We start from the raw sequence: 104026 nt of genomic DNA on the forward strand, positions 1-104026 counted from the left end.
CCTTCATAACTTTTAAGCCGGGTAAAAGAGAAACCAATACCAATTGCAGTGGCAATCGTGATCATCCAGAAAAAACTGGAAGAAAAGGAAGAAAGCGCACTTTTCTTATCGGTAAAAACTTCAAAATTCGCCGATAAATATGCTGAAATCTCATCGGCACCAAAGTGGGCGATACCCACAGCACCAAAAGCCAGAGCCAACATGATCATATAGTCTGGCAAGACAGGGTTTCTGGTTACGCTGGCCGCGTAGTTGGAAACTTTATTTTTAAGATCTTCTATTGCCGAGTTATCGGCTTTTAACCAGCGGTCTATTTTATCGGTTTTGCCAATTCCCATTAGTAAGCCGGCCATCAAAAGGTTAGCAACCACGATATCTACCAGCACCATCCCTCCGTAGAGGTCTGGATTATATTCGTAGATCTCCAGCATGGCAGCCTGGTTCGCTCCTCCGCCAATCCAGCTTCCTGCAATTGTGGAAAGGCCTCTCCAGATCGCGTCTGGTCCAACACCGCCCACGGTTTCAGGAGAAAATGTGGAAATAAGCAAAATAGCTAAAGGTCCACCTATTACGATTCCTATGGTTCCGGCAAAAAACATAATAAGGGCTTTTGGGCCCAGGTTGAAAATTGCCTTAAGATCGATGCTTAATGTCATAAGGACAAGTGCAGCCGGTAAAAGATAACGGCTCGCTACAAAATAAAGTTGCGAGGATTGTTCATCTATGAGCCCGAGAGAATTAAAAATAGCCGGGAGTAGATAACACATTAAAAGCGCGGGTACTACCGAATAGAATTTTTTCCAGAAACCTTCTTTTTGGGAAGAAGTGTAAAACACAAATCCAAGGGCTATCATTAAAAGTCCAAAGACTACGGCATCATTGGTAAAAAGGGCATTTTCCATAAGAATAATTGATATAGGGCCGGCAAAATACAATTTTTCTTAAACTATCCTTAAAAGCTGAACCAGCATTTTTGAAGAAATTATGGGATGCAGCTCTGGCTCTTAAAAGGTGTTTTAGAGTTTGAATAGTTTTTTAAGCGAAGTGGCAACACCATCCTCTGTTCCGGCATCGGTGACCACATTGGCAACTTCCAGAACCTCCCTTCGGGCATTGGCAACGGCAACGCCCATTCCTACACCATTTATCATCTCAACATCGTTATAATTATCGCCAAATGCGATACAGTCCTTTGGAGTTAGGTTAAAGTGGTTGTCCAGCAAATACCGGATGGCCGTAAATTTTGAGATTTCCTTATTGGCTATTTCGAGGTAAGTGGGTTTGGAACGGTATAGATGTAATTGGTCCGGATATTCTTTCTGCAAAAAATCCCTGATGGCATCAATCTCCGCCTCGGTACCCATCGCCATTATCTTATGAGCGCTTTTGTTTTCTGATTTCCATTTTACAAGGACTTCAGCATTGGGTTTTATTTCCGGAGAAACCCGGGTATTATTTTCTTCCCTGGCCGCCCAGCGGTCATGTTGTGGTACATACCATTCATCATTATGATAAAGGCTTAGGTGGCAGTTAATTTCCTTATTAAATGCTGAAAGACCTGCCAGGGTGGCAAAAGGAATCTCGGTTGAGCTCACCGGTTTTCCGTTTATTAGGATAAGTCCGCCGTTATAGCTTATTATAGGCTGATCTTCTATTTCCAAATCCTGCTGAAGATGCCGCATGGCGGCGGGCATTCTTGCAGAAATAAGCACTACCGGAAGTTTTTCCTTTACTTGTTTTAGGGTATCGATAGTTGATGGAGAAAGCACACGATCCCTGTTTAGTAAGGTGCCATCAATATCGGAAAAGATGATTTTGTATTGCATTGAAAATATACTTATGGAATCTTAGTTATTATCCTGGCGCGCAAGATATAAATCTATTTTTTGTTTTTGGGATGTCTTTTGGCCTCTTTTAACGATTTATTTAGCATCCATTCAATCTGGCCGTTGGTGCTTCTAAACTCATCAGCAGCCCATTTCTCGATGGCTTTCAACATCTCTTCATCTACCCTTAGCGCGAATGCTTTTTTATTACCCATACTTCTATTTATCAATGTTCTTTGCGAACTCCACCAGAGTCGGAATCAGATCAGGATGTAAAGGACGCTTAGGCTCGTTATATGATTTAGTGTTTACCAGAGCGTCATTGCCTTTAATTTCCCTGAAAACGTGGTTCATATTCTCGAGAAGCACCATTTTTGAATTAGGAGCGGCCTCGTGTAATATTTTGGCTTCAGAAGTTTCTACCTGAATATCAGCCGTTCCCTGAATTATAATTACCGGTATTTCAAGCTTTGTAATTTCTTCAGCAGGATCATATTTTATCCAGGAAAGCATATAGGGTTGCACGCTTGGTCGGAAAATAGATCCCAGAACAGGTTCGTAGCTGCTTGTACTTCCTTTTTCGATCAATTCATCAAAAGATTCTCTCGTATTCTCCTTTAATCCTGGCGCCTGTTTCCCAATTTGTTCTACAACGATCTCATCGATACTTCGGCCGGCTCCGGCAAGAGAAATAAAAGCATCTGTTTTTTCGTTTGCTGCGAGTATTCCTATCAAGGAGCCTTCACTATGGCCAGCGAGAATGATTTTACTGAATTCCTCTTCTTCGCTGAAATGGGTAATTATCGATTGAACATCCTCTACAAAATCCTCAAAGCGTAAATCTTCTTCTTTGATTTTTAACTTATTCATTTTAAAGATTCGCTTGTCAAACCTGAAACTGGCTATTTCTTCTTCTGCAAGTTGGTGAGCGATCTTTTTAGCAAAATCACTCTTCATCATAGATTGATTTCCATTCCGGTCGGTAGGTCCTGATCCCTGAATAAAAATCACCAGGGGTGAGTCTTCAGTCTCAGCAGGTTTGGTTAAGGTGCCATCAATATATTTGTTGATACTTATCTCTGTTTCTATAAAGGCTTTGCTTTGCGCTATTGTTAAATTAGCGGTGAATATTAGTAGTAAAAGGAAGAGTTTCTCTTTCATAAGACTATTGTCGTATTTTATTAAAATCGCATTTAATTTTAATGGTTTAAGGTTCCAGCATTTACCACAGGGGTGGCATCTTTGTCACTACAAAGTATAACCATCAAATTGCTTACCATAGCAGCTCTACGTTCAGCATCAAGATCAACCACTTCTTTTTCACTTAACTGCTGCAAAGCCATTTCAACCATACTTACCGCACCTTCCACGATCTTGTGTCTGGCTGCGACAATTGCAGTTGCCTGCTGGCGTTTAAGCATTGCGCTGGCGATCTCGTTGGCATAGGCAAGATACCCGATCCTTGCTTCCAAAACTTCTATCCCGGCGATTTCCAGGCGTTCTTCCAGTTCCCCTTCCAGGGCTTCACTTACTTCGTTCACACTGGAGCGAAGGGTGATATCTTCATCCAGACCTTCATCGGCGAAATTATCATAAGGATACAGGCTGGCGAGTTTTCTCACGGCAGCATCGGTTTGTACAACCACAAAATTCTCAAAGTTATCTACATCAAAGGAGGCTTTGAAAGTATCTCGCACTCGCCAGACCAGAATTGTACTAATCATCACCGGGTTACCCAGTTTGTCGTTTACCTTTAATCTTTCACTATCAAAATTCCTGGCACGTAGAGAAATTTTCTTTTTGGTATAAAAAGGATTCACCCAAAAAAGTCCGTTTTTTTTCACGGTACCTTTGTAATCACCAAATAAGAGGAGAACCCTGGAACCGTTTGGATTTACCAGGATGAGCCCGGGGAGTATAAAGAGGGGGATAAATATAACTGCCAGAAACCAGGCATTTTCAAGAATTACAAAGGCTGCAATACTTCCTATGAATAAAATAAAAAAAACAAACAGCATAATATAGCCGTTGGAGGGTTTAATAACTTTTTCCTGTGTCATGGTGTGGTTGAATTAATTGATATTAAATTGATATCATAAATATATAGTATTAAATTTAATGATAGATAAGAATTAACATATTAATAATACAGGCTTGTATATCTTTGCCCAAAATCAAATACTTCATGAAGAAATCAATTTTAGTTTTATGCGCGATATTTTATGCCAGCATTAGTTTTGCTGGAAATGACTGGGGCAAAACCGGGCATCGTACCACCGGAGAAATTGCAGAAAAACATTTGAGTAAAAAGGCCCAAAAGGCTATCGCAGAACTTTTAGAAGGGCAAAGCCTGGCTTTTGTGGCCAATTATGCTGACGATATAAAAAGCGATCCCGCCTACCGCAAATATAATCCCTGGCATTACGTAAATATAGACCCTAAAGACAACGAATATGTACGTGAGAAAGCAAATAAAGCTGGTGATCTCCTACAGGCTATTGAGAAGAGCATCGCAGTCTTGAAGGATAAAAATGCATCGCGTGAAGACAAACAGTTTTACCTTAAGATGCTGGTTCACTTTATGGGCGATTTGCATCAGCCCTTTCATGTAGGTCGCGGCGCCGATAAGGGCGGAAATGACATTCAGGTAAGATGGTTTAATGAAGGCTCAAACATTCACCGCATCTGGGACAGCCAGATGATTGATTCCTATCAGATGAGCTATTCCGAATTAGCCGAAAATCGTAAGGAATTAACGCGAGAAGAATTGAAGGAAATGGAAAGCGGTCAACTCCTAGACTGGGTATATGAATCCCGGGAGATGGCCAATGTTTTATACGATTCTGTAGAAATTGGGGAAAAACTCGGGTACGAATATATGTACAAATGGTTTCCAACAGTTAGAGAGCAATTGCAGAAAGGGGGAGTGCGTTTAGCAAAGGTTTTAAACGAGATCTACCGTTAAGAAATGATTAGAAATAGGAAAGGCTGCCGGTTGGCGGCCTTTTTTAGTATATTTTTCTAAAGGTAAGGTTCAGGCGGGGACCAATATTCTTTTTGGTTTTAGGCAACTGATGTTTCCAGTTGTGCTGGGTCGCTCCTTCCATTAATAGGAGGCTTCCATGAGCAAGTGAGATTTTCTCTTTGAGGTTTTTATCGATCTTATTTTTAAGGTGGAAAATCCTTTCTGCACCATAGCTAACCGAAGCAATCACAGGATTTTCGCCCAGTTCCTTTTCATTATCAGAATGCCACCCCATGCTATCCTGCCCGTCGCGGTAGAGGTTGGCAAGACAGGAATTAAATGTAAGTCGGGAGAATTTTTCCACGCTTTTTTTTATCTGAAGGATTTCTTCTGAAAAATCTTTTGGTTTTAGCTCAAGGCCCGAGTAGGCATAGTTAACATCCTGTTCAGCAAAAAACGAACTTAGGCGGGGCTGAAAATGTTCTTTTCCGAAGAGTTTGATCTTATCCTGTTTCCAGGGGATTTCTTGCTGTAATCTTTCAAAATAAAAATTTGCTTCTTCAGAATTAAAGAAATCGGGAACGTACCTCAGTTGGGCATTCTTTAAATCAAAAACTTCAATTTTCATTTTTAGAATTTAAGATAGAACCAGGCCCACCAGATTAGAAAAAACTGAAGAGGAATTCTTAACCATAAAGCCCATTTAGGAATTCCAGCGCCGGCTTTGGTTGAGCTAAGCATATAAAAATGTACGCTCAGGAATATTATCAACATTAAAATTAAACCATATACAGCGAAATCTTTTGTTGTTGGGAAAAAGAGTCCGAGGCCCAGTGCTATTTCGGCCAATCCACTTAGGTACACAAGCAATTTGGGCTTTGGGAGGTAACGGGGCATTATTCTCTGATACATTTTTGGTTTGAGAAAATGTAAAATGCCGGCAAAAATATACATTAGGGCCATTGCGTACAAATGCCAGGGATAGCTCATAGACAGATTTTGATTATTCATAAAACTAACTGGCTGGAAAGGAAATAAATAAAATTTAAGTTAGTTTTAACAACTGTATTGGAATTTTGGGTTAAAACACTTAATTTTCCGGTGCCTTAAATACTCTAAATAAACCTGCTATTTTGAAAAAAAGCTTTCTTTTGCTTGTGTTTTTCTGTGCCAGCCTGGTCTTTTCCTACGCACAGGAACAAAAAGTAGTGAGGCATGACAGCCTGGAAAAGCTTCTTAAACAAACCGCGGGTTTCTTTAACAAATATAGTTATCAGGAAGGTATTGACCAGGCTATAAAGCTTATGGAGGCCTCTAAAGATTTTGGTAGCGATTATTATCATTATCACGCACATAACTTCCTCGGCCGGGCTTATGCTGAACTTGATGATACGATTAGGGCAAAGAAAAATTATGAATACGCCCTGGAATTCGCTCAAAAAACTAAAAATGATACCCTAATTCTCTGGGCCTATAATAACCTTGGCAATATATATTCAGATAATCCCAAAACTGTAGACAGGGGGATAGAGATGTATGAAAAAGTTATTCTCCTTGCCGAGGAAGCGGCAATGCCTCAGGAAGGACTGGCACCAAAAATAAATATCGCCTGGACCTACCTTGATCTGGAGAAACCTCACGAGGCTCTTCCTTATTTAAAGGAATCGGTAGATGTTCTAAAAGATAAAGAAGATAATTATGTGCGTTCGCAGTTGTATATGTTGCTGGGGCGATATAACCGGGCCATTTCTGAACCAGACTCCGCGGAGGTCTATTTTACTGAAGCCTTCAAACTTGCAGAAGAAGATTCATTATTACTGCCAGCTTCAGAAATAGCCAGGGAATACGCCGCTATGCTTTTTGAAGAAGAACGTTACCGGGAGGCCTATTTAAACCTTTCCAGGCATGAAGAATATAATGCTACAATTTTTGAAAAGGAAAAACTGGAACAGATTGAGGCTGCAAACGCCAGATTTGATGTAAGCGAATACCAGAAAAACCTTGAACTGGCCAAAAAAGAGCAGGTTTTTCAGGAACAAATTATTAGTAAGTCCAACGAGAAGGTCATGGTAATGGTGATCTCCTCATTTGTGTTAATGTTGATTTTACTTATTCTGAATAAGATTAATCAGGATCGGAAAGACCTTATTAATGAATTGCGGACAAAAAACCGGCAGTTACAGGAGGCCAAAGAAAATGCCGAAAGACTTACCAGGCTTAAAACCCAATTTTTTTCTACCGTAAGCCACGAGTTAAGAACTCCGCTTTACGGGGTGGTGGGAATTACCTCCTTGTTACTGGAAGAAAAAGGGCTGAAAAAACATCATAATGATATTAGATCCCTGAAATTTTCAGCAGATTATCTCCTCGCCCTTATTAATGATGTGCTACAGATGAACAAAATGGAATCGAACCTGGTTTCTCTGGAACATATTAATTTTAATCTGGAGGAGCTGATGTTAAGCATCGTGAACAGTTTCGAATTTACCCGACTTCAAAATCATAATGAGATACATTTCGAGATTGATGAGGAGATCCCAACTACCTTAAAAGGTGATCCGGTTAGATTATCTCAAATCCTGATGAATCTGGTAGGAAATGCGATGAAGTTTACCGAAAGAGGCGATATTTATATTTCGGCATGGCTGGAAGAGTTGGAAGATGCTAAGGCAGAGATCTGTTTTGAGGTTAAGGACAATGGGATAGGTATTCCGCAGAGCAAGCAAAAGCTTATTTTCGAAGAATTTGCCCAATTAAAAAGCTCTAATTACAATTACCAGGGTACCGGGCTCGGCCTGCCTATAGTGAATAAACTACTTAAACTATTTAGGTCAAAAATTAATTTGGAGAGTGAAGAGGGTAAAGGTTCGGTCTTTAGTTTTATCATTGCATTTGAAGTAGGTTCTTCCACAAATTCTGAGGACAGTCAAACAAAGACAGTATCAAAGGATTTTAATGGGCATAAAAATGTACTCATAGTTGATGATAACCGAATAAACCAGGTGGTAACTCAACGTATCCTTGAAAAGAAAAATTTTACCTGTGAGGTGGCGGCCAGTGGGGAAGAAGCTATTAAAAAAGTAAGGGACCATTCTTATAATCTTGTACTTATGGATATTAACATGCCCGGAATTAGTGGATTGGAAGCTACCAGAAGGATCCGTGAATTTGATAAAGAAGTACCGGTCTTAGCCCTTACCGCAGTGGAAATTGAAGAGATAAGGAATAAAATCTTTGAAGCCGGGATGAATGATATTATTGTAAAGCCTTACGATGTACAGCAGTTCTACCAGATCGTTTACCGGAATCTTAGGGTTGAGATGGTAAAAGAATTAAACCCTTAATGGGCGCCGATATAATGTAAAAACAGGCTGTCCGAAAGACAGCCTGTTTTTACATTATAGTGATTCTGAAAATGACTATTTAACCATATCAAAACTGCGTTTGATAAAGGCGGTAAGTTCTTCTCCTTTTAAGAGGTTTTGAGATAGCCTTGCCAAATCCAGGGATTGTTTGATTAATCGTTCCTGTTTCTTGGCTGTTTTGGTGTTAAGGATATCAGAGATAAGTGGGTGATTGGTGTTAACCACCAGGTTGTACATCTCTGGCATATTACCCATTCCAAACATTCCGCCGCCACCGGTTTGCTGCATTTCTTTCATTCTTCTCATAAATTCAGGCTGAGTGATGATAAGAGGAGCCGCATCGCTGTCCATAGCTTCTAACTGAACGGTATATTTCTCTTTTGGAACAACGCTTTCGAAATCGGTTTTAAGCTTTTCTTTTTCTTCATCGGAAAGTTTTGAGATCTTTTCTTCATCTTTTTTGATGAGGTTATCTACGTTATCGGCATCAACCCGTACAAACGAGATCTTTTCTTTTTCGCTTTCCAGTTTCTGAAGCAAGTGAGGAACAATTGGTGAATCCAGTAATAATACCTCATAACCTTTTGCCTTAGCAGCTTCAATGTAGCTGTGTTGAGCATCCTGGTTGGAGGCATAAAGGATAACCATATTCCCATCTTTATCGGTTTGGTTGTCTTTTATTTTCTCCTCTAACTCTTCATAAGTAAGGTACTTATTATCCACTGTTGGATAAAGGGCAAATTTCTGCGCTTTTTCAAAGAACTTATCTTCGGAAAGCATTCCGTATTCGATCACGATCTTAATATCATTCCATTTCTTTTCAAAATCTTCACGATTGTTATTGAAAAGGGATTTCAGTTTATCGGCTACTTTTCTGGAGATATAACTGGCGATCTTTTTTACATTGCTATCTGCCTGCAAATAAGAACGGGATACGTTCAAAGGAATATCGGGCGAATCAATAACTCCGCGAAGCATCGTTAAAAATTCCGGAACGATACCTTCTACATTATCGGTTACGAAAACCTGGTTTTGATACAACTGAATTTTATCGCGTTGGATCTCCATATTCCCGGTTAATTTCGGGAAATAAAGGATTCCGGTAAGGTTAAAAGGATAATCTACATTCAGGTGAATGTGAAATAAAGGTTCTTCGAACTGCATTGGGTACAATTCGCGATAGAATTCCTTATAATCTTTATCTTCCAGCTCGTTAGGCTGCTTGGTCCAGGCCGGATTTGGGTTGTTGATAATATCATCAACGGTTTTGGTTTCCGGTTTTGCGTCTTCCGGTGCATCTTCAGGAAGGGGTAAAGTTTCTTCCCTGGTCCCAAACTTGATTGGGATAGGCATAAACTTATTATACTTGGTCAGCAACTCACGAATGCGGGCTTCTTCCAAAAACTCCTTGTCATCTTCATTGATATGAAGAATGATCTCTGTTCCATGCTCTTTTTTGTCGGCGTCTTCAAGAGTGAATTCCGTAGTACCTTCACAAACCCAATGGGCTGCAGGTTCGTCTTTATAAGATTTTGTGAGGATTTCCACCTTATTGGCCACCATAAATGCCGAGTAGAAACCAAGGCCAAAATGTCCAATAATTCCGCTGTCTTTGGCAGAATCCTTATATTTCTCAAGGAATTCCTCGGCGCCAGAAAAAGCTACTTCGTTGATGTATTTCTCAACTTCCTCTTTGGTCATGCCCACTCCCTGGTCAATAACGTGAAGGGTTTTGTTTTCCTTATCGATCTTCACTTCAATTCTGGGGTTGCCATATTCTACTCCGCCAGCTTCACCAATAGCAGTAAGATGTTTTAATTTCAGAGTTGCGTCAGTCGCGTTGGAGATGAGTTCCCGTAAAAAGATTTCGTGGTCGCTGTAAAGGAATTTCTTTATCAGCGGAAAAATATTCTCAACAGATACATTAATGTTTCCGGTTGCCATATATACTTATAATTTTAATTAATCTTGTTTGGTCTTCACTAGTCAAAAAAAATACCATTAACACTCCGCTGACAAACTGACAGCGGATTTGTAATTCAAGGATGCCTTTTCCGTCTAACAAATTGCTACTAATATTTCTCCGAAATATTTAACAAACAATTTGTTTAATTTTATGCATTTAAGATTAAACAAAATTTATCTTTGAAAAAGAAAATTTGCTATGAGTACAACAAAGAAAAATACCACCACAAAAAAGAGCTTAAGCAGTGACAAGCTTATTGCTCTTTATATGGACTATGTCCTTGAAAATGAAAAAACGCCAAAAAGTGTTTACAGGTTTTGCAAGGACAATAAGCTAAAGGAAGATGAATTCTATAATTTCTTCGGAAGTTTTGAAAGTCTTCAAAAAGGAATCTGGGAGCGGTTTTTCGAGCATACTCTAAAAGTGCTTGAAACCAGTCCCGAATATCACGAATTCACCAATCGTGAAAAGATGCTCACCTTCTATTACACCTTTTTCGAGATGCTCTCTGCTAACCGTAGTTTTGTTTTATTTAGTCTACGGCAGTATGAAAGTAAGCTGAAGAACCTGGAGCAACTAAAAGGACTGAGAAAACAGGTGAAGCATTTTGCTCAGGAATTAATCAACGAGGAGAACGAGACAAAAAACTTAAAGGTCCTTAAGCAGTCAGAAGCTATTTTTTCTGAAGCGGCCTGGATTCAATTGATGTTTTTGCTGAATTTCTGGATGGATGATAATTCGGCTAAATTCGAAAGTACCGATGTGGCCATAGAAAAATCTGTGAATACCGTTTTTGATGTTTTCGATAACATCCCTTTGGAACGGGTTATAGATTTTGGAAAATTCCTTTGGAAAGAAAAGATGGCCTAAATGAAGACAATAGATAAAATACCCACAGGCAAGCTGGGCCGAACTTCAAAAATGATGACAACCGGCGTGAAGGTTGGTGGCAACTACCTTAAATACTACGGAAAAAAAGCCTTTAATTCTGAACTTACCCGTGAGGAATTAGATCAAAGCAATGCCGACGATATATATGATGGCTTGAAAAGCCTGAAAGGTAGTGCCCTGAAAGTTGCTCAAATGCTTTCTATGGAAAAGAGTTTGTTGCCGGGTGCCTATGTCGAGAAATTCAGCCTTGCACAGTTTAGTGTGCCACCGCTTTCAGCGCCATTAGTAAGAAAAACCTTTAAAAAATACAATGGAAAATATCCTGAAGAACTCTATGATACTTTTACAAGCCAGAGCGTGAACGCTGCCAGTATTGGCCAGGTACACCGCGCCGAAAAAGATGGGAAAAAACTTGCTGTGAAAATTCAATATCCCGGCGTGGCAGAAAGTATCAGTTCCGACCTCGCGATGGTTAAACCCATCGCGACCAGGATGTTCAACCTTCAGGGTAAAGATTCAGAAAAATACTTTAAGGAAGTAGAGGGGAAGTTGCTCGAAGAAACCGACTATTTGCTGGAAGTGCAGCAAAGCAAGGAGATTTCTGAAGCCTGTATGCATATTCCTAATCTGAAATTCCCGAAATATTACGAGGAACTATCCAGCGAACGCATCATTACGATGGACTGGATGACCGGTGTTCACCTTAGTGAATGGGCGAAGACAAATGATGACCAGGAAAAGGCGAACAAAGTAGGGCAAACCCTATGGGATTTCTATATGTACCAAATGCACAGCCTGAAGGCCGTGCATGCCGATCCGCATCCCGGTAATTTTCTTATCGATGAAGATGCCAATCTTATAGCCATTGATTTTGGTTGTATCAAGCAGGTGCCTGAAGATTTTTATGTACCGTATTTTGAGCTCGCTAAAAAGGAAAATATCAATAATCCGGAATTCTTTAATGCCAAATTATTTGAACTGGAGATTCTTAAAAAAGATGATTCTCCGAGAGAGGTAGAATATTTTTCGGAATTGTTCTATCAAATGCTGAATTTATTCACCAGCCCATTTCATACCGAAACCTTTGATTTTGCCGATGAATCTTTCTGGAACTCTATCACCGAATTAAGCGAAAAATACAGCAAAGACACCGAATTAAGAAAAATGAACGGTAACCGGGGAAGCAAGCATTTCCTCTATATTAATCGTACGTTTTTTGGGTTATACAATTTGCTTCACGACCTGAAAGCAAAAGTAAAGATTAATAAGTTCCACGATTATCTGTCATAATTGTAGGTTTTATTTATTGGTTAGGTTGTAGAAAGCCTGATCGCTTCAATTGCGATCAGGCTTTCTTTTTAGTGTTATTTATAGCTCTTACTTTTCAGGAATAAAAAAGCTGCGAATTTCGCCAATTTGGAATCGGGGAATTCGCAGCCAAAAATAAGTTTCTAATATTTCGGAATTAGTCTTTTAGCATTTCCGATTTATTTTCTATAGTGTTCTTGTCTTTATTCTTTACATATTTTTCCAACCATTGGTCCTGTTCCCATAAAACGTGCAAAACAGATTCTTTGGCACTATAGCCGTGGCTTTCTTTTGGTAACATTACTAGTCTTGCAGTTGCGCCCAATCCTTTCAGTGCATTGAAATATCGTTCGCTTTGCATTGGGTAAGTACCGGAATTGTTATCGGCTTCCCCGTGAATAAGGAGTAGGGGAGTCTTCATTTTATCAGCGTGCATAAAGGGAGACATATTGTAATAAACCTCCGGGGCTTCCCAGTAGTTCCTTTCTTCACTTTGGAATCCAAATGGAGTAAGGGTCCTGTTATAAGCTCCACTGCGAGCAATTCCTGCAGCAAAAAGATTTGAGTGAGACAGTAGATTGGCGGTCATAAACGCGCCATAGCTGTGCCCGCCAACAGCAACACGCTCACGATCTATATACCCCAGCTTATCTACGGCATCTATCGCCGCTTTGCCATTTGCTACCAACTGCGCTCTGAAAGTATCGTTGGGTTCTTCTTCCTCTTCTCCAACAATAGGGAAACTGGCATCATCCAGTACCACATATCCCCGGTTTACCCAATAGATTGGGGAACCATAGTAAGGATAAGTGAAATCGTTGGCATTGGAGGTATTCTGGGAAGCAGAATTTTTATCCTTAAATTCTCTTGGGTAAGCCCAAACGATCATAGGCAGTTTCTCGGGATTTTCCTTGTCATAGTAGGCAGGAAGGTATAGAGTGCCATTAAGCTCCAGGCCGTCTTCCCGTTTATAAGTGATAACTTCTTTACTAACATCTTCCAGGCTCTTAAACGGATTTTCAAAAGATGTGATCTGGTGAAGATCTCCTGAATTCAGGTCCCTAATATAATAATTGGGATATTCTGCTGAAGATTCAATCCTAACCAGGATTTTGCCGTCTTCAATGTCCAGGGCTTCTACCAGGCTTTCTTTTTTATCGTTGTATTCAGACTGATAGAGGCGCTCGGTTTGTCCGTTTTCCAGGTTGATCTTATCGGCAAAAGGGTATTGGCCATCTTCTGTATATCCTGCGCCCAGCAAAAATGCGTGTTCATCATCCAGTTTCAGTACATCCTGACCCCAATCATTTTTAGTGGTCACAAATCTTCCCGGATCGCTGTAGCGGTCCTGATAATTTCGGTCGAAAATCACTTCTGGTTCTTCTGAAGGATCTGCAGGATTGAAAACATAAGTGCGGGTATTTCTGTTATTCCACCAATAATCATTGGCAATGGCCATTTCATCTGTTCCCCACGTGATTCCGCTGAAGCGATCTTTGGTTTTTAAAACGGATTTTCCTTCACCCTTAAATGGAGCTTCTAAGGTAAACACCTCATCACGAAAGTCTGCTTCGTTTTCAGGGTCTCCCTCATCAAGGGCTTCTACATACATTAAGGTTGAAGGTTTATCGTTGCGCCATTGTAAATTTCTTTTTCCGGTTTGAGTAGCCATAAATCCCTTTGGAAGGTCTTCGAGGAGAGGTTCGTCATTCACTTTATTTACCAGATTTCCTTCAGCGTCATAAATAGTGGTTTCCGAAGGAAATCTATAATAAGGTACCAGATAGGAAAAAGGTTTTTTGATATGAGAAACCATTACATAATCACCATTTGGAGAAAAATTAATGCTGTTATACATTCTGGCATCCATCCATTTCTGACTGCTACCATCTAAGTTTACTTTTACAAGTTCAGACCGGGCAAGTTGTTCGAAATTATATTCATCGTTTGGATTTTTTAAAAGATCCTGGTAGGTTCGGTTTTGAGCTTCTTTTCCATCGCTCACCGAAACGGTAGGTCCTGTTGGAACAGCAGTTTCAGTATCGATTAAGGGTTTACGATCCTCAGGCAGTATTTTCACCAAAATTGCTGAATTATCCCTGAACCAACTAACCACATCCCGCATATTTGCGTTAAGATTAGCCTCGGTTAGTTTTTTTGCTGAAGCTGTTTCGAGATCGGCAACCCAGAGTTCCACGCCTGTATTTGTGGTATGGGTGAAGGCGATCTTTGATTCATCGGGCGACCAGGAAACATTAGTGAGCCGTGGGGCCTCCGGTAAACCTGAAATTTGTCGGGGTTTCTCCTCATCAATAGCTTTTACTTCCAGGTTATTGTAATAGGTAGCACGGCTATTAATGTTAGTTACAGGATTGATCCTTAATCCGCCAAGACGTAATTCCTCTTCGCTGAGTTCAGCAATAGATTTGTATTGGTCGCGGTATAAAAAGACCATCATTTCTCCCTTGCTATCTATAATAGTGTTTGGTGCGAGAGGGACATCTACCAATTCCAGGATTTCCTGTGGAGGTTTTTGGTAGGTAAGGTTTTCCTGTGCCTGGAGACTTCCCAGAACAAGGAAAAAACTAAAAATACTCAAAATAATTTTTTTCATTATTTATGTCTTTTTTGATGAATAAATAATTAAGCTGCCATGGATTAAGGATTATTAATCTTTGCTATCTTGCTGGTTCATATTTTATGAAATGCTTAATTTTTAATAATGATAGATTCTAAATATACTAAAGTTTAAATTATGTTTCAATCTAAAATAGCCGGTTTGGGAAGTTACGTGCCAGAAAATGTAGTCACCAATGATGATCTCGCAAAACTTATGGATACCAGCGATGAGTGGATTCAGGAGAGAACAGGTATTAAAGAACGCCATCACATTAAAAAAGGTGATGGCAATACTACCGCCATTATGGGGGTGAAAGCGGCAAAGATCGCCCTGGAAAGAGCAGAAATCTCCAAAGACGATATAGACCTTATCGTTTTTGCTACTCTTAGTCCGGATTATTATTTCCCTGGCTGTGGGGTACAAGTGCAGGAAATGCTGGATATAAACACCTGTCCTGCCTTAGATGTTAGGAATCAGTGTAGTGGATTTGTGTATGCACTATCGGTTGCAGACCAGTTTATCAAAACCGGAATGTATAAGAATGTACTTGTTATTGGAAGTGAAAATCATAGTGGTGGTTTAGACTTCACTAACCGTGGACGTTCGGTTTCAGTGATTTTTGGAGATGGAGCGGGAGCTGCCGTGCTTACCCGAAGTGATCACAACGGGGAAGGAATCCTGTCTACCCATTTACATTCTGAAGGGAAACACGCAAAGGAACTTTCGCTTGAGGGGCCAAGTACAATGCACTGGGTGCCTGAGATTATTGCTGAAAATCCGCAGGGAGACGATATTCCATATTATCCATATATGAACGGACAATTTGTTTTCAAACATGCAGTACAGCGTTTTTCTGAAGTTATTATGGAAGGACTTAACGCGAATGGCTTGGACGTTAAGGATATTGATATGCTTATTCCTCATCAGGCGAATTTACGTATCTCTCAATTTATTCAGCATAAATTCAAGCTCAGTGATGAGCAGGTTTATAACAACATCCAGAAATATGGAAATACCACCGCAGCCTCTATTCCAATTGCTTTAACTGAAGCCTGGGAAAAAGGCAAGATCAAAGATGAAGATGTGGTGGTGCTCGCTGCTTTTGGGAGCGGTTTCACCTGGGCCAGTGCTGTTATTAGCTGGTAAAATCACACCCTATGATATAATAAAGGAAGCCGGTGATTCCGGCTTTCTTTATTATAGGAAGGTAAAATATCCCGGGGCTTGCCTCGGTAGTAAATGTTGTAAAGTTTGAAAACATGTTCAATTGTAATGCTCCGTGGGCTTGCGCCGGAGAACTTTACTTTACTGCAAAATATTTATACAAGTCGTAAATCCCCAAGCCCACAAATGCTATGGCCAGGACTAGACCAAAGGTGTCTGTTTCTACGCTGTTCATGTGATAATATAATCTATAGGAACCATAACCGGTAAAAGCGATTCCCAGAATCAGGTTCCATATATTTCGTTTGGTAGTTGGTTGCTCATTATTCGTCATCGGTATAATCTTTCGGAAAGGTTGTTTTTGCGATTTTCAAGGCTTCGTCATAATGGCTTTTGATTACAAAAAGCTGTACCTGGCCGGGGAGCCCGCCCCCGAAGCCCGCTCTAAGGCCCGAATCAAAATCGTTCCTAACCCGTGAAGAAATACCGGATTTGTCAAAGATTTCCTGCAGATATTGGACATTGGGTTCAGATCCTGTATAGACCCGTTCATAGCTTTCTTCATTACTCATGGTTGATTGGTTTTTGTTACTAACCAAAATACGAATTCTACTGCTTACGCCATAGGTTTTATACAGAGTTTAACGTTCTAAGCGTTGTAATACCGGCTTTGCCAGATAGCCGAATTGAAATTTTTACCGAATTTCACTCCATAGAAAATACACAGGCCGGCAATCCATTTAAAAATAAAAAAGAAAATTATAAAAAACTGGGTGGTTGTTTGTTTTGGGGAGAATAATCCATCTGGAACCATTAGAGCAAGAAGAAAGCTGCAGATCAAAAGGACCAAAACAAAATTTTCCATATACTTAAATGGCCACATGAGTAGTTTGCGCAGTGGATGAAGATCATTTCCCCATTTATGGACCAGGTAGAAATAATCATTTCCCATAGGTGCGAAAAGCAGAGGATCATCGGCATTGTCAAGCTTCAATAATTTAGAAGGAGCAATGATCCTAAATCCCTTCAGGCTGGTATGATGTTGTTTTTCAAGTTTCTTTATTTCTGAAATCGCTTCAATGGGAATTTCAGCTTTAAAAAAGCTGGAGTCTAAAAACCTGAGACGATAATCTATGCAGATCTTTTCAATATCAGAGAGATGAAATATTCTCCCGCTTTCCAGAAGTTCAAAATTAAAAGTGTTTATTTGATCACCGCTTCCCTGGCTAAGCGTCTTCTGGATTTGTTGGTCTTTCCGAACTTCCTGTTCGAAAATATCCTTAACCTGGGCCACGATATTACTCTCGGCAGTTCTTCGGTCTCTTACTTTTTGAAGCTGAATTTCAATATCTGTACGCGGTATTTTCAACATCTTCTCTTTCTCTTTAGAATAAATCTAAAAATAAATAATTTGTAGAAAACAATAGATAATTAAAAGTTAAAGCAGAAATTGCTCTGTTAAATAATATTAAAAGAGCTGGAAATCCTTTTGGAGTTAAGGCTTTCAGACTATATTGAATTTATTCAAAAAAGAAAAATCTATGAAAAAATTACAGATCACCGTTCTGGGGATAATCTCCGTTCTATTGCTAGTAGCTTGTGGCTCGGGGAGTAGACTAACAGATGAAGCAAAAACTTTAAGAAATTATAACTCCTACGCATTTTTGCCTAACAATGACACCATTATGAGTCGGGCTTATGATAATGAAAGGATAAATGACGTCATTGTTTCTACCATTAATGCAAATATGAAGGACGAAGGCTATATTCTCGATAAGCGTCAACCCGATGTACTAATTTATGTGCATACTATGTTTGACGAAAAGGCCGATGTAAATGCGAATCCCGTGTATACCAATTATAGCTATTATCGCCCGGGACTTTATATCGGGCCTTATGTTGAAGATTACGTATATGAAGATTATTATACCATTCAGCGTTTAACCGGGAACAGTGTAAAGCAGCTGCCGTATCGGGAGCGAAGTATTGTGATAGATTTTATTAATCGAAGAAATAAGGAAATTATCTGGCGGGCCACTTCCGAAGAGGAAATCGGGACACGCCGTATGGATAGGGATATAAGAAATTATGTAGATGATATTTTCAAGAAATTCCCTTAATTCTTAAGCTTTTAAAAACAAAAAATCCGTGGTCTTTATTAAAACCACGGATTTTTTATTAGGATAAGTTTTTGTTATCTCAATTCAGCTTTTAGATCGCTTTCAAATCTTTGCTGAAGTTTGCTCATCATCTTATCTACCTGTTTATCGGTTAAGGTTTTGTTCTCGTCCTGGAACAGAAAACTCACCGCATAACTCTTTTTACCTTCCGGTAGGTTACTGCCCTGGTATACATCAAAGAGATTTACTTCTTTAAGTATTTTTTTACCGGTTTGCAGAGCGATATTCTCAATCTCCTCGTAAGAAACCGATTCGTCCAGCAGAAGCGCGAAATCACGTCTTACAGCAGGATATTTAGGAATAGGATTAAATTTCTTTCTTTGTGCAGTGGCCTCCTCAATTAAAGCTTTCCAGTTAAAATCGGCAAAAAGCACCTCCTGTTGAATATCAAAATGTTTCAGAACAGATCTTTTTACTACACCAAATTCCACAAGCTTCGCTTTTTTAGAGCTCATCGCGAGACCTTCAGAAAACAAATCGTTTTTTGTTGCTGAGGATTTACTGTTGCTTACGCCAAGCCGGTCCAGGACGGCCATAATGATCCCTTTCAGATAGAAAAAATTGCCTTTTCCGGGAGTAATATTCCAGTTCTCTGCTTGCCTGTTTCCGGTTACGGTAAGCGCGAGGTGTTTTGTCTCGGTTCTACCGCTTACGAAGCTGTGATAAGTTTTTCCGAATTCGAATAATTTCAGACTGTTACGCTTTCGATTAATATTATAGCTGGCGGCTTCAAGTGCCGAAAACAGCATAGACTGTCGCATAACCGATAGGTCATGGCTAAGCGGATTCAGCATTTCTACATTATTTTCTTCCTTGATTTGTTCACTAAGTTTGGTATATGCAGGAGTGGTTAGCGAATTGGCCATACTCTCGTAAAAACCCTGTCCCACCAATTGATTCGAGATGAGGTTTTGTAGCTTATAGTCTTCAAATTTAGAAGAAATAGCTACAGATGCATTTAGCTTATCGCTGAATTTAATGTTGTTATAACCATAAACCCGCAGAATCTCCTCGATCACATCGGCTTCACGCATTACATCTACGCGATAGGAGGGAATAGTTAGGCCCATTCCGGTCTCGGTAACATTATTCACACGAATTTCAAGACTTGCCAGGATAGATTTTATAGTTTCTTCTTCCAGGTTTTCGCCAATGAGCTTATTTACCTTTTCAAAGGTCAGGAAGACCTGGAAGTCTTCAATTTTCTTGAAATAGAGGTCGTCTATGTCACTGGTAACTTCCCCACCTGCGATCTCTGTTATTAGAAGCACGGCTCTTTTAAGCGCATATTCTACGGAATTGATATCAATACCACGTTCAAATCTAAAAGAAGCATCGGTATTTAAGCCGTGTCTTTTGGCTGTTTTTCTGATGCTAACCGGATTGAAGTAAGCGCTTTCCAGAAATATCGTGGTAGTGCTTTCTGTAACTCCGCTGGTGATTCCGCCAAAAACTCCTGCAATACAGAGTGGTTTTTCGGCATCGCAGATCATTAGGTCTTCTTCGTGCAGTTCACGCTCAACTTCGTCTAAAGTGATGAATTTGGTGCCTGTTTTTAAGGTTTTTACGTTGATCTGGTTTCCGGCTATCTTTCCTGCATCAAATGCGTGTAATGGCTGGCCCAGTTCGTGCATTACGTAATTGGTGGCATCTACCACATTATTTTTTGGGGTGATCCCAATTGCCTTAAGCCTGTTCTGAAGCCATTTGGGAGAGCTTTCAACTTTAATATCTGAAATAGTCACTCCGCAATATCTTGGCGCCAGGTTAGAATCTTCCACACTAATCGGAATTTTCAGGCTGCGGCTGTCTACGTGAAAACTGCTCACCGATGGGGTGATAAGTTCTAAAGATTTACCCTGTTGTTGATAACCGGCTTTCAGGTCCCGGGCTACGCCCCAGTGGCTCATCGCATCGGCGCGGTTAGGGGTTAAACCTATTTCAAAAACCTGGTCATTTTCAACTTCAAAAATTTCAGCTACGGGTTTTCCAGGTTCAAGATCATCTTTCATAACCATGATCCCCTGGTGATCTTCACTTAATCCAAGTTCTTTTTCAGAACATATCATTCCAAAGCTGGCTTCACCACGTATTTTTCCCTTCTTTATTGGCCAGGCTGCACCTTTTTCATCGTAGAGGGTTGTGCCGATAGTCGCAACCGGGACTTTCTGCCCTGTAGCGATATTTGGGGCGCCACATACGATCTGTACCTGTTCCCCACTACCAAGAGAAACATTGGTAAGCTTTAATTTATCTGCGTTGGGGTGGTCTTCGCAACTAAGTACGTGTCCTACCACAATGCCCTGCAATCCCCCTTTTATACTTTGAAATTCCTGAATGCCTTCCACCTCCAGGCCAAGGTCGGTAAGTAATTCTCCTGTCTCCTCTGGCTTTTCAGGGAGTTTGATAAATTGCTTTAACCAGTTGTATGAAATCTTCATCGAATTGTTTTTTCAGGCAGCAAAGATAGTATTACGAACGGTTTTGGCATAATTTGAAATTTTAATTTTGACCTAATTACAAATTAAAAAGAGAAGCGGAAAGCTTCTCTTTTCGGAAATGGGCTAATATTTCGGGGTTAGGCTTTTCTTTTAAACCTCATTTGGTTCACTTTCTCCCATTCTTTACTATCCTCTTTTTGAAGATACACATCCCATTCAATATTGTCATTTCCATTACGGGTTATCTCGTGACGAGCCATTCTTTTTTCATTGTTCTGGATGTATTCCTCCATCATCTCCACCTTGTTTTCTCCAATGTTTTTAATATCTAATTTTGAAATTTCGATGCCGATGGGAGTTGTAGCATTTACATAGGCCATTTCAAACTGGTCGTCCATCGCATCATAGGCAATAATGCGTTCGCAGCAGGGATTGTTCTGTGCATTTGTATGTTTGATGCGTAAAACAGCATCGCCTGGCAGATAGGTTATACTTTGAGTACTGCTGGGAACATCTATAGCATTCCCATCCCGGTAATTGGTTTGTTCCATAACCCATTCTCCGGTTAAGAATTCGAGTTGGCGGTGTTTGTTCTCCAGTTTCGAGAGTTTAGCCTTCGAACCGGCAAGAATCCGGGTTTTTTCGTCTTCGCTGGAACTTTTTTGAGCTATCTCAATAGATTTTTTTAAATACTTTTTTGCCTCTTCAGTTTCCCCTTTTTCAATGAGGTAATCGGCATAGGAATCGTTAGGATTGGCTGCTTCAGGATATTCTTTCATATTATATTTAAAAATTTTTTCTGCGGCGGGCATGTCTTTTTCTTCGAGCATAAGCTTGTAGCCAATGTTGTTTAATTCCCATTCATCCCAGTTGTAGTTTTCTTTTTCCTCCTTTTTTAATTTCTCATAATGGGTAAGGGCTGCATCGATGCCATTTTTCTGGTATTCTTCAAAGACGGCCTCTCCAATAGAGTTTTTCTCCTTCTCATCCTGTGCAATTGCGCTCGTAACCAGACTCATAAAAAAGATTCCGGTTAACATCAATAATCTTGTCTTCATAACTCCTAGATTTAATAATTAACCTAATAAATTTACGAATTATCTCAGCTATTTAGGATCGCTACTAACAGGTGTAAATGCGACACAAATCTATTTTTAATGTTGTCGCGAATGGTAAGAAGCCTTTGTAATAGGGGCTTCTGGATACTTCAGCATTCAACCGAATAAACCAAAAGCCTGTCATTTAGGAGGGGAAAAATAAGGGAAACCCCGCAGCTGGTTTTAGGTTATAACTATAGAAGAAATGGCTCGCTTTAAGATTAACCTATGGAAAGTTAGAAGGTTACATTAGATTCCTTATTATTTTTTCGATGATATAGATGAAATTTGCGATGAGCTACGTTAACTAATGTAATTCCAGATCGTTTTCTTTCTGGAAATCTGGGCGAAAGTGTGGTGGAGCACCTTGTTTTTTTCTAGCTGAAGATTAGGGTCTTCTTTTAAAACCTTGATGGCGAGATGCCTTGCAGTTTTAAGAATGTCGTTGTCTTTAACGATATCGGCAATTTGAAGATTTAGTACCCCGCTTTGTTGGGTACCCATAAGGTCCCCGGGGCCACGGAGTTTTAGATCTACTTCAGCGATCTCGAACCCATCGTTGGTGGTGGTCATGGTTTGTAATCGGGTTTTACTGTCTTCCGATAGTTTGTGGCCGGTCATCAGGATGCAAAAACTCTGTTCGGCGCCACGACCCACCCTGCCGCGAAGTTGGTGCAGCTGTGATAGACCAAAGCGTTCGGCGCTTTCAATAATCATTACACTGGCATTGGGAACGTTCACGCCAACCTCTATTACGGTGGTGGCCACCATAATTTGTGTTTCTCCGCTCACAAAACGGTCCATCTCATAATCTTTGGCTTCCGCTTTCATTTGTCCGTGAACTATGGAAATCTGGAATTCGGGAAACTCCCGGGCAATACTTTCGTAGCCATCCATCAGGTCTTTATAATCCATAGTCTCCGATTCCTGAATCAATGGATAAACGATATATACCTGTCTGCCTTTTTTGATTTCCTCTCTTATAAAAGCAAATACTTTTAAGCGGTTGGCATCATACCGATGTACAGTTTTAATTGGTTTCCTTCCGGGCGGAAGTTCATCGATCACCGAGATATCCAGGTCACCATAAAGACTCATCGCAAGGGTTCTTGGAATAGGGGTGGCGGTCATCACCAGAATGTGAGGTGGGAGGTCGTTCTTCTTCCATAATCTCGCCCTCTGGGCAACTCCAAAGCGATGCTGTTCATCAATTACCGCCAGGCCTAAATTCTTAAATTGAACCTTGTCTTCCAGTAAGGCATGAGTCCCGATTAAGATGTCTATTTCCCCATTTTCCAGTTTCTCGTGAATCTCCCTTCTTTTTGAAGTTTTAGTTGAACCGGTGAGTATTTCTATACTGGTGTTTAATTCTTTACATAAATCAATTAATCCATTATAGTGCTGTACTGACAAAATTTCAGTAGGGGCCATTAAACAGGCCTGAAAGTCGTTGTCAAGTGCTATAAACATTGACATTAGCGCTACTATCGTCTTCCCGGAGCCTACATCGCCTTGCAAAAGCCGATTCATCTGTGCGCCGCTGCCTAAATCATTCCTTATTTCTTTGATCACTCGCTTTTGTGCTCCGGTTAAATCGAAGGGTAAATGCTCGTTATAAAAGTTGGTGAAATTCTCTCCCACTTTTTCAAAGACATATCCCTTGATCTTCTTTTTGTGAAGCAAATTTTTTCGGATGAGTTGCAGCTGTATGTAAAAAAGTTCTTCAAATTTTAAACGGAATTGTGCCTTTGCAAGAAGCTCCTGACTTTTGGGAAAATGGATATTAAAAAGCGCTTCAGATTTAGAAATGAGTTTAAATTCCTGTAAAATTTCTTCTGATAGGCTTTCAAAGAATCTGCCCTTGGCTTCCAGAAAAAGTTGCTGCGTGATCTTATTGATTACCCGGTTCGAAATTCCTGCTTTGGCAAGTTTTTCGGTTGAAGGATAAACAGGCTGCATCGCGGTGCGCAGTTGTTTTTTGTAATCTTCAACCAGTTCCATTTCGGGGTGTGGCATACTAAAAACCCCGTTGAACCAATTGGTTTTTCCAAAAATCACATATGGAGTGTTGATTTTAAGATTTTCTCTTATCCACTTTTGACCCCGAAACCAAACCAGTTCCATCTTTCCGGTACTGTCCACAAAATCGGCTACAAGGCGTTTCCCTCGTTTTTGTTCCACACTTTTAATATGCGTGATCTTACCAACAATCTGAACGTCTGCAGAATTACGCTGCAACTCATTGATCTTATAAAAACGGGTTTTATCTAAATACCGGTTCGGAAAGAAGTTGAGCAGGTCGCCATAGGTTTGAATGCCTAATTCCGTTTTCAGGACCTTCGCCCGGCTAGGGCCAACACCTTTTAGGTAGTCTATGGGAGTTTGGAGCAAATTGGCATTCATGGAAACGAAGATATTAAAATCAGTTTTTTAAGCTTTGATTTTCTTAAAAAATTATACCGTTGCGCACGGGGCAGGTTTTTCGTAATTTGGAGGTCATATAACTTCTGTATGAAATATCTTTTTTTAAGCATTTTAATGCTGAATTTCAGCGGGGTCTTTTCCCAGGATTCTATTTCTTCCCAACTCAGGAACCTCGATTTCGAAAATATTAATGCCAGCATTGTTATTGTTCCCGAATCCGGAAAGGTTCAGGGAGAGGTGGTTTACCAATTCGAGGTTTTAAACCAGGTGGATTCCGTCTACCTGGATGCTCAAAAAATGGAATTTTCTGAAGTGAAAGTTAATGGAAAAAGCATTCCGACCAATAATACCGGGAATGTTCTGTGGTTAAAAACAAAACTTAAGCCTTCTGAAGCAAATGAGATCAGGTTAAGTTATTCAGCCAAACCGCAACAAGCGATGTATTTCATAAACTGGGATGTTCCGGAGAAAATTCCGGCTTCAAGACAGGTATGGACGCAGGGGCAGGGGAAGAATTCTTCAAACTGGATTCCGGTAATTGATAACCTGAATGAAAAAGCGGTTTATGATCTCAGCATTGATTTTAAGAAAGACTATGAGGTGATTTCCAACGGAGAATTGGCTTCGGTCGAAACCTTAAATGATTCGGTTTCCCGCTGGAATTTTCAAATGCAGAAACCTATGAGCAGCTATTTGCTGGCCGTTGCGGCAGGGAAATTTCAGAAAGAAGAATTGAAATCGGCTTCTGGGGTGCCAATGGAATTATACCTTGAAGAAGATGAGGATTCCCTCAGGGAGCCGAGTTACAGGTATAGTAAGGAAATATTTGATTTTCTGGAAGATGAAATCGGGGTGCCCTATCCCTGGCAGAATTACAAACAGGTACCGGTACAGGATTTTCTTTATGCAGGAATGGAAAATACCGGAGCTACCATTTTTTCAAGGGCTTTGCTTACCGATGAGGTAGGCTTTAAGGACCGGAATTATGTAAATGTGAATGCCCATGAACTTGCTCACCAATGGTTCGGGAACCTTGTTACCCAGGAAGCCGAAGAACATCATTGGCTACATGAGGGTTTTGCCACTTATTATGCCCTGCTTGCCGAAAAAGAGATTTTTGGTGATAATTATTATTACTGGAAGTTATATGAATCGGCAGAGCGGTTAAAGGAATTAAGCGACACGGGGAAAGGGGAAGTTTTGATGAGAAAGGGTGGCAGTTCACTCACCTATTACCAGAAGGGAGCCTGGGCTTTGCATATCCTAAGGGAAAAAGTTGGGGACGAAGCTTTTAAGACAGCGGTTAGAAACTACCTGGAACTCTATGCCTATCAAAATGTGAATACCGATAATTTTATTGCTGAAGTTGAAAGAGCCTCCGGGCAGGACCTTTCTGGGTTTATAGCCGATTGGCTTAAGCAAACCGCCTTCCAGGGAACAGATGCCTTGAACTCCCTGAAGCAATCTGAATTTATTCGAAATTATCTCGACATAGCCGCTTTGAGGGAGAGTCTGTTGGAGCAGAAGTCAGATCTCCTGAGAAATGCGCTTCAGAAGCCTGTAAATGATTATATAGGCCAGGAAGTGGTCTTTCAGCTGGCCGGAGAAACTTCAACGGAAGCCTTCCAGCTTTATAAATTAGCTTTTCAAAGTGAAAATATTTTTGTCCGCCAGGCAATTGCCCTGAGTATGGATGAGATTCCGCAGCAATTGAAACCTGATTATGAGTCTCTGTTACATGATGAATCCTGGCTGACCATAGAGGCTGCGCTTACTAATCTTTGGATGCAGTTTCCGCAGGAAAATACAAGATATCTGCATGAAACACGTGGACTTATAGGCTTCACCGATAGAAACCTGAGGATTCTCTGGTTAACCCTTAACCTGGCAACCCCAGCCTTTGAGCCGGAAAAGCAGCAGGAGAACTACATGGAGCTTTCTGGCTACACCGCTCCTCATTTCCCTTTTGAAGTGAGGAAAAATGCTTTTGGTTATCTTTTTCAGATAAACGCTTTCAGCGATGAAAATCTCAGAAACCTGATGGAAGCAACGCAGCACCATAACAATCAATTCAGGAGTTTTAGCCGGGAATTGCTTTCAGAATTACTAAAAAATCCTGATTATCGCCGCCAGTTGGAAATGCTAAATGCGAATTTGCCTGAGCAGGAAAGGCTTTATTTGTTAGAAAAATTAGAGAGTTAAAGGCTGAACTTTTATCTTCGTTTTAAATCATTTGCTTATTTTGGCGGGGTATGATTGATGTCAGAATATAAAAAGAAAAACAGGGAATGCGAGCATTGGTAATATCTGGAGGCGGAAGTAAAGGTGCTTTTGCCGGTGGGGTAGCCCAGTATTTAATTCAGGAAGAAGGGAAAAAGTACGATATGTTTCTGGGAACTTCTACCGGAAGCCTACTCATCCCTCATATCGCCGCGGGAAACATCGATAAAGTATATGAAATATACACCAATGTAAATCAGCGAAAAATCTTTAGTGTTAATCCATTTGTGGTTAAGAAAAAAGAAGGACGTGAATATGTGACTATTAATTACCTTAATACTTTTTGGCAATTTATTCGCAAAAAAAGAACTTTTGGGGAAAGCCATAATTTAAGAAAGCATATAAAACGTAATTTTTCACCTGAAGAATTTGAACTGCTGCAAACCTCGGTAAAGGATGTAGTGGTTACGGTGTCCAACCTTTCCAAAAACCGGGTGGAATATAAGTCTATACATGATTTTTCTTATGAAGATTTTTGTGACTGGATCTGGATAAGCTGCAATTATATTCCTTTTATGAGTCTTGCTAAAAAAGATGGTTATGAGTATGCCGATGGGGGCTTAGGTTGTGTGGTTCCAATTAGAGAAGCCATAAAACGCGGTGCAAAAGAAGTTGATGCAATCATCCTGGAGGCCGAGAATATGGAATACAATAAAGTGCTGGGAAAAAATCCATTCTCGTTAATGATCAATCTGTTCGGGTTTTTGCAAGACCAGGTGGAATATCATGACATCGTGGAAGGTAAACTCGCTGCCCTGAATAAAAAGGTGAAGCTGAATACCTACTACACTCCTACAAAACTTACCGAGAATTCTTTAGTTTTCAATAAAAAATTAATGTCTGAATGGTGGCAACAAGGTTTTGATCACGCCCGGGAAAGGCATATGCAATACCTGGAACAACGTAAGAAAAATTTCTTCGGATTCTTTTAAATAAAAGATTTTACTTCTTTTTTAATAAAAGCGAGTGCCGCATCTGTAGGCGCTGGTTTTTCCATCAGGTTCTTCAAAATGGCTTCCCGCAAAGCATCGGCAGTAGTTACTTCGTCTAAACCATTTGCTTTTCTAATAAGTCCGATGGTGGCATTTTTCGCTGTTTTAATGTAATCCCAGCAATCCCCGCTAAGGTAAATTTGTTGTGCAAGGTTATGTTCAAATTCCTGTTCTATGGTTCTTATAAGCAATTGTTCATATTGGGAGGGATCATCTGAATTTGGTTTTACACGGAATAATATTTTTCCCGGCGAGATTCTTTCCAGGAAAAGAGTCATTCTTTCGTAGGCCTGAAGGCGCATAGGCAAGGCTGTTTTCTGGTTATCTTTTACCAGGAGAAACCTGCGACGGCCTTCTTCACTTTTTATAAAGGATTTAAAAAAATAATAGGCCAGAGCGCCAACAATAAGTGCCGGTAAAAGTGCTAAAAGTAGTTGTGAAAGTTCTATCTGATTCATTCTTTTTTATCGTAAACCGAGGTTTCCTCAGTTTCTACTTCTTTGGTTTTAACTTCTTTTTTTGTATTTCCCACCTAGATGCGGGCATTCCAGGTGTTCTTTTATACTGCCGAAAGGTACTTTTTCTTTGTGATACGTAAAAGTTGAAGCCAGATTTTTCCCATATTCTGTAATTATTGATTTAAATAATCTATGGCTATTTGTGACATTGTTTTTACTCCCAATAGCATTCCGCTTTCATCGATGAAGAAGTCGGGTGTGTGATGTGGTGCGGGCTCGGTAGCGTCCAGGGGTTTTCCTCCAAGGAAAAAATAGAATCCCGGCACTTCTTCCTGGAAGTAGGAAAAATCTTCACCTCCCGTGGTGGCTTTCACCAATTCTACGTGATCTTTTCCGGCTACTTTTTGAAGAGTAGGCAGCATTTGGCTGGTTAGCTCCGGATCGTTATAAGTGATCGCGGTATTATTCTGAATTTCAATAGTGGCTTCGCCACCGTATGCCTTAGCGATGGCCGGAACCATTTCACGCATTCTTTTAAGGATAATTTCCTTCATATCAGGGTCAAGGGTGCGTACGGTTCCTATCATTTCAGCAGATTCAGGAATAATATTAAATCTCACTCCGCTGGTGATCTTTCCAACGGTGATAACCGCCGCGCCATCCACCAGTTTCGCATCGCGACTGATAATGGTTTGTAATCCATCGATGATCTTTGCTGAAATGAGAATTGGGTCGGTACCGCTCCAGGGAGCCGATCCGTGAGTTTGCTTTCCTTTTACGTTTATTACAAAACGTTCTACGGCTGCCATAGTACCTTCGGGTTTGTAGCGAATGGTTCCTACAGGAGTTGCAGAATTGATGTGTAAACCAAAAATGGCATCTACATCCGGGTCTTTTAAAACTCCTTCCTTGATCATAAGTCCGGCGCCACCTTCTTCGCCCGGAGGCGGACCTTCCTCTGCCGGTTGAAAGATGAATTTCACCGTGCCGTTGATCTTGTTTTTATTTTGAGATAGGACTTCGGCAACACCCATTAAAATTGACACGTGGGTATCGTGACCGCAGGCGTGCATAACTCCGGTTTGGGAGCCTAAAAATTCCGTGGTGACTTCAGATTTGAAAGGAAGGTCATTGCGTTCGGTCACAGGAAGTGCGTCCATGTCGGCACGCAGAGCAACGGTTTTCCCGGTATTATCACCTTTTAAGATTCCCACCACCCCGGTTTTGGCTATTCCGGTTTGAGTTTCTATTCCCAGTTTCTCAAGATGGGCCGCGATCTTTTCGGCGGTTTTAAATTCCCGGTTAGATAATTCTGGGTTTTGGTGAAAATCCCTTCGCCAGGAGATCACCTGTTCTTCAAGGTTTTCAGAAGCAATTTTGATTTCAGGATCGATTTCCTGGGCTGTAATGCCTATGCCGAAAAGGGCAAAGAATGCAAGGCTAAGTTTTTTCATAATAGTTTAATGTGAATGGGGTTAAATATATTTAAATTATAGGTTTTTGCCATTACATCATAAGTATTTGTTTTAAAAAGAATAGTCTTGTGGGTTTAATTTTCAGGGCATTTTGGTTAAATTCACCCCTTTAAAAAACTAAAGGAAATTTGGAAAATTATTTAGCCGAATTAAATGAGGCTCAGCGCGCTCCGGTACTGCAGAAGGATGGGGCCATGATTGTAATTGCCGGAGCAGGATCGGGAAAAACCCGGGTGCTTACTTACAGGATCGCCTACCTGATGAGCCAAGGTGTGGACCCTTTTAATATTTTGTCGCTTACTTTTACGAACAAAGCGGCCCGGGAAATGAAAAACCGAATCGCTAAGATCGTTGGAAATTCTGAGGCTAAAAATCTGTGGATGGGAACTTTTCACTCGATCTTTGCCAAGATCCTGCGTTTTGAAGCCGATAAACTTGGATATCCCTCGAATTTCACGATTTATGATACCCAGGATTCCCAAAGTGTGATAAGGGCGATTATAAAAGATATGCGCCTGGATAAAGATGTTTATAAGTACAAACAGGTTTATAACCGGATCTCATCTTACAAAAACAGCCTGATTACGGTGAAAGCCTATTTTCAGAATCCAGAACTCAAGGAGGCTGATGCGATGTCAAAAAAACCTCGTTTAGGTGATATTTATAAAGAATATGTAGAGCGCTGTTTCAAAGCCGGTGCGATGGATTTTGACGATTTGCTGCTGAAGACCAACGAACTCTTAAACCGGTTTCCGGAGGTGCTTCATAAATATCAGAACCGCTTCAGGTATATCCTGGTAGATGAGTACCAGGATACTAACCATTCCCAGTATTTAATTGTTAAAGCGCTTTCAGATAAATTTCAAAATATATGTGTGGTAGGAGATGACGCCCAGAGTATCTATGCTTTTCGGGGAGCGAATATCAACAACATCTTAAATTTTCAAAAGGATTATCCAGATGTTCAGATGTATAGACTGGAGCAGAATTACCGCTCTACTAAAAATATTGTAAATGCGGCAAATTCGATAATCGAAAAAAATAAGACCAAACTTGAAAAAGTGGTTTGGACCGAAAATGAAGACGGGCCAAAAATCGTGGTGAACCGTTTATTGACCGATGGGGAGGAAGGGCGTTTTGTGGCAAGCTCAATCTTTGAAAACAGAATGCAGAATCAGCTTAAAAACAGCGATTTTGCGATTTTATACCGAACCAATGCCCAGAGTAGGGCTATGGAAGATGCCTTGAGGAAAAAGGAGATCCCGTACAGGATTTACGGCGGACTTTCATTTTACCAGCGCAAGGAGATCAAAGATGTACTTTCTTATTTACGACTACTTATCAACCCGAAAGATGAGGAAGCTTTAAAACGGGTGATCAATTATCCTGCGCGCGGCATTGGCCAGACCACGATGGATAAATTGACTATTGCTGCCAATCAATACGGGCGCTCGATCTTTGAAGTTATCGAAAATATTGATCAGCTTAACTTAGGTATCAATAGTGGCACCCGCACCAAGCTGAAGAACTTCGTGAATATGATCAAGAGTTTCACGATACTTGCTGAAAATGCCGATGCTTTTACCGTTGCCGATACAGTAACCAAGAAATCCGGATTGGTTCAGGAATTTAAAAAAGACGGAACACCGGAAGGGGTTGCCCGAATAGAAAATATTGAGGAATTGCTTAACGGAATCAAGGATTTTGTTGAAGAACAAAGAGAGCTTGCCGATGCCAATGGTTCTTTAGCTGAGTTTTTGGAAGATGTTGCTCTTGCCACCGATATGGATAAGGACACCAGCGATGATGACAGGGTTGCGCTGATGACTATTCACCTGGCGAAAGGGCTGGAGTTTCCTTATGTATATATCGTAGGCCTGGAAGAAGATCTGTTTCCTTCAGCTATGAGTATGAATACCAGAAGTGAACTTGAAGAAGAACGCCGACTTTTTTACGTAGCCTTGACAAGGGCTGAAAAACAAGCATATTTAACTTACACTCAATCGCGATACCGATGGGGTAAACTAGTGGATGCTGAGCCAAGTAGATTTATCGAGGAGATAGATGAGAAGTTTATGGATTATATGATTCCGCAGGATGATTATAAATATAAGCCACTTATTGACACCGATATTTTTGGAGACGTAGATAAATCCAAGCTTAGGCAAACAAAGCCGCAAAATGGCACTCCACCACCGGCACATAAACCAACGGAGTCCCAACTAAGGAAACTTCGTAAACTCAAACCCCCTGCCACGGAGCCTCAAAAGGCAACAAATTCCATAAAACTGGAAGCCGGCAATGAGGTGGAACATTTGCGTTTTGGAAAAGGAAAAGTATTAAGTATAGATGGAGTGGGGCAGGATAAAAAAGCTGAGATCGATTTTGAAAATGGGGGAATTAAGAAACTTCTCTTGCGATTCGCTAAACTGAAACTGCTAAGTTAGGCCGTTAAACTTCTGTTATTTAAAGCCGCCAAAAGCGGCTTTCTTTTTATCTTCAGGGTAAACTATGCTTGTATGCTATTTCCTGAATTTAAAAATATAACTATCTACAGGAAGAAAAATTCAAAAGGAATTAAGTTTAAATAATAATCTGAAAACACCCGGAATTTTGTAATTTTTAGGGTGTTTTAAATATGTAATTATGGCTGAACTAATTAGAATTTACGAAGAGAATCCCAGTCCCAAACTTATTAATAAAGTGGTTGAGAGCCTGAAAAAAGGTGGTCTTGTAATCTATCCAACCGATACCGTTTATGGTATGGGGTGTGATATCACCAATACTTCTGCTCTGGAAAAAATCGCGCAGATCAAAGGTGTTAAGCTGGAAAAAGCAAACTTCTCTTTTATTTGTGAAGATTTAAGTAATCTCTCAGACTATGTGAAACAAATAGATACGGCAACCTTTAAGATTCTTAAAAGAACGCTTCCGGGGCCATATACCTATATTCTTCCGGGGAATAACAACCTGCCGAATGTCTTCAAAAAGAAGGAGACGGTAGGGATTAGAGTTCCAGACAACAATATTTGCAGGGCACTGGTTTCAGCTTTGGGAAATCCCATAGTTTCAACTTCCATAAGAGATGATGATGAAGTGCTGGAATACACTACCGATCCCGAGCTAATCAAGGAGAAATGGGATAACCTGGTAGATATTGTAATTGATGGCGGTTATGGAGATAATATTCCTTCGACCGTTATAGATCTTACAACGCCAGAACCTGAAGTTATAAGGGAAGGAAAAGGTAGCATCGAAATTATGTAACCTCTTAGGATTGCTATAAAAAGAGAGACCCCGCTTTAAACGGGGTCTCTCTTTTTATGAAAAATTTATATTGCTATAATTATTCGGCTGCTTTCATTCCTTCTTCGATCATTCCGTAGAATTGGTCAAGTTTTGGAAGTACTACGATACGGGTTCTGCGGTTTTTTGAACGTCCTTCAGCAGTTTCGTTAGATGCTACAGGAATGTAGTAACTTCTCCCTGCGGCAGTCATTCTTGCTGGCTCTACACCAAATTCATCCTGAAGAATACGCACTACAGAAGTTGCACGTTTTACAGAAAGATCCCAGTTATCCTCGAACATAGAAGTTTTAATTGGCTTGTCATCGGTATGACCTTCAACCATAAATTCTATTTCCGGACGGTTCTTTACAACAGTAGCAACTTTTCCAAGTACTTCTTTAGCACGTGAAGTTACATTGTAACGTCCGCTATCGAATAACAATTTATCTGAAATAGATACATAAACCACACCTTTTTCAACATTGATCTCGATGTCTTCGTCGCTCATATTTCCAAGGGCTCCTTTTAAGCTTGTAACAAGAGCAAGAGTAACAGAATCTTTTTTGTTGATGGCGTCACGCATTCTGGTTATTGCCAGATCCTTTTCTTTTATGCTCTCTAAAGAACGCTCAAGGTTTTCAGCTTCTTTTTTAGAAAGGGTTGCCAGATCCCCAACATTGTTTAGTAGGGCGGCATTGGTATTGTTTAGGGTAGTGATTCGACTGTTAAGACTTTCTTTCTCGTCTAAACAAGAATTTAATTTAATTGTGGCCGTGTTTAACTGGTCCTGGGTTTCTTTTTGCTTGGCTTCCAATTCTGAATATTTCTTCTGTGAAACGCAGGAAGAAAGTAAAACAGCAACAGTAGCCGATAAAAGCATGATTCGTTTCATAACTTGTGAATTATTATTAATGTTAGATGTCCCAAAAGTATCAAAAAAATACAAAGGGGAAAAGAAGCTTTAACATTAGTTTTTAAATGTTTTGCTATAAATCAGAGAATTTTCGCTTACCGCCTATAAAATATGAGATGACAATAGATTTTTGACTGTAATAATCTTTCTTTTTTGGTAGATTTTTACGTTTTTCCAAAAGTATAGTGATGTGCCTGTAAAAGCTGAGATGCGCCTGTAAAATAGCGTAGAAATGAGCAAATTTACCAGCTGCAATAAATTTTATTCCTGCAAGGGCATCAAGAATCATCCTGAAGAAGATAAGAAAGAAGGCTGCGGCTCCTGGCGCATTTTTCAACAGGGAAAATAAACTATTTCTGAAATTAAAAAAGGTCTTCCGTGGATTCATAGTGTTAAGGGTGGCTCCTCCCAGGTGATAAACCCTGGACCCACCTGTATATTTAATTTTGTATCCCAGGTTCTGCAGACGCCAGCAAAGGTCGATTTCTTCCTGGTGTGCAAAATAACTTTCATCAAGTCCGCCGGCCTCATAAAAAGCCGAATTTCTAATGGCAAGACAGGCCCCGCTTGCCCAAGAAATATAAGTATCGTCATTATATTGGCCGTGATCTTCTTCTAAACTGTCAAAAATTCGGCCCCGACAATAAGGATAGCCCAGCATATCTATAAAACCTCCTGCTGCTCCCGCGTATTCAAAATAATTTTTGTTTCTGTAATCCAGTAATTTGGGTTGTATCGCAGCAGTAACTGCTTCTTTGTGAAATATATCGAGGATTGGTTCTAACCAGTTTTCAGTAACTTCAACATCAGAGTTCAGTAGGATAAAAATATCTTCTGATAGATGCTTCAGTGCATCGTTGTATCCTTTGGCGTAACCACCATTCTCTTTATTCTGAATTATCTTTACTGATGGGAACTCTTTATTTACAATAGAAACCGAATCATCGGTAGAAGCATTGTCTGCCACATATATATTGGCGCTTTGAGAATGTTGGAGGACCGAGGGTAAAAAATCCAGGAGAAGGTCTCTGCCATTCCAGTTCAAGATAACTACGGCTATGCTTAGAGGTACCTCTTTATTTTTTTTGGTTTTCATTTCTTGTTCCATTCTGGAAGTTCCTTTAAAAAATTGTAGGTTTCCTGCTTATAATCCATCTGGCAGTAATAATGATCGAGCCCATTGCTAAGCATTAAATATTCAGCGTTAAGGCTTAAGTTATACCTGGCAATCTGGTCGAAGGTTTCCTGGGATATTTTCACTCCTGGGGCTTTGCATTCTACAATAAGAAAGATACTGCCATCAGAATTATAAACTATCAGGTCATATCTTTTTACGAGTTTCCCCAGTTTTAACTGTTTTTCCGCATTTATAAGACTTTTTGGATATTTTTTGTCTTCGATTAAAAACCGAACACAATGCTGTCTTACCCATTCTTCGGGAGTTAAAACCACGAATTTTTTCCGCAGTTCATCAAAAACGGCTATTTTATTTTCGTTATTTTTGAACCGAAACCGATACCGGGGAAAATTGAGGTCAAGCATAAGCCCAAAAATAGCAAAGTCGGAAGATTAATTTGTACCAGGCTAACAATTATATTCCAAAACTACCAGCGGAACTAAATCTTTACATGGAAGAAGCAAAACAAATCGTCAACAGCATCAGGCAGGGAAACATCAGTCCTATTTATTTTCTGATGGGAGAGGAACCATATTATATAGATAGGATCTCTGATTTTATCGCTGAAAATATTCTCGCAGAGGAAGAAAGAGGCTTTAACCAGATCGTGATGTACGGCCGGGATACTACAATAGATGAAATTACCAGCAATGCCCGCCGCTACCCAATGATGGCAGAACGCCAGGTGATTATTGTAAAAGAAGCCCAGGACCTTTCCAGAAGCATTGAAAGTTTAAGCGCTTACTCCGATAATCCGCAGCCTACCACGGTGTTGGTGATGTGCTATAAATACAAGAAGATAGATAAAAGGAAGAAATTATATAAATCGATTAAGCAATCAGGAGTAATCTTTGAAAGCAAGCGCCTGTATGATAACCAGGTTGGCCCCTGGATTCAGAAAACCTTAAAATCGAGGGGTTATAGTATTTCTCCAAAAGCGGCCCAGATGCTGGTAGAATTTCTGGGAACCGATCTTGGTAAGATCGATAACGAACTGGAGAAGCTTCAACTTATCACCCCTAAGGACACCCAGATAACTCCAGAGCTTATTGAGGAAAATATAGGTATTAGCAAGGATTTTAATAACTTCGAGCTGCGCAAAGCTATTGGAGAGCGGGATGTGCTAAAAGTACATCGCATTATCAATTATTTCACGCAAAATCCAAAAGACAACCCTTTGGTGATGACTATCTCCTTGTTGTTTGCCTATTTTTCGCAGGTGTTACAATATCACGGGTTGGCAGATAAATCCAAGAGCAATGTGGCAAAACAACTAAAGGTTAACCCATATTTTGTAAGTGATTATGTTGTGGCGGCAAGAAATTATCCAATGAAAAAAGTTAGCCGGGCGATTGACCTCTTATATCAAACCGATGCAAAGAGCAAGGGAATTGGGGCAGCCAATGTTTCCCAGGGAGACCTTTTAAAAGAATTATTGGTAAAAATAATGAATTAATGAAGAAATTAAACTCCTGGATAAGTGCTGCCCGCTTAAGAACCCTCCCGCTTTCGGTTTCCGGAATTATTGTGGGTACCACCATCGCCGTGCAACACGGGTATTTTAATATAGCTATTTTCAGTCTGGCCCTGGGAACTACTTTAGGCCTTCAGGTGCTTTCCAATTTTGCTAATGATTATGGGGATGGGGTAAAAGGAACCGATAACGAAGACCGTGTGGGGCCACAACGCGCCCTACAAAGTGGGTTGATTACCAGAGCAGAAATGAAACAGGGAATCATCATAACTGCGATAGGTACTTTGTTGCTGGCTATTTTACTTATCTACGCTGCCTTTGGGAAAGAAAATCTTCTTTTCGCACTCATGTTTTTTCTTCTGGGAATCGCCGCAATCGCTGCAGCTATAAAATATACTGTTGGAGAATCGGCTTATGGGTATCGCGGTTTGGGAGATGTGTTTGTATTTCTATTCTTTGGATTAGTGGCGGTTTATGGCTCATATTTTCTATATGCACACGAGTTTAAATGGGAAGTTTTACTTCCTGCCTGTACAATAGGCCTGTTAAGCATGGGCGTGCTGAATCTCAATAATATGCGTGACCGTAATTCTGATGAGAAAGCAGGCAAAAATACCCTGGCCGTGATCCTTGGTGAAAAAAAAGCTAAGAATTATCACTATGTCCTGATTCTGGCTGCAATTTTTTGTCTGGTTGTTTATACGGTCCTTAGTTTAGACGGTGCAAGTGACTTTCTTTATTTACCCGCGCTGGTACCTCTGGTGCTTCATTTAAAAAGGGTCGTGGAAAATGAAAACCCCATGTTGCTGGATCCCGAATTAAAGATCCTGGCACTTTCAACATTTGCTATAGCAATCCTCTTTGGGATTGGGCAGATTATCTGAGTTTTTAACAAAATTATATAAAGCGAGGACCATAAAGAAAATGCCTAATCCTTAAATTTACAGGTGAGGCTATTCAGCTGTTTTTAGTGTTATTATTATTCAACCAAAAATTTATTAAGATGAAAATCAGTTTTTACGGACAAAGTTGCCTGAGATTGAAGATAGGAGAGACCCACGTTTTGATAGATCCATTTATAACAGGAAATCAACTTGCAAAAGACAAGATCGATATCGAAGAGCTTAAGGCAGATTATATATTGCTCACTCACGCGCACCAGGATCATACGTTGGATGCCGAGGCTATTGCCAAAAGAACAGGGGCTGTAATTGTAAGCAATTTTGAAATTGCCAATCATTACGAAGCAAAAGGCATTGAAGTGCACCCTATGAACCACGGAGGAAGCTGGGATTTTGATTTTGGAACGGTAAAGTATGTGAACGCCATTCATAGCAGCTCATTTCCTGACGGCTCCTACGGTGGACAACCTGGAGGTTTTGTAATAGAAGGAGAGCATAAAAATATTTATATTGCCGGTGATACGGCCTTAACGATGGATATGAAGCTCATCCCGATGCAAACCAAGTTGGATCTGGCTATATTGCCCATCGGTGATAATTTTACGATGGGAATTGATGATGCCATTATTGCCAGTGATTTTGTGAAATGCGATAAAATACTAGGTTGTCATTACGATACCTTTGGTTACATTGAAATTGATCACGAAGAAGCTAAACGTAAATTTTATGAAAAAGGGAAAGACCTGATGCTTCTTGAAATTGGAGAAAACATAGAATTATAAATAAAAACACACCTGTAGATGCAGGCAAATTACAAGAAGTATATTTTAAAGTTTAAACGCCCCAGCGGAACTTCCCGGGGCGTTCTTACTACCAAAGAAACCTGGTTTCTACAAATCACCGACGGGAAGAGAACGGGAATTGGAGAATGTGGTATCCTTAGGAGTCTGAGCATAGACGATCGCCCGGATTATGAGGATAAACTAAAATGGGTATGTGCCAATATTCACACCGGCCCTGAATTTTTGTGGGAGGAATTAAAGGAATTCCCAAGCATTCAGTTTGGGGTAGAAATGGCTTTTAGATCGTTAAATTCTGAAAATAAATTTGAACTTTTTCCTTCGGAATTCACCCGGGGTGAGGCTGCCATTCCTATCAATGGCTTGATCTGGATGGGAGAAAGAGATTATATGAAGCAGCAGATCTCTGAAAAAATAGAAGCCGGCTTTGATTGTATTAAGATGAAGATAGGTGCTATCGATTTTGAAACAGAACTCGAGCTTTTGAAATACATCCGAAAAGAGTTTTCTCCCGAAGAAATTGAATTACGTGTTGATGCCAACGGGGCTTTTTCTGCTGAAGGCGCTTTGGAAAAACTACAGCGGCTTAGTGATTTTCAATTACACAGTATTGAGCAACCTGTAAGGCAGGGGCAATGGGAGGAAATGGCAGAATTATGTGCCAAAACTCCCCTTCCAATAGCTTTGGATGAAGAACTTATTGGGATTTTCGATAGCGAGGAAAAAGAAAAGATGTTGAATAAAATACAACCTCAGTACCTTATATTTAAACCCAGTTTAATTGGTGGTTTTAAAGGCACTCAGGATTGGATCGATCTCGCTGAAAAACAGAAAACCGGTTGGTGGATAACCAGCGCCCTGGAAAGTAATATAGGCCTGAATGCCATTGCACAGTGGACCTATACAAAAAATACAAAAATACCACAGGGACTTGGAACGGGAAGCCTTTACACCAATAATTTTGAGAGTCCACTGGAAGTAAAACACGGTCAAATTCAATATAATCCCGCGAAGAAATGGGATTTTAATCTTTAACAAATGTATATAGCTGAAGCTTTTAAATATCGTCATGAATTTTGGCGATATATTTTGGGAACACTTTTAGTGATCGCGGGGGTAATCATTGGGCAAATCCCTCTTGCTGTGGTGATTTTTCTTTCCGGAGGGATGGAAGTAATGGGAATGGAAGAGTCCCAGATAATGCAGGTACTCGAACCAAACCTCAATCTATTTCTAATGCTGCTAACTTTTGCTGTTGGGCTGGTAGCAGTTATTCTGGCTGCAAAATATCTTCACGGGCAAAGCTTAAGGTCTCTTACTACAAGTAGAAAAAAAATAGACTGGGGCAGAGTTTTCTTCGCTTTTGGACTTGTGGCTGTTCTTACCGTATTATTAAGTCTGGTAGACTATTATGCTAATCCGGAAGATTACGTGGTGAACTTTAAACCGGTTCCTTTCCTAATTCTCACCCTGATAGCGATAGTGATGATTCCGTTACAAACCAGTTTTGAGGAATATTTTTTCCGGGGCTACTTAATGCAGGGAATAGGTGTTTTTTCCGGTAATAGATGGCTTCCGCTCATAATTACCTCGGTTGTTTTTGGTGGACTTCATTTTTTTAATCCGGAGGTAACCCAGATGGGGAATATCATTATGACCTATTATATTGGTACCGGCTTTATGTTGGGGATTATGACTTTAATGGATGACGGTCTGGAATTAGCCCTTGGTTTTCACGCAGCCAATAACCTGGTGGCGGTACTACTGGTCACTGCTGAATGGACAGCTTTCCAGAGCCATTCAATTTTAAAGGATATTTCTGAACCTACAGCAGGATGGGACGTACTTGTGCCAATATTCATAATATATCCTGCACTTTTATATATTATGGCCAGAAAATATGGCTGGAAAGACTGGAAACATAAACTTTTTGGAAAAGTGGAAAAGCCGGAAACCTTAAAACTTTCAGAAGAGGCTTAAAATTTTCATAACTATTCGGTAACTTTAGGTAATTAGTAAATTTCCAATTTTGGTTCAACAAATGGCAGATAAATATAAAGTCCCGGAAACGCATCCGGATTTCAGGCTTAACAAGCGGTGTTTTTCTAATGCTGAACTTTATCAGGTTGCCTATAGTTTTATAAAAGAAGGGGAGCCTTTTGAAGAAAGAATTGGTAATTTTATTCTGGACTGGATCAAACCTGGACATACGATTGAAGTCCAAACCTCCGGCTCTACCGGGAAGCCTAAAAAGCTTAGGATCAAAAAGGAGCATATGATTAATTCGGCTCTTGCTACTTCTAAATTTTTTGATCTCCCGGAAAAAACCACGGCCCTGATGTGCCTCCCTGCCGATTTTATTGCCGGAAAGATGATGCTGGTGCGGGCTATGGTTTTGGGTTGGCATCTTGATCTTGTACCGCCATCTTCCAATCCATTGGATCAGGTTTATAAACGTTACGATTTTTGCGCGATGACTCCTTTTCAACTGGATAATTCCATAGGTCGCCTGCATCTTATTCAGAAACTCATTGTTGGGGGAGGAGCCGTTTCTCCAAAGCTTCAGAAGATGGTTAAGGACGTAGAGACGAAAGTTTATGAAACCTATGGGATGACCGAAACCGTTACCCATATAGCAGCGAAAAGATTAAATCCGAAGAATAAGAAAAAACAGGCTAAACCATTTAAGGTCTTACCTAATATTCATATTTCTCAGGATGAAAGAGGTTGCCTGGTTATAAAAGCCCCAAAACTGGCAGATGAACCTATTGTTACCAATGATGTGGTTGAAATTCTAACTTATAAAAGATTTATTTGGAAAGGGCGTATTGATAATATGATCAATTCCGGAGGAATAAAACTATTCCCTGAAGAGATTGAGCGAAAGCTGAGAAAGATTATCGATCAGAGACTGTTTGTAACCTCCATGCCCGATGAGGCTTTAGGGCAAAAACTGATACTGTTTGTAGAAAGCGATTTTTCTGAAGAGCTTTTGAGCGAGCTAAGGGAAAAAATAAAAAACTTAAAAAGCCTTGGAAAATACGAGGTTCCGAAAAAGATTTATCTCATTGAAAAGTTCGAAGAAACACCAAACGGTAAGATCCACCGGGAGAATACCGTAAAAAGCAAGGTGAATTAATTCCAAATATTTACAAACTATTTTTATTAATCGGGCTGCTGAGTGTTTAAACACCTTAGTTCACATTCTTCCTAAGCGGGAAGAGCAAGGCTTGTAAATGAGATCCTGAAAGATAAATTTGAAAATCTGCTACCTGGTTTGATGTACAGAGCAAGGGTGGATATATGGGTGGTGATTTCACGGTAATATAAATAAGACCCTGTATTGCGCAGCATACTTGTCTTTCACAAACAAGGAAACCGATAAGTATGAAAGACTCGCTGGTGCCCGCTATGAAGTAGGAGAAAGCATTGAATCTACCTGGAACCCTGAAGAACAATCTGAGCAGTAAGTTTTAGACGTTTATATGCATTTATAGATTTCCCGAAGAATGCTAAACAGGGTTGCCGCATTTGCTTTTATTTCTATAGAACACATAAATTTAAAGCTGAACAAATTCAAAAAGCACAAACTTTTTCACCTAAAAATCCTATCTTTAAGTAAGGATTTCCGTTTTTAAAATCAATTTTTCTATGAACGCCCCATATAATAGAAGAAGTTGAGGGATTAAAAGAGCAATCCGAAATCCTGAAAAATTAATTAAGCATTTTTTGGATTAAAAAATCTTACTTCAGATTAAAAAGATGGGGGCAAATTCAACTCATAAAAACAACTCCTTAAATTACGGAAAAGTTATTTCGGTAAGGGGAAGCGTTGTGGATGTATGGTTTGAAAATAAGTTGCCTTCTATTTTTACCTTGCTCCACACCGGAGAAGAAAAGGAAATTGCAATTGAAGTATTGGCGCAAATTGACTCAAACCGCATTCGGGGAATTGCATTAACTGCCACCCAGGGATTAGCGCGTGGAATGCGGGTTGAAACCGATGGAGAACAGCTTAAAGTTCCGGTTGGAAAAAAAATCCTGGGCAGAATGTTCGATGTTTTTGGAAACACGATAGATCACGAGGAAAAAATATCGGAAGTGGTGTGGCGTAATATACATCAGGAACAACCCCCATTAACGAAACGATCCACAAAATCTGAAATTTTCCTGACCGGAATTAAGGCTATCGATATCCTCATTCCATTGGAACGAGGTGGAAAGGCCGGTTTGTTTGGAGGAGCCGGGGTGGGAAAAACCGTTTTGCTCACAGAGATGATCCATAATATGGTTGGCCATGGCAAGGGAGTGAGCATATTTTGCGGAATAGGGGAACGTTGCCGGGAAGGACATGAGCTTTATCATGAAATGAAAGAAGCCGGTGTGCTGGATGATATGGTGATGATGTTTGGACAAATGAATGAACCGCCGGGAGCTCGCTTTCGAGTTGGCCATGCGGCTTTGACAATGGCCGAATATTTTAGGGATGATGAGTTCCGTGATGTTTTGTTGCTCATTGACAATATTTTCAGGTTTATTCAGGCAGGGATGGAAGTTTCAGGCCTGATGGGCCAAATGCCATCCCGGTTGGGATATCAACCCACCATGGGAACAGAACTCTCCAAACTGGAAGAGCGTATCGCCAATACCGATGAGGGAGCAATCACCTCTATCCAGGCCGTGTACGTCCCAGCTGATGATCTAACCGATCCGGCGGCTGTACATACATTTTCACATCTTTCAGCATCCATTGTTCTTTCCAGGAAAAAAGCCAGTGAAGGACTTTACCCAGCTATAGACCTGTTGCAATCCAATTCGAAAATGGCCACTCCCGGAATTATTGGTCAAAGGCATTATAATCTTGCACAGGAAATTAAGCAAACCCTAGCACAGTATGAAGATCTCAAGGACATTATTGCAATGCTGGGTCTGGAACAATTATCTACCAACGATAGAAACCTGGTAAATAGGGCAAGACGTTTAGAACGATTTTTTACTCAACCATTTTTTACTACCGAACAATTTAGCGGGATTAGCGGAAAATACGTCAGTCTAGAAGATGCTCTTAAAGGTTGTGAGCGCATTCTTTCAGATGAGTTTAAAGATCTGCCGGAAAGTGCGTTTTACATGATCGGGACCATCGAGGATGCTCAGGAAAAAGAAAAGAAAAATAGGAAAAAGGAAAAGGAGAAAAGTTCTAATTCCGAAAAAGAGGAAAGTTCTGATTCTGGAAAGGAGAATAGTTCTAATTCCGAAAAGGAGGAAAGTTCAGTGAATTCAAAATAAAAAATGATTGAAATGGAAAATGAATTAATGACCATTAAAATCCTTCTTCCATTCAAGATTTTCGATAAAGTAAGAAATGTGAAACGGGTTGTTGCCGAAACAGGCGAAGGATTTTTTGGTCTTTTACCACAAAGACTGGACTGTGTTGCCGCATTGATACCGGGAATTTTTATTTATGAAACAGAAGCAGAAGGAGTTCGATATTTAGCTATTGATGAAGGGATCCTGGTAAAAGCAGGACCGGAAGTACTGGTTTCTGTTCGCAATGCCATTGGGGGCGCCGATCTTGGAAAGCTTCGGGAATCGGTAGAAAAAGATTTTATGGATCTCGATGAAAATGAAAGAAAAGCCCGCTCTGTAATGGCCAAATTGGAAAGCGGATTTATTTACAGCCTGGAAAAATTAAGTAAAGAATAAAATAATGGCACCTGCAAATAAGAAAAATAAAGGGAATGCATTTAGCCAACAGGTGGGCAAAAAAGAAAGGCGCAAACTTAAAGCCTTGCGCGATAAAAAAAAGAGCATTTGGTCTGGGCTGGGAATGTTCGGAATGGTGGGCTGGTCTGTGGCCGTACCTACGCTGTTGGGAACGATCTTAGGAATTTGGTTAGATAAAAATTATCCTCAATCTTTTTCCTGGACATTGACCTTTTTGGTCATAGGCTTATTAATAGGCTGTCTGATAGCGTGGTTTTGGGTGGCTAATGAAGATAGAGAGATGAATCCAACCGATAAAGATGAAGAGTTGAATCTTACAAAAGAGGAAAAAGATGAATGAAATTATATACATGGTGTTTGTGCTCACAGCCGGGTTAGTTTTAGGAATATTATTTTTTGGAGGGCTTTGGTTCACTGTAAAAAAGGCGGTTACCTCAAAAAGGCCTGCATTATGGCTTATTGGTAGTTTTTTTATTCGGGTGAGTATTACTTTAGTTGGGTTTTATTACCTGTCCCAGGGAAGTTGGAAAAACCTTCTTATTTCTGTCTTAGGGTTTATTATTGCCCGAACTATCATTATTTACCTGACTAAATCTATTGAAGAAAAATCAATACAATTAAAAAAACAGACAAGTCATGAAGCTAAGTCCTGATGAAACTATATTTTGGGAATATGGTTTTATTAATATTAATCTAACCATTGTTACTACATGGGCATTAATGCTGATTCTGGTGATTTCATCAAGATTAATCACCAGGAATCTCAAAGTAGAAATTCATATTTCCCGCTGGCAAGTGATTTTAGAGATAATCGTAATAATGATAAACAATCAAATAAAAGAAATAGGCCTTGAAAAACCAGAAAAATATATCGGGTTTATCGGAACTTTATTCCTGTTTATTGGCTTAGCCAATTTATTCGTCATTTTTCCATGGTATCAACCACCAACAAGTTCCCTTTCTGCTACCGCGGCTTTGGCTATTAGCGTCTTTCTGTCTGTGCCTTATTTTGGTATTGGGAAGAAAGGCCTTGGAGGTTATCTAAAAAGTTATCTCAAACCAACGTTTATGATGTTGCCATTTAACCTGATAAGTGAGGTTTCACGAACCCTGGCTCTTGCTATAAGGTTGTTTGGGAATATCATGAGTGGAGGAATGATTGTGGCCATACTTTTAAGCATAGCGCCATTTATTTTTCCGGTCATCATGAATGTTCTTGGCCTGCTTACAGGAATGATACAGGCTTATATTTTTAGTATTCTGGCAACAGTTTATATAGCTGGGGCGGTAAAAATAAAAGCAATATAACTATTAACTAAAAAGAGGATAAAAATGGATGATTTAACACTAATTGCAGTAGTCTCAATAATTACTGCCGGATTTACAACAGCAGTAGGAACTATGTTCCCTGCAATAGGCGAAGGGAGAGCCTTATCAAAAGCACTGAGTTCTATAGCCCAGCAACCTGATTCTTCTTCCACTATTACAAGGACGTTATTTGTGGGATTGGCGATGATCGAATCTACAGCCATTTATTGTTTTGTGCTTTCAATGATCCTCATTTTCGCTAACCCGTTCTGGAATCATTTTATTCAATAATATATTCATTATGCAAATTGATTGGTTTACCGTAATTGCCCAGATAATTAACTTCCTCATTTTAGTGGGGTTGCTCAAACGATTTCTATATAAACCAATTCTTAATGCCATTGAAGAACGCGAAAACAAAATTTCCTCTCAACTTGAGGAGGCCGAATCAAAAAAAGAAGAAGCTCAAAAGGAAAAAGAGGAATTCAAACAAAAAAATGAAGATTTTGAAGATAAAAAAAAGAAATTAATGAAAAAGGCCGTTGAGGAATCTGAAGAAAAACGTGAGGAACTTCTTGAAAAAGCTAGAAAAGAAGCCGGCAAATTTCGATCCCGACTTAAAAAATCTTCGGAAGAAGTCCAACAGAATCTCAGCCAGGAGATCGAGGAAAAGGTACAGAAGGAAGTTTTTGCAATTACCAGAAAAGCTCTTTCAGACCTTGCTTCCCTCGATATGGAGGAACAAACCCTAAAGGTCTTCATCAGCCGTCTAAATGAATTGAAAGAAGATGAAAAGAAAGAATTTCTGGAAGCTTTTAAATCTAAGTCGGATCCAATTATGGTTCGAAGCGCATTTGATCTTCCCTCAAAACAGAAAACTGAAATTCAAAAGACAGTTGCGGGTATTTTAGGGACCGAAACCAAATTTCAATATAAAACCGTACCGGAATTAGTGAGTGGTATCGAACTTACTGCTAACGGATTTAAAATTTCCTGGAGTATTTCAGAGTATCTGAATTCTCTGGAGAAAAATATTTCAGAAACAATAGAAGAAGAATCCAAAAAAGGATCAGAAAAACAATAAGATGCCGTCAGGGGAATTAAATAAAACTTTAAAGAGGACCTTCGATAAATTAACCCGGAGCAGGGAAAATTACGTTCCATCGCTTACTCCCCGCGAAGTTGGTTACGTGATGAGCGTATCATCTGGCGTGGTCAGGGTTTCCGGACTTCAAGGTGCAGGTTTTGAAGAACTGCTGAAGTTTCCCAATGATTTATTTGGAATTGCTTACAACCTTGATGAAAGTGAAATAGGTGTAATTCTTTTGGGAGAAGATACAGATTTGAGCGTGGGCGATGAGGTGGAACTGACAGGACGGGTATTGGATGTTCCTGTAGGAGAAGGCTTGATTGGGAGGGTGATCAATCCGTTGGGAAAACCTATGGATGACAAAGGAAATATCACCTTTAATAAACGTTTGCCAATTCAACGCCCTGCTCCTGCTATTATGGATAGAGCGGAGGTTAGGGTTCCATTGCAAACGGGATTAAAAGTGGTGGATGCTTTGATTCCCATTGGCCGGGGGCAACGTGAATTAATCCTGGGTGACCGGCAAACAGGAAAGACTGCCATTGCAATTGACACCATACTTAATCAAAACGATAAAAATGTAATTTGTGTTTATTGTGCTATTTCACAGCGCTCATCCTCGGTTGCAAAAGTAATCGCAAATCTGAAAGATAAAGGAGCAATGGAATACACCATTGTGGTAGTTGCTGAAGGGAATAACTCCCCCGGATTAAAATATATAGCCCCATATGCGGCTACCAGTATTGCAGAATACTTTATGGAACAAGGCAAAGATGTGCTTATTGTTTATGACGATCTTACTCATCACGCCCGTGCCTATCGAGAACTTTCCCTTTTGCTGAGAAGGCCACCGGGACGTGAGGCATTTCCGGGGGATATCTTTTATATACATTCAAAATTACTGGAAAGAGCGACTCATTTAAACGAAGATCTTGGAGGAGGATCACTCACTGCCTTGCCAATTATAGAAACCGAAGCTCAAAATATTTCAGCCTATATTCCTACAAATCTTATTTCCATAAATGATGGTCAACTTTATCTTTCCCCTAAATTATTTGAACAAGGTGTTTTGCCAGCGGTGGATATTGGCAAATCTGTTTCCCGTGTTGGGGGAAAAGCACAATTGCCGGCCTTTCAATCTATAACCGGTAACTTAAAACTCGCGTATTCCCAGTTTGAAGAACTGGAGAGTTTTGCCCGTTTTGGAACCCGCCTGGATGATGACACAAAAGAGAAGATCAACCATGGAAAACGAATTCGTGAAGGTCTGAAACAACCAGAACTTCAGCCAATGGCAGTTCCCGAACAAATTATGGTTCTTCTCGCATTAACAAACGGTCTTTTTGATACGATTCCACTTGACAAAATGCGGGAGGCTGAAGTTTCTTTATTGGAGAAAGCCAATGAAATTCCTGAGGAAATTATTGACCGGATATTTTCAGATAAAAAGTTGAGCGATGAGGACCGACAGTCAATCCTGGAAATTGCCGATGAGAAACTTTCTTCTTTTCAGGAGAAACCGGAACCAAAAAAGAACTGAACATAATGGACACCTTAGAGAGCTTACGCAGAAAACTAGGAGGAGCAGGAGATCTCAAATCGGTCGTCCGGACCATGAAAACCATGGCAGCTTCAAATATTGGACAATATGAGTCTGCCGTAAATTCCCTGGGAGATTATTACCGTACCGTAACCTTGGGGATTCTCGCCTTTTTTAGTGAACAGGACATCAATCTAAAGGAAGAAGATTTAACCTCAAAAAAAAACGATTCAAAATCAATTTGCGCCATTGTTTTTGGGTCCGATCAGGGCCTTGTTGGGCCTTTTAATGATTCCCTTTCCGATTTTGTTTCGAACTCCCTTCAGGAATTTCCAGGCGAAAAAGAAATCTGGGTGGTAGGTGAGCGTATTCAATTCCGATTGATGGATCTCGGACTTAATGTAACAAAACTTTTTTCCGTTCCAAATTCGGTTAACGCAATTACCGTTCTGGTTAGAGAAATATTGATTAAAAGTCTCGAAAATTTTGAAACAGAAGAAATGAAGGAATATTACCTGTTTCATAACCAACCAAAACCCCCAACAGGTTACAAGTCTGTAATGCAAAAATTGTTACCGTTGGAAAAAAAATGGTTGCATGTATTAGATGTTCAAAAATGGCCTACAAAAAATTTACCGCAGGTTGCCGGAGGAAAAGAATCAACCCTGAAGGCACTTATCCGGGAATTTCTTTTTGTTTCGTTGTTTAAGGCAAGTGCAGAGTCTTCGGTCAGTGAAAACTCAAGTCGTTTAGCCGCTATGCAACGGGCTGAAAAAAATATAGATGAGATGTTGGATGATCTTGGCGGTAAATTCCATCACAGGCGTCAAAGCGCCATTGATGAAGAATTATTTGATTTGATTTCCGGATTTGAAGCTTTGAAAGAGGATCCCAAAACGTAAAAACCTTTTCGGCAAATCACTTATAAGTCCCTTGAAATTCATTTCAATTGAGGTTGCATAAAAAGTTTTCGTTAGGGCAAAACCTACCATTATCAGGGGGGGCGAATAGAACCTTTACCTTGGATGCTAAATAACAGGATACGAAAAAATAAAATTCACATTATGTATAGACAAGTAGAAGTGTCACAAACTTTACTGATCAATACCCAATCAAAAAACTTAGCAGTCCAAAATAAAAAAGTGATCGCATTTGGATTTGGACAATCCCCTTTTATGCCTCCCAAATCTGTTTTGGAAGCCTTAAAAAATTCAGCACATCACAAGGAATATTCATCAGTTCAGGGTGATTTGGAACTCAGGGAATATATGGCACAGTTCCACAAAGCACACAACGGATTGCAAGTTGACCCCGAAAATATATTAATTGCCCCGGGGTCAAAAATATTGATCTTCAATATTCTGCTGGCATTCGAAAAAGCCGATGTTTTTATTCCCGCTCCATCGTGGGTCTCCTATTCCCCACAGGCAAAACTTGCGGGACACAATGTCATAAAAGTAAATACTTCCTTTGAAGAGCGATGGAGAATAAGTTCCAAATCAATAAATGAAGCAGCTAAAAACAAGCAGCACGAGGCTTCTGTCATGATATTGAACTATCCCGGAAATCCAGATGGATTATCCTATACCGAAGATGAACTTAAGGATATTGCCCAAGCCTCAAAAGCATTGAACATATTGGTAATTTCGGACGAAATTTACGGTTTACTTGACCATAACCATTCCCATCTTTCTTTTTCCAATTATTATCCGGAGAGAACCATAACAACCACAGGCCTGTCCAAATGGTGTGGGGTTGGGGGCTGGCGTTTTGGTGCGGCTTTACTTTATAACAATATCGAACCCGAATTCAAACAAGCTTTGATTGGGATTGGCTCTGAAACATATTCTTGTGCTCCAACTCCTGTTCAATTAGCGGCAAAAGTGGCATATAAGAATTATGATGAAATAGTACCCTATCTGAAGAAGCAAACACATATTCTAAATCAAATAGGGAACTTTTGTGCAGAGCAGTTAAATTCATCTGGAATACGGGTACATCTGCCACAAGGAGGATTCTACCTTTTTCCCGATTTTTCCTTGCATAAAGAAAAGCTCAATAATTACGGCGTTAAAACCTCAAATGATTTGTGTCAACAATTATTAAAAGATACCGGGGTTGCTCTTTTGCCTGCATCGGCATTCGGATTTGACCAGGACTATTTGGCTGCGAGATTAGCTTATGTAGATTTCCCGGATCCGGCAGAAAAAGTTGAATTTGATTTAAATACCGATTGTCCTAATGTGATTGAAGGAATATATCTAATATGTGCCTGGATCTCAAATATTTAAAAATTTTTGTGAGCGAAAATTGGAGAACAGGGTCAAAATCACTTAAGCCTCATTTCCAATCCGATTTTAAAAGCGACAAACCCGAGAACCATATGGGTGATGAATTCCATATCAACCAAGGCTTGCTTATTTAAAAATTCAAACCAGAAAGCCTCAAAAGAATTCCTGCAACCAGATATGCAATAATGTCTGGAAGTCCCAGTCGTTTGGTTAGTTGCGACAATGGCAGAGGAATCAAAAAACATGATGACTATTGTAAAAAGTATTGAAAAAGAACTATCTTCAAACATTATATTTGTGTTTTTCAACTAGTAATTCTATTGCTTGAAAATCAGCAATTATTAAAAATATTCATAAATTATTGTATATCTGTTTAGCGTCTACTCGCTGTAATGCTCGCTATTACTAACCTTTCAAAAATTTTATCTCAAAATAACTCCTATTTAGCTCGTATATAAATTCGTTGAGGTATAGTTGCAGGTATTTTTTCTTGATTTTGTGGTAGGTGCCAACGAATTTTCTTTTGGCATTATTGATTGCAATGTGTCATTTCAGCATTACAATCATTAATTACTTAGCTATATGGGCTTCCACGTAATTTTTTTTAGGTAATTCAAATTTGCCATTGTTTGCTTTTTTCAGATAAGGCTTTTCATATGGTGAGATATTATAAGCTGTAATTTTCATTTTAAAAAAGGCTTTTTTTAAATTTTAAATATTTATACAGTTCGCCTCCAAAGAGAACCAGAGAAGAAAGGGCGAAAATCACCAGGAAGTGCAGGATAGGCAACTCTTCGAAGCCAAACAGGTCGCGGAGGAATGGTATTTTTATAACCGCTATCTGCCCGCCTAAGGAAGCAACAAAGGCAATATTGATCCATTTGTTTGAAAATATGCCTATTTCAAAAATTGACTGTCGGAGGGAACGCATATTGAATACGTTATAAAGCTGCGTCATGGCAACCATTAAAAAGGTGCCTGTCCTGGCCATAGCTGTTCCCTGAGGCATGTAATAATCTAGAACAAACAAAGATAGGGTAACCATTATGGCGGCCATCAAGAGCAGGTAGGGAGCTATATCCCAGTTCAGAATACTGGCACTTTTCTTTACTGGTGGCTGATGCATGATTTCTCCATGGCCTGGCTCGGTAGCCAGCGCAATGTCCATTACCCCATCTGTTATTAGGTTTACATATAAAATCATAGCTGCGGTTAACGGAATTGGGAAACCCAACGACAGACCTACAATGAGCACGGAAGTAGAAGCAAAATTAGTGGTAAGCAGGAAATAACTGGTTTTTTTTACATTCTCAAATACAATTCTTCCTTCCCGTATGGCATTAACAATACTGCTGAAATTATCGTCCTGCAACACGATTTGGGAGGCATCTTTGGCTACATCAGTACCTCGCTGGCCCATAGCAATACCTACATCGGCACGCTTTAGAGCCGGTGCATCGTTTACTCCATCACCAGTCATGGCCACCATGGTATCTTTCGCCTGAAGCCTTTCGGCAATGCGAAGTTTGGTTTGTGGACCTACCCGAGCATATACATTCACATGTTCTAAAAAATCATCAAATTTTTCATCTTTCACATCCAGTTCTTTGGAGGTGAGTGATACCGGGTACTTGTCTCCTTCTTCTTGCTCTTTACTCTCTACAATGCCTACTTGCACAGCGATAGCCGCCGCTGTTTTTTTATGATCTCCGGTAACCATCATCACTCGCACACCGGCGGTTTTGCACTCCTGGATAGACTCTTTAACTCCTTTTCTTGGAGGATCTATGATGCCGGTGATACCTACCCAAACGAGATCCTTTACATCATCTGCCTTTAAACTATTCTTGCCATTTGCATTTTTGTACCCCTGGGAGAGTACGCGCATGGCCTCTCCAGTCCATTGATCTATTTTATCACCTATCTCTTCTCTTTTTTCATCTGTCATCTCTTGTGGACTATCAGGGCTTAGCCAATGACTGCTGAGCTCCAGTATCCTTTCCGGCGCTCCTATGGCAAAAATTTCCGGGCCTTCTTCGGTTTCTATTAGGCTTGCACGGAATTTTTGTTCTGAATTAAAAGGTAGGTCATCCAGGAGCTTATAGTTCTTATAAGGTTCTTTCTGTTTAATTTTTGCCTTTCGGCTCATCACAAGCATGGCCGCTTCTGTAGGGTCGCCCGTTACCTTTGGTCCCTCATCCTGATCTTTATCCTCGTCTTCCTTTCTATTTTCCTCCTTTTTCTCTTTCTCCTCTTTGCTCTTTATGGAGGCATTGTTACAGAAAGCGGCAATGGCCATAAGTTTACTTTCAACAGGATTTTTATCCAGGTTAATGTTTTCATCTTCTTTTTTAAAATCTCCTTCCAGCTGATAACCACTTCCGGAAACAGATAGCTCCTGTCCGCTGCCGGTAAATATTTTTTTAACTGTTAATATACTTTGGGTAATGGTACCTGTTTTATCAGATAAGATAGTGGAAACAGAGCCCATCATTTCGGTGGCCGTAAACTCCCTGATAATGGCTTTTTTCTTGGCCATGCGGTTGGCACCAATTGCCAGTACAATAGAAATCACAACGGGTAAACCTTCCGGAATAGATGATACCAGCGTGGCTATAGTCACCAGCAGGATATCCTGAAAGATTAAGTGGCGATACCAGTAGCCAATGGCAAAGACGATCAATGCCGTGGTTATGGCAATAATAGCCATCTGCTTACCCAACTTACTTGTTTTCTTTTTGAAATTGGAGTCCTGTATTTTCATTTCACCCATGGAACGGGCGATTTCACCAATTTCGGTTTGTTTGCCAATAGCGGTTACGACTGCCTTGCCTTCTCCCCGGGCAATATTAGTGCCTTTCCAGACCATATTGGCGCGATCTCCTATTGCAGCATTCTTATCTACAGGTTCTGTTTTCTTTTCAACGGGCATGGACTCCCCGGTGAGGGAAGCTTCGGTTGCACGTAAATCTTTTCTTTCCAGCAAACGACCGTCTGCGGGAACCGTGGAGCCTTCTTTCAGTATTATGACATCACCAGGTACTACCTCTTCCGCAGGCATTTCTTCTTCCTTCCCATTACGCAGTACATAAGCTTTTTTCTTCACCAGGCTTTTAATAGACTCAATGGCCTTTTCGGCTTTATATTCCTGGGTGAAACCCATTATAGCATTGAACAAAATAACTGCTAAAATGATATACACATCGGCCATTTGGTCAGCCCACCAGGCTACACCGGCAGCAATGAACAGGATTAGTATTAAAAAGTCTTTGAACTGTTTCAGGAATAGTAAAAATGGATTCATTCCTCCTTTCTCGGGGAGTTTGTTTTTTCCAAACTTCTCCTGTCTTTTCTGTGCTTCTTCAGATGAAAGACCTTCTTTTTTACCTGAAACTTTCTCTAAGGTTTCTTCAATGCTTATACTATGATAGGGGTGTTTTTGATCAATTTCCATAGGAATTGTCTTTTGTGTCCGGTCATTTTTTTATCCTTGATAAATTGTCTTTTACACTTTTCATCTTCGTCCTCTTTTTTCAGCTTCTAAAATATTCTTGATTCCCTTGGCTACAGCATCCGGATTAAAGGAAATACTGTTTATTCCCTGCTCTACCAGGAATTGGGTGAATTCAGGAATGTCACTTGGTGCTTGTCCGCATAAGCCTATTTTTTTGCCTTTCTTTTTGGCCTTCTCAATCGCCATACTTATCATTTGTTTGGAAGATGGATTGGTTTCATCAAATAAATCACTCACCAATGCCGAATCCCGGTCCAGACCTAAAGTGAGCTGGGTTAGATCATTGGAGCCTATGGAGAAACCATCAAAGATCTCAGCGAATTCTTCAGCCTGAAGTACATTTGAAGGAATTTCGCTCATGACATAGATCTCCAAATCATTCCAGCCTTGTTTCAATCCGAAATCACCCATGAGATTAAGTACTTTTTTTCCTTCTTCTACAGTTCGGCAAAAGGGGATCATCAGCTTTACATTGGTAAACCCCATTTCGTCCCTTACGATTTTCATGGCCTCACATTCCATTTCAAAACCATCTTTATACTTTTCACTGTAGTATCTGGAAGCACCCCTGAAACCTAACATGGGGTTTTCCTCATCAGGTTCAAATTCCTTTCCGCCTATTAAATTCGCATACTCATTCGATTTAAAATCGCTCATTCTTACAATGACCTCGCGGGGATAAAATGCAGCAGCAATAGTTGCAACACCTTCCGCTAATTTTTCAACGAAAAAAAGATGTTTCTCCTCGTAGGAAGCAGTTAATTCTGAAATTCTCTTTTTTGCTTCCTTGTCTTTTAGTTTATCGAAATACCGAAGCGCAAGGGGATGGATTTGGATGACGTTGTTTATAACGAACTCCAACCGCATTAATCCCACACCTTTTACAGGGTAATTGCTGTAAGTATATGCCAGGTCAGGATCGGCGAGTATTAACATCACCTCGGTTTCAGGTTCTTCCTGTTTGGCGAAATCTATTTCTTTCTCCTCCCATTCCAATAAACCTTCGAATATTTTTCCAATATTTCCCCCGGCACAGGAAACGGTAATTTCCTGTCCGTCTTTAATCACTTCGGTTGCGTTTTCGGTGCCAACTACCGCCACAGCACCAAGTTCTCGGGCTACAATGGCTGCATGGCTGGTTCGGCCTCCACTGTTTGTGACAATAGCAGATGCTTTTTTCATCACATTATCCCAATCGGGATTTGTAATTTCAGTTACCAAAACATCTCCCTTTTGCAGTTTGTCAGATTCATCGGGAGAACTCAGAATGCGGCTTTTTCCTTTGGTGATCCTTTCTCCAATCCCGGTACCCATGGTAATGACTTTTCCTTCTTCTTTTAAATGGTATTCTTTGATTTTTGATTTATCCTTTCCTGAATGTACTGTTTCCGGCCTAGCCTGGACAATATATAGCTCGTGGCTTTCCCCATCTTTGGCCCATTCGATATCCATTGCCCTTTTATAATGATCTTCGATTTCCAAAGACCAAACTGCCAATTGTATAACTTCATCATCGGTAAGAACATATTGCTTTTGCTTTTTTGCTGGGGTTTTTTTGTTCGTAGTTGTGGTATCATTTTTTCCGCTACCAGAGGCATAAACCATTGTTTTTTCTTTGGTGCCCAATTTTTTGGAAATGATTGAGCGCATTCCTTTTTTTAAAGCTGGTTTAAAAACATAAAATTCATCGGCATTTACCACCCCTTGTACTACATTATCTCCTAGCCCCCAGGAACCGGTGAGAAAAAGTACTTTTTCGTATCCGCTATCTGGCAAAATGGTAAACCCAACACCTGCTGAGGCTTTATCTGAACGCACCATTTTTTGCACCCCGGCAGAGAGAGCTACTTTCATATGTTCAAATCCATTGTGCTCCCTGTACCTTATTGCCCTGTCGGTAAAAAGAGAGGCAAAACATTTTTTACAGGCTTTTAGTGTGTTTTCGGGTCCCTGGATATTCAGGAAAGAATCATGCTGGCCTGCAAAAGAGGCTTCAGGAAGATCTTCAGCAGTTGCGCTGCTTCGTACTGCCACACTGGATAATACTTCTTCTTTTTCTTCAAGTTGCGCGTAGGCTTCCTTTATTTCTTCCGCAAGGTCATCAGGGAATTTCCCTTTTAAAATAAATTCACGGGCATTTTTCCCTGTTTCTCTAAGGTTTTTGAACTCTTTGGTATCTAGTTTTTGAAGCAGGTTGGTAAGTTTTTCTCTAAGCCCATTGTGTTCCAGGTAATCCCAATATGCCTGGGCGGTAGTAGCATATCCTGCAGGAATTCGAATTCCTTTTGGTCCCAGCTGACTTATCATTTCACCAAGAGAAGCATTTTTTCCACCCACTTCGGTGGTATCCTCGTTACTTAAATCGCTAAAAAATCGTATATATTTACTCATGTCTTAAAATATTTGAATGTTTAAATTTTGGCTTGTAATAAGTATTTATTGCCTTGTAAAGACCAACTATAATTTAAAGCTATTTTGATAAAAGGAATATTCATAATATGTTAAATTTGAATTGTTTATATTATTAATAGTGAAGTAATCATTAGATTTTTTTAAAAAAAGTAAAAACTGAATTCAAACATCCCCAGTTACATCCCTGAGTGAAATTTATGATCACCATCATTGATAATGGGTTTGAATAAGGCTATTTTTAAATGATTGAGTTTTAGAAGGGGGTGGAGATAAATTATTTGAATAGAATGCTATGGCTTATTTAAAATTACTGACCAGATACATAAAAGATGCGGTCTACGGGGCAAATGATGGGGTCATAACAACTTTTGCCATTGTTGCCAGTGTAGAAGGTGCAAATTTGGGTAATACGGCCATTTTGGTTGTGGGGTTTGCATCCTTATTTGCAGATGGCTTTTCCATGGCTTCTTCAGACTTCCTGGCAAACAAAGCTGAATTGGCCAGAAAAAAAAGCAATAACCTGGAGGAACAGGAAAAACATAATCCCAAAATTGCAGCCTTATTTACTTTTTTGGCTTTTGTAATTGTTGGGATAATACCACTTGCACCATATTTTTTTATAGCTCTTACCTCAAACTCTTTTGTCTTTTCAGGCATAGCTACCGGTTTGGCTTTATTTGGGGTTGGAGCATTGAGAACAAAACTTACTGGAGGCAATCCTTATCTGGCGGGAGGGGAGATGTTACTAATTGGAGGGGCTGCGGCTGCTGTTGCTTTTTTTATTGGAGGCTTGATCGATCAATGGCAGTAATTTCAAGAATTCACGGTTAAATCCCTCATTGAGGGTTTAATTCTCCGAGGCTTGCCGCAAATTTTTAAAAGTATTTTCCTCTCGAATTATCGGGACATACCTTGTGGGCTTACACCGATGATTTTGATTTTTTTCGTATTAAAACATCTCCGCTCATTTCTTCAGGAGCATCAATGCCCATCAATGAAAGAATGGTAGGTGCAATGTCACTTAATTTTCCTTCAGATAATTCCAGATCTTTGTTAGCGCCTAATAAAATACAGGGAACAGGATTTATAGTATGAGTTGTGAAGGGGGTGCCGTCATCATTTTCCATTTTATCGGCGTTGCCGTGATCTGCAATGATAACTACCGTATAATCATTTTCCAGGGCTGTTTTAGCCACTGCCTCTGTACAGGAATCTACAGTTTCACAAGCTTTTTTTGTAGCTCCCATATCCCCTGAATGGCCTACCATATCAGGATTGGCAAAATTAAGGCAGATAAAATCGGCGGTTCTTTTTTTTAATTTGGGAATAATCGCATCGCGTATTCCTTCTGCACTCATTTCCGGTTTTTGATCGAACGTGGAAACATCAGGAGAATCGATCATAATCCTGGTTTCCCCTTCAAATTCCTTTTCTCTTCCACCACTAAAAAAATAAGTTACGTGCGGGTATTTTATAGTCTCAGCGATTCTGATTTGTTTTTTACCATTTCTCGATAATACTTCCCCTAAAGTATTGTTGAGATCTTCTTCTTCAAATAACACCGGTATATTTTTAAATGTTTTATCATAGCGGGTCATGGTAATATATCGCAAATCGAGTTTTTTCATGTGGTACTCCGGAAAATCCTTTTGAGTGAGGGCCTGCGTTAACTGTCGGGAACGATCGGTACGATAGTTAAAACAAATTACCACATCCCCATCCTGGATAGTTGCTACAGGTTCACCGTCTTGAGTTGAAACTATTGGTTTTAAGAATTCGTCGGTTTCATCTTCTTCATATTTTTTCTTTACTGTTTCCTTCCATTTCTCAGCTATTACTTTTGTCTCAGATTCTCCATTTACCAGTGCCCGGTATGCTGTTGCGGTCCTATCCCAGTTTTTACCACGGTCCATAGCGTAATAACGGCCCATTATACTGGCTAATTTTCCGGTTGTTTTTTGAAAATGTTCCTGCAGAGACTCTATGAAACCAATGCCACTTTTTGGATCGGCATCCCGGCCATCGGTAAATGCATGAATATAAACTTCGTGGACGTCCTGTTCAGCTGCAATGCTGCAAAGTGCTTTAAGATGATCTATGTGAGAATGAACACCTCCATTAGATATCAGGCCCATTAAATGCACCTTTTTTCTTTCTTTTTTAGCATAATCAAATGCATCTTTCAAAACAATATTCTTATTAAGGCTTGTGTCTTTAATCGCCAGATCTATTTTAACCAGGTTCTGATATACCACTCTGCCAGCACCAATATTAATATGGCCTACTTCAGAATTTCCCATCTGGCCTTCCGGCAAGCCAACAGCAATTCCGTGAGTTTGCAACTGGGTATGGGGCTGTTCCTGCCAGATCTTGTCCATAAAAGGTGTATTTGCCTGTACAATGGCAGATGCGTCTTTTTCCTCTTCCGGAGCAATTCCCCAGCCATCCAGAATCATTAAGATTACTTTCTTTTTCATTTTTTACAACTGTTTCAAAATTCAGTTTCTAATTTTTTGTTTTCTGAGTATTGATTTTAAAAAGGTTCTGTTTTTTTGATCTTTTAATAGGTGTCTACTTTATTTCTTTTTCACTAAGCCATTCGAATATCTTTTCCACGTCTTTTTTACGGCACAACTCTGTTCCGGGGGTTATTGTGGCAGCAGTACCTGCGGCTACTCCCCATTCTACTGCATCCAGTAATGAATCTCCGCGGGAAAGAGATAAAACCAACCCTCCAACCATAGAATCTCCGGCACCAACTGTGCTATCCTGTTTGACGGTAGGAGGCACCACATATTCAATAGTGTCTCTAGTTACTACCATTGCTCCCCTAGCACCCAGGGAAACTATTAGGATGTCTGCTTTGCCTTCGTTTATTATTTTTTTTGCGATCTCTTCCTGTTCCAATCCTGAGATTTCCTCTTTCTCTGCCAGCGTACTTAACTCTCCTAAATTGGGCTTCAAGATATAAACTCCCATTTCTGAAGCTTTCACTAAAGCTTTCCCTGAAGTGTCTATTATGCATTTAATATTTTTGCTTTTGGCAATTTCCGCTATTGTCCCATAGAAATCATCCGGAGCATCCGGAGGTAAACTGCCACTGGCAACCAGGTATTTCACATCATCGGGAAGATTCTTTATTGCATCCTGACATTTCTGAAGGCCTTCCTGTCCTGCATTTGCTCCCGGCATCCCGAATCTATATTGATTTCCTGTTAAACTTTCAACAACCATCAAATTTTCCCGTGTATTTTCTTTTATGTTGATGCGCTGTTGATTTACTTCTTCCTTTTTAAGCAGTTCTTCAATTTTATCGCCAACAGGTCCACCTCCTGCATAAATTGCCAGCGAATCGCCCCCAAGGATCTTTATGGCCCTTGAAACGTTAATTCCACCGCCGCCGGGATGATAAACAGGTTCTTCACATCGTAATTTCTTCTGCGCCTGCAACCTATCTATAGATGTGCTTTTATCCAGCGCCGGATTCAGGGTTAAGGTTACAATTTTCATAGGTGTTTATTTCTTGGTTATTAGAACATCTTATTTATTTAATTTATTGGATCGCACTTTTTGTTAGTCATTTTATTCTTAAAAGTCTTTTCTGATTAATTTAATTAATTGAATAATGATTAAAGGCAGTATACTGGTAATTAATATTAATCCCCAGATGTGCATTTCAAGTTCATGGAAGGATAGAACTTCAGAAATAGTCGGGATATGGTAAGCTGCCACTAATACCGCAGCACAGAAAGCGAGGGCATACCAGATGAATTTGTTACGGGTAACCTGGTTGTTGAATATATTTTCTGTGGCTTCCCGCATATTGAAAACGTGAAGCAGTTGGGCAATAGCAAGGCTGAAAAAAGCTACATTATTGGTGATTTCTTCCGATTCTCCCCATACAAAATGCGCGTATAAATAGGCGCCGGTTATGCAGATTGTAAGGATCACTCCATATAGCGCCACCTGGATCCAGTTCTTTTTGGTTATTAGCGGTTCTTCCGGGTCTTTGGGTGGTTCTTTCATGATACCAGGGTTTCCTTCTCCCACCCCCAGTGCGAGTGCCGGGAACACATCTGAAAGCAGGTTAAGAAAAAGCAATTGCAATGGGAGCAGGGGTAAGGCTAGTAATCCGAAACTGATAGATGCAATAATAAGAATTTCGCTTAAGTGATAGGATAACTGATAAATTATGAATTTCCTGATATTTCCAAAGATTATACGGCCTTGTTTAATGGCTTTTACAATAGATTCAAAGGTGTCGTCTTTAAGGACCATGTCTGAAACTTCCTGGGCAACCTGGGTGCCCCGTTTTCCCATGGCAATACCTATATTGGCCCTCTTTAAGGCAGGGGCGTCATTTATACCATCGCCGGTCATTCCAACTATTTCTCCCCGCTTCTGGAAATGCTTTATCAAGCTTAACTTCTGAGAAGGATCTACGCGCGAAAAGATTGAAGTTTCGGTAATACCGGAATCTTTTTCATTTTCCAGCTTTTCCTTCAGTTCTTTTCCATTAATGATTCTGGATTTTTTGTCGCCTTCATTTTTATAAAGTTTCACCTGTTTTCCAACATTTCGAGCGGTTCCGGGGTGGTCACCAGTTACCATAATTACTTTGATCCCGGCTTCCCTGCAGGTGTTAATAGCCTCGGCCACCTCTTTTCTTGGCGGGTCCAGAAAACCGATGAAGCCGGCAAAGGTTAAATCTTGCAGAAATTCTTCCTCTTCAGGTAGGGAATTGGTTTTTCTGTAAGCAAAACCTAAAACCCGCAAACCTTCATCAGAAAGTTCATCATTTTTGTTGTTCCAGAACTCTTTATCTTTTTCTGAAAGTTCCTTTTCCTCCCCATTTTCCAGAACCTTAGATGAGCGTTCCAAAATAGCATGGGCGGCTCCCTTTCCGGCAACATAGAAACCTTCTCCGTCTTCATCTTCATTAACCGATCCCATTACCATAGATTCAGAATCAAATGGGTCATGAAGTTCCCTTTTTAGGTTACGGAATTTTTTATAACGGCTTTTACTGAATTTACGGGTGTAATTAAGCAGCGCTATTTCCAGGGGATCTCCTTCTCCTTTACCGCTTTCATTTTCCCCAATGTCATCTCCGTTTTCACTTTCCTCTTCCTGTAATTCTTCTTCTTCCTCTTCTTCTTCAATTATTTCTTCGTCATCCCAATCGTTGCTATCTTTCTTGTTGGGTTTCCTATTATTTTCTTCTTTGGAAACATCTGGTTTTTCCTTTTCTTCTTTTGGTATTGTGTTTTTGCGAATGTGGATATTTATACCTTCATCACTTGTCGAAATATCAATATCCATATCGCTTTTCTCCCCGTCTTCTTCGTTTTTTGTTTTAGCATCTACGCTTACCCCATCTTTTTGGACATCAACATTTATGTCTATGTCTTTTTTCTCATGATCAGTTTCGCTGCTTTCTTTTTCCTGATCTTCTCCCGAAGTTACTTTGGGTTTTTTCCCTATATTTGATTTTTCTTCTGATGTATTTTTGTCTTCTGATTCAGCAGTAACGGCTGACTTTTCTATCTTAGCATCTTTTGAAGTTTTCCCCTGCTCTTCATTACTATTTTCTTCAATAGATTCCTGATTTTCTTCTTCTCCATCCAGCATTGCATCATTGGCAAGCACCGAAATTTTAAAGATTTGCTTAAAATTGGGGTTTTCTTCGGGAGCTTCTTTTTCTTTCATACCCGGCTGCTTTCCGGAATGCCAGTCTACGCTCATCCTAACATTACCCGGAAAATAAAAAGTGTCTACGGTGAGCTGATTTTTGGTAAGCGTTCCGGTTTTATCGGTAAAAATCACAGTGGTTTCCCCAAGCGTCTCTACTGCTTCAAGTTTTTTAACGACAACGTTCTTTTCTGCCAGCCTAAGCATCCCGCGGGCCAAAGCAATACTGGCTACGATAGGAAGTCCTTCAGGAATTGCGGCAATCGTCCAGGCAATTGAAGTTTGAATTAATATGTAAAGTTCTTTTCCAGATAGGTAGCCAAAAATAAGGAAAGCTACAGCCAGGCCTATTGTTACGAAAATGAGGTGCCTGGTAAGTTTGTTTAGTTTTTGGTTTAACGGGATTTCGTCCTTTTTTTCTTCGCCAACCATGGCCGAAATACTTCCGAGCTCCGTACTCATCCCTGTACTATATACCACAGCCTTAGCCGTTCCTCCTGTGACGGCGGTCCCTTTGTAGAGAATATTTGTTCTGTCGGCAACCTGTGTTTTTTCTTCAATAGGTTCAGTAGATTTATTGACAGGAACAGACTCTCCGGTTAGCGGAGATTCATCAATAGCTAATTCGGTTGCTTCTAAAATTCGGGCATCGGCTGATAATAAATCACCGGCTTCTACCAGTAAAATATCGCCGGGAACAATTTCTTCAGCATTAATTTTTTTTACCTGCCCATCTCGTAACAGCCTTGCCTCGATTTTATCCATATTTTTCAAGGCTTCCATAGACTTTTGGGCTTTAAACTCCATCCAAAAGCCTATTACCGTGTTAATGATGAGAACGATAATTATAGCTGTGCCTTCGGCATAATCACCAAACAGGAATGCCAGTAATGCTGCTGCAGTTAATAAATAAATGATAGGGTTGTTTAATTGAGCAAGAATTATCTGCCAGATGCTGCGTTCTTTTTGTTCTTCCAGAACGTTTGCTCCATATTTTTTTTTCCTCTTTTTAGCTTCCTTATCCGAAAGACCATTGTCAGGATCTGCAGAAAGTTCTTTTATGACTTCCTCTCCGGTTTTGCCATAAGCGTTTTCAACAATTTTAGATTTTTCCTCTTTTGCCATTTAAAAGATCTTAAACATATTTACTGCACATTGGTATCTGTTAAAAGTGAAAATTCCCTTACTTCTCCAATTTTGAATTTATATAGTTCATCAAGAACCCCAATATTTACCTCATTGCTCCAGCCTTCTTCAAAAGAGATCTTTATTTTTTCATGATTCACAGCGACGAAGATCCAGTGTTTTTTGTAATTGATGCGCATAGAAATTTTTTTGATACTGTCAGGCACTCTGGGATTTATCCATAAAGCATCATCACATACAGCAAGTCCTGCAAAATTGCGTTGAATAAGGTCTAATGATCCTGCCATCGCCCCCAAATGAATTCCCTCTGGTGTAGTCCCGCCCTGAATGTCTTCAAAATCACTAATAATAAGTGTTTCAAAATTCTTCCAGGATTTTGCTTTGTCATATTTTGACTGGATCCATGAAAAAACCAGTCGGCTAAGGGTGGATCCATGAGAAGTGCGTTCACTGTAATACTCAATGTTTTTATTGATCATCCCTTCCTGAAATTCATATCCCAGATTTTCAAGAATATTTTTTAATTCATCCTGAGTAAACAGGTAAAAAAGCATGAGGACATCTGCCTGTTTACTAGCCTTATAATTATTTGGGCTGTCTCCTTCTTTTTCAAGAATCCTGTCCAGGCGTTGTATATCTTCATATTTATCCTGGTAATCTTTCCACGGAAACTCCTGAAGATTTTCATAACCCTCAAATTGATTGATAATTCCATCTTTAATAAAGGGAACGTACATTTTTTTACTGATATTCTGCCACAAAGAAAATTCTGCATCATCGATGGCTAGAACCCGGAGCAATTCACGTTTTCGGCTTTTTTCAATAAGTTCTAGAATCTCTAAAGCTTTTTGTAGCACCCAGGCTGCCATTATATTGGTATAAGCATTATTTTTTAGGCCTTGTTCATTAGAATCGGGATAGGAGGTATGATATTCGTCGGGCCCAACAACGTCGTGTATTTCATAACGATCCCGCTCCTTATTATATTTGGCTTTACTTGCCCAAAATAAAGCGATGCTCAGGAACATTTCTGCTCCAAAATAGGAAAGAAAGAGTTTGTCATCTGAGGCTACATAATAGTTCCAGATATTAAATGCAATAGCCGAATTCACATGTCGTTGTAAATGAGTATTATCCGGAATCCAATTTCCCGATTTGGGATTTAAATGTAATATCTGGCTTTCTTCCCTTCCGTTGCTGCCACTTTGCCATGGAAACATTGCTCCTTTGTAGCCTTCCTGTGTGGCGGCATAGCGGGCTTCATCCAGTCTGTTATAACGATACATCAATAAACTCCTGGTGATTTCAGGAAACCTCAGGTTGAGAAATGGATAAATATAAAGTTCATCCCAAAAAATGTGTCCTCTGTAAGCTTCCCCGTGCAAGCCTCTGGACGGTACCCCAACGTCAAGATTCATCGTGTTTGGAGAGATGGTTTGCAGGCTATGAAAAATATGCAGACGTGCTAATTTTTGAATTTTTTCACTTCCAATGATGCCTATATCAGACCGATGCCACAAAAACCTATAAGCTTCTTTTTGGCTAAAAAGCAATTCTTTGAACCTTCCCACTCGCTTAATATCTTTACAGGCTTCAAGGGATGCTTCTGTGATAGCTTTGTCGCGGCTTGTATAGATAGCCACGATCTTTTCGACCACGTATTTTTTTCCTTCTTTAGCTGAAAAATGAAAAACCTGTTCGATATATCCATCTTTTTTATGGGAGCTGATATCGCTTTTTATAATTTTTTGCCTGGAATAAATTTGGGTCCTAGCAGCCTGAGCCATTATAATTTTCGATTGTTTTGTCTGTACCTGTAATAATATGCTATTCTCATTAATCACTTCGGTGTCCAGAGGATCTAAATGATGCCCTTCCAGTTCCCCGTACCGGGCAACATTATCATTTATAACAGTACCGTCCAGAGCTGTGCGTATTTCTAAATTTCCGCTCCAGTTTTGAGGGGTGAAATGCCATTGGATAGCAGCCAGGTGAAGATCTTTCATACTTACAAAGCGGCGGCTGTGAATGGAAGTTATTCGGCCATCAGGATCTTTTATTTTGAAAATTCGTTCCAGCGTGCCTGTTTTCATATCCAGGACCTGCTGGTAATCAATAATTTCTACTTTTTCAAGGTTTAACCATTCTCCTCCCTCAGGTCTGAAACTAAGGCAGAGCCAGTTGGGAAAATTCACAAGGTCCTCATTTTCAATATTCCTGCCTGCAATTTTTGTTTTTGCCCGATTGTAACCTCCTGCCAGATAAGTTCCGGGATAGTTGAAGTTGTTATTGGAATTTTCTTCAGCCGCACCCCGGGTACCAATATAGCCGTTACCTAAAGTACAAAGAGCCTCCCGGAGTTTCTGTTCTTCTGGTTTCCAATCATTATAGATAATACGAAAAGGTGCCATAATTCATTTTTTTTTCCGCCTATTTTATCCGATCTTTTAAATGTTGAAGAAACCTGGTCACTTCTTTAGTATTGCGAAGCGCTAAAGATGCAGAAGTTTCTTCACCGTGTGTGCCTACCAGGATCCCGACCTCATCTTTCCTAAGTGCCTCAAAGCCATCTTCATCGGTAATATCATCACCTAAATATATCCGAAGATATTTTTCCTTGTCCCAGCCCAGTTTTTCAGTAAGCCAATCCAGTGCATATCCTTTGTTCCAGTCTATATTCGGCTTGAGTTCCAGGACTTTCTTACCGCTTCCGGTTTTTAATATATCCTGACGATCTGCTTCTTTCTGAACTGCATCTTTTACTTTCTGAACATCCTTTTTTTCCACATTTCTGTAATGAACAGCAATGGCGAATTTTTTTCTTTCGATATTTACACCCCGGATATCTTTTAACTGCTCCTTTAGACGTTTTTCAGCTTCATCGAGGGCAGGAGTAACTTCTTTTTCCGATTCGTGCACCATCTCCAGACCATCAGGCCCTGTAATATCAAATCCATGACTTCCGGCATAAATAACAGTATCTATTTCAATTTTTGATTTAAGATCCTTGAGATCACGACCGCTGATGATCGCTACAGGAGTAATATTAGAAAGCTCGGCAATTATTTTCCTGTTATCATCCGGTAATTCTGCGGCGTCAGGATCTGAAATAATAGGAGTCAATGTTCCGTCATAGTCAAGAAAGATAGTGATCTTCCTATTCCCTTTTATTTCAAATAGTTCCTCAATTTCTTCGAGGGCATTGGGAAGTGTCTCTGGTGTTTTTTTATCCAGGTATAAAAGTTCTGTGAGTTTTTTCACTACTATATCTGCACCAGCCTCCTTTAAAGACTTTTCTTTACCATTTCTTGCCACACCAACCACACAGGCAAACCTTCCTTTTTTTCCTGCTTGTACTCCCTGGATGGCATCTTCTATTATGATAGTATCTTCAAGCTTTACATTTAGATATTCAGCTGCTTTTACAAACATATCCGGTTCCGGTTTCCCTCTTAAGTTTTCCTCTTTTAATGTATTTCCATCTACTCTTACCTCAAACTTATCTTCAAGGCCTGTTTTTTCCATGATGTATTTACAGTTTCGGCTGGAAGAGATTATGGCAAGTTTTATATTCTCTTTTTCCCACTTTTTAATCATTTCCACGGCATCTTCATAAACTCGCACCCCGTCTTTTTCTATAACATCTCTAAAGATCTTGTTCTTTCTTTTTCCCAATCCGTGAACCGTATTTTTCTCAGGTTCATCATCGGGGTTTCCTTCCGGGATGTCGATATTCCGGGACTTTAAGAAACCACGGATTCCATCCAGTCGTGGAATGCCATCTATATATTGGTTGTAGTCAATTTTGATGTCCAAAGGCTGGAAATTTTCTCCTTCTCTTTTCTCCAAAAATTCATCAAACATTTTTTTCCAAGCCTTGGCATGAACTCTTGCAGTTTTAGTAATCACTCCATCCATGTCTAAAATTACGGCTCCAAAATTCAGATTTTTAATTTTTGACATCTTACATTGATTTTTATTAATAAATACGTTATCAATTTTTATGACTACCGATGATTACTTTAAATTAAGTTACTAATAATTTCCAGAACAATAGGGGAATCTTAAAGGATTAGAATAAATTTAACGAGCCAGGAGTAGTGATATACAGTAGTACAACAGGAGAGTATTATTCTGAAAATAAAACAAAAAAAACCTGCAGAATTTTTAATTCTGCAGGTTTTTTTTAGGTGTTGATTTTTTTACTTATTCCATAAGAGAGGAATCTATATAAAACTCAAGATCGTTCACTCTTATATCATCCGGATCTTCTACTTCTGAATCAAAAAACTGCCAGCTTTTAGTCGGGAAGATTCTCTGTTCGGTTTCATCTATAAAAATATCAACCGGCATTGCAAACTGTTCAACGTCGGCTTGCCAGCGATAACCAATTTTTCCATTTTCTTCTTTAAACTGAAGTTGAGGTAATTGAGAATGTCTTAGATATTGATCAAAAACAGGCTGAAGATCTACCTCCACAGCTTCGTTAAAAAATGCTTCGGTTTGCTCGGTATCTATAGTTTGGTGTTTATAGGTTTCGGTGTAATCTTTAAGGGTTTTCCACCATAGTTCATCATCGTCATAAATACTTCTGATCGTATTTAATAAATTAGCTCCCTTAGGGTACATATCGCCAGAACCTTCACTATTCACACCATAATTCCCGATTATAGGTTTGGAATTACCAATCCCACGTCTTGTTCCTTTAAGATATTCCAGCGCTTCCTCTTTTCCCCAGCGACATTCTATATAAACGGCTTCAGAATAAGAGGTAAAACCTTCGTGGATCCACATATCAGCAATATCGTTGGCGGTGATGCTGTTTCCATACCATTCGTGCCCCGATTCGTGGATGATAATGAAATCCCATTTCAAACCTATTCCGGTCCCTGAAAGATCGTTGCCCAGATAGCCCATTTTATATTCGTTTCCGTAGGCCACGGCACTTTGGTGTTCCATTCCTAAATATGGAGTTTCCACCAACTTAAATCCATCTTCCACAAAAGGATATTCCCCGAATTTTTCATAAAAACAATCCATCATTGGTTTTACTTCTTCAAACTGCTTTTTTGCTTTTTCCAGGTTGTAGGGCAAAACGTAGTAATCGAGTTGCAGACCTTTATAGGAATCTGAAAAATGCTCATAATTCGCGATGTTTATCATCACGTTGTAATTGTTGATGGGATTAACGGTTTTCCAGCTCCACTGTGTAAAACCGTCGCCAAGATCTTTTTCTCCCAGAAACTGCCCATTGGATACATTCATAAGACCGTTGGGAACTGCTATATCCAGCTGAACTTCTTCCGGTTCATCGCTTTGGTGATCTTTGTTGGGATACCAAAGGCTGGCCCCGGTGCCTTGAACGGCAACGCCAATCCAATAATCACCATTTTCATCTTTATCCCAAACAAATCCACCATCCCAGGGGGCATTTTTTGCAACAATAGGATGCCCGGAGTAATAGAACTGAATTTCTCCTTTTTCATCAGCCTTCACCGATTTGTCTAATTCAATAAAAACTGCATTGTGTTTGCGTTCATAAGCTAAAACTTCACCATTCTGAAGAATAGAATCTACTTTCATATTTTCAAAAAGATCTATTTGAATAACAGAAAGGTCTTCTTCAGCAATAAAACTAATGGTATTAGAACCGGAAATAAATTGTTTTACAGGTTCAACCTTGAGTTTAAGATGATATTTCTGAACATCATAGGCTCTTTCGGGGCGAAGGGAGCCTCTAAGACTATCGGCTTCGGTATAATTTCCTTCTTTGTTGCTCAGGACCTGTGCCGACAGAGAAGAAGTGATTAATGCCAAAGCAAGTATGAATATATTTTTCATAAGAATTTTAAAAGGTTTATTAAGTCTGAATTACTCCCATATTAAAGTCTTTTTTAATAGGAGCGTGGTTCGCAGCTTCAATCCCCATGGAAATCCATTTGCGGGTATCCAACGGATCGATGATGGCATCTGTCCATAGGCGGGCCGCTGCATAATAGGGCGAAGTTTGCTCATCGTATCTCGATTTTATTTTATTAAAAACCTCTTTTTCCTTTTCTTCATCAACTTTCTCGCCTTTTTTCTCCAGAGCAGCGGTTTCAATCTGAGCTAAAACCTTCGCAGCCTGGGTTCCACCCATAACGGCGAGTTCAGCACTTGGCCAGGCTACGATCAACCTGGGGTCATAAGCTTTCCCACACATGGCATAATTTCCGGCACCATAGGAATTTCCCATAATTACAGTGAATTTCGGTACAACAGAGTTGCTCACCGCATTTACCATTTTCGCTCCGTCTTTTATAATTCCACCGTGTTCGCTTTTACTACCTACCATAAATCCGGTTACATCCTGAAGGAAAACCAAGGGAATTTTTTTCTGATTGCAATTGGCAATAAATCGGGTTGCTTTATCGGCCGAGTCTGAATAGATCACGCCACCAAATTGCATTTCACCTTTTTTGGTCTTTACAATCTTACGTTGATTGGCGACAATTCCTACGGCCCAGCCATCAATTCGGGCATAACCGGTAATTAAGGTTTGTCCGTAACCGGCTTTATATTCTTCAAATTCCGAGCCATCCACCAGACGCTTAATGATTTCCATAGCATCATATTGGTCGCTGCGTTTCTTGGGAAGAATTCCGTAGATGTCTTCAGGTTTTTCCTTAGGTTTTACAGCTTTTTTATGGCTGAATCCGGCTTTGTCAAAGTCCCCCATCTTATCCATAATATTTTTAATACGGGTAAGGGCATCTTTATCGTCTTTCGCCTTATAATCGGTCACTCCACTAATTTCAGAATGTGTTGTAGCTCCACCGAGGGTTTCGTTATCTACGCTTTCCCCTATAGCAGCTTTTACCAGGTAACTACCAGCAAGAAAGATACTTCCGGTTTTCTCCACGATAATTGCTTCGTCGCTCATAATAGGTAAGTACGCTCCACCAGCAACGCAACTGCCCATTACTGCCGCGATCTGGGTAATTCCCATAGAGCTCATGACAGCATTATTTCTAAAAATTCTTCCGAAGTGTTCTTTATCGGGGAAGATCTCATCCTGCATAGGCAGGTAAACTCCGGCACTGTCTACAAGATAAATTATGGGAAGACGATTTTCTATGGCGATTTCCTGAGCGCGAAGGTTCTTTTTTCCTGTAATAGGAAACCAGGCTCCTGCTTTTACAGTGGCATCATTGGCAACAATTATACATTGCTTTTCAGAAACATAACCTATTTTCACAACCACTCCTCCTGAAGGGCAGCCACCATGCTCCTCATACATTCCATCTCCTGCAAACGCGGCTATTTCAATAGATTTTTTAGGGTCATCCAGCAGAAAATCTATGCGTTCTCTGGCGGTCATCTTTCCTTTCGCGTGATGCTTTTCTATGCGTTTTTCTCCGCCTCCAAGATGAGTTCGTTTAAGTTTATGGTTTAAAGAAGATACCAGGAGTTTATTATGGTCTTCATTCTTATTAAAGGTCATATTCATATTATCTTTTTTCTGAAGTAAATGGATTATTCCTTATTGAAAATTCAGATTTTAATTTAAATGTGCTCTCAATTTTGGCTAAAATACAAAATAGGTGGTATTTTTAAACTCTAAATTATACTCAAAAAAATCCGATATTTACAGTAAAGAATAGATTATGGGAATGAACAAAAATACCATCTTTGGATGGGCCTCCTTTATTATGTTTATCATAGGGGCGGCCCTGGTACTGCTAGGTGTGCTTAAATATATAGATTACGCCATAGGTTTTTCGGTGGCAGGCATTGGGTTTTTTGCAATTTCCTGGGCTTTTAACGCACTAAAAGGAAGGGTTTAGAGTGAATTCTACTGAATACCGAAAACAATTGGTCAAACATCTTCGGGGAGGGGAAGCCTTTTTGCCGATTGATGATTTTATTGATAAGGTCCCTTTTGAAATGTTAGGCGATCGGCCTTCACAATTACCTTATTCTTTTTATGAGGTTTTCTATCATATAAAATATGCCCAAAAGGATATTTTGGATTTCTGTATTTCCGGAGATTATAAATCCCCGAACTGGCCTGACGATTACTGGCCCGATTCCCCAGCTCCTGAAAGTGAAGCTGTCTGGAATAAATTGAAATCCGATTATTTTAAGGAACGGGAACACTTTGTCTCTTTTATTTTAGATGAAAGTAATGACCTGCTATCGCCGGTAGAAAATGCGACAAATCAAATATTGTTGCGAGAGGCATTGCTGGTGATAGAACACACCGCCTATCATACAGGACAGCTTCTCATTATTTCCAGGCTGCTGGGAGTTTATTCAGCATAAAAACGGTTAATTTTCTAAAGTAAATTTATGATATTTGCATTCCTTCAGAAATTAAACTTCTGAAGTTCAAATATTTAAAAACAATATATTATGTCAGACGATAAAAAAGTGATTTTTTCGATGTCTGGAGTGACTAAAACGTATAAAAATGCGAACACTCCGGTTTTGAAAAATATATATTTAAGTTTCTTTTATGGTGCCAAAATCGGGATTTTGGGTCTTAACGGCTCGGGGAAATCTACTTTGCTGCGCATAATTGCCGGAGAAGACAAAAATTACCAGGGAGATGTGGTATTCTCACCGGGATATTCTGTAGGATTCCTGGAACAGGAACCTAAACTCGATGAAGATAAAACAGTCCTAGAGATAGTGAAGGAAGGCGTTGCTGAGACAGTGGAGATCCTCGACGAGTACAACAAGATCAACGATATGTTTGGTTTGCCTGAGGTTTATGAGGATGCTGATAAGATGCAGAAGCTTATGGATAAGCAGGCCGTACTTCAGGACAGGATTGATGCCAGCAACGCGTGGGAACTCGATACTAAACTGGAAATCGCTATGGATGCATTACGTACTCCGGAGCCTGATAAGCCTATAAGTGTGCTTTCGGGAGGAGAGAGAAGGAGGGTAGCTTTATGCCGACTTTTACTCCAGGAACCCGATATTCTACTGCTGGATGAGCCTACCAACCACCTGGATGCCGAATCGGTACACTGGCTGGAACATCACCTGGCACAGTACAAAGGCACCGTGATCGCAGTTACTCACGATAGATATTTTCTGGATAATGTTGCAGGTTGGATTCTTGAACTGGACAGGGGAGAAGGCATCCCATGGAAAGGAAATTATTCTTCCTGGTTAGACCAGAAATCAAAACGAATGGCGCAGGAGCAGAAGCAGGCGAGCAAGCGTCAGAAAACACTTGAACGGGAATTGGAATGGGCAAAGATGAATCCTAAAGGAAGACAGGCTAAGCAAAAAGCGCGACTTAATAACTACGACAAACTTCTTAGCCAGGATCAAAAGCAGGTAGACGAGAAACTGGAGATATACATCCCTAACGGACCACGTCTTGGCACGAATGTTATTGAGGCGAAAGGCGTTAGCAAGGCTTTTGGCGATAAATTGCTCTATGAAGATCTGAATTTCAATTTACCCCAGGCGGGGATTGTTGGTATAATTGGTCCTAACGGGGCAGGAAAAACCACGATCTTCAAAATGATTATGGGAGAGGAAAAACCAGACAAAGGAACTTTTGAGGTTGGAGAAACTGCAAAGATCGCTTATGTAGATCAGGCACACTCGAATATTGATCCTGAAAAAACCATCTGGCAAAACTTTAGCGATGAGCAGGAACTTATTATGATGGGCGGCCGTCAGGTGAATTCCAGAGCTTATCTAAGCCGATTTAACTTTAGCGGAAGCGAACAAAACAAGAAAGTGAATATGCTTTCTGGTGGAGAAAGAAACCGACTTCATTTAGCGATGACCCTTAAAGAAGAAGGCAACGTGCTCTTGCTCGATGAACCTACCAACGACTTGGATGTGAATACTCTGAGGGCCTTGGAGGAAGGATTGGAGAATTTTGCAGGTTGTGCAGTGGTGATCTCTCACGACAGGTGGTTCCTCGATAGGGTATGTACGCATATTCTGTCTTTTGAAGGGGATTCTCAGGTATATTTCTTTGAAGGAAGTTTCTCTGAATACGAAGAAAATAAGAAGAAACGTTTGGGTGGAGATCTTATGCCTAAACGGATTAAGTATAAAAAACTGGTGCGATAAAGCATCAGCAATTTTACTAAAAAACCTCTTTCAGCGATGAAGGAGGTTTTGTTTTTTTATTCTGGAAGGGTAAATACCCCGAGGTTAACCTCGTTAGTAAATGTTGTAAAGTTTGAAAACGTGTTCAATTATAATGCTCAGTGGGCTTGCCCCGGAGAACTTTACTCCTGTTTCTTTTTAGGTTTCTTTTCAGACATTGGTCCCCGAAGGTGAATTATGAGTCCGTTGAGGAAATTCCGCAGAAACTGGTCTCCGCACTCCATATATTTAGGATGATCTTCACTTCGGAAAATTGCTCCTATTTCACTTTTTGTTACCTTAAAATCTACAAGGGCACAAATCTTTACGATATCATCATCGCGTAATTTATGAGCCACTCTTAGTTTCTTGAAAATATCGTTATTTGTTAATGCCATACCGCAAAAATAAACTTTTCTTATTTCAGGGGTCAATTTTCAAATGTAATTTTTCAGAAATTCCTTTCAGAATCTTTTGATCTATAGGATTGGTGATTTCCTTATATGCATCCAGCAATAAGGTTTGCGCCTCTTTGTCTATCACTTTATAAAAGTCGGGATCTATACTTTCCTGGGTTTGTAAATAATAAAACATTAGACCAAGTTTCTGTACAATAGTAATATCCTGTTTGCAATAAGTCCGAAGAGAAGCCATTACATTGTACATTAATTCTTCAAAACTTATAACATCTATTTTAATTTTATTATTCTCGTTAGTTATATGCACACTGAAATCATTTTTTTGCATCCTCATTGCCCAAAGTTCTGTTAGATAATCTATTCCGTTCATTGCTGTACCGGGATCATTGATTCCCGGAGACATTGCTTTCACGATAATCTCGGTAATCTGTTTAAATGCAAGTGCATAATTTCGGGAAACCAATTCTCCTCTGGAGAATACAATGGAATCCCGTATCTCCTGGAATGCTTCCTCATCTATCTTCTTAGAAGTTTTCAGTAACGGGATACCTTTTAAAACAAAAACTCCTTTGACCGGGAGAATGTGGAGGTTAATCTTTTTCTTGTCACAAATAGCTTTTAGGTTTTCAAGATTGAGATGTTGAAAATATCCGCTTTTTTCAGCATAAAATTCCGGCCAGTCTTTGCTATCCGGGAAACTGCCTGTCGTATCTGCAGGATCTTCGATCAAATAATTAAGGCGTTTTTTTGCAGTTTGGTAGATACCGTCCAGGATATTATTAATCTGTATACTTTGCGAGATGGTATGGATAAAATAAATAAAAGCCCCCATACAGATCACTGTGAAAATTATTCCCATTAAAACTGAAAAACCTGGAACCTGGTAATCCTCACCATCCGGCTGAATTGAAATGGCAATAAAAATACAATAGAGAATTGTTGCCAGGTATACTCCCAGAATTACCTGGTGTTTTTTATTGGAGATCAAACCCGGTAATAGCCTGGGAGAAAAATTGGTTGAGGCCTGGTTTAGCAAAACCATCACCATAGAAAAACTGAAAACCATCATTGAGATCAGCCCTGTAATACACGCACTCAGAATTGTTAAAGCAGTATCTCCATTATTTACGACCAGGGTTGGTGTATTCTCCATAAGATATGCGGAAACTCCCCGATTTTCAGCGTAGATCATTACAAAAGCGAGTAAAAATCCAAAAACAGCAAAGAGGGAAGGATAGAAGGCAATCTTGCTTTGAATGGAAAAGAAAACGGTTCTAAACTTTGCCCATAGTTCTTTCATAGAATGAATTGTTTGGTCTAAGTTAGTTATTTCCTAAAAGAATAGATCAGCTAATTTATTGGTTTATGTCAAAAAGACAGTTTAAATCCCTTCAATTCAGACAAATAGGCATTAATTTTTTAATTGGAATTTAATTTGCTAATTACTTATTAGAAAGAAATGTTCAATTAAAAAATATAAAAGCTATGAGTTTAATTAAAAGAGATGAAACCAATTGGTTGCCATCGGTTTTTGACGATATGTTTAAAACCGATTGGTTAGGAGGTACTACTAATGTAAATAGTATTGGCACCAGTATTCCTGCGGTAAATATCCAGGAAGATGAGAATGCATTTACCGTTGAGGTGGCTGCACCCGGAAAGACCAAAGCCGATTTTAATATCGAGCTTGATAATGATGTATTGACTATTTCTTCTGAAGAAAAGAAAGAAAAGGAAACTTCAGAAAAAAATGGAAGATACACCAGAAGAGAGTTCAGCTACAACAATTTTAAACGTGCTTTTAGTTTACCTGAATCTGTTGATACTGAGAAAATCTCTGCCTCCTATAAAGATGGCGTTTTGTTCATCGGACTTCCTAAACGTGAAGAAGCTAAGTTACAGGCTAAAAGGATGATTGAGATTAAGTAATCAACAGCTTACTGATTGTACGAACCCCATAGGAAACCTGTGGGGTTTGTTGTTTTAAGGAAGCAAGTGATTTTAATTTAGTTAAATATTATCCGGCATCCTGATTATTTTAATTAAATCGAAAATAGTCTGTAATATCCTCAGAGTATGACCTCCGTCATAGCTAATTGTTCACGATACTTTTAAATTAGTTTTTACAACAGAGATTATTTTATGAAATGCCTATTCAGAATTTTAAAAATCTACAGATTATCAGGGCATTCCATCCGTCCATAAAAACAATTACACATGAAAAGTTTACTATTAGGTAATGAAGCACTTGCTCAAGGTAGTATTGACGCGGGATTGTCAGGTGTTTATGCTTATCCAGGCACTCCTTCAACTGAAATAACAGAATATATTCAAAAATCGAAACTTGCTAAGGAATTAAAGATACATACAACCTGGTCTGTTAATGAAAAAACCGCCATGGAAGCTGCTTTAGGAATGTCCTATGTTGGCAAGAGATCTATGGTAGTAATGAAGCATGTTGGATTAAATGTAGCTTCAGATGTTTTCATGAATATGGCTGTTTCCGGAATAAATGGCGGACTGGTGGTTGTAGTAGCCGATGATCCTTCTATGCACTCATCACAGAATGAGCAGGATTCACGTTTTTATGGAAAATTTGCGATGATTCCAACATTGGAACCATCAAATCAGCAAGAAGCCTATGACCTTATGTTGTATGCTTTTGACCTGTCTGAAGAATTAAAATTACCTGTGTTATTAAGAATGGTTACCCGTTTATCGCATTCCCGCGCAGGAATTAATGTTAAGGAAAGACATCATCAAAACGAGATCAATTTACCATTAGATACTTCACGTTTTGCTTTGCTTCCTATGAATGCTAGAAGACAGTTTGATTTATTGGTTAATAAGCAAGGTACTTTAATAGAACTATCTGAAAAATCAGAATTTAATAAGCTGAAATTAGGAGATCAAAATGGGATTGGGATCATCGCATGTGGAATAGCATATAACTATGTGATGGAAAATATTGGAGAAGATGAATCTTCATATTCTATATTAAAGGTGTCCCAATATCCATTACCCAGAGAAAAAGTAATGGCTTTATACCAACATTGTGATAAAATCCTGGTTATAGAAGAAGGTTACCCTGTTGTTGAAGAGTTATTGCACAATTACTTTGATGAAAACGATAAGATTAAAGGAAAATTATCCGGTGATCTTCCCCGAACAGGAGAACTCAATCCTACCATTGTTGGTAAAATATTAGGCTTAAAGGAAGAAAGTGTTAAACCTATTCCTTCTGTAGTTACTCCAAGGCCACCTCAGCTTTGTGAAGGTTGTGGGCATACAGATCTATTTAATACTATTAATGAAGTTGTCGCAGATCTGGAAAACAAAAGTGTTTTTGGTGATATTGGTTGTTACGCACTTGGTGCTTTGCCGCCTTTAAATACCATTAATGCCTTGATCGATATGGGAGCTTCCATAACAATGGCGAAAGGTGCTGCAGATGCAGGCCTGGAGAATGCTATTGCGGTTATTGGCGATTCAACTTTTACCCATTCAGGAATGACCGGGCTTTTGGATGCCGTATATGAAAACTCACCCATAACTGTTATTATTTCAGATAACTCGGCAATTGCTATGACAGGAGCCCAGGAATCTACGGCTGTTGGGAGATTACATAAGATTTGTCTGGGAATTGGAGTCCAACCGGAGCACTTGAAAACTATGGTGCCTCTAAAAAAGAATCATGGACAAAATGTAGAAGTATTGCAAAACGAATTAAAATATAAAGGTGTTTCGGTCATTATTTCTGAAAGACCTTGTGTACGATTGTCCAGAGAGCAAAAAAAGGAAATAAAAGCCAAAATTGAATCACTAAATTAGAGAAAACGGAGCAATGTAAACCCATTAATGGTGGGCATTCTCTCTTAACTAGTTAAAAACAATTAAGTTTAAACAGATGAAAACAAATATTATATTATCAGGGGTTGGTGGTCAAGGTATTCTAACAATTGCTGCGGTTTTAGATACAGCTGCTTTAAGCGAAAATTTGTTCATTAAACAATCAGAAGTTCATGGGATGAGCCAACGTGGCGGCGCTGTTCAATCCCATGTAAGAATATCTGATAAAGAAATATTTTCTGACCTAATCCCTGAGGGAAAAGCTGATTTAATCCTATCAGTAGAGCCAATGGAATTATTAAGGTATTTACCCTTTTTAAAGGAAGATGGCTGGTTGGTAACCGATTCAGAACCATTTGTTAATACGAATAACTACCCTGATAAAAATGATTTGTTTGATCAGATAAAAAAACACCCGAATAATATCATTATAAATGCTACTGAAATTGCTAAATCCATAGGTAATTCCAAGGCTGCTAATATGGTGTTATTGGGAGCGGCCTCTGCTACTTTGCCATTATCGGAAGAAAGTTTATTGGCAGCTATCACCGAGTTATTTCAACATAAAAGTGAAAGGATTACCAATTTAAACCGGGAAGCTTTTTTTGAAGGTAAAAAAGTTGCTGAAGATTTCACAAATTTGGCAACTAAGAAATAAACGGTTAAAAAAAATAACCCTCCGTATCCAAGTCAATATGGTTTTTCTAGTCCACTTAATACAATGGCTTGACTGATTAAAATTCACTCAGGTTTTTAATTAGTTATTTGAGGGTGACCTCAGAGTTCTCGAGGACTTTTTTTATGGCTGTAGATAGAATAATCACCCCTTTTTCGATACTATCTTTCGGCATATTTGAATAAGAAAGACGCAATCTGTCATCTTTCTTACTGGCGGGATCAAAGGTTCTTCCGGTTACAAATACTACCCCTTCCTTAACGGTTTCTTTAAACACATCTGTTGATTTAATATGGGCCGGTAATTTAAGCCAGATATAGAAACCTCCTTTTGGTTCATTCCAGGTAATTTCTTTCGGCATATAGGCTTCCAGATGTCTTTGAAGTAAATTTTTACGTTCTAGATATTCACTTCTTAAAAATTCTAAATACGGTTCCAGTTTATGTTGAGCTAAAAACTCATTTGCTAAAATTTGCATAAAATTAGAAGTACAGGCATCCAATGCTTGTTTCACTGATTCTGCTTTTTCGAAAATTTCTTCAGAAGATAGCATATAGCCTAATCTAAAGCCCGGTCCAAGTATTTTTGAAAATGAACCTGTATAAATTATTTCCACATTCTTCACCCCAAATGATTTCATGGATCGGGTTAGCTGCTTTTCCTCTACCTCAAAATATAAATCACTATACGCATCATCCTCCAGCAGGATTATTCCTGTACCAGCCAAGACTTCCAACAACTCTTTTTTTCTTTTAGGGGTGTAAATGATACCGGCCGGATTATGATAATTCGGTGTAACATATAAAAACTTTGGCGTTCTATTTAAAGAATTAATTTTATCTTTTAATGCTTGTATATCTATACCATCTTTGTCAATAGGGATACTATGTATCTCGGCTCCAAAAGTTTCAAAAACCGATAAGGCTCCAACAAAACTGGGGTTTTCTGTCAATATAATATCTCCTTCGTTTACAAATTCCTGAGTAATAATAGAAATGGCCTGAAGTGATCCGGTAGTGATTAAAATTTTATTATTACGTACTGCTAATCCCTTATTTTCCAAATAGTTTTCGAGGGACTTGACCAAAGGAGGATATCCGGAGGTTGGACCATATTGAAAACATAATTTTTTAATGTCTTCAGGAAGGGAATTGTAAATAGCATCAATCTGTTTTAACGGGAACAAATCATTATTAGGCATCCCACCGGCAAATGAAATCATACTTTTTCCAGATGCCTGTTTCATTAATTGCTTAATGTCCTCTGAATGCATGGAATTAACCGCATTTGAAAATGCATACATATCCTTATGGTTTAACTATCTTATCAAAGCAACAAAAATTTAATTAAACAAAATGTGATGGCGATCAGCTAAAAAGCCTTTTTTAATATTTTACTTTACAAGTATAAAATCCTCATCTTGTATGCTTCACTCAAAATTAATTCATCCTAAAAGTATCGTGATTGTTGGAGGGTCTGATAATATACATAGTCCCGGTGGCAGGGTCCTCAAAAATCTAATCGATCATAAATTTAAAGGACAATTATTTGTAGTAAACCCAAAAAAGGAGGTTGTTCAGGGGGTGACCTCTTATAATGATATCAGTGATGTTCCCCAAGTAGATTTAGCCATAATCGCGATCTCAGTAAAATATGTCTATGAAGCCGTTAAAGTTCTTACGCAACACAAAAACACTAGAGGCTTTATTATTTTTTCAGCAGGTTTTAGTGAAAAGGACCAAAATGGGGAACAATTAGAAAAAAACATTGTTAGATTAATCAATGATGCAGGTGGAAGCTTATTAGGTCCTAATAATATTGGATTGATTAATAAACATTATACCGGAGTTTTTACTACACCCATCCCTAAACTTGATGAAAAAGGAGTTGATTTTGTTTCCGGTTCCGGTGCAACCGCAGTTTTCACTATTGAAGCTGCAAAAAATATGGGGCTCACCTTTTCCAGTATTTATACCGTAGGGAATAGTGCTCAAATAGGGGTGGAGGAGATTTTGGAATATTTGGACGAATCTTTTGAAAAGGAATCAAGTTCAAAAGTAAAGCTATTGTATATTGAAAGCATTAAGAGCCCACTCAAGTTTTTAAAACATACCACTTCCTTAATACGCAAAGGTTGCAAAATAGCGGCTATAAAAGCCGGTAGTTCTGAAGCAGGAAACAGGGCGGCTTCCTCACATACCGGTGCAATAGCCAATTCTGATCTTTTTATAGATACACTGTTTAGAAAAGCCGGAATAATACGTTGCTATGGCAGAAATGAACTTATTACTGTTGCAGGAATACTCCTGCAGAAAGAAATTAAAGGAAAGAATATAGCAATCATTACCCATGCCGGAGGACCTGCCGTAATGCTTACAGATGTATTGTCTAAGAATGGAATAAATATACCTCCATTAGAAGGAAAGGACGTCGAAATTTTGTTAAGCCAATTATTTGACGGGTCCTCCGTTTCTAATCCAATTGATTTTTTAGCAACGGGCAATGCTCAGCAATTAGATGCCATTATTGAGTACTGTGAAAATTCTTCTGAAATTGATGCCATGGCAGTTATTTTTGGGAGTCCGGGCTTAATAGCTGTAGATGATGTATATGAAATACTAAATGAGAAAATCAAGACGTCTAAAAAACCGGTCTATGCCATCTTACCATCGGTGGTGAATGTAAAAAACGAAATTAAACAGTTTTTAAAGAAAGGGAATATTGCATTTTCTGATGAGGTTTTATTTGGAAATGCCTTAGCAAAGGTGATTAATCGCCCAATGGCTAGTGATAATAATAAAGATACCGACTTTAAATTTTTCCAAAGAACAAGAAAATTAATAGAGGGGCTACCCAATGGATACATGCCGACAGAATCTGCCATTAAATTATTGGATTATGCAGGCGTAAATTTTGCCACTCCGTTTCATGTTAAGAATAAAACGGAACTACACACGGTTTCAAAATCAATTACCTATCCTGTAGTTCTCAAAGTTGAGGGGCCCTTGCACAAATCTGATGTGGGGGGTGTTATTTTAAATATTTCCAATGAAACCGAATTATATGACGGCTTCCACAAATTGATGCAAATTGAAGGGGCTACTTCTGTTATAATCCAGCCAATGTTAACAGGGATGGAACTTTTCATTGGTGCAAAAAAGGAAACCAATTATCCTCACGTTATTTTATGTGGGTTGGGAGGTATTTTTGTGGAAGTTTTAAAAGATGTAAGTGCCGTAATGACCCCTGTTTCAAATGAGGATGCCATTAAAATGATATCTGATCTGAAAGCTTATCCAATATTAGAAGGTGTAAGAGGGCAAAACGGTATTAATATCCAATTGTTTGCTGAAATTATTGTGAAAATTTCGAAGCTGTTGGACGTGGTGCCGGAAATCGCAGAATTAGACCTCAATCCTCTAATTGCTACCCAAAAAGACTTAACCGCTGTGGATGTAAGAATTCGTTTAGAAAAATAGATTTCCTCTTATCTATATAAAAGTAACCATCGATTACCCGCACTTTGAATAGTAAACACCTCATTAGAATTAATTTGGTTTATCTGGATGTCCGTTTGGATATCCCAGAGCTGAAAACTCTCTTGAAAATTCAAAGTTTTGGTAGAAATACCCGGCAATCCAATTAATATTATGATCCGTCCCTTATTGGCAGAAGCCGAAGGCATATTAATTCCCGATACGTTATTATTAATTCTTAAGGTATAAGTCTCATTTGGAATATCATAATTGCCCGTGGCACTTGTTGTCGAGGTGTAAACCTTATGTCCACTATTTTTCCATTTAACTTCTCCGTTCTTTTCAGCCATTAATACCTGCCCTTCCGTACCCCGAACATCAGGTAAAACGTAATCACTAACCGGATTACTCCCAATCCCGACCCGACCTGCAAAATAGCCGGCATATACATCTGAACTGCTATTCCCTTCCGCTTTTGCGTAAATTCCATAGATAATGCCCCTGCCGGTTGGTTCTCCTATTTCAGTATAAATTCCGTAATTATGACTGGTAGCTCCTTCTGTTCTCCCTACCGAATTATAAATTCCATAAATATCCGATCCGCTGGCACCCTGGGAGGTTGTATTATAAATACCATATCGTTCTCAACCACCATCACCGGTTACATGATTTTTAATTCCGTATTTTATCGCATTGGTTTTACTGCTGTTCTTGACTTCTATTCCATAAGTGTTTCGGGTAACTTCCGAATTACTGTTGACCACTTCAATTCCTTTTTTAATATCCAAATCTTTTCCGGGATTTATCGCTATTTGAAGTTTACTGACAATTTGTTCGGTTCCTATTCCAATATTTCCTTTTCTGAAGATAGGTTCATCTATGTTTCCCGGACTCTCCAGGGTATTTTCTTTGTAGAAATTAGCAGACTTTGCATCTGAAACAATAGATTTCCATTCTGCATCCGGATTATACCAGTAATAAAAGCCAGCCGGAAAATTCGGGAGATCATTACTTAGGTAGATTAACATCCCGTGCTGGACTGGACCCGGGTTGACAGTGGGAAAACTGTTTACCCGTGGAATTAAAAGCCCATCGATATTTTCCGGATTAGAGGGATTGGAAGCCACAATATCAAGTTGTGCTCCGGGAGAAGTGGTGCCTACGCCTACCTGCGATAATACGAGGAAAGGCGAGAAAAATACAATGAAGAGAACTGTCCATTTCATCTCTGAATGAATTTGGTGAAAGTTCGCTAAAGTGTAATGGAGAATTTAAAAATAGACCAATTTAACAGAAAGCTTATCTCCTTACAAAATTTACGGGGAAACCCTGATATCAGGCCTTTTCCTTTGCTTTTTTCTGTAGGGCCTTTATTTCATCCCGTAATCTGGCTGCTCCCATAAAATCAAGGTCTTTTGCTGCGGCCTCCATAGCCTTGCGCTTTTCCCTTATTTTTTTGTCAAGTTCAGGTTTGGTGAGATAGGCCATTTCAGCTTCCGCGGCTTTGGTTGTGATAGGTTTTTCATAATCGTATACATCCAGCTTCTGCTTTACCAGCGCACTATTGATCTTTTTGACCAGCGGAGTAGGGGTGATATTATGTTCTTTATTGTACGCAATTTGCTTTTCCCGGCGATAAGCGGTTTGGTCTATGGTCTTTTGCATACTGGCAGTTATTTTATCAGCATAAAGAATAGCCCTTCCGTCTACGTGACGGGCCGCACGCCCAACGGTTTGGGTCAGGGAACGGTTACTTCGAAGAAAACCTTCTTTATCAGCATCAATAATGGCTACCAGGGACACTTCAGGTAGATCCAGACCTTCCCGGAGAAGGTTAACTCCAATGAGAACATCAAAGATGCCTTTTCGCAGGTCCTGCATAATTTCCACCCGCTCTAAAGTATCCACGTCAGAATGTATGTAACGACAGCGGATATCAATTCGGGTTAAATATTTTGTGAGTTCCTCTGCCATTCGTTTGGTTAGCGTGGTCACAAGAATGCGTTCATCTTTTTCTACGCGAACATGAATTTCCTCAACCAAATCATCGATCTGGTTTAAACTTGGTCTGACTTCAATTACCGGATCCAGCAAACCGGTTGGACGTATAACCTGCTCCACATAAACTCCTTCCGATTTCTGAAGTTCGTAATCGGCAGGCGTGGCGCTAACATAAATTACCTGATTTTGTATAGCTTCAAATTCTTCAAATTTCAAAGGTCTGTTGTCCATGGCTGCAGGCAGTCTGAACCCATAATCTACCAGGGTTTCCTTTCTGGAGCGGTCACCGCCATACATGGCGTGTACCTGGGGGATGGTCACGTGACTCTCGTCTACTACCATTAAATAATCATCGGGAAAATAATCCAAAAGACAGAAAGGACGCGTACCGGGTTTTCTGCCGTCCAGGTATCTTGAATAATTTTCAATTCCGGAACAATAACCCAGTTCCCGTATCATCTCAAGGTCAAAATTGGTTCTTTCGTCAAGTCGTTTCGCTTCTAAATGTTTCCCAATATCCCTAAAGTAATCTACTTGTTTAACCAGGTCATCCTGGATCTGGTGAATTGCACCCTGGAGTACATCAGGGGAAGTCACAAACATATTTGCGGGATATATATTCAACCGTTCATATTTTTCGATCAGATCATTGGTGCCGGGATCGAAAGCTTCAATTTCTTCAATTTCATCTCCAAAAAAATGTATTCGGAAAGCGTTATCAGCATAACTTGGGTAAACATCTACGGTATCTCCTTTTATCCTGAAATTTCCATGAGAGAATTCAGCTTCTGTGCGGGAGTACAGACTCTGTACCAGCCTATGAAGTAATTTTGTACGGGAAATTTTCATATCCCTTTCAATCGAAACAACATTTTTACGGAATTCTACCGGGTTTCCGATACCATACAAACAGGAAACCGAAGCCACTACCAGCACATCCCTTCTTCCGCTTAATAAGGAAGAAGTTGTACTAAGCCTCATTTTTTCGATCTCTTCGTTAATCGAAAGATCTTTTTCTATATAGGTGCCCGAAGAAGGAATAAAAGCTTCAGGCTGATAATAATCATAATAACTCACAAAATACTCCACCGCGTTATCGGGAAAAAATTCCTTGAATTCTGAATAAAGCTGGGCGGCCAGGGTCTTGTTGTGTGCGAGTACCAGGGTAGGTTTTTGTACTTCCTGAATTACATTGGCTACAGAAAAGGTTTTCCCAGATCCCGTTACTCCAAGCAGGGTTTGATACTGGTCATTATTATTAATCCCACTTACCAGTTTTTCAATCGCTTTAGGCTGGTCACCGGTAGGTTTGTAATCTGATTGTATATTAAATTTCATAAATTTCTTTTGCTATAGCCCTTCCACATAAGCAATTATCATACCTTTTAAAATCAAGAAATGCTATCTTTGTTCCCGCTTCAGGCTAAAGTGATCCTTGAATTCCCGGCCGTTTTCAAGGGTGATCTTAAACCAATAATCATCAGAAGGCATATCGCTTCCATTATAGGTCCCGTTCCAACCAACTCCATCCGGGTCAAGTTCCTTTATCAGTTTTCCGTAGCGGTCAAAAATATGTATGCTTTTTATTCGATATTCTGGATCCTGAATTTGATATGGTTTCCAGCTATCGTTGTATCCATCATAGTTTGGAGTGAAAAATGACGGAAATCCAAAAACCAGGATCTCTTTTTCCACGATTTCACAATTATCGGTATTTCTCGCATAGATCACGTGGGGACCACCGGGCACATTCCGGAATACCGGACTGTCCTGAAAAGGGCCGTTCATATCATCCAAAGAAAAGGAGGTCGGAGTATCTGATGTGTAAATTACCCTAAGCGTACTTCTGTCTCCCTGGCTTTCAATTTCTATTTCCTGGATCGAAGGGTTGGAGAGTTCAGCAACTTCAAAAGAGACAGTCCTTACGCAGCCAATATTGTTATCAATGATCTCTACGGAATAGGTGCCCGGCCCGGTTATAGACAAATTTCTACCGATATTTCCATCCTCCCAGTAAAAGCTGAAATCGGCGTTACTGGCAAGCGTTATGTCAGGCGAAATTTCTAAAGGAAACGCTGAAGGGCAAACATTTAGTTGGGTTACCTGTTCCACCTCGGGAAATGGATTGACTTCCATCTCCATACTGCCAAATCCATAACAAATGTTTTGATGATCGGCACGCAGGTAGAGCGTCCCCGCTTCAGAAATATACAGATCGGGTAGAGGGTTCTGTCCAATTGCCGCCATGTCCTCGTCTTCGTGAAAACTTATTTCAATCCCTGCAGGAAGATTAAGATCAGCGATTATATTTTGGCGTATTCTTTCCAGGTTGAATTCAGCTGTTCCGTCTCCCAGGTCACAACCCTGGGCGGGAACGGGGGAAAGATCTATAGTAGGCTTTGTTTTTAAAGTGACTTCAGCAATATCAAAGCATTCCGAGTTAAACTGATTGATCTTTGCGTAAACCACTTGTCCCGGGCTTTGGTTTGTGTAAAAATCATCAATGGCTTGTTGGTTCAAGGTGTCGTTCACCGCGGTTTGATAATCTTCATAAAAAAATGCCTGGGTGTTGGGGTTATCGTAAGTCAAAGGATCTTTAGCCTGTTGAAGATTAAAGATCGCAATCCCATCGTTGGTATCTTCTCCCGTATCACATTGTACCAACTCATATTTATCCTTTATGGCGGGAACTTCAGCGATGAAAATTTCTTTTCGGATGGGGTCCAGGGCTTCTCCATCTATGTATTTCGTTAAGCTTACCACATAACTTCCTGGGGAAGCATAAGTATGTCTAGGTGCCTCGGCGGTTGAAGAATTTCCGTCTCCAAAATCCCATCCAACTGAATCGAAAGGTTCATCACTGGTTATGAAAAACTCAGTTTCATCACCAAGGCATAGATTTTTAAAGTCAAAATTTGTTAGAAATAAGGACTGTATAAAGGGTGGAAGCCCGAGTTTCACCACTCCTGGTCTTATACCTATACTGTTATGAGCGTAATTAACTGAATTGATTGCAGCTTCCGGATTCTTAATAACAGACATAAACCGATGCCTTTGTTCAAATACCGGATAACCTGCCCGGTAAATTCGTCCATCTATTGCCAATTGCAGAGCTCCGGCAACATTGTTAGTACTGGCTACGGTCTTACGGGAATTAGCAATATTACTACTCTCCAGATCGTATTGGTAAAGATCGCTGTTTAATAAAACATCTTCCTGATTATAGATATTTGCGGTAACGTATAGCTTGGTTGACTTTGGTGAAAACTCTACGCCATAGGGATAGGAGTCTACCAGTAAAATCTGTTCATCGCTCACTTTTCCGGTTAAATTATCAAAGTTGTACAAGAATACTTTTCCCGATTTTTTAGTTCCGGTTCGGGGACTGCCCAGGGCAGTGGAGCTATTTACGGAAGCCATCATCTTTGCATCAGGGGAAATCTTCAAGTAACCAATGGCGGTAACGTTTATGTTATATTCATCCAGCCTGGGAGGAACCGAATTTGGTGTGGTGGAAACCACCGGGGTGGTATTCACCCCCTGGGCACTCACTTTGAAGGCAAGAAAACGATCTACGAACTGGGTCACAACCCAAAATGAGCTTCCATCGGCGTGATTAACTGCGGAAATTTTTTCCGAATTCTTAAATTCATTTTCGGTAGCATCATTAGGATCATAAGTGATAAGATGAATGTTTTTTCTATTCGGCACTACATCTCCAAATCCGTTGTTTAGGGACATATCAATTTCGGTGTAGTTAACACCTTCTATGGGATCGTCTTCAATTTGATAATAATCGGGTTTATCTACCGTGAATATGTAATATTTGCCCGGGTTAGCCGGTTTGGGAATAATAATCGCCGATTGTGTGCTGGATACATTTCCTTTCAGGCCATAGCCATTAGGCATTCTATTGTGCTGCCGGTCGTATACCTGGATTCCATCGGTGTAAAAGAGCAAATTTCCTAATCGGTCTGAAATTGTGGCGCATCCTTCTACGGTTTGAAGATTACCGGTTTGAGGAACAGGCACGCCGGTGTTGAAATCAAGCCCTGCCCTGTCACCAAAATACCAGTTGGCCGCTTCCCTTTGTGCCATTAAGGGCTGGGAAAGGGCAAGCGTAAGAATACAGAGCAAAAATAAGGAGAGCTTCATTTTAATATTGTGTTCCCCAATGTATTATAAATCCCGCTTCTTTAATAATTTATACGACAGAAAGACAAAAATAACCGTCCAACCCATTACGATAAGAAGGTCGGTGAAATGGACAGAATAATCTTTTTCAATATCAGAACCCATTTGAGAGGCAGCAGATTGCACGGCACCAAGTCGGCTTATGGGTTCTATTAGCAGGTTTCCCATAGCTTCTAAAGGGAAAAAACCGGCAATTTTATCGGCGATTTCTGAATCACGAAACAGACGCCATTTCATGATTCCGTAAGCGATATTTTCCAAAACCCACCAGATAAAGATAAACCCGAGGGCAAAAGCAGATCGTTTAATAAGCATTCCAGCGAACATACAGAAAGCAAAAAACCCTATGAGATTTATTAAATAGGCAAGAAGGTATTCCATATCTGAAAAGATGATGGAAACTTCGGTATAATCTGAAAAAGAAAGCCCCAGGATAAGGGATAGAATAAACAGAAAAAGAGTGGAGGCTAAAGAAAGAACCAGCACGGTAAGAAATTTCGAACTTATAAATTCTTTTTTACTAAGACCATCTATCAAATTCTGTTTTAACGTACGGTTACTGTATTCATTGGAGATCATCGAGACGATAACTATCGCCAGGAATAACTTCAGAAAGGAAGCGACATAGGCGTTGAAATGCCATATAAACGGGAAATTAAAAATTCCCTGATCTGCAACCCTAAATTCCAGGCTTCCGAGGTTGAATTCTATTGACGCAATTAAAGCGATAAAACTTAGGAGAATAAAATAAGAAAATACGAGAATTTTGGCTGACCGGCTATATCTTAATTTATGAAATTCTATTTCTAATAATCGTAACATAATCAAGCAGAATGAGTTTGTTTAGTTAATTCCAGAAACTGTTCTTCCAGGCTCTCGCGGCGTTTTATGAGATAGGAGAGAGAAAGACCTTTTTCAAAAATATATTCGTTGATGGTTTCCGGCTCCATAGGTTCAGCAAGAATTGCGGTAACCAGGCCATCTTTTTCAGAAACCTTAGCGATATGGGGATGTCCTTCCAGGATTTGGATTAGAAGATCATTGTTTTTGGATTTGAGCTCAAAGAAACCGTGGCTGGCATTAATACCATCCACGGGACCGCTGTATAATTTCTTTCCTTTTCTGATGATCACCACATGAGTGCAAACTTTTTCAACTTCGTCCAGTAGGTGAGAGGCCAGTAAAATAGTAGTCCCGCCGGCAGCGATCTTTCGAATGATCTCCCTGATTTGATGAATTCCCTCGGGGTCAAGGCCGTTGGTAGGTTCATCCAGGATGAGAATTTCAGGATCATTCAGCAGAGCCGAGGCGATTGCCAGGCGTTGTTTCATTCCCAGGGAAAATGTTCTGAATTTGCTGTCTTTTCTATCCAGCAGGCCAACCAGTTTTAACTTCTCTTCGATCTTTCCTTTGTTTACCCCTTTTATCTTGCAAACCAGTTCCAGGTTTTGCACTGCGGTCATATAAGGATAAAAGTTAGGATGCTCAATAATGGCTCCTACTTTTTTAAGGGCCTCGTGTGTAGATTCGAAACCTTCAAACCAGGAGAAACTTCCGCTGGTTTTATTCACCACATTAAGAATCATTCCCAGAGTAGTGGATTTTCCACTCCCGTTGGGGCCTAAAATCCCGTATACATTTCCTCTTTGAATACTAAAGGAGAGTTGGTCAACCGCGGTAAGGGAACCAAATTTCTTGGTGAGTTGGCTTATTTTTAGAATTGTTTCCAAAATTGAAGAAATATTTTGTAATATGACTACTAAGGTAAGCTTTTGTTACAGAGTTCAGGGCAGATAGCTTATTTTTGAAAAAAGCGAATGCAGCATGGAAGAAAAATTGATGTCCAGGAAAAAACCTTCTTTTCCTGTTAATGAAAGATTTAATAGATATTTAGCCAAACATAATCGTAACACTAAGATTCCTGTTTTTTATGATGATCTTTTAAGATTTGCAGGTTCTATTGTGGTTTACGATCAACATGAACAGGATACTTTCTGGGTGCGTTGTTATTATGAAGACCATGAGCGCCTGGAAATCGACGAAAGCCTCAAACAGGTGTATACCATCCTGCATTCTGATGGGAGTGACGATTCGCTGGAATTCCTTAATATTGATGCTATAGATTACTGCACCTTCGGAAATTCTAAACCTTTCAGGGTGCGGGTGCGTAATATTCTGAATGATAGTTTCACCTATTTCTATGTAAAAAAAGCTGATGCCTCCAGGATCTACGGACTTGAATTTGAACACTTGCTTTCGCCACACCGTATTAATTTTCTGGTTTATAAAGACACTTTGATTGAAGAACATATAGCGGGGATTCCCGGAGATGTTTTTATCGAAGAGCATTTACCGGCCTGCGATAACAGGGCACAAACTCAAATCGCGAAACAGTTTGTGAAGTTCAACGAGCGTTGTACGGTACGGCTGCTCGGAGATATGAGGTCTTATAATTATGTGGTGATACCAACCCACGATTTTGACCACGTGGAATACCAAATTAGAGCGATAGATTTCGACCAACAGTGTTTTGAAGGAAATTTAAAAGTTTACCGGCCTCAATTTTTCAAAGAAAATTATACCATGGTGAAACTTGTCCAGGAAAAATTACAGGAATCCTCCATCGAACAGTACCGCAAAGAAGAACGTTCTCTTCTGGCAAAAAGAATGATCAATACACGACAGCGCTACAAGGAATTAATTAGGTGTATGATAAATGACCATGTTTCCACTCACCAAAATGTGAAACAACTTCGTAAAGATCTTTACCGGTACACCAACGATATGAAGTTTAAACGAGCCAATACTATGGGACAAATTCTTCGCACGGCGCTGGATTTCGTTATGCGGAATTATGAAGATGTCAATATGAAACGTCTGCTACAGGATTAAATAAAAAAGGGACTGCAAGGTCCCTTTTCTAATTTTAACTCTTCTCTTCTTTATTGAAATAAACAAGATAATAGTACATCTGTTTTTCTTCGTCCCAGCCTTTTTCCACAAATTTATCTGCAGATTCGGCATTAACAAAGTCCATTTTTATTTGAATGTTGGTGTCCAGGTTTATAATATTTTTGATCTTTTTCCGGGCATCGGTAACAGCCTTATTAGCAATAGGGAATTCGGTGAGATCTTCTATCTTGTATTTCGGACCTTTCTCCGTTTTGTAGTGCTGAAACTCAGGTAAAAGCTCCGGATTGTCGACTACAGAATTTAAAAAATTACTTTCCTCAAAGGCGTCATTTTTAGCGAAATAGTCCATACTTCGGTTCATAAACATGACCTCTTCCTTCTTGTCTTCCGCAGGTAAAACAACGTCTTTGGCAAAATTCTTACAAAAATTAAGGTAAGACTTGGTGTTGTAATTTTCATCTCGCATCACATCTACTCCAAGGAAATTTTCCAGCCAGTATTTGGTGTCATATTTATTGGAATCTACCGAAAGGATCTTGTAACCTTCAGCCCGATTTTTATTGAAAATAAGGGCGCCTTTATCAAGTTTGTTGAGGTTGATTCCCTGTTGGACGATCATATCCAAAATGCTGCCTTTTTCTTCAAACTGAAGGAAATCATGTTTAAGTTCCGATTTAAAAATGCCGATGGCTGAAACCTTTTCATTATCCAGCTGCATGTTTTCAAAATAAACCACATATACCTCTCCGCTTTTTATGTGGGGATGCGAGGATTGTTCAAAAAGCAAGGTGGTGATTTTCTTGGAAACCTCGTGAATAACCGTGGGATCGTCAAAGATGGCATTGGCCATATTATATAACTCATTGAACTCTATATCTGCCTCGTGCGAAAAATTGAAGTAATTCTCTTCTTTTTCCCTAAAAGGCTTAAGAAAATATTCCTTGATAAGTGGCATGATCTCATCATTCAACTGATATGGCGTTGCCGATAAAAATAGGTTTTCGTTTCTGCTTTTATTCCCTACCCTGTGAATAGAAAGCGATTCGATTTGAGCATTAAAAAGGTTGATCATTCAGTATACTGTTTTTAGTCATTTCCGCGAAGGCGGAAATCTTATTTAGTCATTGCAAAATTCTGGTCCGTGGGATTTCAGAAAAAAAGAAATACCCGAGGAAGAGTTTTTTAAATTCAGGTGTAATAGTAGTGAATTTTTCCTTCTGAAATTGGCGACTTTAAAACTTTAAAGCGAAATTACAGGACCGAGACAAGTTCTGGATGATATACCTTCGGAATCAATTCCAGTTTTCGTCGAAAGAAAGATTATCGTAATCGTCAATATCCAGATCATCATCAACTACTGTATCATCGTCTTCAGCAATAAATTCTTTGTCGGGAGCTGAATCCGGTAACTGCCCGTGCACGAACATTAGATTAGGGTAGTCACGGCCTTCTTCAATTTCAGCGATTTCGCCAAGTTCAATGAGGAAAGTCCACATATTTAAAAAATCGTATACGTAGATGATTTTTCTATTTTTCTCATCCAAAATACTTTCCAGGCTGGTTTCATTCATAAGACGAACCTCACCACCCATATCGAATTGTGAAATTTCTTCGCCCTGGTTCCATTCTTCGTCACTCAGGTAAAATGAAGCCATTTCGGTACCGTCAAATCCAAAGGACTGAACTATGGAATTATGGAGGTCTTCCAAAGTACTTTCCTGAAGTATTTCTATATCCCTGAACACATCTTCTTCTGCATCGAGAATTACTCTAAATCTGTAAACCATAATAATAAATTTAAGGCTTCAAAGTTACGTTTTTTAGATGAGAATGAAAGCTATTTGGTAAATCTGTGCAAGGTATAGGTCATTGCCGCCAGAAGGAAAAATGCGCCTACCTGGTGTGCTACTCCCAGCCAAACCGGCACATAGAGAATTAAGGTGAACACTCCAAGTAGGAATTGAACCCCAAGCAGGATTAACAGCGCATTTATGGCTGTTGTGTGCCGGTGCTCAGGGGCTAATTTTCTGGATCTGTACCAGATGTAAAGGATAACCCCCACCACGATATACGCAAGGTACCTGTGCACAAACTGAACCCCACTTTTACCTTCAACAAAATTCATTAAAAGCGGTTCCTGCTCGATCCACACGGTTTCATGAATCAGTTTTCCTTCAGCCATCAACGGCCAGGAATTATGTATGAACCCAGCATCGAGCCCGGCCACAAAAGCCCCCCAAATGATTTGGATAATCAGGATGATCATCCCAAATCTTAGCAGGTTTCTAAAACCTTTGTCAATACTACTACGATTCGGATAGATAAGGTCAAGTGCCACCCAAAAGGTATATGCGAAAGTTAAAAATGCAGTTGTAAGGTGGGCCGCCAACCTATAATGGCTAACATCAGGCATATCTACCAGGCCGCTTTTTACCATGTACCAGCCCAGAAATCCCTGAAATCCTCCAAGAAGCAGTAGAATGAGAGATTTCCTGATGGTAGGTTTGGTGAGTTGTTTAGTAATGAGGAAATATAAAAAAGGAACGACGAAGACTATCCCAATTAGCCTACCGAGAACGCGGTGAAGCCACTCCCAGAAATAAATATTTTTAAATTCCTCAAGAGTAAAATGATAGTTTTTCTTTTGGTATTCAGGAAACTGCTTGTAATATTCAAAAGCCTCTGTCCACTCTTGCTCATTCATTGGTGGAATAGTACCGGTAACAAGTTTATAATCTGAAATCGATAAGCCGGAATGTGTAAGTCGCGTTATGCCCCCCACAATAACCATTATAAATATTAGAATGCAACCCGTAAACAGCCAGTAAACTACTTTTTTATTGTCTTTCATCTGTTTAATATAATAGGCTCATAAAATAATTTCAAAAGAACCTTAGTTAGCCCTTAAACCAAGCTCCTTTCCTTTTTTTAGCATTAACTCTCTGGCAGCTTTGTGTTCATTAGGGATTTCACCTTCCAGGATGGCCTCCTTAATAGTTTCTTTGATGATCCCAATCTCTCTTGAGGGATTAATATTGAAGGTTTCCATGATTTCCTCGCCACTCACCGGAGGTTGGAAATTGCGAACGTGATCACGCTCTTCCACTTCTTTCATCTTCGAACGTACCAGCTTAAAGTTGTTATGATACTTCTTAAAGCGTTTAGGATTTTTCGTGGTGATATCGGCTTCGCAAAGTGTCATTAGGTCCTCTATATCCTCACCTGCATCAAAAATGAGTCGGCGCACTGCAGAATCGGTTACATCGTTATCAACTATAGCGATGGGGCGGGAGCTCATCAATACCAGTTTCTGAACATATTTCATCTTCTCATTAAGCGGAAGGCGAAGACGTTTGAATAATTTATAAACCATCTTTGCTCCTACAAATTCGTGGCCGTGAAAGGTCCAACCAATTTTTTTATGGAATTTTTTCGTGGGTGCTTTTCCTATATCGTGTAAAAGTGCTGCCCAGCGCAACCAAAGATCATTTGTGTTCTTTGAAATATTATCAACCACCTCAAGGGTATGCCAAAAGTTATCTTTATGGCGTTGACCTTCAATCTCATCTATGCCTTCGAGAGCGGTGAGTTCAGGCATAATAATTTGAAGCAAACCTGTTTTATGCAAAAGGGAGAATCCTTTTGAGGGCTTATCGGCGAGCATTATTTTATGAAGCTCATCGGTAATCCTTTCTTTAGAAATAATTTTGATCCTGTTTTTATTTCTTGAAATTGCTTCCAGGGAATCCTTTTCAATTTTAAAGTTTAACTGAGTGGCAAACCTGATTGCGCGCAACATACGTAGGGGATCATCAGAATAAGTGATATCGGGATCCAGGGGAGTTCTAATTATTTTTGCATTCAGGTCTTTCAGACCATTAAAAGGATCCAGGAGATCTCCATAGTTTTTATCATTTAATCCCAGGGCCAGTGCGTTAATGGTGAAATCCCTGCGATTTTGGTCGTCTGCAAGTGTTCCGTCTTCTACGAGCGGCTTGCGGCTATCTTTTTGGTAGCTTTCTCTGCGTGCCCCAACAAACTCGATTTCCATGTCGAAAGCTCGAAGCATTGCAGTACCATAAGTTTTAAAAATCTGAACCTTTGGTTTATGCGGAAGTTTTCCTGCTACTTTTTTTGCCAGTTCAATTCCGCTTCCTACCGCAACAATGTCTATATCCTTGGGTTCGCCGCGATTAAGGATATAATCGCGAACAAAGCCACCAATTACGTAGCTTTCCAGTTGAAGCTCTTCAGAAGCTTCAGAAATTACCTTGAAAATATTATGAGTAAGGGCGTTTTTGTAATTCTCCACCTTTTGGGTTTTTGGGGTATCCTGGCACTTCCGGGTAATCTTATTTCTGCTCCTTATCATTATAAAACCTAATCAGATTCAGAATGCAATAAATACCTTTAAAATTTTTAACCTATTTCCTAATCACAGTCACCTTACCATCGTTTGTTAACTTAATGATAGCCGAAGGTTTGCCAGACTGTTTTGAGCGCTGTAAATTTACTACATAGTCCACACCTTTTAAAATCTCCGGGCTGATTTGAGCAAAGGATTGAGGAGTTTTTTCACCACTTATGTTGGCTGATGTGGAAACGATTGGTTTTCTGAATCTTTTAACCAATTCATTGCTGAATTTATCCTTAGAAACCCTAATCGCCAGTGAATTGTCATCGGCAATAAGGTTCTCGGCAACCCTGATGGGATCATCGTAAATTATTGTTGTGGGTTTGTTGGCATATTTCAGGATATCGTAAGCCACTTCAGGCACGTCTTCTACAAACTGGTTCAGCATTTTATAATCTGAAACAAGACAAATTAGCGCCTGACTTTCTTTGCGTTTTTTTAAAGCATAAACTTTATCTACCGCATCTGCATTAGTAGCGTCGCAGCCAATTCCCCAAACTGTATCGGTGGGGTAAAGGATGAGTCCACCGCGCTTGAGGGTTTCCATGCAATTTTGCATTTCGGTTTTATAATCGCTCATTGAGTATTTTTTTATATTCTTCAAAAGTATTTTTAGCCATTATTACAGAAGTGAAATTCTCTAATAACTTCTGATAGGAAATTTCTGCAAATTTCGGGATCAATTCTTCATTATTAGCTAAAAACAGAATGTTTTCGCATAATTTTTTATAATCGTGGGCCTCTGCCAGTAAACCGTTGGATTTATGGGTTATAATTTCCGGGATTCCGCCCACCGACGTGCTTATTACCGGAACTTTATGAAAAAAGGATTCATAGATAAATTGAGGTAGGCCTTCGCTTTGAGAAGTCATTATGGAGATATCGAATTGAGGAATAAGTGCTGAAGCATTTTCACGGAAGCCCAGGAAGCTAAAATTTTCCTCCAAACCATATTGTTTTACCGCCACTTTAAGCAAACTCGTACGTTCCTTGGCAAAGTTCCCAATTTGAACAAAATGAAAGTCGCTTCTGTTTTCAAGATTTATAAGTTGGTTTGCAGTCTTTATTAGCGTATGAAGGTCTTTTGCTCTTATATGGTTGGCAATATTACCTATAATTTTTTTTTCTGAAGGAATTTTAAGGATTTCCCTAATATTGAGACTGGCCTTTGAAGATCCCTGCAAATCCTTGTCAATCCCGTGGTAAAGAGTTAAGACTTTTTCCGGGGATTTAATGCTTTTAATACAAACCATACGGGTTGCTTCTGAAACACAAAAGATTTTTCTGATTTTGGGATAATTGTACTTATAAAGACTTTGCTTTCTCTGTTTTATTGGAAAACTCGTTTTTTTGCTCAAAACAAAGGGGGGGAGATCTTTAAAATGATCAGCCATTACTGCCAGACTAAGGGCAGTAGGATCGTGTAAATGGATTAGGTCTATTTTTTCCCGGTTACAAACAGTAATTAATTTCAAAATAAACCTGGGATCAATTTTAAGGGCCAGGGGAGCGGCAAGAAATTTTAAATCTGTTTTTTCTAAACGCCTGTATAACCATCCTTTTTGATTACAAAGGATTAGGTTTTGAATTTCTGGATGATGATTTTTGAATTCCCGGCAAAGCACCTGTATCTGGTTTTCACCACCACCCCAGTTTTTTACTCCGGAAACATGAAGAATTTTCAAAACAGTTTGATTAAATTTAGAGAAGCATTTATTTCCGAATTTTGGAAATCGCTACAGGTTTAAAACCGGCAGCTAAATTACAGATTTAATTTCAGGGAATCGCAATGAGTCAGAATACCATACTTGCTGGCAAGACCGACCTTCGGCTAATTGCATTAAGCTATATTTATTAAAAACTTTACCTTTGCACGGCCATCAGGCCTTATTAAAAGCAATGATTTGGAAATGAAATCTGCCTTACTTATCTCTACTTATAACTGGCCTGAGGCCTTAAAGGTAGTTTTGAAGAGTATTCGTAACCAGTCGGTGTATCCAGATGAGGTTATTATTGCTGATGATGGCTCAGGAAAGGAAACCAGGGATATTATAGAGGATTTTAAGAGAGAGATTAATTTGAAAGTCACTCATATCTGGCAGGAGGACAAGGGGTTCCGTAAGTCCGCAATTCTTAATAAAGCTTTGGCTAAATGTACTTCAGATTATATTATTCAAATAGATGGCGATTGCATCATGCATAAGGATTTTATTGAAGATCATCTTGCACGGGCAGAATCAGGAGTATTTTTGTTTGGGTCCAGGGTTAATATTAAACCTGAGGCAGTAAAAAAAGTTTTGGACTTAGACAAAGCAGAATTCTCTCTTTTCTCTTCCAACATCAAAAATAAAACCCGAAATATCAGAATTCCGGTTTTTCAGGAGTTTTACAAGCCTAAATCTGATTTTTCAGAAAAGACACGTGGATGTAATCTTTCTTACTGGAGAAAAGATTTTTTAGCCGTAAATGGATACGATGAAGCTATGGAAGGTTGGGGGCGGGAAGACTCTGAGTTTGTGATTAGACTGCTCAATAAAAATATAAAAGGGAAACGCTTGAGATATGGCGGAATTGTTTACCACATTTATCATCCCGAAAAATCTAAAGAATTTGTAGCGGTAAATTCTAAGATTCAGCAAAACACCATTAAAGAAAACAAGCAATGGTGCCGGAATGGGGTAGATAAATACTTAGCTCAAAACTCAATGTATAAACCGATAGAATGAAAATAATTGTTTCTCCTCAATACCGGGACCGGAAAGATCAGATTTCCCATTTCATTGAAAACTTCAGCAATGAAGGAGATATCTTGGGAAAAGGGGATAGGAATACCATAAAGCTTTTTAATTTGGATGGGGAGAGAATAAATATTAAATCCTTTAAAGTTCCAAATTCAGTTAATAAAATAGTTTATCGTTTTTTTAGAAAATCCAAGGCTGAAAGATCCTTTTATTATGCCCAAATTTTAAGTAAGAAAGGTATTGGCACTCCAACCCCAATTGCCTACGCCGAGGAAACTACTGCTATTCAATTTTTAAGGAGTTACTATGTAAGCCAACAGCTAAAGCCAGATCTTACCTTTAGGGAAATAAACCTTGAACAGGAAGGACATGAGGCTATCCTAAGAGCTTTTACGAGGTTTACTTTCTACCTTCACGAGCAGGAAGTGGAATTTCTGGATCATTCGCCGGGTAACACCTTAATTAAACTACATGGGGATGATTATGAATTCTTTCTGGTAGATCTAAATCGAATGAATTTCGGCAAACTGAATTTCACCCAACGCATGATAAATTTCTCGCGCCTTACTCCAAATAGAGAGATGATAAGGATCATGGCAAATGAATATGCCTCGTTGATCGATAAATCTGAAAACGAGGTTTTTGAAAAAATGTGGTTTTTCACAAACCAGTTTCAGGAAAAATTCAGAAGAAAAAAGAAACTAAAAAAGAAATTGAAATTCTGGAAAAAATAAGTTGCCAAAAAAATAATTTCTAAACCTTCTTCTTTTTTTGTTTGAACATCTTGTTTATTTTTCTCCTTCTTAGGAGCGGAAGTTTCCTTCTTTTGGGAACTCCATTTTCCTCGATGTATTGTTCCACCGCTTCCACCATTCTCCTGGCAGACTGCCCGTCGTTGTATGGGTGGTATTCCGCGATCACAATTTTCCTCTTCTGCCTGAATTCATCTTTTTCTAAGTTTGCAACCACTCTTTCGGTAAGATCTGAATACTCTTTCTGATCGTCCCACAGAATTTCCTGGGAATTATTTCTATACGTGATAACTGGTTTGTCGAGTAAGAGAAATTCATAGACTACAGACGAAGTATCACTGATCATGATATCTGCCATCAGTAGGAATTTAACGATGTTGGGCTCTTCTTCAAAAACAATATTTTCTTTTTTGGCAGCAAGCGCTTTATATTGAGCGATAATTTCAGGAGCCATTAGGTCATGAAACTTGATCACCACCAAGTACTCTTTATTTTCTGCAAGTTTCTCTATTTCTTTCAGCAGAAAAGGGGCAGAGGTAAGAGAAGGAGAAAAAGTAGGGGCGTACAGTACCATTTTTGAAGCCGCGTGTTCTTCTAAGAGTTGCTTTTTTTCTGCTTCATATTTATTGGCATCCTTTCCGTAGATGTCGAGTTTGGGCCATCCGGTTTCGATGACCTCAAAATTCCGGTGTTTTAGTTTTAACTGGTTAAACCTTCGGGTAAAATATGGCCCCTGGGTGAGATAAAGGTCAAAATAATGACGTATTTTGAAATGTCCTTTTTTCTCCCCTGCCAGTCCGTGGAAAATTTGCACTTTTACTCCGCGTAAATAGTGAGGCACCTCATTTCCCGGACACAGAATCGCATCGCTTTCAAAGGAGGTTAACTCTTCCACATCAAACGTGTGGGGTTCGTTCTCAAAAGGAAATTTATCCGAAAGATTGGGAGTTAGAAACCACAAATATTCATCTCCTCTTTCTTTCAGGTCCTGCATGATGGGCTTTAAAATTCCGAAGGCGTAAGGATTCTGGCAAAAGAGTGTAAATTTCATATTAGAACAAATTGTTTGCAGCTTCAAGATCTTCCTTAAAATCTACTTCCATGCACCTGAAATCTGAAATATCTACAGCCTTTATTTTTAGGCCGTCCTGTTCGATGGCCATTTCTATACCTTTTTCAAAGTAATCGTTGTCATCACAATTTTCAAGCTGCTTCAGGAATACCGGCATATCTGTTCTGGAGATAAAATTTATTCCTACAGCTTCCCCCAAGCCGTCTTTCACTTGTTTAGAAAGCTCGTCTATAAACCCGTTTTTTAAAGTGTATTTAACTTCTTCTTCAGCTACTCTAGAGGTATTGACGGAAACAAAGGAATTCTTTTTTTCGATCTCCTGGTTTAAAACCGAAAAGAGTTCAACATCAAAAATTACATCGCCGTTAATCCACAGTACATCTTCATTGCGGTATTTCTTCAGGGCCTTCAACAAACTTTTGGAGGTGTTGGTGGCATCAAAAAATTGATTGTAAATATAGGTGAGGTCGGGGAAACGTTCCATAATAAGGTCCTTCTTGAAACCTACGACCACAGAAATATCATGCTCATTAAAATTTTGCGACAAATTCTCCATCTGTCTTTCCATAATGCTTTTTCCTCCTTTTAAAGGGGTCAAAGGTTTTGGAAAAGGATTGCCCAGACGGGAACCAATACCTGCGGCTAAAATAATAATCTTCATAATGTTATTTTGTCCCCACTTTTTTCGTGGAGGTTATCTTTAAAAATTTATCAAGGGAGGCGAAAATAAGATTTGGTTCCAGTAGTTCATAATAACGTCCATTATTTTTTGTGATCTCTTTTTGGGAAAGACCATGTAAAGCTGTACTGAAATCATTTAAATGTACCGAGACATTCCTTATGCCATCTTCGTAGATGCTCCAATTCTCTTTCTTGATTTGTGGCGAAAAGATTGAAAAACTAGGGATGTCCATGGCTTTTGCCATATTAATAGCACCTCCTTCGTTACCTATTAAGGCATTGCAGTGGGCGGTGAGGGCGAGGAATTCTCTGAGGCTTTTTCCAAAAACATCCAGATGAATTCGTTTTTTGGTGTTGGGTGCACATAAATTATAGATTTCTTCCACTTCCTCTTTTTGCTTCGGAATATAATTAAATAGAAAATCTGCCTGTGTGATTTTTGCGATTTCATCCAGTAGAATAGCCATAAATTCCGGGGGATAGGTCTTGTCTTTTGAACTTCCCAAAACTCCTATCATAAATAAAGAGTTTTCAGGATCAATTCCCGCGTTTGTAAGTTGTTTTTCAGCATCTGTCTTTTCCTCTTCGGTGAGATAGATCTTAGGCTTTAATTCTGCCGGGAAATCTTTCCCTAATGCTTTTAACAATAACATCCTGTTCTCGACGGCCAACCCGGCATCTGTTTGGGGTTTATGGAGCTGTTTTTCAGTTTTAGTATAAAAATGAGCAGTGTACCATTTGTGATACGAGATACGAACAGGAGCTCTTGATGCTTTACTTATAATTCCCGTAGCAATCTTGGAATATACATCAATCACTACCTCATAATTTTCCTTTCTGATAAGTTTCAGGAAATTTAAAAAGTTTTGAGGTTTCCCATCTTCCTCGGGATTATAGGTGATTATCCGGTCTATAAAAGGATTGTTTTCCACCACCGGTTTTGTGTGCGGATAAATTAAATAATGCAGCTCGGCTTCTGGATACTTCTTCCGAAGTGCTTCAAATAAGATTGAGGAAGTAAGTACATCCCCAATCATCTTTTGCTGTATTATGAGTATTTTCATAGGCCCCTTCCAGCCTCCCCGAAAGGGAGGAGTTAATATGTATTTAATTTATTTAAGATTTCCAGACCATCTTTCATAAAATGAAGAATTAAAATTCCCCCTTCGGGGGTTAGGGGGGCTATACCGCTACATCATATTCTCTCAGGGCATCGTTTAGAGAGGTTTTCTTATTTGTAGATTCTTTTCTTTTTCCAATAATAAGTGCACAGGGAACATTGTATTCTCCCGCAGGGAATTTTTTGGTATAACTTCCTGGTATAACCACAGATCGTGCAGGAACTATTCCTTTCATTTCCTTTGGTTCGTCCCCAGTTACGTCTATGATCTTAGTGGAAGCGGTAAGCACTACATTGGCACCAAGCACTGCTTCTTTTTCAACTTTTATGCCTTCAACAACTATGCTCCTGGATCCCAGGAAGGCATTGTCTTCAATAATCACAGGAGAAGCCTGGAGCGGTTCCAGAACGCCGCCAATTCCAACTCCTCCACTGAGGTGTACGTTCTTGCCAATTTGGGCACAACTTCCAACGGTGGCCCAGGTATCTACCATAGTGCCTTCATCAACATAAGCGCCAATATTCACATAGCTTGGCATCAATATCACTCCGCTGGAGATATAGGCTCCGTGCCTTGCAACGGCATTGGGTACCACACGAATTCCTTTTTCTTTATATCCCTTTTTTAGTGGAATCTTATCGTGGTATTCAAAAATACCGGCTTCTAAAGTTTCCATCTTCTGAATAGGAAAATAAAGCACTACGCCCTTTTTCACCCATTCGTTAACCTGCCAGCCGTTTTTGGTAGGCTCGGCGGTTCTTAATTCTCCGGCGTCTAATAACGAGACAACTTCACGAATGGCTTTTATGGTTTCTGTATCTTTGAGTAAGTCCCGGTTTTTCCAGGCTGCGTTTATTTTCGCTTCTAATTGTTCCATATTCTGAAATTTTAAGCAAATATAAGGGCTTCGGGCTAAATTTTGGCAGTAATGGATTATAAACATTACCTTTGCGCAAAATTGTGGAATGGCACGTATTTTGGCTATAGACTATGGAACTAAACGCACCGGGATAGCGGTAACCGATGAGCTTCAGATAATTGCATCAGGGCTCACTACCGTTAATACAAGGGAGCTTTTGCCTTTTCTTGAAAAATATTTCAGGGAAGAAAGCGTAGAGTTGGTTCTTGTGGGAGAGCCAAAACAGAAGGACGGTTCAGCATCTCAGAGCGAAGTTCATATTCAGGAGTTTTTAAAAGGTTTTTTTGAAAAGTTCCCCTCAATGCCTGTAAAAAGGGTGGATGAGGCCTTTACCTCAAAAATGGCCTTTCAAACAATGATAGACAGCGGATTGAAAAAAAAGAAGCGCAGAGACAAGGCATTAATCGACGAGATAAGTGCAACCATTATCCTGCAATCGTATTTATACAAATAAATTTTAAAAATGAATAGTGAATAATCATTATTGAGTAATCGATATTCTGCAGAAGTCTATCAGAATTTAAAAAATTAAAATATTCAATTAAATAGAATGATTTTACCAATAGTAGCCTACGGAGATCCGGTTTTAAGGAAGAAATGCAGAGAAATACCTGAAGATTATCCCAAGTTGAAGGAATTGATAGATAATATGTGGGAAACCATGTATAATGCTTATGGAGTTGGTCTTGCAGCTCCACAGGTAGGTGTTCCTATACGACTATTTATGATAGATCCGAGTCCGTTTGCTGAAGATGAAGAGTTGGAGGCTCAGGAGCGGGAACAGCTCAATAACCTCAAAAAAGTTTTTATCAATCCGAGAATTCTTGATGAAGAAGGGGATGAATGGGCTTTCAACGAAGGTTGCCTTAGTATTCCCGAGATTAGGGAGGACGTATTCAGAAAACCGGTGATCACTATAGAATATCAGGATGAAGATTTTAAGAGTCACCGTGATACCTATTCTGGACTTGCTGCCAGAGTTATCCAACATGAATACGATCATATTGAAGGCATTCTCTTTACCGATAAGCTTTCCAGCCTTAAAAAGAGGCTTTTAAAAGGCAAACTCGCCAATATTTCTAAAGGAAAAATCAAGATCGATTATAAGATGCGTTTTCCTGATATGAAAAAAGGGAGGTAAAGACTTTGATAATTTGTTCAGGCAGGTGATATTTGCCAGCCAAAATTGAAAACATACTATGGGATTAGAGAAAATATTAGCAATATCAGGAAAACCAGGATTATATGAACTTACTGCCCAAAGTCGGGGTGGTTTTATAGTAAAATCTATTCCTGAAGGAAAAAAAATGGCGGTAAATATCCGTCATAATGTTAGTTTGTTAAGCGAAATTGCGATCTATACTTATACCGAAGAGGTGCCACTGGCAGATATTTTCGAAAAGATCAAAGAAAAAGAGGATGGGGGAGAAGCGATAAGTCCTAAATCCTCTAAGGCTGAGCTGGAAAAGTATTTCGCCGAAATCCTTCCCGATTATGATGTAGATCGTGTTTATACAAGTGATATAAAAAAGATTTTTCAGTGGTATAACCTGCTTATCAAAAACGGATTTACAGATTTCACCGATTCCGAAGAAGCAAAAGATAAAAAAAGCGAAGAAGAATAAAAATTTCAATTCATAAAGGAAAAAAGAGGCCGTCTAAAAAGTAATTTTTGGGCGGTTTTTTTCTTTTGTGTTATTTGATCTGTAGGCTCTGGTCAGTTTTTCCTGTTTTTTTAAGAATGAAAAATAGAAGTAGTATCTTTTCTCTTAGGCTATACTAAACTTCTTTAGGTTATGGGCCATTGCTATAAGCCCCATTTCGGTAGTTATTTTATCCATTCCCCGAAGCATAAACCTTTTGAAGCCCATATTTTGCTTAATATTCCCAAAAACGGCCTCTACATCCCAGCACCTTCGCTTACGATGGGCAATTCCTTCTTCACTGAGTAGCAGGCGCTTTGCTTTTTTCT

At 39.6% G+C, this 104026-nt stretch carries 90 protein-coding genes and 1 pseudogene (1 of these 91 only partly in view); 40 read left to right on the forward strand and 51 right to left on the reverse strand.

All coding sequences use genetic code 11. From position 1 onward, the window contains the following. The 5 genes from BM266_RS03030 to BM266_RS03050 form a co-directional block, all read right to left on the reverse strand. Positions 1-902: the 5' portion of a DUF819 family protein gene (locus BM266_RS03030; protein ID WP_093405686.1), read on the reverse strand. Its footprint begins 361 nt before the window's first position; the window shows 902 of its 1263 coding nt (coding positions 1-902); it begins with the start codon at positions 900-902; its stop codon lies beyond the left edge, outside the window. 114 nt (positions 903-1016) lie between these two features. Then, positions 1017-1826 carry an HAD family hydrolase gene (locus tag BM266_RS03035; RefSeq protein WP_093405688.1) on the reverse strand — a complete coding sequence of 270 codons (810 nt, stop codon included), beginning with the start codon at positions 1824-1826 and terminating at the stop codon, positions 1017-1019. A 53-nt stretch (positions 1827-1879) separates the two neighbouring features. Further along, a complete protein-coding gene (locus BM266_RS03040; protein WP_093405921.1) occupies positions 1880-2041 on the reverse strand; it encodes a type II toxin-antitoxin system antitoxin in 162 nt (53 codons plus the stop codon). 4 nt (positions 2042-2045) lie between these two features. Beyond that, positions 2046-2987, reverse strand: a complete 942-nt coding sequence (locus BM266_RS03045) for an alpha/beta hydrolase family protein (RefSeq protein WP_093405691.1) — start codon at positions 2985-2987, stop codon at positions 2046-2048. 38 nt (positions 2988-3025) lie between these two features. Continuing rightward, on the reverse strand, positions 3026-3886 hold the full coding sequence (locus tag BM266_RS03050; RefSeq protein ID WP_093405693.1) for an SPFH domain-containing protein: 861 nt from the start codon (positions 3884-3886) through the stop codon (positions 3026-3028). Positions 3887-4011: 125 nt separating this feature from the next. Here BM266_RS03050 and BM266_RS03055 point away from each other — a divergent pair, with 125 nt between their 5' ends. Then, positions 4012-4791, forward strand: coding sequence for a S1/P1 nuclease (locus tag BM266_RS03055; protein ID WP_093405696.1), 780 nt, complete (start codon positions 4012-4014; stop codon positions 4789-4791). A 43-nt stretch (positions 4792-4834) separates the two neighbouring features. Here BM266_RS03055 and BM266_RS03060 read toward each other — a convergent pair whose 3' ends face one another. Continuing rightward, the gene (locus BM266_RS03060) at positions 4835-5419 is read right to left on the reverse strand and encodes an alpha-ketoglutarate-dependent dioxygenase AlkB family protein (RefSeq protein WP_093405698.1); all 585 of its coding nucleotides are present in this window, start codon (positions 5417-5419) and stop codon (positions 4835-4837) included. 2 nt (positions 5420-5421) lie between these two features. Then, the gene (locus tag BM266_RS03065) at positions 5422-5781 is read right to left on the reverse strand and encodes a DoxX family protein (RefSeq protein WP_093405924.1); all 360 of its coding nucleotides are present in this window, start codon (positions 5779-5781) and stop codon (positions 5422-5424) included. 143 nt (positions 5782-5924) lie between these two features. Here BM266_RS03065 and BM266_RS03070 point away from each other — a divergent pair, with 143 nt between their 5' ends. Next, positions 5925-8135, forward strand: coding sequence for a tetratricopeptide repeat-containing hybrid sensor histidine kinase/response regulator (locus BM266_RS03070; protein WP_245760374.1), 2211 nt, complete (start codon positions 5925-5927; stop codon positions 8133-8135). Between the two features lie 75 nt (positions 8136-8210). On the opposite strand, the gene htpG is transcribed toward BM266_RS03070, so the two are convergent. Beyond that, on the reverse strand, positions 8211-10100 hold the full coding sequence (gene htpG, locus BM266_RS03075; RefSeq protein WP_093405701.1) for a molecular chaperone HtpG: 1890 nt from the start codon (positions 10098-10100) through the stop codon (positions 8211-8213). A gap of 220 nt (positions 10101-10320) precedes the next feature. On the opposite strand from htpG, the gene BM266_RS03080 reads away from it, so the two are divergent. After that, complete coding sequence (locus tag BM266_RS03080) at positions 10321-10992, forward strand: TetR family transcriptional regulator C-terminal domain-containing protein (protein ID WP_093405703.1); 672 nt, start codon at positions 10321-10323, stop codon at positions 10990-10992. Continuing rightward, complete coding sequence (locus BM266_RS03085) at positions 10993-12303, forward strand: ABC1 kinase family protein (RefSeq protein ID WP_093405706.1); 1311 nt, start codon at positions 10993-10995, stop codon at positions 12301-12303. 175 nt (positions 12304-12478) lie between these two features. On the opposite strand, the gene BM266_RS03090 is transcribed toward BM266_RS03085, so the two are convergent. Next, complete coding sequence (locus tag BM266_RS03090) at positions 12479-14935, reverse strand: S9 family peptidase (RefSeq protein WP_093405708.1); 2457 nt, start codon at positions 14933-14935, stop codon at positions 12479-12481. Positions 14936-15076: 141 nt separating this feature from the next. Here BM266_RS03090 and BM266_RS03095 point away from each other — a divergent pair, with 141 nt between their 5' ends. Continuing rightward, positions 15077-16087, forward strand: coding sequence for a 3-oxoacyl-ACP synthase III family protein (locus tag BM266_RS03095; RefSeq protein WP_093405711.1), 1011 nt, complete (start codon positions 15077-15079; stop codon positions 16085-16087). 154 nt (positions 16088-16241) lie between these two features. Here BM266_RS03095 and BM266_RS03100 read toward each other — a convergent pair whose 3' ends face one another. From BM266_RS03100 to BM266_RS03110, 3 genes are all read right to left on the reverse strand, one after another. Continuing rightward, positions 16242-16439 carry a hypothetical protein gene (locus BM266_RS03100; protein WP_093405713.1) on the reverse strand — a complete coding sequence of 66 codons (198 nt, stop codon included), beginning with the start codon at positions 16437-16439 and terminating at the stop codon, positions 16242-16244. After that, positions 16429-16677, reverse strand: coding sequence for a putative signal transducing protein (locus BM266_RS03105; protein ID WP_093405716.1), 249 nt, complete (start codon positions 16675-16677; stop codon positions 16429-16431). The genes BM266_RS03100 and BM266_RS03105 overlap by 11 nt, the downstream gene beginning before the upstream one ends. A 77-nt stretch (positions 16678-16754) precedes the next feature. Next, the gene (locus BM266_RS03110; protein ID WP_093405718.1) at positions 16755-17477 is read right to left on the reverse strand and encodes a hypothetical protein; all 723 of its coding nucleotides are present in this window, start codon (positions 17475-17477) and stop codon (positions 16755-16757) included. 169 nt (positions 17478-17646) lie between these two features. Between BM266_RS03110 and BM266_RS03115 the strand changes: the two genes are divergently transcribed. Then, positions 17647-18225 (forward strand): DUF4136 domain-containing protein, encoded by a 579-nt coding sequence (locus BM266_RS03115; RefSeq protein WP_093405929.1) that lies wholly within the window; start codon positions 17647-17649, stop codon positions 18223-18225. 74 nt (positions 18226-18299) lie between these two features. Here the strand turns inward: BM266_RS03115 and pheT are convergent, their stop codons facing one another. The 3 genes from pheT to recG all read right to left on the reverse strand — a co-directional run bounded on the left by pheT (position 18300) and on the right by recG (position 24226). Next, positions 18300-20726, reverse strand: coding sequence for a phenylalanine--tRNA ligase subunit beta (pheT, locus tag BM266_RS03120; RefSeq protein WP_093405721.1), 2427 nt, complete (start codon positions 20724-20726; stop codon positions 18300-18302). A 137-nt stretch (positions 20727-20863) separates the two neighbouring features. Continuing rightward, on the reverse strand, positions 20864-21784 hold the full coding sequence (locus BM266_RS03125) for a hypothetical protein (protein WP_139220584.1): 921 nt from the start codon (positions 21782-21784) through the stop codon (positions 20864-20866). 342 nt (positions 21785-22126) lie between these two features. Continuing rightward, on the reverse strand, positions 22127-24226 hold the full coding sequence (recG, locus tag BM266_RS03130; RefSeq protein ID WP_093405726.1) for an ATP-dependent DNA helicase RecG: 2100 nt from the start codon (positions 24224-24226) through the stop codon (positions 22127-22129). Positions 24227-24334: 108 nt separating this feature from the next. On the opposite strand from recG, the gene BM266_RS03135 reads away from it, so the two are divergent. Together BM266_RS03135 and BM266_RS03140 are read left to right on the forward strand one after the other, a co-directional pair. Next, positions 24335-26449 carry a M1 family metallopeptidase gene (locus tag BM266_RS03135; RefSeq protein ID WP_245760375.1) on the forward strand — a complete coding sequence of 705 codons (2115 nt, stop codon included), beginning with the start codon at positions 24335-24337 and terminating at the stop codon, positions 26447-26449. 86 nt (positions 26450-26535) lie between these two features. After that, positions 26536-27459 carry a patatin-like phospholipase family protein gene (locus BM266_RS03140; RefSeq protein ID WP_093405728.1) on the forward strand — a complete coding sequence of 308 codons (924 nt, stop codon included), beginning with the start codon at positions 26536-26538 and terminating at the stop codon, positions 27457-27459. On the opposite strand, the gene BM266_RS03145 is transcribed toward BM266_RS03140, so the two are convergent. Then, positions 27456-27977, reverse strand: a complete 522-nt coding sequence (locus BM266_RS03145) for a DUF7935 family protein (protein ID WP_093405731.1) — start codon at positions 27975-27977, stop codon at positions 27456-27458. The two genes, BM266_RS03140 and BM266_RS03145, sit on opposite strands and share 4 nt — an antisense overlap. 173 nt (positions 27978-28150) lie before the next feature. Beyond that, a complete protein-coding gene (locus BM266_RS03150; RefSeq protein WP_093405733.1) occupies positions 28151-29431 on the reverse strand; it encodes an amidohydrolase in 1281 nt (426 codons plus the stop codon). Between the two features lie 149 nt (positions 29432-29580). Here BM266_RS03150 and BM266_RS03155 point away from each other — a divergent pair, with 149 nt between their 5' ends. Further along, the gene (locus BM266_RS03155) at positions 29581-31899 is read left to right on the forward strand and encodes an ATP-dependent helicase (protein WP_093405736.1); all 2319 of its coding nucleotides are present in this window, start codon (positions 29581-29583) and stop codon (positions 31897-31899) included. Positions 31900-32098: 199 nt separating this feature from the next. Beyond that, positions 32099-32719 carry an L-threonylcarbamoyladenylate synthase gene (locus BM266_RS03160; protein WP_093405738.1) on the forward strand — a complete coding sequence of 207 codons (621 nt, stop codon included), beginning with the start codon at positions 32099-32101 and terminating at the stop codon, positions 32717-32719. A 79-nt stretch (positions 32720-32798) separates the two neighbouring features. On the opposite strand, the gene BM266_RS03165 is transcribed toward BM266_RS03160, so the two are convergent. The 3 genes from BM266_RS03165 to BM266_RS03175 form a co-directional block, all read right to left on the reverse strand. After that, positions 32799-33632, reverse strand: coding sequence for an OmpA/MotB family protein (locus BM266_RS03165; RefSeq protein ID WP_093405741.1), 834 nt, complete (start codon positions 33630-33632; stop codon positions 32799-32801). A 94-nt stretch (positions 33633-33726) separates the two neighbouring features. Continuing rightward, entirely contained in the window at positions 33727-34749 is a 1023-nt protein-coding gene (locus BM266_RS03170; RefSeq protein WP_245760376.1) for a glycosyltransferase family 2 protein, read from the reverse strand. Then, positions 34746-35195, reverse strand: coding sequence for a type I restriction enzyme HsdR N-terminal domain-containing protein (locus tag BM266_RS03175; protein WP_093405746.1), 450 nt, complete (start codon positions 35193-35195; stop codon positions 34746-34748). The genes BM266_RS03170 and BM266_RS03175 overlap by 4 nt, the downstream gene beginning before the upstream one ends. An 86-nt stretch (positions 35196-35281) precedes the next feature. Here BM266_RS03175 and holA point away from each other — a divergent pair, with 86 nt between their 5' ends. The 16 genes from holA to BM266_RS03255 all read left to right on the forward strand — a co-directional run bounded on the left by holA (position 35282) and on the right by BM266_RS03255 (position 49959). Further along, the gene (holA, locus tag BM266_RS03180; protein WP_093405748.1) at positions 35282-36286 is read left to right on the forward strand and encodes a DNA polymerase III subunit delta; all 1005 of its coding nucleotides are present in this window, start codon (positions 35282-35284) and stop codon (positions 36284-36286) included. Continuing rightward, a complete protein-coding gene (locus tag BM266_RS03185) occupies positions 36286-37188 on the forward strand; it encodes a 1,4-dihydroxy-2-naphthoate polyprenyltransferase (protein WP_093405751.1) in 903 nt (300 codons plus the stop codon). The genes holA and BM266_RS03185 overlap by 1 nt, the downstream gene beginning before the upstream one ends. 119 nt (positions 37189-37307) lie before the next feature. Further along, positions 37308-37988 (forward strand): metal-dependent hydrolase, encoded by a 681-nt coding sequence (locus tag BM266_RS03190; protein WP_093405753.1) that lies wholly within the window; start codon positions 37308-37310, stop codon positions 37986-37988. Positions 37989-38006: 18 nt separating this feature from the next. Further along, a complete protein-coding gene (locus tag BM266_RS03195) occupies positions 38007-39041 on the forward strand; it encodes an o-succinylbenzoate synthase (protein ID WP_093405756.1) in 1035 nt (344 codons plus the stop codon). A 3-nt stretch (positions 39042-39044) separates the two neighbouring features. Next, entirely contained in the window at positions 39045-39986 is a 942-nt protein-coding gene (locus BM266_RS03200; protein WP_093405758.1) for a CPBP family intramembrane glutamic endopeptidase, read from the forward strand. Between the two features lie 61 nt (positions 39987-40047). Next, positions 40048-41145 carry an AMP-binding protein gene (locus BM266_RS03205; protein ID WP_093405761.1) on the forward strand — a complete coding sequence of 366 codons (1098 nt, stop codon included), beginning with the start codon at positions 40048-40050 and terminating at the stop codon, positions 41143-41145. 623 nt (positions 41146-41768) lie between these two features. Next, positions 41769-43292, forward strand: a complete 1524-nt coding sequence (gene atpD, locus BM266_RS03210) for a F0F1 ATP synthase subunit beta (RefSeq protein ID WP_093405762.1) — start codon at positions 41769-41771, stop codon at positions 43290-43292. Between the two features lie 12 nt (positions 43293-43304). Further along, positions 43305-43709, forward strand: coding sequence for a F0F1 ATP synthase subunit epsilon (locus BM266_RS03215; RefSeq protein ID WP_093405934.1), 405 nt, complete (start codon positions 43305-43307; stop codon positions 43707-43709). A 4-nt stretch (positions 43710-43713) separates the two neighbouring features. Next, positions 43714-44070: an AtpZ/AtpI family protein gene (locus BM266_RS03220; RefSeq protein ID WP_093405765.1), complete on the forward strand. Its 357-nt coding sequence runs from the start codon at positions 43714-43716 to the stop codon at positions 44068-44070. After that, on the forward strand, positions 44063-44383 hold the full coding sequence (locus BM266_RS03225; RefSeq protein WP_093405767.1) for an ATP synthase subunit I: 321 nt from the start codon (positions 44063-44065) through the stop codon (positions 44381-44383). Before BM266_RS03220 ends, BM266_RS03225 begins: the two co-directional genes overlap by 8 nt. Then, positions 44367-45038 (forward strand): F0F1 ATP synthase subunit A, encoded by a 672-nt coding sequence (locus BM266_RS03230; RefSeq protein ID WP_093405770.1) that lies wholly within the window; start codon positions 44367-44369, stop codon positions 45036-45038. The genes BM266_RS03225 and BM266_RS03230 overlap by 17 nt, the downstream gene beginning before the upstream one ends. A gap of 24 nt (positions 45039-45062) precedes the next feature. Continuing rightward, complete coding sequence (locus BM266_RS03235; protein ID WP_093405772.1) at positions 45063-45329, forward strand: F0F1 ATP synthase subunit C; 267 nt, start codon at positions 45063-45065, stop codon at positions 45327-45329. Between the two features lie 10 nt (positions 45330-45339). Then, a complete protein-coding gene (locus BM266_RS03240) occupies positions 45340-46122 on the forward strand; it encodes a F0F1 ATP synthase subunit B family protein (protein WP_093405775.1) in 783 nt (260 codons plus the stop codon). Between the two features lies 1 nt (position 46123). Further along, a complete protein-coding gene (locus tag BM266_RS03245) occupies positions 46124-47668 on the forward strand; it encodes an alternate F1F0 ATPase, F1 subunit alpha (protein WP_093405777.1) in 1545 nt (514 codons plus the stop codon). A gap of 5 nt (positions 47669-47673) precedes the next feature. Further along, the gene (locus BM266_RS03250) at positions 47674-48570 is read left to right on the forward strand and encodes a F0F1 ATP synthase subunit gamma (RefSeq protein ID WP_175494745.1); all 897 of its coding nucleotides are present in this window, start codon (positions 47674-47676) and stop codon (positions 48568-48570) included. A 162-nt stretch (positions 48571-48732) separates the two neighbouring features. Beyond that, the gene (locus tag BM266_RS03255) at positions 48733-49959 is read left to right on the forward strand and encodes a pyridoxal phosphate-dependent aminotransferase (RefSeq protein WP_175494746.1); all 1227 of its coding nucleotides are present in this window, start codon (positions 48733-48735) and stop codon (positions 49957-49959) included. Between the two features lie 38 nt (positions 49960-49997). Here BM266_RS03255 and BM266_RS03260 read toward each other — a convergent pair whose 3' ends face one another. The 4 genes and pseudogenes from BM266_RS03260 to ppsA form a co-directional block, all read right to left on the reverse strand. Beyond that, positions 49998-50249, reverse strand: a complete 252-nt coding sequence (locus BM266_RS03260; RefSeq protein WP_139220585.1) for a hypothetical protein — start codon at positions 50247-50249, stop codon at positions 49998-50000. A gap of 83 nt (positions 50250-50332) precedes the next feature. Continuing rightward, positions 50333-50505, reverse strand: a pseudogene (locus tag BM266_RS03265) (transposase); the annotation flags it as partial. A 142-nt stretch (positions 50506-50647) separates the two neighbouring features. Beyond that, positions 50648-53413, reverse strand: a complete 2766-nt coding sequence (locus BM266_RS03270) for a cation-translocating P-type ATPase (RefSeq protein WP_093405788.1) — start codon at positions 53411-53413, stop codon at positions 50648-50650. Between the two features lie 60 nt (positions 53414-53473). Next, positions 53474-55864 (reverse strand): phosphoenolpyruvate synthase, encoded by a 2391-nt coding sequence (ppsA, locus tag BM266_RS03275; protein ID WP_093405790.1) that lies wholly within the window; start codon positions 55862-55864, stop codon positions 53474-53476. 313 nt (positions 55865-56177) lie between these two features. On the opposite strand from ppsA, the gene BM266_RS03280 reads away from it, so the two are divergent. Then, positions 56178-56696 (forward strand): VIT1/CCC1 transporter family protein, encoded by a 519-nt coding sequence (locus BM266_RS03280; RefSeq protein ID WP_093405793.1) that lies wholly within the window; start codon positions 56178-56180, stop codon positions 56694-56696. A 109-nt stretch (positions 56697-56805) separates the two neighbouring features. Here BM266_RS03280 and gpmI read toward each other — a convergent pair whose 3' ends face one another. The 7 genes from gpmI to BM266_RS03315 all read right to left on the reverse strand — a co-directional run bounded on the left by gpmI (position 56806) and on the right by BM266_RS03315 (position 70211). Next, entirely contained in the window at positions 56806-58362 is a 1557-nt protein-coding gene (gene gpmI, locus BM266_RS03285; protein WP_093405795.1) for a 2,3-bisphosphoglycerate-independent phosphoglycerate mutase, read from the reverse strand. Positions 58363-58456: 94 nt separating this feature from the next. Then, positions 58457-59395, reverse strand: coding sequence for a 1-phosphofructokinase family hexose kinase (locus BM266_RS03290; protein WP_093405798.1), 939 nt, complete (start codon positions 59393-59395; stop codon positions 58457-58459). Between the two features lie 78 nt (positions 59396-59473). Then, a complete protein-coding gene (locus BM266_RS03295) occupies positions 59474-62701 on the reverse strand; it encodes a cation-translocating P-type ATPase (protein WP_093405800.1) in 3228 nt (1075 codons plus the stop codon). A gap of 20 nt (positions 62702-62721) precedes the next feature. Then, positions 62722-65133, reverse strand: coding sequence for a glycoside hydrolase family 65 protein (locus BM266_RS03300; RefSeq protein WP_093405803.1), 2412 nt, complete (start codon positions 65131-65133; stop codon positions 62722-62724). 19 nt (positions 65134-65152) lie between these two features. Then, positions 65153-66685: a trehalose-phosphatase gene (otsB, locus tag BM266_RS03305; protein WP_093405805.1), complete on the reverse strand. Its 1533-nt coding sequence runs from the start codon at positions 66683-66685 to the stop codon at positions 65153-65155. Positions 66686-66928: 243 nt separating this feature from the next. After that, positions 66929-68563 carry a M1 family metallopeptidase gene (locus tag BM266_RS03310; protein ID WP_093405807.1) on the reverse strand — a complete coding sequence of 545 codons (1635 nt, stop codon included), beginning with the start codon at positions 68561-68563 and terminating at the stop codon, positions 66929-66931. A gap of 19 nt (positions 68564-68582) precedes the next feature. Continuing rightward, positions 68583-70211 (reverse strand): acyl-CoA carboxylase subunit beta, encoded by a 1629-nt coding sequence (locus tag BM266_RS03315; RefSeq protein WP_093405810.1) that lies wholly within the window; start codon positions 70209-70211, stop codon positions 68583-68585. A 157-nt stretch (positions 70212-70368) separates the two neighbouring features. On the opposite strand from BM266_RS03315, the gene BM266_RS03320 reads away from it, so the two are divergent. The 3 genes from BM266_RS03320 to ettA all read left to right on the forward strand — a co-directional run bounded on the left by BM266_RS03320 (position 70369) and on the right by ettA (position 72808). After that, positions 70369-70548, forward strand: coding sequence for a CAL67264 family membrane protein (locus BM266_RS03320; protein WP_093405812.1), 180 nt, complete (start codon positions 70369-70371; stop codon positions 70546-70548). A 1-nt stretch (position 70549) separates the two neighbouring features. Continuing rightward, entirely contained in the window at positions 70550-71026 is a 477-nt protein-coding gene (locus tag BM266_RS03325) for a hypothetical protein (protein ID WP_093405815.1), read from the forward strand. A gap of 90 nt (positions 71027-71116) precedes the next feature. Further along, a complete protein-coding gene (gene ettA / locus BM266_RS03330) occupies positions 71117-72808 on the forward strand; it encodes an energy-dependent translational throttle protein EttA (protein WP_093405818.1) in 1692 nt (563 codons plus the stop codon). 161 nt (positions 72809-72969) lie between these two features. Here ettA and BM266_RS03335 read toward each other — a convergent pair whose 3' ends face one another. Next, positions 72970-73224, reverse strand: a complete 255-nt coding sequence (locus tag BM266_RS03335; RefSeq protein WP_093405820.1) for a DUF1456 family protein — start codon at positions 73222-73224, stop codon at positions 72970-72972. Positions 73225-73249: 25 nt separating this feature from the next. Beyond that, on the reverse strand, positions 73250-74545 hold the full coding sequence (locus BM266_RS03340) for a DUF2254 domain-containing protein (protein WP_093405823.1): 1296 nt from the start codon (positions 74543-74545) through the stop codon (positions 73250-73252). Between the two features lie 185 nt (positions 74546-74730). On the opposite strand from BM266_RS03340, the gene BM266_RS03345 reads away from it, so the two are divergent. The 3 genes from BM266_RS03345 (at position 74731) to BM266_RS03355 (ending at position 77752) form a co-directional block, all read left to right on the forward strand. Further along, positions 74731-75174 (forward strand): Hsp20/alpha crystallin family protein, encoded by a 444-nt coding sequence (locus BM266_RS03345; protein WP_093405825.1) that lies wholly within the window; start codon positions 74731-74733, stop codon positions 75172-75174. 288 nt (positions 75175-75462) lie between these two features. Continuing rightward, the gene (locus BM266_RS03350; protein WP_093405828.1) at positions 75463-77076 is read left to right on the forward strand and encodes a thiamine pyrophosphate-dependent enzyme; all 1614 of its coding nucleotides are present in this window, start codon (positions 75463-75465) and stop codon (positions 77074-77076) included. Positions 77077-77152: 76 nt separating this feature from the next. Continuing rightward, positions 77153-77752, forward strand: coding sequence for an indolepyruvate oxidoreductase subunit beta (locus BM266_RS03355; RefSeq protein ID WP_093405830.1), 600 nt, complete (start codon positions 77153-77155; stop codon positions 77750-77752). A 103-nt stretch (positions 77753-77855) separates the two neighbouring features. Here BM266_RS03355 and BM266_RS03360 read toward each other — a convergent pair whose 3' ends face one another. Further along, positions 77856-79073 (reverse strand): aminotransferase-like domain-containing protein, encoded by a 1218-nt coding sequence (locus tag BM266_RS03360; RefSeq protein ID WP_093405833.1) that lies wholly within the window; start codon positions 79071-79073, stop codon positions 77856-77858. Positions 79074-79194: 121 nt separating this feature from the next. On the opposite strand from BM266_RS03360, the gene BM266_RS03365 reads away from it, so the two are divergent. Further along, positions 79195-81249 (forward strand): acetate--CoA ligase family protein, encoded by a 2055-nt coding sequence (locus tag BM266_RS03365; RefSeq protein ID WP_093405836.1) that lies wholly within the window; start codon positions 79195-79197, stop codon positions 81247-81249. A gap of 8 nt (positions 81250-81257) precedes the next feature. On the opposite strand, the gene BM266_RS03370 is transcribed toward BM266_RS03365, so the two are convergent. The 6 genes from BM266_RS03370 to BM266_RS03395 form a co-directional block, all read right to left on the reverse strand. Then, entirely contained in the window at positions 81258-81596 is a 339-nt protein-coding gene (locus tag BM266_RS03370; RefSeq protein WP_093405838.1) for a hypothetical protein, read from the reverse strand. A 294-nt stretch (positions 81597-81890) separates the two neighbouring features. Further along, positions 81891-82472 (reverse strand): hypothetical protein, encoded by a 582-nt coding sequence (locus BM266_RS03375; protein WP_093405841.1) that lies wholly within the window; start codon positions 82470-82472, stop codon positions 81891-81893. A 109-nt stretch (positions 82473-82581) separates the two neighbouring features. Beyond that, entirely contained in the window at positions 82582-84585 is a 2004-nt protein-coding gene (uvrB, locus tag BM266_RS03380) for an excinuclease ABC subunit UvrB (RefSeq protein WP_093405843.1), read from the reverse strand. A gap of 63 nt (positions 84586-84648) precedes the next feature. Continuing rightward, the gene (locus tag BM266_RS03385) at positions 84649-87402 is read right to left on the reverse strand and encodes a T9SS type B sorting domain-containing protein (RefSeq protein ID WP_093405846.1); all 2754 of its coding nucleotides are present in this window, start codon (positions 87400-87402) and stop codon (positions 84649-84651) included. 24 nt (positions 87403-87426) lie between these two features. Next, positions 87427-88263, reverse strand: a complete 837-nt coding sequence (locus BM266_RS03390) for an ABC transporter permease (RefSeq protein WP_093405848.1) — start codon at positions 88261-88263, stop codon at positions 87427-87429. Between the two features lie 2 nt (positions 88264-88265). Beyond that, entirely contained in the window at positions 88266-89171 is a 906-nt protein-coding gene (locus BM266_RS03395) for an ABC transporter ATP-binding protein (RefSeq protein WP_093405851.1), read from the reverse strand. Positions 89172-89265: 94 nt separating this feature from the next. On the opposite strand from BM266_RS03395, the gene BM266_RS03400 reads away from it, so the two are divergent. Further along, on the forward strand, positions 89266-90333 hold the full coding sequence (locus BM266_RS03400) for a hypothetical protein (protein WP_093405854.1): 1068 nt from the start codon (positions 89266-89268) through the stop codon (positions 90331-90333). A 34-nt stretch (positions 90334-90367) separates the two neighbouring features. Here the strand turns inward: BM266_RS03400 and BM266_RS03405 are convergent, their stop codons facing one another. The 6 genes from BM266_RS03405 to BM266_RS03430 form a co-directional block, all read right to left on the reverse strand. Continuing rightward, complete coding sequence (locus tag BM266_RS03405; protein WP_093405857.1) at positions 90368-91426, reverse strand: nucleoid-associated protein; 1059 nt, start codon at positions 91424-91426, stop codon at positions 90368-90370. Positions 91427-91646: 220 nt separating this feature from the next. After that, on the reverse strand, positions 91647-92141 hold the full coding sequence (locus BM266_RS03410; protein ID WP_093405859.1) for an IS1096 element passenger TnpR family protein: 495 nt from the start codon (positions 92139-92141) through the stop codon (positions 91647-91649). A 50-nt stretch (positions 92142-92191) separates the two neighbouring features. Beyond that, a complete protein-coding gene (locus BM266_RS03415; RefSeq protein ID WP_093405861.1) occupies positions 92192-93205 on the reverse strand; it encodes a COX15/CtaA family protein in 1014 nt (337 codons plus the stop codon). A gap of 42 nt (positions 93206-93247) precedes the next feature. Then, complete coding sequence (locus BM266_RS03420) at positions 93248-94726, reverse strand: CCA tRNA nucleotidyltransferase (protein ID WP_093405863.1); 1479 nt, start codon at positions 94724-94726, stop codon at positions 93248-93250. Positions 94727-94778: 52 nt separating this feature from the next. Next, positions 94779-95348, reverse strand: coding sequence for an L-threonylcarbamoyladenylate synthase (locus BM266_RS03425; RefSeq protein WP_093405865.1), 570 nt, complete (start codon positions 95346-95348; stop codon positions 94779-94781). Next, on the reverse strand, positions 95335-96453 hold the full coding sequence (locus BM266_RS03430; protein ID WP_093405867.1) for a glycosyltransferase family 4 protein: 1119 nt from the start codon (positions 96451-96453) through the stop codon (positions 95335-95337). The genes BM266_RS03425 and BM266_RS03430 overlap by 14 nt, the downstream gene beginning before the upstream one ends. Before the next feature lie 225 nt (positions 96454-96678). On the opposite strand from BM266_RS03430, the gene BM266_RS03435 reads away from it, so the two are divergent. Both BM266_RS03435 and BM266_RS03440 read left to right on the forward strand, forming a co-directional pair. Further along, entirely contained in the window at positions 96679-97494 is an 816-nt protein-coding gene (locus BM266_RS03435; RefSeq protein ID WP_093405869.1) for a glycosyltransferase family 2 protein, read from the forward strand. Beyond that, complete coding sequence (locus BM266_RS03440) at positions 97491-98243, forward strand: protein kinase family protein (RefSeq protein WP_093405871.1); 753 nt, start codon at positions 97491-97493, stop codon at positions 98241-98243. Before BM266_RS03435 ends, BM266_RS03440 begins: the two co-directional genes overlap by 4 nt. 19 nt (positions 98244-98262) lie before the next feature. Here BM266_RS03440 and BM266_RS03445 read toward each other — a convergent pair whose 3' ends face one another. The 4 genes from BM266_RS03445 to BM266_RS03460 form a co-directional block, all read right to left on the reverse strand. Next, the gene (locus BM266_RS03445; RefSeq protein ID WP_093405873.1) at positions 98263-99312 is read right to left on the reverse strand and encodes a CDP-glycerol glycerophosphotransferase family protein; all 1050 of its coding nucleotides are present in this window, start codon (positions 99310-99312) and stop codon (positions 98263-98265) included. 1 nt (position 99313) lies between these two features. Next, entirely contained in the window at positions 99314-99994 is a 681-nt protein-coding gene (locus tag BM266_RS03450; protein ID WP_093405875.1) for a phosphocholine cytidylyltransferase family protein, read from the reverse strand. Positions 99995-99998: 4 nt separating this feature from the next. After that, complete coding sequence (locus BM266_RS03455) at positions 99999-101078, reverse strand: glycosyltransferase family 9 protein (RefSeq protein ID WP_093405877.1); 1080 nt, start codon at positions 101076-101078, stop codon at positions 99999-100001. Positions 101079-101196: 118 nt separating this feature from the next. After that, on the reverse strand, positions 101197-102012 hold the full coding sequence (locus BM266_RS03460; RefSeq protein ID WP_093405937.1) for a 2,3,4,5-tetrahydropyridine-2,6-dicarboxylate N-succinyltransferase: 816 nt from the start codon (positions 102010-102012) through the stop codon (positions 101197-101199). 88 nt (positions 102013-102100) lie between these two features. On the opposite strand from BM266_RS03460, the gene ruvX reads away from it, so the two are divergent. From ruvX to BM266_RS03475, 3 genes are all read left to right on the forward strand, one after another. Continuing rightward, positions 102101-102508 carry a Holliday junction resolvase RuvX gene (ruvX, locus tag BM266_RS03465; protein WP_093405880.1) on the forward strand — a complete coding sequence of 136 codons (408 nt, stop codon included), beginning with the start codon at positions 102101-102103 and terminating at the stop codon, positions 102506-102508. Between the two features lie 96 nt (positions 102509-102604). Then, the gene (gene def / locus BM266_RS03470) at positions 102605-103195 is read left to right on the forward strand and encodes a peptide deformylase (protein ID WP_093405883.1); all 591 of its coding nucleotides are present in this window, start codon (positions 102605-102607) and stop codon (positions 103193-103195) included. Between the two features lie 58 nt (positions 103196-103253). After that, positions 103254-103679, forward strand: coding sequence for a DUF5606 family protein (locus BM266_RS03475; protein WP_093405886.1), 426 nt, complete (start codon positions 103254-103256; stop codon positions 103677-103679). 144 nt (positions 103680-103823) lie between these two features. Here the strand turns inward: BM266_RS03475 and BM266_RS03480 are convergent. Continuing rightward, positions 103824-104026 (reverse strand): transposase (locus BM266_RS03480; protein WP_139220586.1); only part of this gene is annotated, 203 nt, incomplete at its 5' end.

The organism is Salegentibacter flavus (assembly GCF_900115145.1).
Classification (GTDB): Bacteria; Bacteroidota; Bacteroidia; order Flavobacteriales; family Flavobacteriaceae; genus Salegentibacter; species Salegentibacter flavus.

Coding starts and splice junctions, on each gene's coding strand:
- BM266_RS03165 (WP_093405741.1), bottom strand. CDS start 33,632: ATGAAACGAATCATGCTTTTATCGGCTACTGTTGCTGTTTTACTTTCT.
- BM266_RS03400 (WP_093405854.1), top strand. CDS start 89,266: ATGGAAGAAAAATTGATGTCCAGGAAAAAACCTTCTTTTCCTGTTAAT.
- BM266_RS03115 (WP_093405929.1), top strand. CDS start 17,647: ATGAAAAAATTACAGATCACCGTTCTGGGGATAATCTCCGTTCTATTG.
- BM266_RS03245 (WP_093405777.1), top strand. CDS start 46,124: ATGCCGTCAGGGGAATTAAATAAAACTTTAAAGAGGACCTTCGATAAA.
- ettA (WP_093405818.1), top strand. CDS start 71,117: ATGTCAGACGATAAAAAAGTGATTTTTTCGATGTCTGGAGTGACTAAA.
- BM266_RS03385 (WP_093405846.1), bottom strand. CDS start 87,402: ATGAAGCTCTCCTTATTTTTGCTCTGTATTCTTACGCTTGCCCTTTCC.
- BM266_RS03450 (WP_093405875.1), bottom strand. CDS start 99,994: ATGAAGATTATTATTTTAGCCGCAGGTATTGGTTCCCGTCTGGGCAAT.
- BM266_RS03125 (WP_139220584.1), bottom strand. CDS start 21,784: ATGAAGACAAGATTATTGATGTTAACCGGAATCTTTTTTATGAGTCTG.
- BM266_RS03055 (WP_093405696.1), top strand. CDS start 4,012: ATGAAGAAATCAATTTTAGTTTTATGCGCGATATTTTATGCCAGCATT.
- htpG (WP_093405701.1), bottom strand. CDS start 10,100: ATGGCAACCGGAAACATTAATGTATCTGTTGAGAATATTTTTCCGCTG.
- BM266_RS03440 (WP_093405871.1), top strand. CDS start 97,491: ATGAAAATAATTGTTTCTCCTCAATACCGGGACCGGAAAGATCAGATT.
- BM266_RS03405 (WP_093405857.1), bottom strand. CDS start 91,426: ATGATCAACCTTTTTAATGCTCAAATCGAATCGCTTTCTATTCACAGG.
- BM266_RS03205 (WP_093405761.1), top strand. CDS start 40,048: ATGGCAGATAAATATAAAGTCCCGGAAACGCATCCGGATTTCAGGCTT.
- BM266_RS03310 (WP_093405807.1), bottom strand. CDS start 68,563: ATGAAAAATATATTCATACTTGCTTTGGCATTAATCACTTCTTCTCTG.
- BM266_RS03235 (WP_093405772.1), top strand. CDS start 45,063: ATGGATGATTTAACACTAATTGCAGTAGTCTCAATAATTACTGCCGGA.
- BM266_RS03090 (WP_093405708.1), bottom strand. CDS start 14,935: ATGAAAAAAATTATTTTGAGTATTTTTAGTTTTTTCCTTGTTCTGGGA.
- BM266_RS03100 (WP_093405713.1), bottom strand. CDS start 16,439: ATGACGAATAATGAGCAACCAACTACCAAACGAAATATATGGAACCTG.
- BM266_RS03365 (WP_093405836.1), top strand. CDS start 79,195: ATGCTTCACTCAAAATTAATTCATCCTAAAAGTATCGTGATTGTTGGA.
- BM266_RS03080 (WP_093405703.1), top strand. CDS start 10,321: ATGAGTACAACAAAGAAAAATACCACCACAAAAAAGAGCTTAAGCAGT.
- BM266_RS03220 (WP_093405765.1), top strand. CDS start 43,714: ATGGCACCTGCAAATAAGAAAAATAAAGGGAATGCATTTAGCCAACAG.
- BM266_RS03260 (WP_139220585.1), bottom strand. CDS start 50,249: ATGTTTGAAGATAGTTCTTTTTCAATACTTTTTACAATAGTCATCATG.
- otsB (WP_093405805.1), bottom strand. CDS start 66,685: ATGTCAAAAATTAAAAATCTGAATTTTGGAGCCGTAATTTTAGACATG.
- pheT (WP_093405721.1), bottom strand. CDS start 20,726: ATGAAGATTTCATACAACTGGTTAAAGCAATTTATCAAACTCCCTGAA.
- BM266_RS03050 (WP_093405693.1), bottom strand. CDS start 3,886: ATGACACAGGAAAAAGTTATTAAACCCTCCAACGGCTATATTATGCTG.
- BM266_RS03065 (WP_093405924.1), bottom strand. CDS start 5,781: ATGAGCTATCCCTGGCATTTGTACGCAATGGCCCTAATGTATATTTTT.
- BM266_RS03420 (WP_093405863.1), bottom strand. CDS start 94,726: ATGATAAGGAGCAGAAATAAGATTACCCGGAAGTGCCAGGATACCCCA.
- holA (WP_093405748.1), top strand. CDS start 35,282: ATGGAAGAAGCAAAACAAATCGTCAACAGCATCAGGCAGGGAAACATC.
- BM266_RS03035 (WP_093405688.1), bottom strand. CDS start 1,826: ATGCAATACAAAATCATCTTTTCCGATATTGATGGCACCTTACTAAAC.
- uvrB (WP_093405843.1), bottom strand. CDS start 84,585: ATGAAATTTAATATACAATCAGATTACAAACCTACCGGTGACCAGCCT.
- def (WP_093405883.1), top strand. CDS start 102,605: ATGATTTTACCAATAGTAGCCTACGGAGATCCGGTTTTAAGGAAGAAA.
- BM266_RS03390 (WP_093405848.1), bottom strand. CDS start 88,263: ATGTTACGATTATTAGAAATAGAATTTCATAAATTAAGATATAGCCGG.
- BM266_RS03175 (WP_093405746.1), bottom strand. CDS start 35,195: ATGCTTGACCTCAATTTTCCCCGGTATCGGTTTCGGTTCAAAAATAAC.
- BM266_RS03455 (WP_093405877.1), bottom strand. CDS start 101,078: ATGAAAATACTCATAATACAGCAAAAGATGATTGGGGATGTACTTACT.
- BM266_RS03340 (WP_093405823.1), bottom strand. CDS start 74,545: ATGAAAGAACTATGGGCAAAGTTTAGAACCGTTTTCTTTTCCATTCAA.
- BM266_RS03435 (WP_093405869.1), top strand. CDS start 96,679: ATGAAATCTGCCTTACTTATCTCTACTTATAACTGGCCTGAGGCCTTA.
- BM266_RS03200 (WP_093405758.1), top strand. CDS start 39,045: ATGTATATAGCTGAAGCTTTTAAATATCGTCATGAATTTTGGCGATAT.
- BM266_RS03140 (WP_093405728.1), top strand. CDS start 26,536: ATGCGAGCATTGGTAATATCTGGAGGCGGAAGTAAAGGTGCTTTTGCC.
- ruvX (WP_093405880.1), top strand. CDS start 102,101: ATGGCACGTATTTTGGCTATAGACTATGGAACTAAACGCACCGGGATA.
- BM266_RS03060 (WP_093405698.1), bottom strand. CDS start 5,419: ATGAAAATTGAAGTTTTTGATTTAAAGAATGCCCAACTGAGGTACGTT.
- BM266_RS03320 (WP_093405812.1), top strand. CDS start 70,369: ATGGGAATGAACAAAAATACCATCTTTGGATGGGCCTCCTTTATTATG.
- BM266_RS03230 (WP_093405770.1), top strand. CDS start 44,367: ATGAAGCTAAGTCCTGATGAAACTATATTTTGGGAATATGGTTTTATT.
- BM266_RS03300 (WP_093405803.1), bottom strand. CDS start 65,133: ATGGCACCTTTTCGTATTATCTATAATGATTGGAAACCAGAAGAACAG.
- BM266_RS03345 (WP_093405825.1), top strand. CDS start 74,731: ATGAGTTTAATTAAAAGAGATGAAACCAATTGGTTGCCATCGGTTTTT.
- BM266_RS03425 (WP_093405865.1), bottom strand. CDS start 95,348: ATGAGCGATTATAAAACCGAAATGCAAAATTGCATGGAAACCCTCAAG.
- BM266_RS03370 (WP_093405838.1), bottom strand. CDS start 81,596: ATGGCTGAAAAGAACGGAGAAGTTAAATGGAAAAATAGTGGACATAAG.
- BM266_RS03150 (WP_093405733.1), bottom strand. CDS start 29,431: ATGAAAAAACTTAGCCTTGCATTCTTTGCCCTTTTCGGCATAGGCATT.
- BM266_RS03290 (WP_093405798.1), bottom strand. CDS start 59,395: ATGAAAATTGTAACCTTAACCCTGAATCCGGCGCTGGATAAAAGCACA.
- ppsA (WP_093405790.1), bottom strand. CDS start 55,864: ATGAGTAAATATATACGATTTTTTAGCGATTTAAGTAACGAGGATACC.
- BM266_RS03250 (WP_175494745.1), top strand. CDS start 47,674: ATGGACACCTTAGAGAGCTTACGCAGAAAACTAGGAGGAGCAGGAGAT.
- BM266_RS03160 (WP_093405738.1), top strand. CDS start 32,099: ATGGCTGAACTAATTAGAATTTACGAAGAGAATCCCAGTCCCAAACTT.
- BM266_RS03335 (WP_093405820.1), bottom strand. CDS start 73,224: ATGGCATTAACAAATAACGATATTTTCAAGAAACTAAGAGTGGCTCAT.
- BM266_RS03360 (WP_093405833.1), bottom strand. CDS start 79,073: ATGTATGCATTTTCAAATGCGGTTAATTCCATGCATTCAGAGGACATT.
- BM266_RS03135 (WP_245760375.1), top strand. CDS start 24,335: ATGAAATATCTTTTTTTAAGCATTTTAATGCTGAATTTCAGCGGGGTC.
- BM266_RS03350 (WP_093405828.1), top strand. CDS start 75,463: ATGAAAAGTTTACTATTAGGTAATGAAGCACTTGCTCAAGGTAGTATT.
- BM266_RS03240 (WP_093405775.1), top strand. CDS start 45,340: ATGCAAATTGATTGGTTTACCGTAATTGCCCAGATAATTAACTTCCTC.
- BM266_RS03270 (WP_093405788.1), bottom strand. CDS start 53,413: ATGGAAATTGATCAAAAACACCCCTATCATAGTATAAGCATTGAAGAA.
- BM266_RS03170 (WP_245760376.1), bottom strand. CDS start 34,749: ATGAAAACCAAAAAAAATAAAGAGGTACCTCTAAGCATAGCCGTAGTT.
- BM266_RS03195 (WP_093405756.1), top strand. CDS start 38,007: ATGCAGGCAAATTACAAGAAGTATATTTTAAAGTTTAAACGCCCCAGC.
- BM266_RS03375 (WP_093405841.1), bottom strand. CDS start 82,472: ATGAAATGGACAGTTCTCTTCATTGTATTTTTCTCGCCTTTCCTCGTA.
- BM266_RS03355 (WP_093405830.1), top strand. CDS start 77,153: ATGAAAACAAATATTATATTATCAGGGGTTGGTGGTCAAGGTATTCTA.
- atpD (WP_093405762.1), top strand. CDS start 41,769: ATGGGGGCAAATTCAACTCATAAAAACAACTCCTTAAATTACGGAAAA.
- BM266_RS03185 (WP_093405751.1), top strand. CDS start 36,286: ATGAAGAAATTAAACTCCTGGATAAGTGCTGCCCGCTTAAGAACCCTC.
- BM266_RS03095 (WP_093405711.1), top strand. CDS start 15,077: ATGTTTCAATCTAAAATAGCCGGTTTGGGAAGTTACGTGCCAGAAAAT.
- BM266_RS03110 (WP_093405718.1), bottom strand. CDS start 17,477: ATGTTGAAAATACCGCGTACAGATATTGAAATTCAGCTTCAAAAAGTA.
- BM266_RS03085 (WP_093405706.1), top strand. CDS start 10,993: ATGAAGACAATAGATAAAATACCCACAGGCAAGCTGGGCCGAACTTCA.
- BM266_RS03255 (WP_175494746.1), top strand. CDS start 48,733: ATGTATAGACAAGTAGAAGTGTCACAAACTTTACTGATCAATACCCAA.
- recG (WP_093405726.1), bottom strand. CDS start 24,226: ATGAATGCCAATTTGCTCCAAACTCCCATAGACTACCTAAAAGGTGTT.
- BM266_RS03410 (WP_093405859.1), bottom strand. CDS start 92,141: ATGGTTTACAGATTTAGAGTAATTCTCGATGCAGAAGAAGATGTGTTC.
- BM266_RS03040 (WP_093405921.1), bottom strand. CDS start 2,041: ATGGGTAATAAAAAAGCATTCGCGCTAAGGGTAGATGAAGAGATGTTG.
- BM266_RS03225 (WP_093405767.1), top strand. CDS start 44,063: ATGAATGAAATTATATACATGGTGTTTGTGCTCACAGCCGGGTTAGTT.
- BM266_RS03215 (WP_093405934.1), top strand. CDS start 43,305: ATGGAAAATGAATTAATGACCATTAAAATCCTTCTTCCATTCAAGATT.
- BM266_RS03045 (WP_093405691.1), bottom strand. CDS start 2,987: ATGAAAGAGAAACTCTTCCTTTTACTACTAATATTCACCGCTAATTTA.
- BM266_RS03475 (WP_093405886.1), top strand. CDS start 103,254: ATGGGATTAGAGAAAATATTAGCAATATCAGGAAAACCAGGATTATAT.
- BM266_RS03460 (WP_093405937.1), bottom strand. CDS start 102,012: ATGGAACAATTAGAAGCGAAAATAAACGCAGCCTGGAAAAACCGGGAC.
- gpmI (WP_093405795.1), bottom strand. CDS start 58,362: ATGAAAAAGAAAGTAATCTTAATGATTCTGGATGGCTGGGGAATTGCT.
- BM266_RS03445 (WP_093405873.1), bottom strand. CDS start 99,312: ATGAAATTTACACTCTTTTGCCAGAATCCTTACGCCTTCGGAATTTTA.
- BM266_RS03105 (WP_093405716.1), bottom strand. CDS start 16,677: ATGAGTAATGAAGAAAGCTATGAACGGGTCTATACAGGATCTGAACCC.
- BM266_RS03280 (WP_093405793.1), top strand. CDS start 56,178: ATGGCTTATTTAAAATTACTGACCAGATACATAAAAGATGCGGTCTAC.
- BM266_RS03295 (WP_093405800.1), bottom strand. CDS start 62,701: ATGGCAAAAGAGGAAAAATCTAAAATTGTTGAAAACGCTTATGGCAAA.
- BM266_RS03145 (WP_093405731.1), bottom strand. CDS start 27,977: ATGAATCAGATAGAACTTTCACAACTACTTTTAGCACTTTTACCGGCA.
- BM266_RS03315 (WP_093405810.1), bottom strand. CDS start 70,211: ATGAATATGACCTTTAATAAGAATGAAGACCATAATAAACTCCTGGTA.
- BM266_RS03415 (WP_093405861.1), bottom strand. CDS start 93,205: ATGAAAGACAATAAAAAAGTAGTTTACTGGCTGTTTACGGGTTGCATT.
- BM266_RS03190 (WP_093405753.1), top strand. CDS start 37,308: ATGAAAATCAGTTTTTACGGACAAAGTTGCCTGAGATTGAAGATAGGA.